We start from the raw sequence: 111,332 nt of genomic DNA on the forward strand, positions 1-111,332 counted from the left end.
GGCGCTCAATCCCGGCGAGGTGATCCCAAATAACGAGCCGGAAGGATACTATCACTACGGCGACGGTTCAACGTCAGCACAGATCGACTTAGAACCGGGAGAGCACACAGTGAGCGTACAGGCCGGCGACGCGAAACACCGTGCCTACAATTTGACCGACACTATTCAGCTCACGGTAGAACCACCAGCAGACCCAGTGTCTCGGTTCGACGCCGACGGAGACGGAAACATCTCGATCAGTGAGCTCGGCGATGCAGGGCGTGCATACATCGACGGCGAAATCTCGATCTCTGAACTCGCACAGGTAGGCCAAGCGTACACCAGTTCCAACTAAGCCTACGGGGTGAAAGAAGCTGCCCAAGAGTCCACTGTTCGTAGCTCAACTTCTCGTGCGGCGTAACTTGTAGAGATAGTGGTGACCGTCTTTCGTTCCAACCGAATAATTACCCGGTAGAGTTGATGTACGCTCTCCCAACGGTTGCAAGCTCCGCAACCGTGAGTTCTCCACGCACGTACGCCTGTCCCGCGACGGCGAGTTCGCTGATCGAAATCTGTCCATCGTCGTCTCCATCGTAGGCGGCCGGTGTGCTGTTGGGCTCGTATACTGCCGTGGTGGAGTTCCGGCCGGTCGAGCTATTTTGACTGATCGTGACAGTCGCACTCGCGTTGAGTAACCCGGCTCCCGAAACGTTGTCCGTGCCGGGTGTGTTGATGTCGGTCGAGTTCGCTTGCAGCCGTCGAGTGAGCATCGCTGGCGACTGGTCCGCACTGGTCGCTCCCTCGATCAGCGCCGCCACTCCCGCCACGTACGGCGCAGCTGCAGAGGTGCCACCGAAGGGACCGTCGTACCGCTCCACAGCGATATCTGTGTATCCCGTAATACTCGGCTGCGTGCGACCATCGTCGGTAGGACCGAGACTGCTGTAGCTCGCCGTTTGCTCCTGACTCCGGGCGTATGCTGCAACACTGAGCGCCGCCGGTGCATCAGACGGAGGGCTAATGCTCGATCGCCCGACCGGATCTGCCATCCGACGATCGTACAGGTGGATCTCGAGGTCGTCGTTCGCCGGCCCTGCAGTGTTCCACAGGACCAGATCGACCGGCCGCTCCGTCACCTGCGTCTGAAGATACTGCCGTTTGTCATCGCGAGTTTCGTACCGCGGAACTGAGCCGGCGAACACCTCGTTCGTCGAGGGGTCGTACAGTCCAATTCGATACTCGCTCCCGTCGCCTTCACGCTCCCAGTCGAGGACCGCGACCAGCCGCCCAGGTTGTGCGAGTCGCGTACAGGACGGAATACACTGGCGCTCACCGACTGCACCGCTGAACTCGTGGAAGTCGTTTCCATTGGTGTCGAGAAATCTCCCCTCCCAGTGTGACTGGCGCTGGTTTCCTGCACTCGCAACGACGAGTGCCCCGTCGGCTCGCGCCTGGGCTATCGGCTCCGCGAGGACGTGTTGGCCATCGTCATTGAGCGTTGGAAATCCAATAGCCATGACGACGACGTCGACATCGTTGTCGCTAAAATACTCGAGTGCAGCCGCGAGGTCGGGCGGCGTTCGGGCCGTCGCGAGATACAGTGATGCGTTCGGCGCGGTCTGGGTGACGATCTGCGCGACGGCCGTACCGTGGTCGGAGCCACTCGGAGTCGTAAACTGCCTCGTGTCGACAGTGTTGGACCCAACGCCAGGAGCACCGGTGTCGAACCCGGCGTCGATGACCCCCACGCGCGCTCCCTCACCAGTCACGCCCGCCTCGTGGAGCTGGGCAACCCCGAGCGAAGAAGCGTTTTCGCCGCTGTTCGTTTGTGTCGGAACGGGCGCTGCGGCCAGTCGTACCTCTTCGACCCACGGCAACGCGGCGACGTCCTGGGTCGCGTTCGGCGACAGGTGGACCTCAAGGAGCCGCCCCGAGTGCGTCGACACCTCGCCGAACGATTCGAGTTGGGAGATGTTGACCGCATCGGGGTCAGTTGCAACCACCGTGTACGTGTTCGTCTGAGTCGTGCTCGTTTGAATCGCAGGCGACGTGGAGATGGTTACGTTCGATGGAACCTCGTCGTCGTGTTCTCGCTCGGGAGTCGGTTCCTGTCCCGCAATTGCTTGCGTGCCGACGACAGCGACCCCGACAGCGACCAGCAAGAGAACACAGAGAGCAACGATGGTGTTCTGCTTCACGCCGCAGTGTATCGGGTAAGCGCATAAATCACTTCGTACGCTCGTATGACTCTGCACTCAGGCTGTGCTGTTGATTACGCGTTCGGGGGTGACATTGCTGGGTACATGACTACAAGTGTGAACAACTGAGTCACAGTAATGCAGAATCGCGTACCGGTCCAATTTGAGTGGCTCTGTACATGAATCAGAAGGCGCGAGTATGTCGCTCAGAGCGGTGACTACTCAGAAGTGAGCAGTTCAAAAAATAATCCGAAAACCGAGTCGACCCGTGTCGTGGGTCGGTCGTGGTTCGTTAGTTCGTGTCGGTGTAGGCTGAACCGACTTCCGCGAGCTCTTGGATTGTAAGTTCGCCGTCTGTGTAGGCCGAACCTGCATCTGCAAGCTCTTGGATCGTGATCTGCCCGTCGCCGTCAGCGTCGTACTCGCCAGCCGTGCCGTCGAGTGGCGAGCCGGTGTCGGCCTGACCGCTGACGGTCACGTCAGCCGTACCAGAGAGCCCACCGCCGAGCGCGGTCACCGTGGCGCTTCCTGCACTCGCGTCCGTCGCGTTGTAGGTAAGCGTCGCGTTGACTGCGCCGTTGGTGAGGTCAGTCGACTGCGGGCTGTCGTCCACGGCACCATTGTCAGCCGACAGCTGGACGTCCGTACCCACGACGGGCACGTTGCGACCTTCGGTGTCGACGAACTCGACCGTGACGTTGGCCGTCTCGTTGACGGCGACTGAGCTGGTCTCAGGCGTCACGCTGATGCTGTCTGCTGCGCCGGTCGTGGTGACCGTCGCGGTACCCTGCACGCTGTAGTTCTCAGCGAGAGCGATGAACGTCGTCTCACCCGTCGTGGACGTGCCGTTCACGAGGATCGTCGCGTTGCCGCTGCCACCAGTCTGCTTGATGAAGTCAGCGTTCGACTGGTTCAGCTCGGCAGCGCTACCGGACTGCTTCGCGAACGTAATGTTCTCGCTGGAGATGCCGAGGGCGTTGCCCTCACCATCAACGAGCTGTGCCTCGAGCACAGCCTGGTTCTGCGTGTTCGGGTTAGCGTTACTTGCTTCAACAGTCGCCACGTTGTGTGCGGGCGATAGCTGGAGTGCTGCTGGCTCGGAGACAGTGAACTCTGCTTCAACGGAAGCAATATCGCTCTCATCCGAGGTGACATTGATCGTTGCAGTGCCAGCACTCTCACCCGTCAGGGTGAACGTCCCAGCATTGTTCGAGTCAAGATCATTGACACCGCTGACCGAGATGACGTCCGTATCACTCGATGTGACGGAGATACCACTGTTACCGATCTCAGTTGTGTTGGCGTTACCGAACTCATCCTGCACTTCGACGTCAACCGACTCGTCCGCGCTCGGTGCGAACGACCGAACGTCAGTCGCGAAGCCAAGCTGAGTTGGTGCGGTGGCCGTCGTCGTCACGTTGACCTGCGCATTGCCGGTGTTGTCCGGACTGAAGTCGCCGACGCTCGCGTTGACCGCGATCGTGCCGACGTCAGTGCTGGTCGGGAGTGTAACGGTGGTGTTTGCGAAGCCGTCCGCGTCTGTGTCGACTGAGTCCGAATCGAAGGATGCATCGGTCGCGTTCGTGCTGAACTGGACCGTCTCACCTTCGAGCGGGTTGTCGTCGGTGTCGTTGATCCGTGCAGACACGTCGAGCGTGCTGTTGACCTGTTCGTCCGTGCTGCTGGTGGCTCCAGCGACGGTGAGCGAGGAGTTTGCAGCGGCTGGCGCACCAGACTGCGTGGTGAACGTGAGCGACTGGAACTGCGTGTCACCAATGCTGGCATCGATACTGAACTCTTGTCCAGGGGTGAGACTGCCTGTGCTTTCGATGCGGGCAGTTGCTTCACCGGCGTTGGACGTGTTGCCCTCCGAAGCAGCAAAGTTCACACCAGCATCAGGGAACCCACTGTTCGAGTAGGTGACAGAGAGGTTCTGCCGCTCAGTGTTTGCTTCGTCAGCGTCCAGCGCCTGAACGCTCACGTTAACAGTCTCACCGGCAGCGATCGTCTGACTGTCAGCAGTGATCTCAGTGCTCGAAAGCGGACCGGTGAACTTCTGGTCACCAGTTGGGTTAGTGATGTTGCTAATCAGGACTTCAGAGGAATACGTACCCTTCTGGTTCGTACTCAGCTCGAAGGTTGCCACATTGCTCGGGCTCAGCGTGCCTGAACCGGAGGGTGACGTCTCAACCGTGGCATCACTGTTGACGCCATCGATGTCACTGAAGGAGACGCCAGCAGACTCGTTAAGAACGGTGACGGTCACTGTGGCGTTTTCATTACTTTGTGGGAAGCTCGGGTCCTCGATGAGGACACCGACGTCGCCGTTCCGTTCAGCAGTCGAGAACTCGCTCGTGGACTGCTGGAGGAACGGGAAGACATTGGCATCACCGCTACTGGCGTTAACGTTGTCACCATTGCCGTACGTCTGTAGTGAGGTTGCGTTCGGACCAGTGGCATCTCCCCACCACGAGTACGTTGCGTTGACTGGTGCACCGGTATTTTTCACATTCAATCCGTCGGTGTTGCCAACGAAGTCGTTGAATGTGACGTTGATGTCATTTGCACTGCTATTATCAACTAGCACACCGTTCGTATTGTCGGTGAAACTGTTGAAATGAGCGGTGAGGTTGAATCCACTTGTAACGTTATCTACGTTAACGCCTGTGCTAACGTTGTTGAACGTCGCATCGGTGATGACGGTCTCATTTCCGAATCCGTTCGTGATGTTCACACCATCACCAGATGAATCAGCAAAGGTTGCACCGTCAATTGACACACTGCCAACAATATTGTCCGGCCGGTTGGTGTTGAGCTGAATAGCAGCGTCATCCAAGCCGGTGAATGAGGTGCCCGAACCAACGCTCAAGCTGGTCTGAGTGGAGTTGGCCGTGAAGTTCAGACCGATATCGCCACTCGCACCCGAACCGTCGAATGTAGCCGAGCTGAGTGTAACGTTCGTTGAGTTCGAGGTAGACCGCACACCAACGGTGGTCGCGTTGTTGATCGTCGGATCGAGGTTGGCGAAGTTCCCGGTGGAATTGAGGTCAACACCAACTGCGGCGTCAGTAATTGTCGTTGTGCTGTCGACCGTGACGTTCCCACCATGGCTCACGTTGAGCGCGGTCCCGTCGTTGCTGAACGAGCTGGAGCTCGTGACAGTCACATCAAACGAACTCCCCGCCGTCACGAGGCCGTTCGTAGTGTTATCTGTCGTGACACTAGATAGGTCAACGCTCGTGTCTGCATCAGTCACGTTGACACCATCACCAAGGTCGTTCAGACTGAGACCGTCGACGGTCAGGTTTGCGCTGCTGTTGGTGAAGTTAAGCCCTGTCTCGCCATTGCCGGTTATGCTTCCGGAAACAGTTGCATTGTCTACGACACCAGTGATATTGACGAAGCTGGTAACACCCGTTAGCGTGTTACTGTTGACCGTCACCGATGGTGCGGTGCTCTGGCCGTTGAACACAACACCGTCTGCAGACCCTACACTCACATTGTTATTTTCAAAGGTGAGCGAGAAGCTGTCTGCGGTGTCGGTGACGTTCAGTGCATCGCCGGGATTGTCGGCTTGTGATGAATTAAAGAAGATTCCGCCTGCATCACTTGGAGCACCACTGGAGGGGACACCAACCGATAGACTCTCAAGATCCCCATCGCTAACCTTTGTCAGGTTGTTCAGGTCAACCGTCGTGTTTATCTCTGTTCGACTTGGCGAAGTCGTGTTGTGAGCGAATACGGAGATTGAGGATGCAGATGCCGAGTTAACCTCTATCGGGCCCACTGGCTGGTCTCCTGCCGACCCTGGTGTGTCAGTTAGATTGTATTCACCAGGACCAACAACTACCGTAGAGTTTGAATCTGTGGCGTTGTTGAGCGCAAACTCGATGACCTTTCCAGTGTTATTGAGACTTGCTGTCAGATTTCCGACTTTCTCATCGTCGGTTGACGCGTTAGTCCTATTTATTGTTTGACTGGTAGTGTTCGCAGAGAAGCTATCTTGAATAGTTCCGCTGCTATCAAGCAACAGAACCTCAAGCTCACCGGGCTCATAACCGGAATCATATGTGCTGCCAATATCATCTTGGCTCACGACTGCCCCAGCTGAGCCAGCCATGCCCATGCCAATCACGGACAGCACCATGATAGCGGAGAAGGCGACTGACAGCGCTTTTTGACGTGTCGGAACGTCTCTACCCGTCATGCTGTCGCCTCCGCCGGGTTTGCAGTACCCGAGCTACGTATCGCTTCTGTCATGCTGTTCCTCCACCGTACGTGTACCCGGTAGCCCGGGTGGTATCGATTACCATTATGTTGTGATTACGCATCGTCATCGTCGAGCTCGACGTGCTCCCGAAGGATCTCCTCGAGCTTTTCGGAGACGTTTTTGCCTTCACTCACGGCCTCAGCGCGAACCTGTCGCCACACCTGGCGGTCGACCTCGATGGTCGTCCGCGACTTCGGGCCGTTACTATCCTCGCTTGTCATAGCTTCGCTCATACCGCTATCATCCGGCTATCATCGTTTGTGTCATGCGGTGTAGCCTTTGCTCACGCTACGTTCCGTACAATACGATTGCTGGGTGTTAATGGTATCGGATAGGTCACTCGAACCCGAATACCACCCTGACGCCCGACGAAACCCACCGTACCACGCGTATTCGACACGTCAGCCCCGCTGGACCGACCGCTCCGTGTGGCAGTCGATCACCAGCGGTCGAGGCGCTCACGACACGTACCTGTCTGACCGCTCGCGTCCGGTTCGACGTCCGCCCTCCCGCTCGACGACGATGGACTGACGCCGTGATCAGGGCGCGGCGGCCGCCGTGTCACCGGGCGCCGCGTCGAACGGAAGGGTGATGACGAGTTCGTCGAACCAGACGACGGGACGCTTACGCTGGCCCGCGTCCTCGAAGAAGACGATCCCCAGCCGAGCGAGCCGGTTGAGTTCCTCGTGGACGTTTGTTACGTCCCGGTCGACTACTCGTGCAGTCTCGTTGATGCTGTCCGGCTCGTCCCGGCGGATAGCCTCGATGAGATCGAGCACGCGCGGCGTCAGCGCCTCCAGCAGATCGTCGTAGCTGGTGAACGAGAGCCGTGGCGGCGAATCCACCGCATCGCCCCGCGCAAGCGTCTCGATGCCGTCGGTGACGTCCTCGTGGAATTCACCGGACGACGTCACGGTCACGACGAGGGTCGATGCGGCCAAAAGCTGTTCGCGCTCCACGGGGTGCAGCGGCGGCGTAGTGTCATTCATGTGTATCACCGTGGTGTGATGGCCGCACACAGGTGTAAATGCGGGCCTTCGGGATCTAACTTTAGCATACATCGACATATGCACGCTGATTCGTCACGACCAGCCTATCGGTGTGGCTCCCTCGGCGGCGGCCCGACTCAGTACGGCCGCTCCTCGTAGATTCGCTTCGAGGCGTCCCGCGGGTCGTGGTCGTCCGCGTTCGCGAGTCGCTCCCGGCCCGCCGCCGTCAGCCGCCAGTGGTTGGTCCGCCGACTCGCGTCCCGGTCGAGCGCCCCCGCGTCGTGGAGCTTGTTCAGCCGCTTGCGCACGGTCGACTTCGCGTACGGCAACGCCTCGTACAACACGGTCGAGGGCACCCACTCGTCGTCCTGGATCGCGATCTCGTGAAGCAGCGCGTTCGGGTTGATGCTCGTCGACCGCCCCGCGAAGTGCGCCTCGAGGTCGGTCTCGTCGACCGGCGGCAGGTCCACCTCGTCGACGAGGTCGCGTCCCGCCTCCGTCAGCGACCAACAGTACACGCCGGAGTCCGCGGCCTCACGCGAAACGTACGCCCCGTCGAATCGCCGCAACCGCATGTACACGCCCTTCTCCGAGGTCGGGAGCTGCTCGGCGAGACGTCCCGTCTGGGCGGGCTCGATCGACTCGAGCACCCAACAGAACTCCTCGTCGGTCACGAGCGAGTACGACATACCTCTACGTACCCCGAGCAGCCGAATAACGGTGTCGCCGCCTGCACCCCACAGGACCCGTCGACGTCGACCCACACCCGACCACACACCCCGATAGAGCAGGAAAGACGGGGAACGCGAGAGCCCGAGCCCGAACCGACTCCGCTCGAACCGACCTCGTCCGAACCGACTCCGCTCGAACCAGCCGGCCGTCCGGAACGTGACCGAAAAAACTGCTCCTCGACGAGCTGAACCGTCTCGGAGCCGCTCGTGGCGAGCCGCCCCCTCGCTCCTCGTCTCTGCCGAACCTATCGAAGGAAGGATATGTAGCCCGTGCTACGACACCGACTGGCCGCGCGCCGGCCGCGGATGGGTCGCCGCCGGCTCCCGGATGGCGGCCGAAAAGCTGTCACCGCGAGCCACAAAGTGTTTATAATCTTGTGTTGATCTGCGGTGCATGAAGCGGCGTGAGCTCCTGATGCTCGTTGCGAGCGGCGGTAGTGTCTTCGCACCCTCCATGGCGAGCGGCAGTGAGCATTCCTTCGACGACGTCGTCGACCCCGACGCGATCAGTCCCGACGAGGCCGACTCCCCCATGACCACCCCAGACGACTCCGATCCCGACGAGACCGACCCCGCGACCGAGACCGACCGCGAGACCGTCGAGTTGACCATCGAGCTGTACTGACCCCCGAGCGACCCAAACTGTCGAGCCGGCTCTTCTGACGTCATACCTCTCGTCTCCAGCGAGCGACCCGCGACGACGACCATCCAGCTACGACCGCCGCCGACCACCCAGCTACGACCGCCGACGAACCGCCCCGAAGAGGACGAGTAGGATCGCACCGAGCGCGACTCCGACGCCGAACCCCGGTGTGGTCTCCTCGACCGACTCGCCGGCCGCCCCCGCACCGGACGCGTTCGACCCAGCACCAGCAGATACGTTCGACCCGTTCTGCGCCCCCGTCGCGTTCGCCTCCCCATCGCCCGCGGTCCCGTCGCTCGCGGTCCCGTCCGCGTCGGTCGTGTTCGCAGCCGCCGAGCTGGTCGTCTCGACCGCAGCGTCCCCCTCGGCCGTCGCGTTCGCCTCGGCGTCGGCCTGCGTCGACCCGTCGGTCGCGTTTTCGGTCGTCGCCTCGCCTGCGGGGTCGGTGGCGTTTTCGGCCGACGCGTCCTCGGAGACCCGCGTCTCGACGACCTCGATCGCGACCGACCGTCGCTGGTTCGTCCCCACGTCGACCACGCTGAACGAGACCGTGTCGCCGGGCGCGACCGTCTCCGGGGGCAAAAGCGTGAACGACACCGTCTCGTTCTGTGGCTGATTCCACACGATCCCGCTGCCCTGTGCCTCCCCACCCCCGGAGACGGCCTCGACGTCGGTCCCCTCCGGAGCGATCCCCCCGATCGCGAGCGCGTCCGCCCCGTCCCGGTCCACGGTGAGCCGCAGCTCGTCGCGCCCCGCGAGGTCCGTCGTGAGCGTCACGTTCGCGTCGTCCAGCTCGTACCCGGTCCGGGTGTCGCGCTCGGTCACGATCTCCACCTCCTCGCGGACCCGGTTCTCGCCGTCTTCGAGTTCGAGCGCGAACGGCCCGAGCCCGATCGAATCCGCCGCGAACCGAAACCGCACCCGTCCGTCGGTCCCCCACTCCGTGGCGTACGACGAGGCGAGCGTCTCGCCGTCTTCGTCGAGCACGTCGAGCGAGACCGCCGAGTCGTCCGGCCGACGCGTCGTGGTCGCCTCGACGACGACCGTCTCGTCTATCGCCACCGGATAGATCCCGTCTGCGGGTGCCTCTGCCGGGTACACCCGCTCGATCGAGAGCCGCGCGTCGTCGTACCGGAACGACCGGGTGACGAGCTGGTCGTCGCTCCCGCTCGCGTCGACCGTGTTCGCGGCGATCCGATCGCGCACCTGGTCCCCACTCCCCTCGAGCCCGGCGATGTAGTCTGCGACCGCGGCCGCGTCGTCGCCCGCGATCGGCCCGGACGCCCCCTCGCCGGGGATCCCGTCGCGGCCGATCGAGACCACGTGAGCGGTGACCCGCCCCTGTTCGAGCGGCGCGAGCCCGATCGACTCGGCCTCGAACGTGCTCGTCGTCTCGTTCACGGAGACGGTGTCGACCACCGTCTCCCCGCGGTCGTCGACGAACGCATACGCGACCCGGTCTTGCCCCGGAGCCGTGCCGTTGAGGTCGACGACCCCGTCCGCGGCGGCCACCTGGCCGTTCACCGTCTGGACGGTCGCCTCAAGCGTGCCGACCGAGGCGACGAGTCGATACCGCTCGCTCGAGACGTCGCGAAAGTCCGCAGTCGAGATGGGCTCGCCGGGGTCGTCGACGTCCGCCATGTCGACGACCGCGATGTCGTAGCGCCCGGGGAACGCGAGGATCTGACTCCCGGCCATCGTCGTCGCGGTCGCGTCCGCGATCGCCACGTCCGTCTCGGAGAACGTGTCGTCCGAGTCGACCGAGAGCACCTGTGCGCCGGGCGCGTCCGCGCCCGTGACGCTGACCGGTCGCCACACACCGGTGTCGCGGACGTAGATCCCGACCGACTCGGCGCTCGTCGCCTCCCCGCGCACGTCCACCGCCTGGCCGATCGTGTACGCGCCGGTCGGCGACGCCAGCTCGAGCGTCCCCTGGCGGACGTCGACCTCGGTGTCGTCCCGCTCGAACGGCGCGAGCGCCTGCCGGGTCGCCGGTGGGTCGTACGTCCCCGCGCCGGCCGGCGCGTACACGAAGACGTCTACGCGCTCGTCACGAAGGTACCGCGTCTGGATCTCGCCAGTCGCCTCCGAGCCCTCCACCTCGACCACCGCGTACGCGTACGCGATGTCCGCGCGGTCGTACGCCTCGTCGCCCGTCACCGCGGTCTGGCCGGTCGCGTTCCAGAGCCCGACCGTCGTCGTATCCTCGACGTTCCGGAACACGCCCGTGAGGTCGGCCGGATCGACGCCCGCACGGAGACTCGACGCGGGGATCGTCACCAGGTGTCGGTTCCCGTCGAGCCCGCCGGCGACGGTGTAGTCGAGTCGCGTCCCCCGGGTGGCGTTCTCGCTCGCGACCGAGAGCGTCAGCGAGTCCTGTTCGGTCGTCTCGATCGTGTACGTCTCCGTGACCGCCCCGTGGTCGAGGCTCCGGTTCCCCTCGAAGCGCACGGTGTAGACGCCCGGGTCCTCGCCGGCGAGTTCGAGGGCGAGCGTCTCGTCCGTCGTCGACAGCGTCGGCGCACCCGCGACGACCTGTCCCGTGACCTCGCTCCCGCTCGGGTCCTCGACGGTCACCGCGATCCCCTCTGCGGCCGCGAAGTTCCACTCGGCGACGATCGAGAGCGTCCCCGCCCTGTCGGCCGGGATCTGCCCGATGTCGCTGCCCGCCCGCCGCACCTCGGCGGTCGTGATCCGGGGCTCCTGGACGGTCACGGTCATCCCGCTTTCGGGGTCCCGGTAGGTCCCGACCGCCTCGTCCTCGGCGATCGGCAGCGCGAGCGTCGTCCCCTCGGCCTGCCCGGCCGTCTTCACGAACGCCCCGGCGTCGACCCGCGTGCCGTCGGTGTCGAGAAACGTCAGGTCAGCCTCGCCCTGGAACACCGGCGTGCCGTTGAGGACGGTCGCAGCGCCCTGCGTCCGCGTCGCGTCCGCGGTCTCGTACCGGAGGTCGAACGAGACGGTGTCGGTGACCCCGCCCGTGCCGTCGCCCGCGGCGACCCGGTGGCTGGCGTCGGCGACCGCGTCGCCCGCGGTGAGCTCGGCCGTGTCGTAGGTGATCGTCGTGACGACCGACACGTCCGTCTTGCCCGCGCCGTCGGTCCCGGCGAGCGTGAGGGTGACGGTCTCAGCCGAAACGGTCGTCTCCGAGACGGAGGCGTTCCCGCCCGACTCGACCGTCGCGTCCGCGTCGTGGAGTATCCCGTTGGGGAGGTCGGTCGGCGTGATCGTGACCGTCTCGGTGGCCGCGCCCCCGTCGACCGTGAGGTCGAACCGCACCGTCTGGGTGGTGGTGCCGTCGGGGTCGATCGACACGTCGGTGGCGCTGTCGGCCGTGAGGTCGGTCGCGTCTGCGGTGGCTGGCTCGCCGACGCCGGCGAGCGTCACGGTTGCGAGGATCACGAGCAGACAGCCGAGCAGTATCGTCCCGCGTCTTCGGGTGGCGTCGGCGGCCATCTCACCGCGCGGCGGCCGCACCACGGGGGGCAGCTCCCGCGTGTTCGCGCTCGCCGTCCGTCGCTCGGTCGCCCCGTCGGTCGGGCCGACCACGTGCCCTCGTCTGTGTCATACAGAAGTATACTCGCACAATCGGGTAGACTACTAAATAGCTTGTGTCCGCGACCGACCGGCACGCACACACGGTCGCTGACACCCGCTCCCCACAGTCGACGACACATATACACATAATCTCGCGGTGGCGCGCGCCTCGTGAGCGCGCCGAAGGCGGGCTCGCGAGCGCGTGCGAGGGATGAGCGAGGTGGCGAAGCCACCGAGCGAATCGGCTGGGGAGGGCGTGGCCAAGTTGTGCCCGGCTGTCGCAGGTCGTCTCGGTCACACACCCACCAACTACGTATGCGAGCGAATCGGCTGGGGAGGATGTGGCGGTAACTGGTGTCCGGCAGTCGTGCGGTCGTCTCGGTCACACACCCACAACGCACGTACGAGAGCGAATCGGCCCGGGAGGGCGTGGCGAATTGGTGCCCAGTGGTCACGAGCTCGTCTCGGTCACCCGACCACCACCGGCGCGTCGAATCGACGGGGCTGTCACTCAGATCAACAGGTCACACACCCGTGGTGCGAAATCGGTGGACCGGCACGTCGACGCCGTCGAACTCACCGTCAGCACCGACGTAGGCGGTTGCCTCCTTCGACGCTGCCGTGGCGAGCGTGTAGGCGTCACCGAGTGCGACGCGGTACGTGCGTTTGTACTCGGCTGCGGTCTCCCAGACGCCTTCGGCGGGAACGACGTCACACCAGTTTCGAATTCGCGAGACGTACGCGGTAGCCGTCTGCGGATCGTCGCGCGCACACACGTATCGAACCTCGGTACAGGTCACGGTGTTCACGCTGCCGGTCAGCTCGCCGCGCTCAACGCGGTCAATGACCGCTTCGACGGCGTCACTGCCGGGCTCGTCCCAGTAATACGCGACGAGTGGTTCGGCGTCGAAGACGACGTGGTCCATCAGTCGTCTCGCTCCAAGCGTTCGCTGCGCTCGGCGTCGACCGCTCGCGCATCGTGCAGAATGTCCGTCCCGCGATCCGATGTGGTCGCCGCCCCGCGGAAGTCGTGGAGGCTCGCGAGCGGCTCGACAACGATCTCCCCCGCCTCGTTCTCCCGGATTCGAACGCGGCTCCCCGGGTCGATCCCGTGTTTGTCTCGAAGCGCCTTTGGAATCGTCGCCTGGCCCTTCTGACTCAGACTGACGATCGTTCCGTCGGTTGTACTCACGATAATACAACTTTGTGCTGTACAATATTGACTGTTACGGAGAATCGAGGAGAAAACCGCGCGTTTCAGCGCGGAGAGAACGTCAATACGGGCCGTCTATCGGTCACACGCGAGCGGACGTCCGCGAGCCGAATCCGTCCACCTCGATCGTGGCGCGCGCCTCGTGAGCGCGCCGGCGGCGGGCTCGCGAGCGCGTGCGAGGGATGAGCGAGGTGGCGAAGCCACCGAGCGAATCGGCTGGGGAGGGTGTGGCGAAGTGGTGTCCGGCTGTCGCGGGGTCGTCGTGTTCACACGACCACCGTACACGTACGAGAGCGAATCGGCCCGGGAGGATGTGGCGGTAACTGGTGTCCGGGTACCGTGGGTCGTCTCGGTCACATCGCCAACATCGTACACGTACTGGGGAGGGTGTGGCCCAACTGGTGTCTGGCGGTCGCGGGGTCGTCTCGGTCACACCGTGGCCGGGTCGCTCACGCCTGCGCCAGGCCCGCCCCACGTGCTGTTGCTCGTCCTGCGGCGGTGGGCCCACCTTTTTCAGCACGCGCCAGCATCATCTCCGCACATGTCCTCGGTCCTCGAAAACCCCGTCGTCCACTACGGGATGCCCGCGATGAGTGCCGGCCTCGTCGTGGTCGTCGCGCTCACCCTCCTCGACGGCACGATGCAGCTGGCTGCGCTCGGGATCGCCGCCGTCGAGGTCCTCGTCACCCCACAGATACTGAAACGCGCCGGCTAGACGCCGTCCGTCGGGTCGCCGTCTCACGCGCCGAGACGGCTGGCCCCACACGAGCACAGCCGATTGTGACCGACGACACACACCACATCCGCTCACACCACATCCGCTCACACCACACACCACATCCGCTCACACCACATCCATGCCCACACCTGCCACCGACGACGCGTATCGCCTCTCCACCGTCGACCTCGACGACTCCACCTACGAGATCACCCAGTCGGGGATCCGGAACGCGTACACGGTCCGCGACAGCACCGGCACCGTCGTCTTGCAGACGAAACAGAAGCTGCTCCAACTGAAAGAGGAGTTTCCGTTTCTCACCGGCGACGAGAAGCCGGCGTTCACGGTGAACGCCGGCAGCGTCGTGGACGTCGCGGGCACGTACACCCTCGTCGATGACGGCACCGACCAGGCCGTCGTCGTCCTCGACGAGGCGTTCTCGCTGTTCACCGAAGCGTGGACGATCCGCGACCCCGAGACCGAAGCGCCGCTGGCGACGATCGAGTCGAAGCGCCCGCTGGTGGCCGCGGCACGGCACCTCGTCTCGGCCGCGAACGTCATCCCCAACGCGTACGAGATCTGTGATCCGACGGGCGCACACGTCGGCAGCATCGACGGCCAGTTCTCGCTTCGAGACACCTACACCGTGACCATCGACGACGCGAGCAGCGTGCCGCGAGAGGCGGTCGTCGCGGCCGCCTGCGTGCTCGACGCGCTCGAAAACGAGTGAGCGTCAGCGCCCGCGTGCTCGACGCGAACAGCCGCGCATGCGTGCGGCGCGAACGGCCGCGCCTGTGTGCGGCGCGAACGGCCGCACCCCGTGTGTGTACGCCAGGGTCGCGTCCGTGTGTCCGACCCGGTCTCACGCCAAGAAGACGTGTCGCGGCTGGTCGGCGAGCACCTCGCGACCGAAGGCGACGGCCTCCCGGAAGTCGTCGGAGCCGAAGAAGGCCATCGCGTCCTCCTTTGCGTGCCACTGACTGGCGATGAACATGTCCGTCTCCGACTCGACGTTCACCATCAGGTCCGTCTCGAGGTGGCCGTCCATCTCGTCGAGGAGCTCGCCCACCTCGTCGAACGCCTCGACGAAGTCGTCGCGACGCTCGGGCTTCGTCGTATAGAACATCCCCATGGTGCCGAAGCCGGACTCCTCGCCGGCGCGACCGACGACGCCGGGGAGGTCCGAGAGGAAGCCGGCCGCGGTCTCCGCCGCCGAGCCCGTCTCCCAGATGGAGACGACGGCCGCGCGGTCGGTCGCCCGGCCCTCGTAGACGGCCGTCTTCACGTGGGTGCCGTAGTGGTCGAAGTTCGCGCGGAGCCCCTCGACCTCCTCGAACAGGTCGTCGACGTCGGCCTCGCTGTACAACACCGTCGCAAAGACGTCCTCGCCGTGCGGCTGACCCGCGTAGATGTCGAGCTCGGCGAGCTCACCGCGGATCTGGTCGTCGGAGACGCCGTCGGCACCTGGCCGTCCACCGGTCGCCGTCTCCCCGCCCGTCGCCGCCCCCGCGTCCGTCGACGCCTCTGCGCCCGCCTCGCTGCCGTGAGGGTGGTCGCCTTCGCCGCCCGCGTCGCCGCCGTGGGGGTGGTCGCCGTGTGCCGAGCTCCCGTGGCTGGACGGGGCGGCGTCGCCGTGTGCGCGCGCTTCGTCGCCGCTCGCTCGGCCGGCGTCGCCGTGGACCGCGTCGCCGTGGACCGCGTCGCCGTGGACCGCGTCGTCGGCCACGGGGACCGACTCGCCCGCGAGGTACGCGCCGAGGTTCGCGGGGGCGAAGCGACGCCCCACGTAGAACTGGCCGAACTCGCCGTAGCGCGAGGAGGCCTCGTCGAAGCGCATCTCGTAGACGATGTCTTTGAGGTCGGTCGGGTCGGCGGCGAACAACGTCACGCCCCACTCGTGGTCGTCGAAGCCGACCGAGGAGGCGATCACCTGTTTGATCCGGCCGGCGTACTGCCGGCCGATGTCGCCGTGACTCGACATGAGCTCGGCCCGCTCGTCGAACGAGAGGTCGTACCAGTTGTACTCCGCGCCGCGCCGCTTGCTCATCGGGTAAAAGGAGACGTACTCGTCGTCGGGGATCGCCGGGTCGAGTTTGCCCTCGATGTACCGGCGGAGTCCCTCGTCGAGGTCGGCGTCGTCCTCGGTGAAGTAGTCGTCGGAGACGTACCCGGAGACCTCCGTGACGGAGACGTACGACGACTCGCGGTCGGTGAAGCCGGCGAGCGCCGTGGTCTCGAAGCCGCGTTCGAGCGCCGAGAGGTCATCGAGCGTCGGGCGGAAGTGGATCGTGAGCAGGTCGGCTTTGTGCCCGAGCACAGAGAAGAGCGCCGAGTCGCCGGCGTCGGCGTCGACGACGTTCTCACACGCGCTCAGGTACGACCGGCCCTCCTCGATCGCTCGTTCGCGCTCGCGCTCCGGCGCGTCGCGCCAGGCGTCCCAGTCGATTGACCGGAACTCGTGTAGCGCGAACATCCCCTCCTCCGTCGGTGGTGCCTCGACCATAGGCCTCCTTCGACGGCCGGCGGTTAGGGGCTTTCGAGTCGTCTCACCGGCTGGTACCGCGTCGCTGGTGTCCGCGTCGGCGCGACCGTCTACCGTACGGGTTGCTCCTCACAAGCCAAGCCTGTCGTGCGGACCGTGACGGCAACGACCGCCAGCCACTACTTTGCCACGCCTCCCCAACCGCTTTTGCACGTTTGTGGAAGTGGTTGCGTCAACGAGACGACCGCGCGACACCCGGGCACCAATTGGCCACACCCTCCCCAACCGCTTTTGCACGTTTGTGGAAGTGGTTGCGTCAACGAGACGACCGCGCGACACCCGGGCACCAGTTACCGCCACACCCTCCCCAGCCGATTCGCTCAGTGGCTTCGCCACCTCGCTCATCCCTCGCACGCGCTCGCGGGCACGCTTCGCGGCCCGCGAGGCGCGCGCCACCGCGCCGTCGGGTGGGTGTGCGTGGCGGGCGGTGGTTCGGGTCGCAGGCGTTCCCGAAGGCATATATCGGCCACCCGCGACGTGTCGACGCATGGAATCCGAGGAGCCGACCGTCCCGATCGTGTGCACAGCGTGTGAGACGGAGACGCGAGTGCCCCTCGACGAGCTCGAGGACGCCCTCTCGAGACACAACGAGCACGCACACGACGGCGAGCCCGTCGCGGAGGTCGACCCGGCAATCAAAGACCAGCTCGCCGACCTCGTCGCGAGAGACCTCGGCCTCGTCGACGAATCATAAGTCGCGAGCGTCCCGGACGACCGGGTGCGCGACCGCCCGTACCCCTCAGTCGTCCGCCGCGTTCCGACGGCCGTCGTCGGCCGCGAGCGCGCCGCGAGGGTGACCCTTGTGCTGGAGGTTCCGCGTGTCGCGCCGATACGTGTCGCTCGCGGGGATCGGCGCCCCGACCGCCGAGCGAGGGCGGCCGGTGTAGCCGTGTCCCGCGTGCTCGGCACAGTGTGCCATCGCGTCGTGTGCGCCCTCCCAAGGACCCGCATCACACGCCGGTGCAGTACAAACGAACACCACCTCTTCTGACATACGTGTCGGTACGTCGATGGAACGGAGACAAAAACCTCCGCGTCAAACTCTCACGACTGATAACGACTCAGCGGTCGTCGACGATCGCGGCGAGGAACCGTCGGATCCGGTCGCAGGTAGCCGTCCACGTCGGGTGAGCCGCAGCCGTCTCGCGTGCGGCACGGCTCGCCCGCGCGAGTCGCGCGGGGTCCGTCGCCAGCGGCTCGATCGCGTCGGCCACCGCGTCCGGGTCCGCGGGCGGCACGAGCGCGCCGTTCTCCCCGTCTACGACGTCGCTCGCGCCGCCGTTGGTCGACGCGATGGCGGGCAACCCGAACGCCATCCCCTCCACGTAGACGATACCGAACGGCTCGTACCGCGAGGGGACGGCGAGAACGTGTGCGCGCCGGAGCGCCGCCCGGAGCGCCACATCGGAGACCCGGCCGGTGAACGTGACCGCCGACGCGACGCCGAGTCGGTCGGCGAGCGCGCGCAGCGCCGCGACGTGTTCCGGATCGGTCGCCGTCTCGCCGACGACTCGGAGCCGCCAGTCGACGCCCGCGAGCCGCGAGAGCCCCCGAACGAGCGTGTCGATTCCCTTCCGCGGCGTGACCGTGCCGACGGCGACGACGCGGAACGGGTCGGGCCGACCCGCGTCGGCGGTGAACGCGGGCCCACTCCCGAGCCGATCACCCGCGGGTGGGGCGACGACCGCCGGTGACGCGGCGACCGAGGCGGGCCCATCGTCGTCACCCGGCGACTCCACCGGATCGGCACACAGCTGTTCGACCGCCCTGCGGGTGGGCTCGCTGTTGTAGACGAAGGCGTCGGCAGCGGCGAGGAACGCGCGCTCTACGGACTGGTCGACCCACCCCCGGCGTTCGTCACCCCCGGCGGCCGACCGGAGGTAGTGGACGAGCGCGACGACGGGCGTCTCGAGGCCGCGTATCGTACAGTACAGCGACGGGGCGCAGTAGGCGTCCGCGACGACGACGTCACACGCCTCGAGACGAGCGGCGAGCCCCGGCGCCGAGGCGGCCGGCAGCGACCACGGTCGCTCGGGGAGTGAGACGACCTCGAGTTTCCAACCACGTTCGAGCAAATGGTCGGCGAGCTCGCGGTCGTAGCGGTAGCCGCCGGAGCGGGCGTCGAGGTCGCCGTAGACGACGATTCCGACGGTCGGCGTGGCGACGGACGCGACCCGAGGGTCGGCCGCCCGTCGAGCCATCGTCAGTCGCTCGCGGCGGGGACGCCGAACAGCTCAACGGCCGTCCCGGCGTGCCGGCAGTCCTCGAGGGCGTGTTTGGCCGCGAAGCCCGCCTCGTGAGCGGACGCGCCGCGCCCGACGCCGACCTGGAGCTCCACGTCGACGTCGCCGACGACGTGGTCGACCGCGTCGGCGAAGGCGGCCTCGTGGAGGTCCGGACACACGGCGACAACGTTGTCGCCGCCGACGAAAAACGAGAGCGCGCCGTGTCGCTCGCGGAGGTGCTCCATGAGCGACGCGTACGCCCGCGTGATGGTGGAGAACGTGTCGAACTCGTTGACCTGGTCGGTGTACTTGCCGGTGACGTTCACCACGTCGAAGTGGGCGATCTGGACGTCCGCGGGCGTCGTCTCGGTCAGATACTCGCCGGCGAGCACTTCGGTGCGCGCCTCGTCTTGGGCGCTTCCGGCCCGCTGGAGCCGCGCGTTCGCCGCCTCGAGGGCGTCGACCGGGCGGTCGCACACGGCGGTACCGAGGCTCACGGTCACCGGGTAGCGGTTCCCGATCGACTCTTGGAGCGTCGCGTGGGCGTCGCCGTCGACGCCGTTCGTCACCGCGATCATGTTGTCGAAGCGCGTAGCGAAGGCGTAGCCGTCGCGGTGGCCGAGAAACTCGGCGACGTCGGCGAAGAGCCGCGACTGCAGCGACTGGAGGTCCATCTCGCGGCGCGGCTCCGGGGTCACCGTCCACGGGCCGTAGTTGTCGATCTGGACGAGGGTCACCTGCGTCGTCGTCACAGTGGCCCGTGATTGGAACCCGCGCCGCTTTACCCTTCCGTTATCCCGTCCGTGGAATCGATTCCGTCCGTGGAAGCGGTTCGTCCTCGCCGTCGGTCCGACGTCTTCCGCCCGGCGAACGCAACGCCTAGGACCGCGCGGCACCACCACCACCTATGACGATCGCTGGAGCCGTCCTCGACGTCGACGGCACGCTCGTGCGGGGAGACGACCCGATACCGGGTGCCCCGGCGGGGGTCACACGCCTCCACGAGGCGGGCGTCGAGACGCGGTTCGTCTCGAACAATCCGACGAAGCCGCCCGCTGCGTACGTCGACCGACTCGGTGCCGCCGGGTACGACGTGTCTGCCGAGGACGTGATCACCGCCGGCAGCGTGACCACGGCGTACCTCGCCGAACACCACGCGGACGACGCGCTGTACTGTATCGGCGAGTCCGGCCTGCTCGACCAGTTCACTGCCGCCGGCCTCACGACGACGACCGACGTCGACGCGGCAGACGCACTCGTCGTCTCGATCGACCGCGAGTTCAGCTACGACGACATGGCCGCCGCGATGTGGGCGCTAGAGCGGGACATCCCGTTCATCGGGACCGACCCCGACGTCGTCATCCCGACGTCCGACCGCGACCAACCGGGCTCCGGCGCCGTGATCCGCTCGATCGCGGCCGTCACCGGCACCGAACCGGACGTCGTGCTCGGCAAGCCCTCACGGCCGGCCGTCGAGATGGTCTGCGATCGGCTCGCCGTGCCACCCGCGTCGTGTCTGGTCGTCGGCGACCGCCTCGACACCGACATCGCCTTCGGCGAGCGGGCGGGGATGACCACCGTCCTCGTTCGGTCGGGGATCGCCGACGAGGACGCCGTCGCCGAGAGCGACGTCGAGCCCGACCACGTCGTCGACCACCTCGGGCAGATAGGCCGCGTCCTCGGGTGAGTCACGGCGCGCGACGGCCGTCGCGCGCCGCGAGTCGCACGGACCACCGATTCACCCCAGTCAGCTGACACACAGAGTTAAGCCGCCCGACGTGCGACGTGCTCGCATGGCACTGGTAGCGGATCCCGATCGGGGCGTCGACGAGTCCGAGCAGGGAGGCGACGACGGTCCGACCGAGACCGATCCGGTTCCCGTGATCGAGGGGCACGCGGTGTGGTTCAACGAGTATCGATACTGAGCCGCGCGTCGCCCGTCGGCTGCGGGTTCCGGGGCGAGCCGCGGGCCGCGGGCGGACGTGCGATCCGTTGTCGGGAGCGTTAAGTGGTCGTCGGAGGTACCGGTGGTCGTGTATCGGAGGGTCAGACGCGCGGGGGCGTTCTTCGCGCTCGCGGTGCTCGCGACGGTCTCGCCGGCGCTTGGCGACGCCGCCGCCGTGCCGTTGCTCGCGCTCGCCGGGCTCTTGTTGTTCGGCATCGAGGAGGGACCGGTGTTCCGCGCGCTCGCCGTCCAGGGAGACCACGAGGAAGAACGGCTCTACGGCCTCGGTGCGTTCGCGCTCGCGCTCGCCGGACTCGCCGCGGCCGCCACGCTTCCGCGGGTTCCGCTCCCGATGGAGGCGCTCGCCGCGGGGGCGCTCGCGGTCGGTGGCGGTCGACTCGGCCACGCGCTCGTCCGCTCACGAACCGACGCGTCACCGGAGCCGACGGCGACCAACCTCGCGAGTGACGGCACCGGCGTCGCTCCCGGCGGAGACGGCGTCGCTCCCGGCGGAGACGGCACCGATCCGGCCGCCATCGACGCGGGGACCGTCGACCCGGCGTCGATGGACCCCACGCTCGCCGGCGAGCGTCTCCGGCCGGCCGCCGGCTACCTCCTCGCCGGCGGTCTGGCTGCCGTCGTCGGCCACCTCGTCGCCGGAATCGCGTCTCGTGGGGGACCACCACTCGCGGGCGGGTCGCTCGGCACCGCGGGGACACCGGCGCGTATCGTGCCGCCGGCCGCCGTCGCCGCGGCCGTCGTCGTCGGTGCCGTCTCGGTGTCGACCGCGGTGGTCGTTCGGTCGCTCGTGTACGAACGCGACGCCCACCTGACCGTCGTCGTCGTCGCGATCGCCGCCTGGGGACTCACCGCGATCGGAGCGCCGCCGTCCCCGCTCGGGGCGGTCGCGGCAGTCGTCGCGACGGCCGGTCTCGGTGCCGCCGCGTACGCCCTCGGTGCGGCCTCGGTGACCGGGATGGTCGCCGGGGCGCTCGTCTTGTTGCTCACGGTCGTGCTCGGTGGCGTCGGCTGGTTCCTCGCGCTGACGACGTTCTACGCGCTCGGCGGGCTCGTCTCGCGATACCGGTTCGACGAGAAGGCCGCTCGCGGGGTCGCACAGGAGAACGCCGGCGCCCGCGGCACGGGAAACGTCGCGGCGAACTCCGCGGTCGCGCTCGTCTCGGTCGTCGGCTTCGCGGCGACCGCGGGCGACGCGGGGACGCTGTCGGTCGCGTTCGCCCTCGCGTTCGCCGGTGCGGTCGCGACGGCGATGGCCGACACGCTCTCCTCGGAGGTCGGCGGGCTCTTCGACCGCCCCCGGCTCGTCACCACGCTCCGGCCCGTCCCCGCCGGCACCGACGGCGCGGTGACGTGGCAGGGCGAGGTAGCCGGCGTCGCCGGCGCGGCGCTCGTCGGGCTGGTCGTCGCGGCTGAGACGCCGGCGTGGGGAGCCGTCGTCGGGACCGCGGCACCGGTCGACCCCACGGCCGCACTCGCCGTCGCGCTCGCCGGGGTCGGCGGGATGACCGTCGACAGCCTCCTCGGCGCGGCCGTCGAGGGCGACCGCGTCGGCAACGAGACGGTGAACTTCTTCGCGACGCTCTCGGGGGCCGTCGTCGCGGTCGCACTCGGTGTCGGGCTGGGGATCTGACCCGACATGGGGCCACACACCGCCCGCGACCCGCGGGTCAGACCGGCCACGCGAGCCGACGCCGCACCGATTCGTGCCCTCCAGGCCCACCTCCGCGAGCCGAGTCCGGCTCTCCTCGAACACGGCCTCGCCGTCGGGTCGGCGCTGGTGAGCGACGCCGACGGCGCGGTCGCAGGCTACGCGCTGTCGGTCGACGCGCCGACTCGGTCCGGCCGGCACCTCGCCGAGCTCGTCGTCGCCCCCGCCCACCGTCGGGCGGGCCGCGGACGCGGGCTGCTCGAGGCGGTCGTCGAGGACGCGACCGGGGCGGTAACGCTGCAGGCGCACCCCGACAACGACGCCGCACTCGCGTTGTACGACGGGTGCGGGTTCAGCGTCGTCGACCGGCGTCCCGACGCGTACACCGACGGCGACGCCCTCGTGTTGCGCCGGGAGTGACACAAGGCCTATTCGCTGGGGGTGTCTGCCGGACGGTATGACCGACTCACCGGCGGACGAGGGCGTCGCGGTCGACTTCGGCGAGGACGGCCTCGTCCCGGCGATCGCACAGGACGCGGACAGCGGCGAGGTGTTGATGCTGGCGTACGTCTCGCCGGAGGCGCTCGCCCGGACGCGGGAGACGGGCGAGGCGCACTACTACTCCCGGTCGCGATCGGCGCTGTGGCACAAAGGCGGCACGTCGGGCCACACCCAGACCGTCGAGGAGATCCGGGTCGACTGTGACGCCGACGCCCTGCTGTACCTCGTCGACCAAGCCGGCGGGGCGTGTCACACGGGCCACCAGTCGTGTTTCTACCGCACGGTCGACGGGGAGGCGGTCGGCGAGCGCGTCTTCGACCCGGACGAGGTGTACTGATGGCCCGCGTGGACGGCTCGGCCGACGCAGCGGCGGCGTCGGGAGCGCGCGACGCCGAGGAGGTTCGGGAGGCCGGCGAGGCGGCCGCGGTGCTCCGCGAGCGGTACGACGAGTTGTGTGCGATCGACGACCAGTTCGAGACGGTCGGGGAGGCGCGCGTCGAGGCCGCCGCGGACGCGTATCGCGAGGCCCACCGGGTGCTCGACCGGTACGCGGAGGACGCGGTCGGCACCGGCGACTTCGGCTCGTACCTCGAGTTCGAGGGCCGATTCGCCGACGCGGTCGACGTCGACGCGGACGCGTTCGCGGCCGACGCGTTCGCCGCCGCCGACGAGGCGGTCGACAAACGCCGGCTCACCGAGCGCGACTTCGCCGCCGCCCGCGAGGCGCTCGAGCCCGCCAGCGAGGCCGTCGACCTCCTCGAGGAGCGCGAGGACGCGGCTGCGGCGTTCCGCGAGGCTCGGAAGGTCGCAGAAGACGCCCGGGACGCGCTCGCCGACCGGCTTGAGGAGCTGCGGACGGCCGCATCGATGGCCGACGCCGACGTCGAGGCCGACCTCGGTCGGCTTCGTGAGCCGGTCGACGCGTACAACGAGGCGGTGCAGACGGCCGTCGAGTCGGCGCTTCGAGAGCGGTCGGCACGGGAGGTGTTCGACTTCTTGGAGCGCGCGGACGCGACGCCGTTCGTCGACGTCGATCTCCCGCCGGCGGACCTCCGGTCGTACGTCGACGAGCACGACGCCGGCACGGAGCCGATCCCGACGCTGCTCGAGTACGCGGCGTACTCGAACTCGAAGCTGGAGCACTACGTGGCGGACCCGGGGGCGCTCCGAACCGCCGTCGCCGTCCACCGGACGTACCTCGATCGGATCGACGCCGAACCGCTGACGCTCTCGTGGCCGCCGGCGCCGGGCAAGGCGCTGCCGTACGAGATCGACGAGCTGATCCCGCTGGTCTCGCGCATCGCCGACGACGAGACGGTGGCGACCCTCCGGGAGCTCCGGTCGTTCGCGCGCACCGACGAGTACGACCGGCTCCGTCGCGCCGCGACGGTTCGTGACGCCCTCGACGACCGGGACTACGAGCTGGTCGCCGCCGGCGTCGTCGACGACCGGGTCGCAGACGCCGAGCAGACCCTCGAGATCCTCGACGCGGTGCTCGAGGAAACCGAGCGGGGATGAGACGATAGGTCGGGTGCCGTCGGTGACCGCAGGTGCGACGGCCCACGTCGACCGCGGGGATTTAGGTCTCGTGGCGACCGAGACGAGCCATGACTCGATTTGACGCCGCCTCGGAGACCGAGCGGCTGGCGCTGTACGCGGAGGCGGCGACGGCCCACCGGACGCGGTCGAGCGACGTGATGACCGTCGACGTCGACCCCGACAGCGACGGCACCGGCGGCGGGGAGATCCCGCCGTGGATCCAGCTCGCCGGCACCGAACTCCTCATGGACTGCACCGACGACGAGCTCGACCGGCTGAAGTCGCTGCTCGGCGCGTTTCCGGAGTTTCGGATCGACGAGCTCGTCGCGCCCGAGTCGGCCGAGGGAACCCACGTCGTCGTCACCGCGCGGTCGGACGCGAACCGCGTCGCCGGGTTCATCGAACGCGCGTTTCGGGAGGTGTACGCGCTTGAGGTGGACTACAAGTCGTGGGTGACCGCGGTGTGAGACGCGTCGTCGAATCCGTACGTTAATGTCGACCGCGGCCGGCCACACGGGTATGACGCTGGAAAAAGACGTGCCGTGTCCGTCCTGTGGCGAGACGCGCTCGTTTTACCGAACCGCCGCGATGACGCTACACCTCGGCGAGAAGACGAAGTGGCGGTGCCCGTCGTGTGGCTACGGGTTCGTCGAGATCGACGGCATCGACACGCTGCCGGCGTGAGGGCCGGCGAGCGCCTTACAGATTCGCGTTGCCCGATCCGCCGTCGACGACGATCGACTGTCCGGTGATGTAGCCGGCCTTCGGCGACGAGAGGAACGCGACGGTGTTGCCGAGCTCCATCGGGTCGCCGATGCGCTCGAGCGGGACGCCCTCGCCGTAGGCCGCGAGTCCCTCCGCGTAGGAGTCGTACTCGCCGCGGTCGACCGCCTGCTCGACGAGGTCTTCGATCCGGCTCGTCTCGTGCGGACCGGGGAGGACGGCGTTCACGCGGACGTCGGGACCGAGCTCCGTCGCCAGCGTCTTCTCGAGGCCGATGACGCTCATGCGAACCGCGTTCGAGAGCACGAGCCCGTCGATCGCCTCCTTGACCGAGCGCGAGGTGATGTTCACGATGGTGCCGCCGCCGTCGGCCTGCAGCGGCTCGGCGGCCGCCCGACAGAGTCGGACGACGCTCATCACGAGGAGGTCGTACGCGTGGTACCAGTCGTCGTCGTCGGTCCCGAGGAACGGGCCAGACGGGGGGCCGCCGGCGGAGGTCACGAGGTGGTCGAGCCGACCGAACTCGTCGAGCGTCTCCTCGACGAGGCCGACGACGTCCGCCTCGACGGTGAGGTCGCCCTGGACCGGGTGGACGCGGGCGTCGCCGGTCGCCTCCTCGCGGAGCGCCTCGGCGGCGGCCTCGAGCCGGTCCTCGTCGCGACCGTTGATCACGACGGAGGCGCCGTCGCGGACGAGCGCCGTCGCGGCGGCGTTGCCGAGGCCGTCGCTCGACGCGGTCGTCAGCGCTACGTTGCCAGCGATGTCTAAGTCCATACGCCCACCTCCACACCCGGTGATTTAATCATTAGCGACTCGGCATCGGGGGCCGCCGCCCGCGGGTTTATACGAGTGGGCTCGGAGGTCCGGACATGCGAGCCAGCCATGGTGGGTGAAGCACGCGACCCGGACGGCGACGTCGGTCCGCTCGACGGGGTCACGGTGCTCGACGCGTCCCGGGTGTTGGTGGGCCCGTTCTGTACGATGCAGCTCGGCGACCTCGGCGCGGACGTGATCAAGATCGAACGCCCCGGCGTCGGCGACCAGACGCGGACGTGGGTCCCCCCGGCGTTCGGCGAGGGAGACGACGCCGAGAGCGCGTACTACAGCAGCGTCAACCGCAACAAGCGCTCGGTGGTGTTGAACCTCGCGAGCGAGGCGGGACGCGACGTGTTCCGCGACCTCGCGCGCGAGGCCGACATCGTCGTCGAGAACTTCCGCGTCGGCAAGACCGCCGAGTGGGGACTCGACTACCCAGACCTCGTCGCGGAGAACCCCGGACTCATCTACTGCGGGCTCTCCGGGTACGGCGAGTGGGGACCAGACCGCGACGCGCCCGCCTACGACATCGTGATGCAGGCGAAAGGCGGGTTGATGTCGATCACGGGCGTCGAGGACGGTCCGCCGGTGCGGATCGGTGTCGCGCTCGCCGACATCGGCGCCGGGATGTACGCCACCCAGGCGATCCTGGCCGCGTTGCTCGAGCGCGAGCTCGGCGACGGTACCGGCCAGAAGATCGACGTGAGCCTGCTCGATGGCCAGGCGGCGTGGATGAGCTACATGGCGGCGAACTACTTCGCGAGCGGCGACCCGCCGGGTCGCATGGGGAGTAAACACCCGAACATCGCGCCGTATCAGGCGTACGAGACCGAAGACGACTACGTCGTCGTCGGCTGTTCGGCCGACTCGTTCTGGCCGCGGCTGTGTGAAGCGCTCGACCGGCCAGACCTGCTCGCCGACGAGCGCTTCGAGATCAACGAAAAGCGGGTGCGCAACCGCGAGGCGCTCGACGAGGCGCTCGAAGCCGAGTTCGCGGCGATGTCGACCGACGAGGCGGTCGAGACGCTCACCAGCCACGACGTGCCCGCGAGTCACGTCCGCGACATGGCGGAGCTGTTCGACGATCCCCAGATCGAGGCGCGAGACATGCGCGTCACGATGGACCACCCGACCGCCGGCACGGTCGAGGTGCCCGGCTCGCCGATGAAGTTCTCGCGAACGCCGGTGACGATGCGCCGGCATCCGCCGACGTTCGGCGAACACACGACCGAGGTCCTCGGCGAGTACGGCTACGACGACGCGGACCTACGGCGGCTCGCCGAGGCGGACGTGATCCCGGAGCCGTCGGAGTGAGTGACGTCGGTGGCGCGAGCAGACGACGTCCGTACCGAGACCGGAACCACTAGGACCGTCGCGGGCGACCGCTAGCGCATGCAACTTGGAGTCGTCGGACTCGGTCGGATGGGACAGATCGTCGTCGAGCGAACGCTCGAGGCGGGCCACGAGGTCGTCGCGTTCGACCTCGACGCGGCGGCGACCGCGCGGGCCGCCGCGGCGGGTGCCGACCCCGCCGACTCGGTGGGCGACCTCTGTGATCGGCTCGGGTCCAACAAGCGGATCTGGCTCATGGTGCCCGCCGGTGACGCCGTCGACGCCACCCTCGCGGACCTCGAGCCGCACCTCACGGCCGACGACGTCGTCGTCGACGGCGGCAACTCCCACTTCGAGGCGTCGGTCCGGCGTGCGACGGAGACCGACGCCGCCTACCTCGACTGTGGCACCTCCGGGGGGCCCGCGAGCGCCGAGGCGGGGTTCTCGCTCATGGTCGGCGGGCCCGCGGCCGCCTACGAGGCGCTGGCACCCGTCTTCGATGCGGTCGCGACCGGTCCGGACGGCCACGACCGGATGGGGCCGTCGGGTGCGGGTCACTACGTGAAGATGGTGCACAACGGGGTCGAGTACGCGCTGATGCAGGCGTACGGCGAAGGGTTCGAGCTGCTCGCCGACGGACGGTACGACCTCGACCTCGAGGCGGTCGCCCGCACGTGGAACAACGGCGCAGTGATCCGGTCGTGGCTGCTCGAGCTGTGTGAAGAGGCGTTTCACGAGGAGGGGAGCGACCTCGGCGACGTCGCCGACCACGTCGCCGGCGGGTCGACCGGGACGTGGACCGTGCGGGAGGCGCTCGAACAGGACGTGCCCGTGCCGCTCATCTACGGGGCGCTCGCCGAGCGGTTCGACTCGCGCAACGAGGGGCGGTTCTCCCGACGGCTCGCCAACCGGCTGCGGTACGGCTTCGGCCGGCACGCAATCGCGCGTGAAGAGTCGTCGTAGGCGCGTCGAGCCGGCCGACTCTCGTAGATCGACCGATTCGGCCGTGTCGTGACGCGAGCGACGACGACGCGCTCGCGACGGTCGGGCGTCGGTCGGTCACGCCCTCCCGGGCCGATTCGCTCGCATACAGCGTTCGTGAGGCTGTGAGCAAGATGACCGCACAACAGCCGGACACGATTTTCAGCCACACCCTCCCCAGCCGATTCGCTCGCATACAGCGTTCGTGAGGCTGCGAGCAAGATGACCGCACAACAGCCGGGCACCACTTCGCCACACCCTCCCCAGCCGATTCGCTCGTCGCCCACGGGCGACTCGCTCATCCCTCGCACGCGCTCGTGGGCACGCTTCGCGGCCCACGAGGCGCGCGCCACCGCACGAGCGTTCCTCGCGGCCGATGCCGCCTCTGTGCGCCACAGCCGATGGGATCCTCGTCTGTGACCACGGCCGACCGGCCCATTTTAACTTCCACGTCGACGAATCAGCGGGTATGTTCGACACGATCGTGGTCGCTACGGACGGCTCCGACAGCGTCGGTCGCGCCGTCGACGTCGCGATCGAGCTGGCCGACCGCTTCGACGCGAGGGTCCACGCGCTGTACGTCGTCGACGACGACGAGGTCGCGTCCTCACCCACCGCAGTGCGCGAGGAACACCGCACCGCCCTCGTCGAACGCGGCGAACGCGCGCTCGCGTCGGTCTGTGCAGCTGCGGACGGGGTGGACGAGCGTCTCGACGTCACCACCGCCGTGCGCGAGGGGGTGCCGGGTGAGGAGGTCGTCGACTTCGCCGACGCGGTCGACGCCGACCTCGTCGTCACCGGCACCCGTGGCCGACACGGCGAGGACCGGTTCCTCATCGGTTCAGTCGCCGAAACGGTCGTCCGGACGTGCCCCGTACCGGTGTTGACCGTTCGCCGACTCACCGACGAGGACCCCCGGCGCGTCACGGTCTGAGACGCTCGGGAGCGCCCGTCTCAGAACACGCGGTTTTCGAGCGTCGCGTCGGGGTCGTCGAGCCGTTCGAGGTTCGTCTCGAGCACGTCGGTGAGCCGCTCGAAGTATCGGGGCGTGTGTCCCGCGTTGTGCGGAGTGATCGTGACGTTCGTGAGCCCCCAAAGCGGGTGGTCTTCCGGAAGCGGCTCGGGGTCGGTCACGTCGAGGGCGGCACCCCGGATCGCGTTCGAACGAAGCGCGTCGACGAGCGCGTCGGTGTCGACGACGCCGCCGCGAGCGATGTTGACGAGCACGGCGTCGGTGTCCATCGTGCGGAAGAGGTCCCCGTCGACGAGCGCGGCGGTCTCGTCGGTGAGCGGACAGGCGAGCACGACGAACTCGGCGTCGACGACCGCCTCGTGGATCTGCTCGAAGCCGTACACCTCGTCGGTCGGCCCGCCCTTCTCGGGCGAGTACCGGACGCCGACCGTCTCCGTGTCGAACGCCTCAACTCGGTCGACGACCGCCTGACCGATCGCACCCAGCCCGACCACCGCGACGCGCGATCCCGTGAGCTCGGTCGTCGGGTACGAGCGCCACTCTCGGCGCGCCTGCTGTCGTTTCGCCCGCGGGAAGCCGTGAGCGTGGCCGATCATCGCGCCGAGCACGTACTCCGAGATGTTCGGCCCGTGGACGCCGGCGGCGTTGGTCACCGCGACGTCGTGTCTCTCGAACGCCTCGCGGGGGAGGTGACCGGTGCCGGCGAACACGCAGGCGAACAGTTCAAGCTGCTCGGCGCGCGCGAGCAGCTCCTCGTCGATAGAGAAGCCGGCCGCGACGCGCGCGTTCGACAGGTACTCGCGCTCTTCGGCCGGCGTGTCGGCGACCGCGACCGTTCGGTCGGGGAGCCGCTCGCGGAGCACGGCGGCGAAGTCGTGGCCGTCGATCCCGTGGATCTTCTGTCGTAAGACGACGATGTCGGGCGCGTTCACACCCGAGTCTCGAACAGGATAATAAAAACACCGCCGTCTTGGCTCTGGGGGCGATCGAACGCGTCGTCACTCGGCGCGCAATACAGTGGATGCTCGGTCAGGGATTTGAACTCCACTGTTGCCTGTGAGGGACGCTTCTCGGGCCAGTCGAGGTCGTAGCCTGGGTGGCTGGTTGCATGAATGACTTGATGGGTATCAAACACGGGACTGTCGGCGAAGAATAGATGTACATTATGTACAAATAGCACAGCTAAATGGTGAGTGTCAGAATGTCAAAAAAGCGAATAAACATCAGCGTCGATCCCGACGTCCACGCCAAAGCCAAGCAACTGGGGCTTAATGTCTCCGGTGTTGCTGAACACGCCCTCCGAATCTACGTTCAGACGCTTCAGCACAGCGACCAGTCCCCATCCTCACCCGTCATAACCACACCAGCTGACTCTGCTGGCGACGAATCTCCCACCCCCAATATGGCTCAGCACGCAGAGTCATCTGTCAAAGAGATCCTGACCGACTACGAGAACTACGCGAGAACCGTCCTGAATCGCGGCGACACGACGCTCAACCAGCACCGCCGGTACATCGGTCGCCTCCTGCGCCATGCCGAACGGCCACCGGGCTCAATCACCGAAGCGGACATCATCGCATACCTGGAGTCCGAACAGCCGATGAGCGACTCGAAAAAGAACAACATCCTCTCGGCGTTGCGCGTGTTCTTCCGCGAGTACCTCGACCGTGACGTAGCTGACGAGTTCGAGATGCCAACAACAGGTCCAACCCCCACCCACGTGCCGACGAAAGACGAGCTTCAGACGTTCTATGGGGCCATCGAGCGGCCCAAGTACCGAACGATTTTTTTGATGTACGCCACCTCGGGGCTCCGCTCGGCCGAACTGGTAGAGCTCACCATGGAGGACATCAACGAAGACATGCGGATGCTCGTGCCAGATAAACAGTCCGAGGTCAAGAAGACGTGGGCGTCATTCTACAACGAGGAGGCCGAAGCCGCTTTGGAGGCGTTCAAACCCCATCGTGACCCCGACGACGAACGAATCTTTCAGGCGAGCAAGCCGACGGTGAATAAGACCTTTCGTGATCTCTCTGAAGAATCTGGTGTGAAGGTTACGCCGCAGATGCTTCGACGATGGTTCGCCTCTGAGATGGCCTCGCTCGGTGTGGACGCCAGCTACATCGATGCCTTTTGCGGGCGCACGCCGACCTCTGTACTGGAACAACACTATCTGGACTACTCGCCACGCAAACTCAAACAGATCTACCATGACGCTGGATTAACCATTCTTGAGTGATCAGATCCACTCACCGGGGATTGATTCGAGGATCACCGCGTGATCGTTGTACACTCGGTCGATTTTATTAATCACCTCACAGAGTTCTCGCGGCGTCGGCTTACGCACTTGATCGTAGTACAGCAATCCGTGAGTGATCTCGTCTCGGAAGAAGTCATCATCAGACGTCAGGACAACCCAGCCACTACGGGTTGCATAGTCAGCGATTGCGTCGTCATCAGCGTCAGGAGAGAGCTCAGTCCGAACACGTGAAACGATATGCTGAGTTTCGTTGCTCAGAACAGACACGTATCGCTCTTCGACCATCTGATCGCAGAGAATCCGCATCGGCGTTAGGAGTCACCGTTAGATCCCGCCGCAGGTGCACGGCTCTGCTCGGAGAGAGCCGTTTTGGTGGCCTCCTTTTGGGTTTGAATATATTCCATCAACTCCGGATGTTCGTCGTAGTAGTCGAGAGCTGCTTGGACCTGTGCGCGATCGAGATCCGGGTAGTCATCGAGCAATTCCTCGACAGTCGCTCCGTGTTCTCGAGCTGTGATACCGATCGAAAACACGCTGATTCGTGTTCCCTCTATTCGTGGTTTTCCGTGGAGCACGTCTGGTGTTTTTACAATCCGGATAGTGGTACTCATTAGCGTAGGCTACCTTCCGAACGAGAATAAACATTCGGCTGGGTCTCGATATTCCTCGAGCGAAACCAGTATCGTATGTCAAAGAGCATCAGTAGTCATCACAAGTGTGACACTGAACCTGACGATCGCCTGTTTTGTCGTCCATCATAGCGGTGGAGACTGAACCAGCATTATGGTGGCGACGTACCACCGTCGTGGTGGCGACACTCAGACACCTATCTCTTATCGACTATTATCATAGTACTGTGAGAAGTGTTGCGTGCTGACGATGTCCAGGTATCCGTTAGCCGGGCGCAGCGAGCCTGACCGAAGGGAAGGCTCGGAACAAGCGAGCGGCGGAGCCGCGAGCAGCGATCCCGACGGAGGTGGCGGCATGACGGGTAGAGACGTGCCGACTCGTCAGAAGTCGCTGTCGGTCGCCTTCTCCGTCATCATGGTGCTGTCCATGATGGCAATCGGGACGGCTGGGTTTGCTGGATCGGCGGCGGCGTTTCAGGATCCAGTCGAAAACCCCGATCCAGGTGCTAATGAAGAGCAGACGATATTTAGTGACTCTGGCGGTAGCGTAATTGCTGACAACGCCACTTCCGGTGAAAACTCCACACATACGATCGTGGCCTAGACGCACTCTGGCACAAATCTTGAACATATTTCAGCAGATAGTGACACTAACCAGCTACGGATCAATGTCTCCTACCCGGGTGGCTTTGCCGTTGATGGACTTTCTGCCGGTGATGTTCAGGTGTTCATTGACGGAACGGAGGCTGATGTAAGCGGAGCTGGTGGAATATCAATTGGTCCTGATGATCAGAGGTTGAATATTACAACAGATTCCGGTGATAGAGGTGCTGACGGAACTGACCTAAGCAACTTCGATGGAACTGCTGGAATTAATGTTACGGTAGTCCTCGGTAGTGACCTTGTGGAAAATGCTGCCGATGGTCGATATAATGTGAGTTTTCAAGCTTTCACCAGCACGAGTGGAAGCGATTTGCTGGCGAAACACTACTCGGATTTCACACCGCGAAAGTTACAGGAGGTGTATGACGATGCCGAGCTCGCAGTTCTGGTGTAAGTATGTACATATTGTGCACAAAACGCAAAATGTCACCACCCACTCGCTTCGGGATGTATATGAGTAAGACCGTGAAGTCGAGAGAACACTACGGCGCAAACTCGTTAGATCTCACTATCCCATCTGAAGTTGTCCGCGAGCACGACGTCAGTCCAGGCGACATCTTCGAGATTGAGGTTGACTCTGACGACGGCGAGCTGGTGCTGAGCTATACCCGTGTCTACGAAAGCTAACTCTTCTCTCGGGCTTCTATTCTCTGAAAAACTAATGAGCAAAATCTCGATTACCCGTTCGTCCACTCCACTACGAGGCGGTACCACTCTGCGACGTGTGTTAACGCCGTGCTGTGCTCATTGATGGCTTCGACCCGCCATGTAGCCGCCTCCTCCGAGTCGTCCTGAGCAGCGATCGCACTGTTTGACCACGCGACGACGGCTTCGTGGAGGTGGTAGTACACGCCCCAGAGCACCTCGAAAAGGTCTCGTCGTGGCTGGCTCTCCTCGAACTGATTGCGCATCCCGAACACGTCTGAGTGGAGTCGTTCATACTCAGTACATCACGAGTTATTGACCGGAGTATACTGCTGTCCCGTGGTATTCGATTTGCGGGCAAAAATGTCTCTATCAGCCGTTAGTACCCGGGCAAACGCACTCTCTTATAAGCGGTTTGCCGGTACATCTTATGCTCGGTCAGGGATTTGAACCCTGGTCGTCGGCTGTCTTCCGAACGGGAACGCCACGGGCCCCGCTCGCCGAAAGGCCAACATGATTGGCCGGACTACACCAACCGAGCATACTTTTTGATTGCAACGCGACCGATTTAACTCTTCGCAACTCGCCGCAGTGTGGCATCGACCGACACACGCGAACACGGGGACCACGTCGCCGCGCGTGCTCCCGACGCCGGCGGTCTCCCGGCGGACCTCGTCTCCGGTGAGTCGGGTGGCGTCTCATATATACCTCAATACGATGCTATGTATCACACGCAACGGCGCATCTCGTGTGTTCTCACTGACGTCGTATGGGCGCTGTGTCACCGGATAGTGGCCATCGATCGGCCACCGACGAGCTATATATTTTACACAGATTTAACTCTCCTCGGCGACGACCTCCAGACATGGAAACGCGGAAGGTCCAGGTCACTGGGGGGTCGACGTACACCGTTTCGATACCGAAGACGTGGGCGACCGAGAACGACGTGGGCGCCGGCAGCGAGGTCGAGTTCTATCCGGACGGCGACTCGCTGTTTCTGACGCCACGCACCGACGAGGAGCGGACGCGAGGCACCCTCGACGTCACCGGACTCACCGGCCAGGCACTCACCCGGGCGGTGACGACGATGTACGTGAGCGGGTTCGACGTGATCGAACTGGAGGGCGGCGAGATCACCACTGACCAGCACGCGACGATCCGCGACGCGGTCCAGAGTCTCGTCGGCCTCGAGGTGCTCGAAGAGACCCGTAGCCACGTCGTCATCCGCGACCTGCTCGACTCCTCTGAGCTCTCGATTCACAACGCGGTCACCCGGATGCGACTGATCTCGTTGTCGATGTTAGAAGACGCTATCCGGGCGCTCGCGGAACTCGACCACGACCTCGCCCGAGACGTGATCGCTCGCGACGACGACCTCGACCGGCTCTGGCTCGTCGTGTCGCGGATCTTCCGCGGCACGCTTCGCACCCCGAAGGCCGCCGAGGCGGTGGGGCTCCCTCGCGAGGAGTGTTTCGACTACCACTCGAGTGCGCGGCAACTCGAACGCGTCGGCGACCACGCGACGAAGATCGGCCACCTCACGTGTAACATCGACGAGCCGCTGCCCGCGGACGTGATAGACGCCATCGACGACCTCCACGACGACGCCGTCGAGGTGATAGACACCGCGATGGACGCGCTGTTGACCGACGACACCGACGAGGCGTCCAGGCTGGCGAACGAGGCACGAACCGGTGTGCGAGCGATAGACGAGCGCGTCAGGGCGATAGACGAGCTGCTCCGCGGGCTCGACCCCACCCGCGCACAGCTCCTCGGGCTCGTCGTCGACTCCGTGCTTCGGTCTGCTGACTACGGCGGAAACGTCGCCGAGACGGCCCTCCAGAAGGCCGCCCCGACGCCCTGAGGTCGCGCCCGCGCCTCGCGTCCTCGATGCCTGGCGGTCGCTCGAGCGCGCGTCGACGACGCCCGGCCGCTGGGGTTTTTGTCCGTCGCCGTCACACGCAGGGACATGCCAGCCATCGAACTCGGCGTCCCGCGCGGTGTGGTGGAGTCACTCCCCGAATCGGACGAGACCGCCGCCCAGGACATGCGGCGAGCCATCGTGGGGATCCAGTCTCGGCTGAACGAGGAGATCGACGGGTCGGATCCGGCCGCGGCCGCCGAGGTCGTCGTCGACGCCATCGAGCGCATGGAGACGCAGGCGAGCACGTACCACGAGTTCGTCCCCGAACTGCGCGCCTGGGGACAGTCGCCGATCTACGCGATCGCGTGGCGGAACCTCTACGTCGAGCTGATCGGACAGCTGTACGACCACGACTGGCTCGGCGACGAACTCGACCGCGAGCGAAACTTCCGGCTGGTCGACGACGGGATTCGGCTCTCCGATCTGTGAGCCCGCCGCCGGGAGGGCCGGTGTCACGCCCTCGGGATGCGGTCTGTGCCCCGCAGCCGTTCCAGTAGGTTTTACTCCCGGTCTGTGGTACGGCCGCTCATGAGCGACGACTACCGGACCGAAGCGGACAGCCTCGGCGAGATGCAGGTTCCCGCGGACGCCTACTGGGGCGCACAGACCCAGCGCGCCGTGGAGAACTTCCCCATCTCGGGGATCCCGATGGGGCGGCGATTCATTCGAGCGCTCGGCGTAGTGAAGCAGGCGGCCGCTCGGGCGAACCGCGACCTCGGACTCCTCGACGACGACGCGGCCGAGGCGATCGTCGCGGCGGCCGACGAGGTGATAGCCGGCGATCACGACGACCAGTTCCCGGTTGACGTCTTTCAGACCGGCTCCGGCACCTCCTCGAACATGAACGCCAACGAGGTCATCGCCAACCGCGCGGCCGAGATCGCGGGCGCCGAGATCGGCGACCGCATCGTCCACCCGAACGACCACGTCAACTACGGTCAGTCGTCGAACGACGTGATCCCGACGGCGATGCACGTGGCCGCACTCGAGGCCGTCGAAAAGGACCTCGTCCCCGCACTCGAGACGCTCCACGCCGAGTTAGAGGCCAAAGAGGCCGCCTTCGACGACGTGGTCAAGACGGGCCGCACGCACCTCCAGGACGCCACGCCGGTCCGGCTCGGCCAGGAGTTCGGCGGCTACCGCACGCAGGTCGCAAAGGGGATCGAACGCGCCACCGACGTCCAGGCGAACCTCCGCGAACTGGCGCTCGGGGGAACCGCCGTCGGGACGGGGCTCAACACCCACCCGGACTTTCCCGCGCTCGCGGCCGAGTACATCTCCGAGGCGACGGGGACGACGTTCCACGAGGCCGAGAACCACTTCGAGGCGCAGGCCGCTCACGACGCGATGGCGGAGGCACACGGGGCCCTCCGAACCGTCGCCGGCAGCCTGAACAAGATCGCTAACGACCTGCGGCTGCTCGCGTCGGGGCCGCGTAACGGCCTCGGTGAGATCGAACAGCCAGAGAATCAGCCCGGCTCGTCGATCATGCCGGGGAAGATCAACCCGGTCGTCGCCGAGTCGGTGAACCAGGTCCACACACAGGTGGTCGGCAACGACGCCGCCGTCTCGGCCGGCGCGGCCCGCGGCGAACTCGACTTGAACCTGTACAAGCCGGTGATCGCGCACAACTTCCTCCAGTCGGCCGCGCTGCTCTCGAACGTCGCCGAGGCGTTCGGCGAGCGGTTCGTCGCGGAGCTCGAGGCCAACGAGGCGTACTGTGCGACCCGCGTCGAGCAGTCGATGGCGCTCGCGACCGCGCTCAACCCGGCCATCGGCTACGACGCGGCCGCGAAGGTCGCAAAGCAGGCGCTCGCCGAGGAGAAGAGCGTCCGCGAGGTGGCCGTCTCCGAGGGGTACCTCTCGGAGACCGAGGCCGACGAGGTGCTCGACCCAGCGGCGATGACTCGTCGCGTCATCCTCGGCGACGACTGAGGGACGCGAGCGCGACGGCACCATCGACCGATCCACCTGCGGCGGCGCGCGCCTCGCGAGGTCGCCGCAGGCGGGCTCGCGAGCGCGTGCGAGGGATGAGCGAGGGAGCGAAGCGACTGAGCGAATCGGCTGGGGAGGGTGTGGCGGTAACTGGTGTCCGGCTGTCGCAGATCGTCTCGGTCACACACCCACCAACTACGTATGCGAGCGAATCGGCCCGGGAGGGGGGTGGCTGAAAGAGGTGTCCGGGTGTCACGCGGTCGTGTTCGTCACAGGACTGCTACCACACACGTACAGAATCGGCCCGGGAGGGTGTGGCGAAGTGGTGTCCGGGTGTCGCACAGTCGTCCTGCGAACACAGCCACGGCCACGTATGTACAGAATCGGCCCGGGAGGGTGTGGCCAACTGGTGTCCGGGTGTCGCACGGTCGTCGCGTTCACACCGCCACACCGAGGTCCACGGAACCCGTCGAGTACGGGTCGTACACGGCGGGCGACGCGCAGACGCGACCACGGCCCCGACTCACGCTTCTTGCAACTCGGCCTCGCGGAGGGCCTCGTTCAGGTCCGCCCGAACCCGTTCTCCGGTCTCACGGTCCATCGCCGTGGTCACGATCCGGTTCTCCTGCACGCTGGAGCCGTCACGCAGGAGGAGCCGAACGTTCCCGTTCGTGCCGGCGCGGGTCGCCTTCGCCCGGAGACCGGTCCGCGAGCCGGTGCCCCCGGCGTCTATCGGCCCCGGGACGATCTTCTTTACGTGTGGATGGTCGGCGACGGTACGGATCGCGAGTCGCCCCGACCGCCCGCCGATGAGCGTCGAGTGCGACCCGCCGATCTTCTCGCGTGGCGGCGTCTCGACCACCTCCAGCGCGCGGTCCCCGCGGCGGTCGAGCACCCACGCGACCACGGGCCCGTAGTCGTCGGTTCGACTCGCTCCGTCGCCGGAGTCGTCCCCACCGGCTGTGCCGCCGTCGGCCGCGCCACTACCGCCGGCCGTACCACCGCCGCCGGCCGCGTCGCCGTCGGGCACCCGGTAGAACTCGTGGTGGAGCTGCGCGCGGGTCTCCCGGAGCGGGTCGCGCGCGCCGGCGGCGTACACCGTCTCGGGGCGCTTCCGGCGGATCTCGTCGGCGACCCGCCCGGCGAAGTTGCGGAGCTGGACGCCGCTCAGCTCGTCGTCGTCCTCGGGCCGGGTGGTCACCGTCGTGTGGCCGACGACCGCGTCCTCGTCGAGCATCGTCAGCTCGGCGCGGTCAGGAGCGAACTCGACGACGACCGCGTCGCTGTTTTCGGTGTGACAGGTCAGACAGTAGTCGCCCGGCTTCTCGAGCGGCGTCCCACACCGCCGACAGTGCATACCTCCGCAACGTGCGTGGGGGCTAAAAGTGCGTCCGTTCGGTGGCCAGTCACTCGAGACACGCCGCGACGACCCGCAGCGCGGCCTCACCGCACACCTCGTTCGCGAGCAGCGGGACCCGTTTCACCTCGCGACCGCGAAAGAGGTCGGTCGCCTGACGGAGGGCCGCCTGCTGGACGTCCCACCGTCGAGCACAGAACTCGCACGTCTCGGGAGAAGGCTCGACGACCCACTCCGGGGCGACGTCGGCGACGTCGCTCACGCGCTCCATCACGCGGTTGACCACGACGGTGTGGACGGGGATGTCGAACGCGTCGAGTCGGGCGATGAGCCGCTCGGACTCGACGACGCTCATCTCTTCGGGGATCATCACCACGCGGAAGTCGGTGCGGTCGGGATCCTGGAGCACACCGCGGAGGCGTTCGATCCGCGCCCGCAGCGCCTCGAGGTCGGCTTCGGCCGTGTCGTCGTCGCTGCCGCCGCCGAACATTCCTTTCAGCCCCTCCATCATGCCCGAGAACCGCTGGCGCAGCGTCAGGACGCGCCCGAGCATCGAGTCCATGATCTCGGGCAGCTGGAGCAGCCGAAGCGTGTGGCCCGTCGGGGCGGTGTCGACGACGACGCGGTCGAAGCGCGGGTCGTCGAGGTACTCGAGCAGTTGCCGCATCGCGGCCGCCTCGTCCGCACCGGGCATCGTGCCCCCGAGCAGCGAGCCGAGCGGGCCCTCACCGTCGGGGCCCGCGTCGTCGCTCGTACCACCGGCTGCTCCGCCCATCGCCTCGCCCATTCCGCCCATCGCCTCGCCCATTCCGCCCATCGCCTCGCCCATTCCGCCCATCGCCTCGCCCATTTCACCGAGACCGCCGAGCGGGTCGCCGTCGGCACCGAACATCCCCTCTTCGAGTGCCGCGTCGGGGTCGATCTCGGCTGCGTACAGCGGCAGCTCCTCGTGGACGAGTGCCGGCTCCGCAGGAACGTCGACGCCGAGGGTGTCCGACAACGAGTGTGCCGGGTCCGTCGAGACGACGAGCGTCGTCTCGCCCGTGCTCGCCGAGGCGAGCGCGGTCGCGGCCGCCATCGTCGTCTTTCCCACGCCGCCTTTGCCACCGAAGAGCACGTACTCCGGGGCGTCGACGCGGTCCGGGAGCGCGTCGTCGTCGACGGCCGTCGCGGTGGGTTGGTCGTCGGTCGTCGGCGCGTCGCTGCTGGCCCGGCCGTCGTCGGCCGGCTGACCGTCGGTCGGCGTCGTCTCGTCGGTCTCGACGCGCTCGACCGGCTCCACGTCGATCTCGTCCATACCGTACACTGGCGGCGGCGGCCTTGTGTACCCGTCGGTCCCGCGTAGTCACAACGGACGGCGGCACGGTCCGTTGCGGCGCGCCCCGTGGTGGCGCTGCGACGGCGTCCCGCGTGGCCGGCTCCCGGGAACGACACGCCTATTGGTGACTCCGATGTACCGCCGGTGTGAGCCGCCCCCGAACGCGCGTCGACGCCCACGTGAAGGTGCTCGACGACGCCGTCGTCGCCCGGGCGAAGGCCCGCGGACTCGACGCGATCGTGTACGCGCCCCACTTCACCCGGCTGCCGACGATCCGCGAACGCGCGGCCCGATACACCGACGACGAGTTGACCGTCGTCCCCGCCCGCGAGGTGTTCACCGGCGACTGGGCGAACCGTCGCCACCTCCTCGCGATCGGACTCACCGACCCCGTCCCGGACTACGTCACCTTCGAGGGGGCGATGGCCGCCTTCGAGCGGCAGGAAGCCGCCGTGCTCGTGCCGCACCCGACGTTCGCGACCGTCTCGCTCACCCGTCCCGAGATCGACGCGCACGCCGCCCGGCTCGACGCCACCGAGACGTACAACGCGAAGCTGCTCCCGCATCAGAACGCGCGGCTGTCTGGGCTCGCCGCCGACGTCGACCTCCCCGGCTTCGGCTCCTCGTACGCTCACCGGCGGGCGACCGTCGGCGAGGCGTGGACGACGTTCGACGAGTCACTTCCGGACGCGGCCGCGATCGTCGAGGCGTTTCGTGAGGAGCGACCGCGGCGGGTCGTCCGGCGACCGGGGATTCGCCACCGGGTCCGCGGGCTCTTCGAGTACGCCCACCTGGGGTACGAGAACACGTGGGCGAAAGCCGACCGGTTGTTTCTGTCGGGCGACGAACCTACGCTGCCCTCGAACGTCGCGTACGAGGGCCGGTTCGACGACGTCGCGGTGTACGAGTGAGCGTGAAGCGGCGCGAACGATACGACCCCGTGGCTCTTCGAACCGCGTTTGGTCGCCCGTCTCAGCCGATTCGCTCTCGTACGCAGTTGGTGCGTGTGTGACCGAGACGACCGCGCAACACACAGTCACCAGTCGGGCCACACCCTCCCGGGCCGATTCGCTCGCATATGCCGAGGGCTACGCGACGGACACGACCACGTGACAGCCGGACACTACTTCGCCACACCCTCCCGGGCCGATTCCGTACATCGGTGGTGGCTATCTGACCGAGACGACCGCGCGACAGCCGGGCACTCCTTTCAGCCACACCCTCCCCAATACGCATGTGGCGGTGGTAGTGCACCCAACACGACCGCGTGACATCCGGGCACCAATTAGCCACACCCTCCCCAGCCGATTCGCTCTCATATGCCGAGGGCTACGCGACGGACACGACCGCGCGACAGCCGGGCACTCCTTTCAGCCACACCCTCCCGGGCCGATTCGCTCGCATATGCCGAGGGCTACGCGACGGACACGACCGCGCAACAGCCGGACACCTCTTTCAGCCACACCCTCCCCAGCCGATTCGCTCAGTCGCTTCGCTCCCTCGCTCATCCCTCGCACGCGCTCGCAAGCCCGCCTTCGGCGGCCTTGCGAGGCGCGCGCCACCGCAGGTGTGTTTGTTGGTGGGAGTCGGCCCGTGACGGGGATCCGTATCTATTTACCTCGTGGGCGGACCCGAACGAACGATGCTGTACGACCACGTGAGCTACGCGGTGACGGGCGGGATCGCGACGATCACGATCGAGCGGCCGGACGTGTACAACGCGTTCACGCGTCAGACGGTCCTCGAACTCAACGACGCCGCGCGAACCGCCGAGGCCGACGACGACGTCTACGCCGTGATCCTCACCGGCGCGGGCAAGGGTTTCTGCTCGGGCGCCGATACGACGGCGATGCCGGACTGGGACGACCAGACGCCGGAGGAGTACGGCGCCTTCCTCTGGCTCATCCAACAGTTCGTCTGGCGACTCCGCCAGATGGCGACCCCCTCGATCGCGGCGGTCAACGGCCCGGCGATCGGTGCCGGCTGCGACTTCGCGCTGGCGTGTGACCTGCGAGTCGTCGGCGAGAACGCGATCCTGCGCGAGGGATTCGTCAACGTGGGATTGGTGCCGGGCGACGGGGGGGCATGGCTCCTTCCGCGGCTCGTCGGCGAGTCGAAGGCCCGCGAGTACCTGCTGACGGGTCGAGACATCGAGCCGGCAGCCGCCGTCGACATCGGTCTCGCCGTCGAACGCGCCGACGACCCGCTGGCGGCGGCCGGCGAGCTCGCAGCGGAGATCCGGGATACGCCCGCCACCGCAGTCCAGCTCACCAACCGCCTCGTCGACCCCGAGCGGAGCTTCGACGAGTACTGCAGAGAGGCGGCCGCGTTCCAGTGGGAGTGTGTCGTCGACGACGAACACGCCGAGGCGGTGGCGGCGTTCAACGAGGGCCGCGAGCCGTCGTACGACCGCCCGAGCGAGTAGCGACGCCGGTCTACCGGTCTGCGACCGGCGGCAACCCGTCTGATTTCAGCGCCCGCGCGATGGTGTTCAGCTGCATCTCGTCGGTGCCGGCCGCGATGCGCCGACTCCGCGCGAATCGGTAGAGGTACTCCAGCGGATGGCCCTGCTGGTAGGCGCGTGCACCGACGACCTGGACCGCCTCGCTCACCACCTCCTCGGCGATCTGTGAACAGTGTAACTTCGCGGTCGAGGTGCGCAGCCGTGAGGGGGGCCGTTCGTGACCCTGCGCCCCGGCCGCACAGCCGTACACCAGCGAGGCCGCGGTCTCGGTTTGCCGGTACATCTCGGCGAGCTTCCACTCGATGCCCTGGAACGAATCGAGCGACTGGTCGAACTGTTCGCGCTCGCTCGCGTACTCGAGCGCCCGCTCTACGGCCGCCTCCGCCCACGCGACGGTGAGCGCGGAGCTGCCGAGTCGCTCCCAGTTGAGTGAGATCAGCTGTCGTTTGAACGCCTCTTTCCCACGGGTGAGCACGTACTCCTCGGGGATCGTCACCTCGTCGATGGTGAAGTGCGTCTGGGCGTACCCGGCCATGTTCGTGTACACCTGTTCGATCTCGACGCCGGGGTCGTCGTAGGGGATCACCACCGAGCCGAGCCCCTCGGGGAACCGCACCCACGTGACCGCGGCGTCGCCGAACGGGACGCCGCCGACCCACGTCTTCTCGCCGGTACAGACGAGCTCGCCGTCCACCTCGGTGACCTCGGTGGTCATGTTCGCGACGTCGGAGCCGGCGTCCGGCTCCGAGATGGCGATCGAGACGAAGCTCTCGCCGGCGGTTACGGCCGGCAGGTACTCGGATTTCACCGCCTCAGAGCCGAACAGGTCGATCGCGCGCGGGCCGACCATGCTTTGCATGTAGGTGAACCACCCCGTGTCTGGACAGACCCGTCCGACCGCCTGGATCAGCAACAACGCCTCGACGTCGGTGAGTCCCTGTCCGCCGTACGCCTCGTCTATCGACGGGCAGTAGAGGTCTGTCTCGGCCAGTCGCTCGAGGTTCTCCCACGGGACCGCTCCGCTCCACGAGTACGCGTCGTCGTCGAACTCGGCCGCGACCGACTCCGCGTGTTCGGCGAACGCCTGTTGTTCGGCAGTGAGCGTCGTCATGCGTTGACTCTACCGATAAATCATAATAAACCGTCTGGTGTGTGCGCCGACCCGGCGGCGCACGGACAGTTTTTATTATGCCGGCGCGGAGCAGTCCGTATGGTCGAGGCGTTCGCGGTCGCCAGCGGCAAGGGCGGCACCGGCAAGACGACGAGCACGCTCGCGCTCGGGATGGCGCTGGCGGTCGAGCACGACGTGACCGTCGTCGACGCCGACACAGGGATGGCGAACCTGTTGTTTCACACCGGGCTCGACGACGCCACGGTGACGCTCCACGATCTGCTCATCGAGGGGACGGCGACGAGCGTCGCGGAGGCGACCTACGAGCGGTTCGGGCTCTCCGTGGTGCCCTGTGGCACCTCGCTCGCGGGGTTCGAGGCGGCGGACCCAGCGCGGCTCCGTGACGTCGTCGCCGGCCTCGCCGCCGACGCCGACGTCCTCCTGCTCGACTCGCCGGCCGCGCTCGGGTCGAAGTCAGCGGTGTTGCCTGTCGTCTTGGCCGACCGAGTCGTGATCGTCGTCGAGCCGACGATACCGGCGCTTTCGGACGGGCTCAAGGTTCAGGAGTACGCTCGGTCGTACGGCACCGAGACCGCCGGCGTACTGCTCAATCGCGTCCGGGAGACCACGGCGTCGGTGGCCGCGCAGGCCGGGCGCCACTTCGGCGGCCCGGTGCTCGCGTCGGTCCCGGACAGCGACGTGGTCCGAGCCGCACGTCGAGCCGGGATGCCGCTGCTCGCGCACGCGCCCGATAGCGAGCCGGCGGACCGTTACCGGGAGGCGGCCGCGCGTCTCGAGGTCCGCGACGGCGACGGCGAGGCGGTTGCGGCGCGGTTCAAGAGCGCGGTCGTCCCCGACACCCCATGACCACCCCGACCGACGAGACCACGCTCGCGATTCCCCGCGGAGAGCTGCTCCGGTCCCGGGTCGTCGCCGACGTGGGAGAAACGCTCGAACGGGTGCTCGACCGTGAGCTCACCGGTTACGCGACGCTCGTGCCACAGGAGACGCTGTTGTCGGCCGGCGACGCTCGTGGCGTGCTCACGTTCGAGACCGGTGTGCCCGTCCTGGCGTACGACACGGCGACCGATCGCGGCGGGGCGGCGGCGCTCGCTTCGATCGCGGTTCCGGGTCCGTACCGCGTCGAGCTGTACGCGGTGGCGCGGTCGAAGCTCGAGGCGGCACACGCCACGACGGCGCTCCGGGTCCCGCCAGACGCACCGGCGACGGAGCTTGCAGACGACCCGGCGCTCGCGGCCCGGACGAGAGACGCCGCCCCGGCCGATCGGTGGCCAGACGAGAGCGGTGGCGGCGAGCGCGGCGATGGCGACGCGGTCACGGCGTTCTTGGCGGACGACGATCGAATCGCAGCGATACGCGAACAGGCCCGCGAGGAGGCTCGCGCGCGGGCCGCGGAGTGGGGACTCGACGAGGCGCTCGCGGAGTCCGACGACGCCGAGTCGGGCGGCCCGGACGAGACGACCGAACCGGACGGATTTTGACGACGCCGGTTCTACAGGTCGTATCACCGTTGCTCGTCTCCTCCGACTGACCACGCCCGGTGACTTCGCGGAGTGGTACGCCGCGGGACGCGCGTACACTCGCCGCGTCGCCGTCGAGATGGAATTTGCGGGCGCGACCCGGCTCGACGGCGACCGGATCGCCGCACGGCTCGCGGCCGACCCGAGTTCGCTCTCGTCCGCTGCGGCTCGGTCCGTCGCGACGACGCTCGTGGCCGACGGAGTCTTCTCCGAGCCGTACTGCGAGTGGATGCCGCTGTGGTACGAGCTCGCGCTCCTCGGACCGGTGCGGTACGCCGACTGGCGACTCGGTCGGGTGGCTCGTGCCGTCGCCGCGGCAGCGGACGTGACCGTCTCGACGCCGCGGTTCTCTCGCCCCCGTGACGTGGTCGTCGACGGCCACCCGCCACTCGCCACGGTCTCCGGATTTCGCGACCGCTTCGTGCTCGCGGCCGCGCTGTTGCACCTCGAGTGGTTCGTCCACGTCGCCGCCGCGGACGGCATCGAGGTACCGGGGCCGCTCGTCGCCCGGACCCGTGCCGAGTCGCTGTCGTACTACGCCGGTGACCGCGAGGGCCTCTCACCGAGGGTGGCTCGGTTCCAGGCTGCGCTGTTCGGCGACGACGCCTGGGTCCGCCGGATAGACGACGTCTACGAGCTCGACAGCTGGCTGTTCGGGTTGTGGGAGCGGCTGCTCCGTGCGGAGCGTCGTCGACTCGAACTGGTACAGGGGTTGTAACACCCCTGCGGGGCCCCACGGCCGACAGCAGGTAAGTATAGGATGTGCGTACGTCTCTACGGAGGTACGAACCGACGTTGGTTCGTCTCCCTGCGACGATTTCGGCCCTCCGTGATCGATTTGGTTCTCGGTGGTCGCTTCGGTTCTTTGGCGACGCCGTCTGCCTCCGTGGTGTGGTCGCCGTTCGACGCGTCTCGATCCGGGCTGATTCGCTGACAACTCAGACGCGAGTAATCTTTTATTCACACCTGTTTTCTTCGGAAGATTCATACGTTGGGTCGTGGATCCACCGAACACACGAATGGCAGTACTTTGGCTGGACGACGTCGACGCCGACGACATCGACACCGTCGGTGGCAAGGGAGCGTCGCTCGGGGAGCTCACGGGTGCCGGGCTTCCCGTGCCGCCTGGCTTCGTCGTCACGGCGGAGACCTATCGGGCGTTCATCGAGGAGGCGGGTATCGACGAGGAGCTGTTCGCCGCCGTCGACGTCGATCCCGAAGACACCGCGGCGCTCCGCGCGGCCGAGACGAAGGCCCGAGAGCTGATCACGGAGACGCCACTTCCCGAGCCGGTCCGTGAGGAGATCCTCGACGCCTACGGAGCGGTCGGAGCCGCAGACGAGTCCGCGTTCGTCGCGGTCCGGTCGTCGGCGACCGCAGAGGACCTGCCGGACTCGTCGTTCGCGGGCCAGCAAGAGACGTTCCTCAACGTACAGGAGGCGACGCTCCTGTCGCGGGTCAAGGCGTGTTGGGCATCGCTTTTCACCCAGCGGGCGATCTACTACCGCCAACAGCGAGGGTTCCCGCACGCCGACGTCGACATCGCGGTCGTCGTCCAACGGATGGTCGACGCCGAGAAGTCCGGCGTGCTCTTCACCAGTCACCCGTCGACCGGCGACCCGGAGATGACGATCGAAGCCGCGTGGGGCCTCGGCGAGGCGGTCGTCTCCGGTGCGGTCTCCCCGGACAACTACGTGTACGACCGCGAGCGCGAGACGCTCGCAGACGTCACCGTCGCCGACAAGAAGATCGAGATGCTCAAAGACCCCGAGACCGGCGAGACGGTCGAACGCGACGTCGACGACGAGCGGCGCACGGCGCGCGTCCTCTCGGAGGCGGAGATCGACGAGCTCGTCGAACTGGGCGAGCGCGTCGAGACTCACTACGGGACGCCACAGGACGTCGAGTGGGCGATCCACGAGGGGACCATCTACATGCTCCAGTCGCGGCCGATCACGACGATCCGCGAGGCGCCGGCCGACGCGAGTGCCGAAGCTGGCGGCGTGGGTGCTGGAGCCGGTGCCGGACCGGCGGGAGCAGCCAGCGACGGTGCCGGCGACGGCAGTGACGCGCCCGCGGGCGTGTCTCCCGTGCCGAACGGCGGCACGAACGCCAGTGCCACGGCGGGTGCCGCCGGCGCGGCGGTCGGCGACGATACCGACGAGGACGTCCTCGTCGACGGGCTCGGTGCGAGCCCCGGGGCCGTCTCGGGGGCCGTCCGTATCGTCACGAAGCTCGACCACCTCGACCAGGTCGAGGACGGCGACGTGCTCGTGACGGAGATGACGATGCCCGACATGGTGCCGGCGATGAAGCGCGCCGCGGGCATCGTCACCGACGAGGGTGGGATGACGAGTCACGCCGCGATCATCTCCCGCGAACTCGGCGTGCCGGCGGTGGTGGGCACGACCAACGGCACGCGGGTGCTCGAGGATGGACAGTCGATCACCATCGACGGCGACAAGGGGACGGTCCGGGCCGGCGTCGACGAAGCGGCCGAGCCCGCGGCCGAGTTCGAGCCCGTCGAGGCCGCGCGGCCGGAGACGCCGGTCAAGCCGATGACGGCGACGGAGGTGAAGGTGAACGTCTCTATCCCCGCGGCCGCAGAGCGCGCCGCGGCGACGGGTGCCGACGGGGTCGGCCTGTTGCGCATCGAGCACATGGTGCTCTCGCTCGGCAAGACCCCAGAGCGCTACATCGCCGACCACGGCGCCAGAGCATATCAAGACGAGATAATCGATGGCGTCCGACAGGTCGCAGACGAGTTCTACCCACGGCCGGTCCGCGTCCGAACCATCGACGCGCCGACCGACGAGTTCCGCGAGCTGACGGGCGGTGACGGCGAGCCGCACGAGCACAACCCGATGCTCGGGTGGCGCGGCGCGCGGCGGAGCCTCGACAAGCCCGCGCCGTTCCGTCAGGAGCTCGCCGCGTTCGCGCGACTCTTCGAGATGGGGTACGACAACCTCGAGGTGATGTTCCCGCTCGTCAACGACGCGGCCGACGTGGCGGCGCTTCGTGAGCACCTCGACGCGGCCGACATCGACCCCGAGACGCACCGGTGGGGCGTGATGATCGAGACGCCGGCGAGCGCCCTCCAGATAGACGAACTCGCCGACCTGGGGATCGACTTCGCGTCGTTCGGGACGAACGACCTCACGCAGTACACGCTGGCGGTCGACCGGAACAACGAACACGTCGCCGACCACTTCGACGAGCTCCACCCCGCGGTGTTGCGGCTCATCGGCGACACGATCGAGCGATGTCGCGAGCTCGACGTCGACACGAGCATCTGTGGCCAGGCCGGTTCGAAGCCCGAGATGGTCGAGTTCCTCGTCGAGTCCGGCGTGTCGTCGATCTCCGCGAACATCGACGCGGTCCGCGACGTCCAACACGAGGTGAAGCGGGTCGAACAGCGGCTGTTGCTCGACTCGGTCCGGTAGGTCTCGAGAGCCGGGTTGGTCTCGGTGCGGGCTATTCGACTATATTACGACGAACGCGACACACACAGCCTGGCGTGCGCCTTGTGGGCCGCGACAGCGGTCCGCAAGCGCGCGCGAGGGACGAGCGAGTCGCCGCAGGCGACGAGTGAGTCGGCTGGGGAGGATGTGGCCGAAACTCGTGCCCGTGTATCACGAGAACATACTCCCACTTCGTGTGCCACACCCTCCCCAGCCGATTCGCTCGCATATGCCGAGGGCTACGCGACGGACACGACCGCGCGACAGCCGGACATCAGTTGGGCCACACCCTCCCCAGCCGATTCGCTCGCATATGCCGAGGGCTACGCGACGGACACGACCGCGCGACCGCCGGACATCAGTTGGGCCACACCCTCCCCAGCCGATTCGCTCGCATATGCCGAGGGCTACGCGACGGACACGACCCCGTGACCGCCGGACACACCTTTCAGCCACACCCTCCCCAGCCGATTCGCTCGGTCGCTTCGCTCCCTCGCTCATCCCTCGCACGCGCTCGCGAGTCCGCCTTCGGCGACCTCGCGAGGCGCGCGCCATCGTAGCTGGTAACCCTGCGCGCGAAAACGATCACGCGATGCAACAGCCGGAGCCGCAGTCGTTCGAGCGGGTCCTCTCGTCGATGTGTACGGAGCCGCACCCGGCCGCCAGAGCCGCCGCGGAGCGATTCCTCGCGAGCAATCCGGGTGACCCGGCGACCTACGAGACGATCGGGACGCTCGAGACGCGCGCGGTCGAAGGGCTCGCAACGCTGACCGACCACCCGGATCCGGCCGACGCGGCCGGGTACGTCACTGCCGGCGGCACGGAGGCCAACATCCAGGCCGTGCGGTCGGCGCGAAATCGCCACACCACCGACGACGTCAGCGTCGTCGCTCCCGAGAGCGTCCACTTCTCGTTCCACAAGGCCGCGTCGCTGCTCGACGTCGAGCTCCGGACCGTCCCGCTCGACGACGACTACCGGGCCGTCCCCGACGCCGTCGCCGCAGCGGCCGACGAGTCGACCGCTCTCGTCGTCGGCGTCGCCGGCAGCACGGAGTACGGCCGCGTCGACCCGATCCCGGCGCTGTCCGAGGTCGCATCGGCCGTCGGCGCGCGGTTCCACGTCGACGCGGCCTGGGGCGGGTTCGTACTCCCGTTCACCGACCACGCGTGGTCGTTCGCCGACGCGGCCGTCGACACGCTGACTATCGACCCCCACAAGTTCGGCCAGGCACCGGTCCCCGCAGGCGGACTGCTCGCGCGCGAGGACGCGGCCCTCGACGCACTCGCCGTCGACACGCCGTACCTCGAGACCCGCTCACAGGCGACGCTCACCGGCACCCGAAGCGGGGCGGGCGTCGCCGGCACCGTCGCAGCACTGGACGCGCTGTGGCCGGACGGGTACCGGTCGGCGGCACGTCGGGCGATCGAGAACGCTCGGTGGCTCGCGAGCGCGCTCGCGGACCGCGGCTACGACGTGGTCGAGCCGACGCTGCCGCTCGTCGCGGCCGCGGTACCGACACCGACGTTCGAACGACTCCGCGAGCGCGGCTGGCGGGTGTCGCGGACCGGGGCCGGCGAGCTCCGGGTGGTGTGTATGCCACACGTCACCCGGTCGGTCCTGCGTGCGTTTCTCGACGACCTGGATCGCGTTCGGGGGTAAGTCCCGTCTCACGCCGGGCCCGAGTGCGGATCAACATATTCACTACGGACTACGACGAATCCGCGGGTATGAGTTCGGACGACGTCTCTCGGCGCGCGTTCATGCGGACGGCAGGCGGGTCGGTCGCCGTCGTCGGCGGCACGGCAGCCGCGACGGGAACCGCCGCGGGACAAGACGACGGCGGGGGCGCGAGCGAAGCGCCGGAGTGGCCGAGCGGCGTCACGGGCGGGAACCTCGGCAGCTACCAGGACGCCCGGGGACAAGATTCCGTGACGGTCTCCGTCGGCGCGGGCGAGAACGGCCTGGCGTTCGACCCGACCCAGCTGTGGGTCGACCCGGGCACGACGATCACCTTCGAGTGGACCGGTGCCGGTGGCGCTCACAACGTGAAGACGGTCGAAGGCGGCGGTCCGGCGAGCCTCGACAGCGGCGACCCGGTCGGCGAAGAGGGCGCCACCTACGAGTACGAGGTGACCGAAGACGACGCTGGGATCACCCACTACCACTGTGTGCCGCACACGGCCGTCGGCATGCACGCCGGCCTCGCCGTCGGCGGCGACGTCCCGACCGTCGAGACCGGCGGTGGCGGCGGCGCGAGCAGCGCCGTCTTCGTCCCGGAGGGCGCCCGCGCACTCACCATCGCGACGTTCATCGCCATGGTGAGCACGCTCGGGCTCGCGTTCGTCTTCATGAAGTACGGCGGCACGGTCACCCAGAACGAGGTCTAGCCGGCACACGCGGCCGGTCCCTCACGGCTCGACGAGCGACCGGTACCGGTCGAGGTACTGTTCGAGTACGACCGACCGGTCGTACGACTCGAACGTCGGGTCGGCAGACAGCCGGTCGGCGTCCGCGACGGCCGCCATCGCGTCCGCGAGTTCTGCGGGGTTCGTGACGAGCCGCCCGCGCTCGCGTCCCTCGACGAGCTCGTGGGCACTGGACGCTGCCTGGTACTCGACGAGACCGACACAGCCGCACGCGAGCGCCCACAGTAGCTCCGTCGCGAACGGCTCACGCGCTGCGGTCTGTGCGAAGGTGTGAGCACCCCTGAAGATCGCCACGCGCTCGTCGAGCGGCCGGTCGCCGAGGAACGCAACCCGGTCGTCGATCCGGAGGTCGGCGGCCGCCGCCTCGAGTCTGTCCCGCTCGGGTCCGTCGCCGATCACGGCCGCCGTCCAGTCGTCGCGGCGTCGTTCGGCCAACGCCAAGAGGAACGTCTCGGCACCGGCGTGGCGGTCGAGCCGACGGGAGTACACCGCGTCGAACCGGTCGTCGACGGGCGCGTCTGTGATGCGGTCGACGTCGATCCGCTCCGGCACGACGTCGACGGTCGCGTCCGTGGCGCCGTGCTCACGAACCCGCGTCTTCGTCGTCTGTGTCGGCGTCGTCACCACCGACGCACGTCGTGCGAGGTGCCGAGCGACCGTCCGCGAGTCGACCGGGTGCTCGCGCCACCAGTCGACGAGGACCGGGGGGCCGCCGAGTCGTCCGGCGAGAACTGCGGCGAGCGCCGGGAGCGGCGGGGTGTTTATCGCGTGGACGACGTCGGGAGCGACCGCGCGAAGCTCGGTCGGGAGTCGTGCCGCGAACGTGGTCGGCGAGGGCCCGTCGAGCACGGCCCGGTAGGCGATTCCGTCCAGCTCGAACGTCTGCACTGACCCGCCCCACCAGCGGGCACACAGCCACACGACGTCGTGTCCGCGTGCGGCGAGGTCGGCCGCGGTTCGGTGTGTCCGGGCGCGTGCCGGCGTCTCCCCGTGCTGTGGGGTAAACAGCGAGACGACGGCGACGCGCATGGCTCGTCTGACGACGCCGTCGGTCAAAAAGCCCGCCCTCACACGGACTCGAGGCGACGTCCGACCCGAAACGGTTTGCTGGCGGCGACGGTAGTGTGGCGCATGCCCCGATACGACGTCGAACGATACCTCAACGTGCGGAGCGCGAGCCGGGCGAGCGTGGGAGCCGACGGCCGCGTCTGGTTCCTCCTCGACACGACTGGCACTGCACAGGTGTGGTCGCTTACGTCGCCGCAGGCGTGGCCGACCCAGCACACGTTCTTCGACGAGCGCGTCACGTTCGTCGACGCCTCTCCGGAGCGCGCGGAGGTCGTCTTCGGCATGGACGAGGGCGGCAACGAACGCGCACAGCTCTACCGGCTCGACGCCGGGTCGGGGCAGATCACGAACTGCACCGCCCACCCGGCGGCAAAACACCGCTGGGGCGGGTGGGCCAGCGACGGCGAGCGGTTCGCGTTCGCGTCGAACCGGCGCGACCGGTCGGTCTTCGACGTGTACGTCCAGGGCCGGACCGAGACCGGAACAGACGCCGAGTGCGTCCACGAGGGCGACGGCTGGCTCTCCGTCGCCGGCTGGTCGCCCAGCGACGACCGGCTGATCGTCCACGAAGCACACTCTTCGTTCGACCACGACGTGTACACGCTGGCCGTCGACACCGGCGAGTTGACCCACCACACCCCACACGAGGGCGACGTCCGGTACGCGAGCCCGGCGTGGGGCCCCGAAGGCGACGCGGTCTACTGCGTCACCGACCGCGAGAGCGACACGCTCCGGCTCGAGCGGCTCGACCTCGCCACCGGCGCGCTCGACGTCGTCGAGTCCGGTGACGAGTGGAACGTCGACGGGGTGATGGTTGAGGAGTCGTCCCGGCGGATCGCCTACACGCGAAACGTCGACGGCTACACCGAGCTCGCCGTCGGCGAGCTCGTCGCGCCCGACCGCATCGATCCGCTCCCCGCTCCCGACCTCCCGACCGGCGTCGCTGGGGGCGTCTCGTTCGGTCCAGACGGTGACCAGTTCGCGGTGACCGCCACTGGCCGGACGACGAACGCGAACGTCCACGTCGTCGAGACGACCACCGGCGAGACCACGCGGTGGACGACCGCGTCGACGGCCGGCATTCCCGCAGAGACGTTCATCGAGCCCGCACTCGTGCACTATCCGACGTTCGACGGCCGAGAAATACCGGCGTTCGTCTCGCTGCCCGAACGCGAGCCGCCGGCCGACGGCTACCCCGTCGTGGTCGACGTCCACGGTGGCCCAGAGTCCCAGCGACGACCCTCGTTCGCCGGCGTCACGCAGTACCTGCTCGACGCCGGGTACGCCGTCTTCGAGCCGAACGTGCGCGGGTCGGCCGGATACGGTCGATCCTACGCCGCCCTGGACGACGTCGAGAAGCGACCCGACGCGGTCGAGGACCTCCGCACGGCCGTCGAGTGGCTCCACGACCACCCGGAGGTCGATCCTGACCGCATCGCGGCGATGGGCGGCTCGTACGGCGGCTTCATGGTCCTCGCGGCGCTGACCGAGTTCCCCGACCTGTGGGCTGCCGGCGTCGACGTCGTCGGCATCGCCAACTTCGTCACGTTCCTCGAGAACACTGGCGACTGGCGCCGAACACTGCGGGAAGCGGAGTACGGCTCACTCGAGACCGACCGCGAGTTCCTCGAGTCCATCTCGCCGATCACCACCATCGACGCCATCGAGGCGCCGCTTTTCGTCCTCCACGGCGCGAACGACCCACGGGTCCCCGTGAGCGAGGCGGAGGCGATCGTCGAGGCGGCGCGCGAGCAGGACGTCCCCGTCCGGAAACGGATCTTCGAGGACGAAGGTCACGGCTTCTCGAAGCTCGAAAATCGGATCGAGGCGTACCGTGACGTCGTCGAGTTTCTCGACACCCACGTCTGACATCGAGTGTCGAGGACGGCACCACGCTCACGAAGACAACAACGGCCGCGAGGAGTTCGTCACCACGAGCAGGCTCGAAAGGCCCATCGCGACCGCCGCGAACAACGGATTCAACAGCCCCGTGACCGCGAGCGGGATCGCGATGGCGTTGTAACAGAACGCCCACCCAATGTTCGCTTTGACCCGTCGGCCGGCGGCCCGCGAGAGCTCGAAGACGGTCTCGACGGACGCGAGGTCGTCGTCGACGACCGCGACGTCCGCGGCGTCGGCCGCCATCGCGGTTCCCCCGCCGAGGGCGATGCCGAGGTCGGCGGCCGCCAGCGCGGGCGCGTCGTTCGTCCCGTCGCCGACCATCACGGTTCGTCCACGGCCCTTCAGCCGCTCAACCGTCTCGGCTTTGCCTTCGGGCGGGACCCCGGCGAACACCTCGGTGACCGCGTCGTGCTCGCGGAAGACGGTCGCGGCCCGCGCGTCGTCGCCGGTCAACACCACGACGTCGACGTCGGCCGCGGCGAGCGACGAGAGCGTCTCGGCCCATCCTGACCGGAGCTCGTCGCCGACGACGATGACACCCGAGGCGGCGCCGTCGCGCCCGACCGCGACCGGCACGCGCCCCACGTCTCGTGCCGCGGTAACGGCCTCGTCGACGGCCATCGGCACCCGCCAGCCGCGTTCCTCGAAGAGTCCCGGATGCCCGACGACGACCTCGGTCCCGTCGACGACGCCGGAGACGCCACGTGGGTGGCTCTCGAAGGCGTCGACCGTGGGCGTCGACGCGTCGGACTGCGGCGACTCGTCGGCGTGGGTCGATCCGGTAGCCACGCCCGCACCGTCGGCCATCGCTCGTCCGCTCGGGTCGGCCACGGCGGCGACCGGCTCGTCGGTCTGTGTGGCCGCGATCGCTTCGCCGACCGGGTGTGCCGAACGCGACTCGAGTGCCGCCGCGAGCGCGAGCAGGTCGTCGTCGACGTCGCGGTCGACGACCCGCATCTCGCCGGTGGTGAGCGTCCCGGTCTTGTCGAAGACGACGGTGTCGGCGCCGCGGATCCGCTCGAAGACGGTGTCGTCGAAGACGACGATCGACCGTTCTAACGCGTCACGAAGCCCGGCGGCGACCGCCAGCGGGGTCGCGAGCCCGAGCGCGCACGGGCACGAGACGATGAGCACGGTGAGCGCAACGAGCATCGCCGCCGCGACGCCCGCCCCGAGCGCGAGGTTGACGACAGCGACCCCGACAGCGACCGTGAGCACGACCGGGACGAACACCGTCGCGAGCCGGTCGGCGAGCTTCTGGACCCCGTGGGTGCCGCTCTGGAGGTCCCAGACGAGCTCCGCGACCCGGTCGAGACTGGAGCTCGCGTCGGGGCCGACGGCGACGACGAGCGACCCGTCGGCGACGACCGACCCCCCGACGACGACGTCGCCGGGGGTCTTCCGTACCGGTAGCGACTCGCCCGTGACGACCGACTCGTCGACGGCCGCGTCTCCGTCGATCGCCTCGCCATCGACGGGGACGCGTTCGCCCGCCCGGACGAGCACGCGGTCGCCCGGCGCGAGGTCGTCGATAGGGACCTCGGTCGCACTCGCGTCGGTCGCACTCGCGTCGGCGTCACCATCGGCAGTCGCTGGGTCCTCGAGGCGACGGGCCGTATCGACCTGTACCGCGGTGAGATCAGAGAGGAGCTCGGTCGCCCGAGACTTGATGCTCGACTCGTAGTGGTTCCCCACGGTGACGACGACGACGATAGCGACCGTCACGTCGTAGTAGATCGAGGGGCTCTCTAAGAACGCGACCGCGAGCGTGCTGTAGAGGTACGCGCTGAGCGCGGCGATCGCGACGAGGAGGTCCATGTTCGGCGACCGCGTCCGGGCGCTCACGTACGCGCCCCGCAGGATCGGCCGACCGGTGACGAAGAGGACGATCGTCGTCAACACGCCGAGGACGATGAAGAAGTACGTCCCCGAACTCGACGCCATCGCCTGGTTCAGGTACTCGAGCGTCCGCTGGTTGTAGAAGGGGAACGCGAAGTACGTCGGGTAGATCAACACGATGTACTGTAACATCACGGCCATCCCGACGAGCACGCCGATCGCGAGCCGAGCGGTGGCCAGGTCGTCGGCCCGTCGCCGCGAGAACGCGTCCTCTCTGTCATACGCGCTGTAGCCGAGTCCGCTCACGGTCTCCGTGAGGTCGGCCGTCGAGACGGTCGCGGGGTCGTGGTCGACCCGGACCGTGTCGGTGACGTAGCTCGCGCTCGCCGCGCTCACGCCCTCGGTCTGGGTCGCGACCGTCTCGATGAACGCCTCACAGGTCGCACAGTGCATCCCATCGACCTCGAGAAACGTCGCCTCGTGGTCGGCCGGGACCGACGGCGTCTCGGCTGTGGCGTCTGCTGTAGCCGACTCGCGTCTCGCCGCGACGTCGTCGGCGTCGACGTCGACGTCGCCGAGGGTCTCGAACACCCCGCGACAGCCGGCACAACAGAACTCGTTGCCGTCGCCGTCGACGACGTCGACGCCCGCAGTCGGGAGGGCACACAGGGTACACTCGCCGTCGGTCGCCTGTGTCGACCCCATTGCTCAGCCGCCTCCGGAGCCGACTATCCACACGCTGTGCATCTCCATCCCGCTCATCCCCATCCCAGTGTCGAGCGGGTTCCAGAACGGCAACATCGGGTGCGGGACGTGGATCCCGAGCGCCATCAGTCCGTGTGCGAGCAGGACGTACCCGAGGATCACGAACGCGACCCCGAGGAGTCGGTGGACGCGGCGACGGTGGACCGCGTCGACGCTGCCGATCAGCGTGCCGTAGAGGAAGACGGCCGGCATCGTCCCGATCCCCAGCGCGGCGAGCGCGGTCCCCCCGGCGAGCGCGGAGCCGCTGGCGAACGCGTAGAGGTACGCCGGGTAGAGGATCGGACAGGGGAGCAGTCCGTGGATCGCGCCGAGCGCGACGATGCCCGGCCCGTTCGCGAGCCGGTCGACGTGGCCCGTGAGCCAGCCGGTGACCCGCTCGAGTCCGGGGAGGTGGACGCCGCCGGTCGCACCGCCGAGGACGTAGCGCGCCCCGACGACGACGACCACGGCGCCGACGCCGACGCCGACGACACCGCGGACCGGCCCCGCAGCCCCGGTGACGGTCGCGGTCGTCACGAGCACCGCGCCGCCCAGCGCCCCGAGTGCGGTCCCGATGAGCGTGTAGCTCGCGGTTCGACCGAGGTTGAACAGCGCGTGCTGGCGGACCTCGTAGGTGGTGAGGTGACTCCCGCGGCCGCCCTGGTGAGCCGACCCGGCCGCGTGTCCGCCGCCGTCGGTCCGTCCCGCGTCCGGGTCCATCCGAGCCGCGTACGTCGTGACGAGCGGGCCGCACATGCCGATACAGTGGGCACCGCCGAGCAGCCCGATGGCGAGGAACAAGAGCACGTCCACGCCGAACAGCGTCGTGAGGTCCATCGTGTAACGCGTTGGACGTGGGGCCCGGAGCGCTAAGGCGTTTCGTCGACGCGGGGAGACCACGCCGGCTCCAGTCGGCCCGCTCCGGCCGTCGCGTCGGTCACTCCTCGACGAACACCGTCGCGTACATGCCGCCCGTCTCGTGGGGGATACAGACGTAGTCGTGTCGCCCGGCGACGCCGAACTCGTGGGTGAATCGGTCGCCGGTGTCGAGCCGGCCGCCGAAGTCGGTCGTCCACGCCTCGCGCGCGGCCGACTCGGTGTCGAACCCGCCGGAGGCGAAGTAGGTGGCCGCGTCGGGGATCGCCGCCTGGTAGGCGGTGACGGTATGTCCGCGACTGCTCGTGTTCTCCCAGACCACCGTGTCGCCGACCTCGACGGTCAGCTCCTCGGGAACGTAACCGCTCGCGAGCATGCCGACGTCGTACTCGTCGGCGAGACAGCCGGCGACCGAGAGGGAGCCACCGACCGCGGCGCTCACAGCCCCGACCCGTCCGAGAAACCGTCTGCGGTGCATGCCGATGATCGGGGCTTCGGGCGTTTGAATATCGCGGTTGGTCCCGGCGTACATATGAGTCGAGGGACGTCCGCGCGTCGAGGCGGCCGGTCGAGCCTCGAGTATCATACCAGTCAGGTCAGGTAATTTATAATGGGCGTCACTAACGTGCGGGCGACGCATGAACGAACTAGCCGCAGCTGATCTGGCGTTCGCATCGCTCGGGCGCGTCCCGATGGAGATGGGACAGACCGAGGTGTATCAGGCGATACAGGCCGACCAGCTACTGAACCTCTCGTTTTGGGCGAACATCGTGCTGGCAGGGCTGTCGATCCTGCTTTTCGTCTACATGGGGCGACAGGTCGACGACCCGCGCGCCCAGCTCATCTTCGTCGCGACGCTCATGGTGCCGCTCGTCTCCATCTCGAGTTACACCGGCCTCGCGTCGGGACTGACGGTAAGCTTCCTCGAGATGCCGCCCGGTCACGCGCTGGCCGGCGAAGAGGTACTGACGATGTGGGGACGGTACCTCACGTGGGCGTTGTCGACGCCGATGATCCTGCTCGCGCTCGGACTGCTCGCGGGGTCGAACGTCACGAAGCTGACGACCGCGATCGTCACCGACATCGGCATGTGCGTGACCGGACTCGCCGCCGCGTTGACCACCTCTTCGTACCTCCTCCGGTGGGTGTGGTACCTGATTAGCTGTGCGTTCTTCGCGGTCGTGCTCTACATCCTGCTCGTCGAGTGGGCGGACGACGCACAGGTGGCCGGCACGAGTGAGATCTTCGACACGCTGAAGATCCTGACCGTCGTCCTCTGGCTCGGCTACCCGCTCTTCTGGGCGCTCGGTGCGGAGGGCTTCGCGGTGCTCGACGTCGCGATCACCTCGTGGGCGTACAGCGGCATGGACATCGTCGCCAAGTACGTCTTCGCGTTCCTCCTGTTGCGGTGGGTCGTCAACAACGAGCGAACCGTCGCGAGCATGGCGTCCGGACTCGGTGCGGCCGGGAGCCGCGGCACGCCCGCCGACGACTGATCGGCGCGAACGGCAGCAACCCCGCTTTTTCCGGTCGTGTCACGCCGAATCCGTCCCGTCTCGCCACTCCGTGAGCACCTGCGGGAGGACGACACCGACGAAGATGACGACGCCGATGAGCATGGGATCCCGCAGGTCGGTGGCGACACGGCCGGCGTACCCCAACAGCAGTCCAGCCGAAACACAGCAGGCGACGATCACGTTCTCGCGGGAGACCATGGTGTCGTGTGGTTCTCGAGTAGTCACTTGACGCTACTGGCCGCCGTCGTCGGTAGTGACAGCGCTACCGACATCACTTCCCCCAGAACGGGTCGCGCTTTCGCCGCGTGTCGAGGTAGGCGGCGAGCGCCTCCCGCTCGTCGCCGGTGATCTCCGATTTCAACTCCTGTTCGAGGATCTTCGCGTGCTTTTCGGGCACCTCACTCCAGAGGGTGTCACCCTCCTCGATGTCGCGTCCGACGGTCGGGCCGTCGATGGCGATGCTCACGCGCTCGCCGGCGCGGGCCTCGTCGACGTCGTCGCCCTGTTTTTGGATCCCCGAGAGCGTGCCGAGGCGGTCGAACTCGTTGCCCTCGAACGCGCCCACGTTCCGGTTGTTCTGGAGCGTCCCGGCGAGGACCTCGACGCCGACGACCGCGGGGTCGTTCTGCCGGAAGGTGTGATCGGGGAGCAGCCGAAATCGGGCGGGGCGGACCACCTTGTCGAGGACGGTCTCCTGTTGGGCGCGCTTGCGTTGTTCGACGTACGTCTCGTAGTCGTCTATCAGCTGGTAGATGACGTCGTTGGTGAACAGGGTGACATCGGCGCTCTCGAGTTCGTTCGCTGCGTTCGGGAGGATGCTGACGTTGAAGCCGAGCAGCGCCTTGTGCTCGTCCTGGTTGGCCGTCTCCGCGATGGCGATGTCGCGCGGCGCGATGTCGCCCACTTCGGCGCGCATGATCGGCACCTCGGCTTCTTCGAGCGCGTTCGCCATCGCCTCCAGCGAGCCGAGGGTGTCGGCTTTGACGACGACGCCGTCTTCTGCGGTGTCGACTTCGATCTCGGCGAGTGCGGCGTTCACCTCCGCGACGACCTCCTCCTGTGGCCGGTCGCGCACGACACGAACGGGTGCACCGGCCATCGCCGCATCGAGGTCCGGCGCGGCGATCTTGACGCCGGCGGCCGCGCTGACCTCGGCTGCCTTCTCGAACCGCTTCTCCGTGCGGATCTCTTCGAGGGGTCGCGGCCGCAACAGCGCGCGCACTTCGGTGACGATCGGGTCGCCCTGGCCGCCGACGACGACCGTGTCGCCGTTTCGCACGACCCCGTCGTACACGACGGTGTCGATGGTCGCGCCGAACCCGCGTTCGTCTTTCACCTCGAGGACCGTCCCCTCGCCGGGACCGAAGACGTCGATCGCCATCTCTTCGCGCATGAATCGCTGGGAGAGTCCCATGAGCACCGTGAGCAGGTCGGGGATTCCCTCGGCGGTCATCGCAGAGACGGGGACGACGCCGATGTTCTTCTGGAAGTCTTGGACCCGCCAGTAGAGGTCCGCAGAGAAGCCCGCGTCGGAGAGCTGGCCGATGATCTCGTAGAGGTTCTCATCGAGCATCGACCGCGCGCGATCCGACTGCGCCGCCAGGCTCTCCTGGATTGGTGTGCCGTCCTGTGGATTCCACCCGGGGGTCGTGTCCACCTTGTTGGCGGCGACGACGAACGGGGTCCCTGTGCGTCTGAGGATGTCTATCGCCTCCTCGGTCTGCGGCTGGAAGCCGTCGTTGACGTCGACGACGAGCACGGCGATGTCGGCGAGCGCCCCGCCGCGAGCCCGGAGCGTCGAGAACGAGTGGTGGCCAGGCGTGTCGATGAACAACAGGCCGGGCAGATCGAAGTCCTCGGGCGTCACGAGCTCGCCGGCCATCGTGGAGATGGTCGACAGCGGGATGTCGGTCGCGCCGATGTGTTGGGTGATCGCGCCGGCTTCGCCTTCGCTGACCGCAGAGCCGCGTATCTCGTCGAGCAGGCTCGTCTTGCCGTGATCGACGTGGCCGAGCACGGCGACGATCGGCGTCCGAAGGGTGTCCGTGTGTGTGTCGTCAGTCATGAGAATCGCCCCGAGAAGGTCGGTTACGTATCGTTCGGCCCGGCCGTCAGTTAAGTGTTTCATCACGGTCTCGGCGCTTCGTCGTCGCGAACGTGTCCCCGTGGCGTTTAATACCGTCGCACAGGAGAGGTGAGCACATGGCAGACATCCTCGCGGAGAACCTCTCCGGGAAGGCGGTGATGGGGTCGGACGGGACGGAGCTCGGGGACCTGTACAACATCACGATGGACCTCGAGTCGGGCCGGCTCAACGACCTGCTCGTGACTCCGAACGAGCGGGTCGACCCCGAGCGGCTCTCGTTCGACCGCGACGACGCCGGGCGGCTTCAGGTGCCCGTCGCGAACGTGCAGGCGGTCAAAGACTACATCGTCGTCGGCCGCTGATGAGAGTACTCGACACGTCTGCGTTCATCCACGAGTACACCACGGACGACGCCGTGGTGTCGGTCCCGGCGGTCCACGACGAGCTCGAAGGTGAGACCGCACTTCGGTTCGACGCGATGGAGGGATCGGGGATGACGATTCACGTCCCGGCACCCGAGGTGGTGACGACCGTCGAGCGCGCAGCACGTGGGTCCGGAGACGCCGACGAGCTCTCCGAGACCGACGTCAGACTCGTCGCGACCGCCCTCGAGTTGGACGCGATGCTCGTCACCGACGACTACGCGATGCAGAACGTCGCAGAGCGGCTCGACTTGGACATCGAGCCGATCGCCCGCGACGGAATCACGGAGGCGCGCGAGTGGCGGTTTCAGTGCGTGGGGTGCGGCCGAACGTTCGACGAGCAGCGCGAGCGCTGTCCGATCTGTGGCAGCGACCTGACCCGGAAGAACCCGGCCTGAGTCCGCCGTCCCGGCCACAACGCGTCTCAGTCCGCCGTCCCGGCGTCGTCGCGGTCGGCGTCACCGTCGGCCGCCCCGACGACCGACGACCGCGTCCCGGTATCGGCGAGCGCTGCGACGACCTCCTCGTCCGCCCGTGGGAGCCGGTCTCGAAGCCGACGCGCCACCCGTCGGGCCTCCGCGAGTTCAACCTCGGCGACCGCCCGAACGAGCGCCGCCGCGCGCTCGGCTCGCGCCCGCTGCCACGACTCGTCCCTCGACTGGTACGTTCGGATCGCCCGCATGAAGTCGACCTCGGAGAACTCCGGCCAGTACGGGGTACAGAAGTAGACGGCCGCCTCGTTGCCGTTCGCGTGCCAGGGGAGGAAGTTCGAGGTGCGTTCGTCGCCGCCGGTCCGGACGATCAGGTCGACATCGCGCACCGGCCGGTCGTAGAGCCGCGCTTCGACCGTCTCGGTGTCCACGTCGTCGGGGTCGAGCCGGCCGTCGGCGACGTCGCGGGCGACGCCGCGGGCGGCATCGAGCAGCTCCGTCCGCCCGCCGTACGCGAGTGCGACGTTCAGCGTGAACTGGTCGTTTCGCTCGGTGCGACGCTCGGCGTACGCGACCGCCTCGCGGACCCGCCGCGGGAGCCGCTCGACGTCGCCGAGTGCCCGGATCTGGACGCCCTGGTCGTGGACCCGGTCGGCGTCGGCGAACTCGCGGAGTTTGGCCTCGAGTAGGTCGAACAGCGGCTCCAGCTCCGCGTCGGGACGCGCGAAGTTCTCGGTCGAGAACGCGTACAGCGTCAGCTCGGAGACGCCGACGTCGGCACACCAGTCGAGCACGCGTTCGGTCGTGTCTGCACCGGCGCGATGGCCGTCTGGGGGCGCTGCGCCGCGGTCGCGGGCGTACCGGCGGTTGCCGTCCTGGATCACGGCGACGTGGGTCGGCACCGTCTCGATCCGTCGCCGCAGGTACCGGAGGTACGCGCGCTCTGCGGCCGAGCGGAGCCGGGTCAACATAGCCAGGTCTGTGTCGTACGTCGGTATGTAGCTTGTCGTTTCGCTTCGTCGACACCACGCGAGAATCGCCGAAACCGCTATTCGTCGTCATGCTGACGAGGTGGCCGTGAACGCCGCCTACGTCTTTCGTGTGACGTTCGAACTGGATCCGGACCGTGTCAGTGTCTCGCCCGATCGGTTCGAGACGGTCGTCGAGGTGTCTGCCCCCGAGCCCGACACCGAGGGGTGGCTGTTGTTCCGCGATCGGCTCTGGCGCGGGTCCGTGAGCGACGAGCCCTCGACGAGGGCGTTTCTCGGCGACCGACTCGGCGTCACCGTCGTGAAGGCCGCGTTCCGCGAGCTGCGGACCGACCGGGCGTACCTCGACGCGCTCGAGACGGCGATCGCGGCCGATCTCTCCCGATTCGAGGCCGACGGCGTCGACGAGGTCCTCCACAAGTACCTCGGATCCTCGGTGCACGTTCGGGAATCCTGAGGCCGAGCGCCTCACCGACGCCGGCGGCGATCCGTCACTGTGACCGTCGGGGCATCGACCCCCGCGGACGGGACCGAAACCGTGGAGACGCTGGCGACGGACGAGTCTGCATGGCGAAGTGGTTCCACAGCGGCCGTCGGCGCGACTGTTGTGCGGTGGTGTACGCGGCCGGCGAGTTGCGCGCACAGTCGATCAAAGCCCGGATCGAGCGGCACTACGACGAGCGAATCGACCCGCAGAGCTTCTATGCGACCCTCTCGTCGCTCGTCGAGACCGGATACCTCACCCGTCGCCGGGAGGGACTCGCGGACGTTTACGCGCTCTCGTCGGCGGGCGAGGCGGCCCTCCTCGAGCACCACGCGTGGCTCTCGGCGCAGATCGACGCCCACCGCGGAGACGACCCGTCGCCCGCCGAGTGAGTTCTCCGTTCGCCCCGCGTGTGGTGCTCGGTCCTCGCGTCGATTGTCCCTGCGTCGATCCGCTCCGCCGAGCGGCAGCCGACCGCACCGAGACGCCACGCGGACCCAAAGGAGTAACAACTACTGGCGTCTGTGTTATTATCATGACCGTCGTCAGCGTCTCGATGCCGGAGGAGCTGTTGAACCGTATCGACGAGTTCTCGGACGAACACGGCTACACCGGCCGGAGTGAGGTGGTCAGAGAGGCCTCCCGGAACCTCCTCGGTGAGTTCGAGGACGCCCGTCTCGAGGAGCGACAGCTCATGGCCGTCGTCACCGTCCTCTTCGATTACGAGACGACGAGCGTCGAAGAACGGATGATGCACCTCCGACACGAACACGAGACGCTCGTGGTCTCGAACTTCCACACCCACGTCGCCTCGCGATACTGTATGGAGCTGTTCATCCTCGAGGGGCAACTCGCGGAGATATCGACGTTCGTCGGCAAGATCCGCGCCACGAAAGACACCCTCACCGTCGACTACAGCGTGACACCGGTCGACGACTTCGGTGCCGGCGCCATCGACGAGGCGGCCGCTGCCGACGATGGGGCGGCCGCCCACGGCGCGGGCGGCGACACAGAGCACGGCCACGACTAATCTGGTGCGGCTCTCGGCGAGTCTCGGTCGATCAGGGACCTGCGGGCGACACCGCCTCGAGTGCCGCGTCGAAGTCTGCGGACCCGACGAGCACCTCGTCGGCGTGGTCGACGGCCGCCGAGCCGTGTTCGTCGGCGACCCGCTCTATCGCGTGCATCGCCGCCTCGCGACACACCGCTGCGATCTCTGCACCGGAGTACCCCGCCGTCTCGGCCGCGAGGTCGTCGAGGTCGACGTCGTCCGCGAGCGGTGTCTCCGCTGTGTGAACCGCGAACACCGCGCGGCGGGTCTCGTCGTCTGGCGCCGGCACCTCGATGTGGGTCTCCAGGCGACCGGGACGCAACAGCGCGGGGTCGAGTGCGTCCCGCCGGTTCGTCGCCGCCACCACGGCGAGGTTCGGGTCGTCGCTCGCGCGGTCGAGTTCGGTCAACAGCTGCGAGACGACCCGCTCGCCCACGCCGGAGTCACCCCCGCCGACCCCGTCACGGGCGGTCGCGATCGCATCGATCTCGTCGAAGAAGACGATCACGGGCGCGGCCTGTCTGGCGCGGTCGAAGAGGTCGCGCACGGCCTTCTCGGACTCGCCGACGTAGCGATCGAGCAGCTCCGGCCCGGCGACCTCGATGAAGTTCACGCCGCTCTCGCCGGCGATGGCCCGCGCGAGCAGCGTCTTGCCGGTGCCCGGCGGTCCGTACAGGAGGATGCCCGTCGGCGGGTCGGCGTTGGCGGCCTCGAACAGCGGTCCGTACGAGAGCGGCCAGTTCACCGCGCGCTCCAGCTTCGACTTGGCGGCCTCGAGCCCCCCGACGTCGGTGAAGTCGGTCGTCGGCTGTTCGGCGACGTACTCGCGCATCGCGCTCGGCTCGACCGCGGCGCGGGCGGCCTCGAAATCTCTCGCCCGAACGGTCACCGACGTCGGCGACTCGTCGTCGTCGGTGCGGGCCCGTCGGAGCGCGGTCATCGCCGCCTCCTGGGCGAGCGACTCGATGTCGGCACCGACGAACCCGTGCGTCCGTGCCGCCAGGCGGTCGAGGTCGACGTCGTCGCCGAGGGGCATCCGCCGGGTGTGCACGTCGAGGATCTGTCGCCGGCCCGCCTCGCCGGGTACCCCGATCTCGACCTCGCGGTCGAACCGGCCGCCGCGTCGCAGCGCGGGGTCGAGCGTGTCGACGCGGTTCGTCGCGCCGATCACGAGGACGTCGCCGCGCGCGTCGAGCCCGTCCATGAGCGAGAGGAGTTGGCCGACGACGCGGTTCTCTACGTCGCCGCCGTCGTCGCGCTCGGCGGCGATCGAGTCGATCTCGTCGAAGAAGACGATGGCCGGTGCGGCCGCCTCGGCCCGCTCGAACACCTCCCGAAGTCGTTCTTCGCTCTCGCCTTTGTACTTCGACATGATCGCCGGGCCGTCGATGGTGAAGAACTCCGCGTCAACCTCGTTGGCGACCGCCCGGGCGATGAGCGTCTTCCCCGTGCCCGGCGGCCCGTGGAGCAGGACGCCCTTCGGGGGGTCGATCCCGAGCCGGGTGAACACCTCCGGCTCCGAGAGCGGGAGCTCGATCGTCTCGCGGACCAGCTCCAGCTCCTCGTCAAGGCCACCGATGTCCTCGTATGTCGCCCCCGCGGTGTGTTCGGCCGGCGGCGCGGGCTCGTCGCGACCCGAGCCGGTCGCGTCGCCGGCGGTCCTGTCACCAGTAGTCGCACCGCCAGCGGCCGCGTCGCCGGCGGTCGTGGTGCCGACGGATGTCCCGCCGGTGACCGGCTCGTCGGCGCTTTCGTCGCCCGATTCGCCGGCCGCGTCGCGCAGGGCGTCCTCGGCGAGTGCGACGGTCGTGTCGTCGGTGACGCGGACGGTACCGGTCGGGTCGGTCTGCCCAACGACGAACCGGAGGCCGCCCAGTCGCTCGACGTGGACCGCCTCCCCGCGGGTGACGGGCCGGTCACGGAGGTCGCGAGCGAGGGCCCGCTCGACGACGTCTCGGCTCACGTCGGCCGTGGCGAGCGCCGACGGGGCTTCGATCACGACCCGGTCGGCGTCCGCGACGTCGACCGGCGCGACGGCCACGGCGTCGCCGACCTTGACGCCGGCGTTGGCCCTGGTGTCGGCGTCGATGAGCACGACGTCACCGGCCGCCTCCGGGCCGGCCGGCCACACCTTCGCGACGGCCGACCGGTCGCCGTCGATCCGCACCGTGTCGCCGCTGAGCAGGCCGAGCCGCTTGCGTGCCGCTTCGGGGAGTCTGGCGATCCCTCGGCCGGCGTCGCGCTTCTCCGCGGCGCGGACGGTGAGGGTGAGGCGGGCGGTCTCAGACATGTGTCTCGATCCGATCGCTCGACCCTTACCACTGTCGACGGCCCCCTGGCGTCCGGAGGACTCGTCGCCCATCGCCGACGGCGGGGCAGTCGGCTCCCCGGCACCCGCCGTCGACCGCAATCGCCTTACCCGGTCCACCCGGCTGTGCGGACATGCACCCGACTGGGGAGCTTCGAGGCGAGTCGGTCCGCGTCGGCGGCGACGCCCGCCAGCGCTTTCACGACTCGCGCGGCTACGGCCGCCCGCTCGACGGGAACGCGATCGCGCTCTCGCGGGTCGAGACGGCCCACCTGTTGTTTCGCGGCGACCTCGCGGGTGTCACCCTCGGTGACGGAGCCGGGGCGGCTGGCCCCGTCGGCTTCCGGCGGTTCGTCGCCGACAGCACCGCGGCCGTCGACGGCTTCTTCACGCGGTACCTCGTCTACGCCGACCTCCGCGACCGCGGGTTCTACCTCTCGCCCGCCCGCGAGCCGTGGCCCGGTGGGCGCGCCGACGTTCCGGACGCGGTCGACTTCGTCGCCTACGAGCGGGGGTCGACGCCGCGAGCGGGTGCGGTCGAGCATCCGGTTCGCGTCGTTGGCGAGCGCGAGTCGATTCCGGTCGACGGGCTCTCCGGACAGACGCTCGCGGTCGTCGACGAGGAGAGCGACATCACCTACTTCGCGGCCGAGACGGCCGACGTCACGGGGGCGACGCGGTACGACCCGCCGTCGACGCTGACCGGCGAGGTGGTCGGCGACCGGGTCGTCCTCTGGGACGCCCCCGACGCGCTGTACGAACGCGGCTTCTACGGCCAGCCACTCACCGGCCGGGCGGCCGCCGTCGAGGGAGTCCTGCAGCTCTCGCTGCTTGAGGCCGCCTCGCTCGCCGCCGACGGCGTACTGCAGCTCACGGACGCGCCGGGCGGTGTGAACGGAGTGGACGGCGTCGACGCGGCGGACGATGTGAGTGGGGCGGACGACGTTGAGGCGGCTGCGACGGATGCGTCGCGCGCGGCCGACCCTGCGGCCGCCGTGGCGACGATCCTCGATCGCGGACGAGCTGTCGAGGGCGACCGGTTCGACCGTCGGCTCGCCGTCTACCGCGCCCTCCGTGCGCGCCAGACCGTCCCGAAGACCGGGTTCAAGTTCGGTGCCGACTTTCGGACGTACCGCGACGTCGACACCGTCGACGACCTCCCCCACTCGGCGCACCTCGTGCGCGTCGTGCAGCCGGGTCATCGGTTCACGCCCCGCGAGCTCTCGCTTGACGTCCGGCTGGCGGGCGGGGTTCGCAAGGAGTTGGTGTTCGCGGTCGTCGACGAAGCGGGTGTGCGACAACGCGGTGGGAGCACGGTCGACGACGCGATCCGGTGGCTCTCGGTCGGACGGCTGACGCCGTAGGGATCGGTCTTGATCGCCACCCCAAACGAACGGTTTTTGCCTCGACCGCCGGGATAGGGCGTATGGACGGAGACATCCCCCGCACGGACGGCGGGACCGGGCGCGCCGACGGGTCGACCGAGGACGTCGCGCTCGACCCGTGGGGGTCGGCGTCGGTCGGCGACTACGCCGACCTCTTCGCTGAGTTCGGCATCGAGGCCTTCGACGAGGTCGTCGACGACGTGCCGGCTCCACACTACCTCATGCGTCGGGGCGTCATCTTCGGTCACCGCGAGTACGACGCGGTCGCCGAGGCGATGGCGAACGACGAGCCGTTCGCGGCGCTCTCCGGGTTCATGCCCACCGGCGACCCGCACATCGGTCACAAGCTCGTCTTCGACGAGCTGATCTGGCACCAGCGACAGGGTGGCGACGTCTTCGGGCTGATCGCCGACCTCGAGGCGCACGCCGCACGCGGGATGTCGTGGGACGAGATCGACGAGCACGCCCGGAGCTACCTGCTCTCGCTGCTCGCGCTCGGGTTCGACCCCGAGGCGGGCGAGCTCTACCGACAATCGGACAACCGGGCGGTCCAGGACCTCGGCTTCGAGCTCGGCGCGAAGGCCAACTTCTCCGAGTTCGAGGCGATCTACGGCTTCGACGGCGAGACGAACGTCTCGCACATGCAGAGCGTGGTCACCCAGACCGCGGACATCCTCTACCCACAGCTCGTCGACGAGCCGAAGCCGACGGTGATCCCCGTGGGGCCCGACCAGGATCCCCACGTCCGGCTCACGCGGGACCTCGCGACCCGCGTCCGGTACTTCAAAGTGACCGAGGCGTTCGCGAGCTTCGAGCTCGACGACGACGAGCGGCAACTCGTGCGGACGGCCTACGACGCGCTCACACCGACGGGCAACGAGGGAGACGACGTTCGCTCCGCCGAGGCCGCCGAGTGGCTCGCCGACTACGATCCGCCGGCGGGCGAGGCGGGCGACACGCTGCGGGCGGCCAAGCCGAGCGCGGTAGAGACGCTTCGCGCCGGGGGAAAAGAGCCGCTCCGGCCGCGGGTGCGGTTCCTCGACCGCAACGCGACCGAGGCGGCGTTCGAGGCGCTCATCGAGGCGGTCGACGGCGAGAAACGCGTCTTCGAGGGCCACGTCGACGCTTTCGACCTCACCCACGACGAGGCCGAGTCGCTGGCCCGAGACGTGGAGATCGACCACGACGGCTTCGGGTTCCGCCAGCCGTCGTCGATCTACCACCGGTTCATGACCGGGCTCACCGGCGGGAAGATGTCGTCGTCGATCCCGGCGAGTCACATCTCGCTGCTCGACGACCCCGAAGACGGCTACGACAAGGTGACGTCGGCGACGACCGGCGGCCGAGAGACCGCAGCGAAACAGCGCGAACTCGGCGGCGAGGCCGACGAGTGTCCCGTCTACGAGCTGTACGCGTACCTGCTCGCGAACGACGACGACGGGCTCGCCGCCGAGGTGTACACGGAGTGTGTGAACGGCGAGCGCCTCTGTGGCGGATGTAAAGAACAGGCGGCGACGATGATGCGGGAGTTCCTCGCCGAGCATCAAGAGAAGCGTGCGGAGGCCGAGGCCGTGCTCGCGGACCTCGATATCGACCTCGACTCGGACCGGCGCGGAACCGGCGGCGAGCACTGAGCGCCGAGGGTGGGAGAGGTCGGTCCTAGACGCGCGTCTGGCGGTAGCTGTGTGATCGAGACGATCCGTGACCTCCAGGCGATCCTTTCAGCCATGCCCTCCCCAATACGCGTGTGACGGTGGCCGTGTGACCGAGACGACCGCGCGACCACCGGACACCAGTTGGGCCACACCCTCCCCAGCCGATTCGCTCGTCGCCCACGGGCGACTCGCTCATCCTTCGCACGCGCTCGCGAGCCCGCCTGCGGCGACCTCGCGAGGCGCGCGCCACCGCAGCGTACGGTGGACTGACGTGTGCGTGATCGGGCGAGGCGAGTCGTCGACTGGTGGTCGTACCGGTGAACCCACCGCGGTGAGCCGACACTTTATGAGGGAAGCGGATCCCACAAGCGGTATGGCCGAGGAGGAGGCGATCCACGTCGCCGACGTCAGCGAGGGGATGGGCGGCGACGCGACAGCCGAGCCGGGGTCACCGGTCGAACTCCCGGTCGTCGACGTGCTTACCGGGCGGTCGTTCATCACGGGGAAGTCCGGCTCGGGCAAGAGCAACACCGCGTCGGTCGTTATCGAGAATCTCTTGTCAAATGGGCTGCCCGTCATGATCGTCGACACCGACGGAGAGTACTACGGCCTCAAAGAAGCGTACGAGATCCTTCACGCCGGCGCAGACGACGAGTGCGACATCGTCGTCTCCCCGGAACACGCAGAGAAGCTGGCGACGCTGGCGTTAGAACAGAACGTGCCGATCATCCTCGACGTCTCCGGCTACCTCGAGGAGTCGGTCGCCAACGAGCTACTGTTGGAGGTCACCAAACACCTCTTCGCCAAGGAGAAGCGGCTCAAGAAGCCGTTCTTGCTCGTCGTCGAGGAGTGTCACGAGTACATCCCGGAGGGCGGCGGGATGGACGAGACGGGCAAGATGCTGATCAAGGTGGGCAAACGCGGGCGGAAACACGGACTCGGCATCGTCGGGATCAGCCAGCGCCCCGCAGACGTAAAAAAGGACTTCATCACCCAGTGTGATTGGCTCTGCTGGCACCGGCTCACCTGGGACAACGACACGAAGGTCGTCGGCCGGATCCTCGGCTCCACGTACGCGAGCGCGGTCGAGGACCTCCGTGACGGCGAGGCGTTCTTGATGACCGACTGGGACGAGTCCATTCGGCGGATCCAGTTCCACCGCAAACAGACGTTCGACGCGGGAGCCACGCCCGGACTCGATGACTTCGAGCGGCCCGAACTCAAGTCGGTCTCCGACGACCTCGTCGGCGACCTCCGGTCGATCTCAGAAGAGACCGCCAGACGCGAGTCCGAGCTCGCGGACCTCCGACAGGAGCTCGAGAAACGCGACCAACGGATTCGCCAGCTCGAACGCGAACTCGAGGACGCACGCGACCTCAGCGACATGGCCGACCAGTTCGCACAGGCGCTGCTCGGGAAGGCCGGGGCGTCGTACCGGGGCGGTCCCGGCGGCTCCGTCGCCTCACAGCGGCGCGCCGCCCAGGCGGACCTCGAGGCGTACGAGTCCGCCGCCGGCGACGCGAGCGCGGACGCTGGCTCGGCGGCGACCGAGACGGCAGCACGGGAGGCGACCGTGGCCGGGAGCGGCGACGGACGTGACGCCGACGAGGACGAACGCGATGCCAGCGGACGTGACGCCGACGAGGACGAACGCGATGTCGAGGCAGACGCCGGTGAGAATCCAGTGGAGCCGGTGACGCGGGCCGACGTCGTCGCCGGAGCGCTCCAGTTCGACGACGCGGTCGAACTCGGCACCAGAGAGGCGGTCATCGAGGAGCTCAAAGGACGGGTCGCGTCGCTGCCGCCGCTCTCACGCGACATGCTTCGCCACTACCGCCGCGAGGGGACGAGCGAGCCGGTGACAGCGCACATCGACGCGGGTGGCGACGGCGACCGTGGGCACGCCTACAGCCGCCAGCGACCCATCCGGACGGCGGGGCTCATCAGACACACCGGCGAGGGACACTACGCCTACGCCGTCCCCGATCTCGTCCGCGAGGCGTACGCCGACCGCCTCGACGAACCGACCGTCGAGGAGATGGTCACGGCGGTCGAGACCGCGTTCGTCCCTCCCGACGAGCGGTCGACGCCAGGCGGCGAGTCGACGGACGACGAGCCGCCGGCGGGAGCGGGAGAGTCGACAGGATCAGACGAGCCGACCACGACGACCGACGCATCGCGGGCGGCGGCTGGGTCTCCGGTGACGGGCGACACCGAAGCTCCGGGAGCCGACGCCGCGCTCTCGTCCGACACGGGCGGCCTGAGCGACGCGGCTCGTCGGCTCGCGGCGAAGGGGGCGCGGTCGAACGACGACCCCGAGTGACGGGACGACGACGTCGATCGACCGCGTGAGTGCACGGACGAGCGTGAGCTACGACTCCGCGTCGTCGCGTGTCGACTCGGCGATCACATCGTCGTCGGCCGCGTCGGCGCTGTCCCGATCGCTGCTGACCGCGTCGTCACTCGTGTCGTCCGCCGGCTCCGACCGGGCCTCCGTTCGGGCTCGCTCGGCGGCGAGTTCACGATCGATGTCGTCTTCGACGTACGCCATCGACTCCACGGTGACGACGTTGCCGCCGCCGGGGTCGACGACGATGACGTCTTGGCCTTCGGGGATCGTGCCGTCGATCGACCGCGCCGAGTAGTGTGGGTTGAATCCGCCACCCTCGAGTTTCACCTGGCCGCCCTGCGGGGTGACCGTCTCTGCGACCGTCCCGGTCGTACCGGTGAGGCTCTCTCGGTCGCGCGTCTGTTGTTGACCCTTGCCCCCGTACAGGTCGAACTCGTGGTAGCCGTAGAACGCCGCGGCACCGAAGACGAGCGTGAGCGCCGTCATTAAAAGCGTGAGCACACCGCCGGCGACGCCGAGCGTCGCGAAGAGCAGTCCACCGAGTCCGGCACCGATCAGCGCGATCCCGACGACGATGAAGTTCGCCCCAGGCGCGATCGCCTCGGCCATCGCCAACAGCAGTCCGGCCGTCAACAACAACAGTGGCAGCGTGTCCGGCCCCACGAGTCCTCCCTGTGCGAGCACGTCCATATGTGACCTACGACTGCGAGGTGGATAAGTGGTCGTTCGCGTGGCGGGTCGTCGTGCTCAGAACCCGAGCACCAACACGGCGACGGTGAGTGCGACACCGAGCACCACGAAGAGCGCGTTCTCGGGGTCGATAGACTCGGGCTCGATGGGTGTCGAGGCGGGCGTCGCGGTGTCTTCGGTGACACCGTCGGGACCGACCTCGTCGAGGCTGAATCGCCACTCGCTGCCGTCGCCGTCGGTTCGGGTCTCGTTCGCCCGGTGCCGGGCGTCGTCACGGCTCATTGGCCACGGTACGACGGGGGTGAGTAAATGGTTGGTGGACCGCGACTACCGCTGCCGGCCCGGGGTGACGACGTCACCCTCGTAGACGACGCCGCGCTCGCCGTCGACGGTGAGGACGTCCCCGTCGGCGATCGACTCCGGTATCGAGGCGTTCGACACCATCGGCACGGCGAGCTCGCGCGCGACGACGGCCGGATAGCCGGTCATTCCCGGTCGCGCGTCGACGATCCCAGCGATACGATCGAGATCACCGGTGAACTCGCCCGCGAACGTCGTGGGTAACGCGACGATCGACCCGTCGGGGACCGCGGTGAGGTCGCCGTCCTCGGTCCGGTAGACCGGGGCGGCGACGCGGCCAGCGACGGCAGCTTTGCCCGTGGCGACCGTCTCGGCGGCGACGTGCACCTTGAGCGTGTTCGTCGCGTTCGTTCCCTCGAGTTCGGTCAACATGCCGGAGAGGACGACGAGCGTGTCGCCGGAGTCGGCCGCGCCGGTCTCGAGTGCGGCGTCGACGGCGTTGTCGAGGACCGCCTCGATGTCGCCTGCGTACGCCGTCTGCACGGGTTGGACGCCCCACGAGAGCGCGAGCTGTCTCCGCACGCGGTCGTTCGGCGTGGTCGCGACGACCGGGACGCCCGGACGGAACATCGCCGTCTTCCGGGCGGTGTACCCCGATTCTGAGACCGCGACGACCGTCGAGGCGCCGAGGTCGCGCGCGAGGTACCGCGCAGAGCGTGCGAGCGCTTCGGTCCGCGAGTCGTCCGTGGCGGCCGGAACCCGCTGCTCGCGTGTCTCGGCGTACTCCGCGCTGTGTTCGACTTCCCTGACGATTCGGTCCATCGTCTCGACGACTGCCGCCGGGTGCTCACCGATCGCCGTCTCACCCGAGAGCATCACCGCGTCGGTCCCGTCGAGGACCGCGTTGGCGACGTCCGAGGCCTCCGCGCGGGTGGGTCGCGGCGAGTGGACCATCGAGTCGAGCATCTCGGTCGCCGTGATGACCGGGACGCCCGCCTCAACGCAGGTTCGGATGATCCGCTTTTGAATGATCGGGACGTCCTCCAGTGGGCACTCGACGCCGAGGTCGCCGCGGGCGACCATCACGCCGTCTGCAGCCTCGACGATTCCGGTGAGGTTCTCGACGGCGCCGGCGCGCTCGATCTTCGCTATCACCGGGATGTCCTCGCCGCCGTACGCTTCGAGGGTGTCGGCGATGCGGTACACGTCTGCGGCGTCCCGGACGAACGAGGCCGCGACGAAGTCGGCGTTCGCGCGCGCGGCGAGCCGCAGTTCGGCCTCGTCTTCGTCGGTGATGAGGTCGACGTCGATGTCGACGCCCGGGAGGTTGACGCCCTTTCGAGAGCCGAGTTCGCCGCCGGAGACGACCGTCGCAACGACCGATGCGTCCTCGACCGATTCGACGCGACACTCGATCCGTCCGTCGTCGAGTAACACCGTGTCACCGGGGTTTGCGTCGGCGATCGAGTGGGAGAGTCCAACGTGCTCCGGGGTCGCGTCGTCGCCCGCCGCCAGCGTCACCGTCGATCCGTCGGTGAGGTGGGTCGGCTCGTCGATCTCGGCGGTGCGTACCTCCGGGCCTTTGAGGTCGACCATGACCGCGAGCGGGTCTTCGATGGCGTCGTCGACGGCACGGACGCGTTCGATAACGTCCTCGCGGTGGGCCGTCGTTCCGTGGCTGGCGTTGAGTCGGGCGACGGACATCCCCGCTTCGGCGAGATCTTCGATGACCGCGCGGTCGTCCGACGCTGGACCCAGCGTGCAGACGATCTTGGCGTTTCGCATACCTGACGTTCGGCGGAGGGGTGGAAAAAGCTACACGGTCCGCCTCGGAGACGACAGCCAGAGAGAAATCGCATGTGAGCCCCGCTGCGGCCCGATACTGGTCGATTCGACGGAGTCGATCGTGGACGATACGGACAGATTCACACCGGTGTGTGAGCGTCTGCTCTGAGGGCGCAAATCGTGTCAGCATGTCCTACATATATACCCGAGCACTACTCAGTACAGTTGACAGATGGATGGTCCGCCCGCCCGGTCACGCGACGCACTGGTGTTCTCCGTGCTCGACAGCGAGATTCGGTTGGCGATCCTCGACGCGCTGTACGACCGGACGGTCGTACCGGGGCCGTTCTCGGGGGAGACCAGCTACTCGTCGATCAGGGAGGCGGTCGGGATCGACGACAGCGGGCGCTTCAACTACCACCTCGATCGGCTCACCGACGAGTTCGTCATCAAGTTCGGCGACGCGTACCGACTCACGGAACGCGGCCGCGAGATCGTTCGGCTGCGACGGACGGGAACGCTCACCGAGGATCCACGGGTCGCGCCCAAACGGATCGACTCGTCGTGTTACCTCTGTGGCGAGCGGGTCGAGGTGTTTTACGCGAACGGATTCGTCGTGACTCGGTGTCCGAGCTGTTCGGGAGCCGTCGACACGGAGATATTCCCGACGGGAACGCTCTCTGCGCTGCCTTACCCTCCCTCGGGCGTGGACGGCATCGACATCGAGACCGTGTTCGAGCGCGTCCACCAGCGATATATGTGCGTGTACCGAGCGATGGCGCGCGGCTTCTGTCCGACGTGCGGCCACGACGTGCACGTGACGCTTCCCCGTCGGGAGAACGCCCGGGGCGAACCAGACCTGTTACGGCACGTGACACACGACGGACTCGTCGTGTTGGCGTGTACTCACTGCGGCCAGCATCGGGTGACGAACCCACTCAGTGCGACCGACGACCGTGATCCGATGGCCGACTACTTCATCGACCGCGCGGTCGACCCGGGATGGGATCGGCTGGCGACGGCGCTGAGCTGGGACGTCGACCGCCGAGCAGACGGGATGGTCTTCGAGACGGACGACGCGGTCCGATTCGTCGTCGACGAGGAGCTCGACGTCACCCGTGAGTCGTGAGGTGAGCGTCCGGCGAGCGTCGCCGCGGCGTGCGGCCGCCGTCGAGGGGATGCGCCCCGACTCGTAGCCTTTTTACCCGCGCTGGCGGTACGTGAGTCCACTATGGCTGAGGACAAGGCTCGAAGCACCGGCAGTGCGGGCCGATTCGGCGCCCGCTACGGCCGCGTCGCCAGAAAGCGGGTCAAAGACATCGAAGCGGAGATGCGGGAGGCGACCGTCGACGGCGACGACGTCACGCGCGTCGGCACGGGTATCTGGGTGAACGAGGAGACCGGCGAGACGTTCACCGGTGGGGCGTACCGCCCAGAGACGCCCGGCGGACGGACCGTTCGCCGCTCCATCCGCGCCGCACTCGCCGACGACGAATGAGCTACCGCTGTTCCCGCTGTAAACGCGACGTCACCCTCGACGAGTACGGGGGGGTTCGCTGCCCGTACTGTGGCCACCGCGTGCTGTTGAAAGAACGCGGCGGCGGCATCAAAGAAGTCGACGTCGAGTGAGGCGTTCCGTGCCGCGATGAGCCGCGGATCCGACGCGGACCCGTTCACCCACGAGACGACGCTCACCTTCGAGTACGCCGACGAGCCGCGCGCACGCCTCGTCGCGGCTGCGCTCTCGCCGGAGGTCGGCGAACTCGACGCGTCTCGCGCCCGTGCGACCGTCTCTCGGACGGACGCGACCGTTCAGATCCACGTGGGTGCCGACGACCTCGCCGCACTTCGCGCGGGCGTCACGAGCTGGTCGCGACTGCTCGCGGTCGCAGAGCGCGTCGGACATCGGTCGCGGTGACGGTGGTCGTCGACCGGCGTGAAGAGCGTCGCGGGGTCAGCCCACGAATCGTCGATGCAGCGGCTGTGCCGGCGCTTCACGTCGATGGCGCTCGCCGACGGAGAAGTCGGGGGTTTTTCCCTCCGGGCGGCCTCCTCACGTGCATGCAAGGGAACATGCCGCCCGAGGCACAGGAGAAGATCGAGGAGCTGCAGGACCTCCAAGAGACCGCCCAGCAGGTGGCCCAGCAGAAAGAGCAGGCGAAGACGGCGCTCACCGAGTCGAAGACGGCCCTCAACGCGCTCGACGACGTCGACGAGGACGCCGAGATGTACCGTGAGATCGGCGAGGTACTCGTCGAGACCGACTACGCGTCCGCACACGAGGACCTCGAGAACAAAGTCGACTCCCTCGAGGTTCGCGTCGAGCAGCTCGAGAAGCAAGAAGAGCGCGTCCAAGACCAGTTCGAGAGTCTGCAAGGTGAGCTCCAGCAGATGCTTCAGGGCGGCGCGGGCGGCAGTCCGATGGGCCCCGGTGGCCCGGGTGCCGGCGGCGCGTGAGCCGATGAGTGAGGAGCCGACGGGTGCGGAGCCGACCGACGAGGCGGTCGTCCAGACCGCGGCGTCGGCAGCCGAGCGGGTCGTCTTCGAGCACTACGACCAGTCGGCGGTGCGCGACCTCGACGTGACGGTCACGTTCGAGGCCGGGGTCTTGGACGTCGACGTCTACGTGAATGCCCCGGACGACCCGGACCCCGAGGCCGTCGCGACGGCCGCGACTGAGGCCGCCGGCGATGCCGTCGACGAGCTGTTCGACGGGTAATCGGCGAGCGCGAGCCTCGTTCACGAAGCCGGTAGACGGCGTCGAGCACGTCGGCCGAGCTGCTCGCAGACCCGGGTGAAGCCGTACGCGTCGTGTGACTCGTCGACGGCCAGTCACGGGTCACAGCCACGGCTTCTCTGTTGCAGTCTCGGCTTCTCTGTTGCGACCACGGCTTCTCCGTTGCAGTCACGTCGTCCCAGTCGCCGTGCGCGCGCATGGCAGTCGGGACTCGGGCGCGTAAATACGACCCGGCGTTCGGACGCCGGTTAACCCACACCCTCCCGGGCCGATTCGCGCTCGTACGTGTACGGTGATTGTGTGACCGAGACGACCTGCGACAGCCGGGCACCAGTTGGTCACACCCTCCCCAGTCGATTCGCTCGCATACGCAGCTGGTGAGTTCGTGATCGACGCGACGACCCCGCGACCGCCGGACACTACTTGGTCACACCCTCCCCAGCCGATTCGCTCTCGTACGTGCGTGGTGGGTGTGTGACCGAGACGACCGCGCGACAGCCGGGCACCACTTCTCCACACCCTCCCCAGCCGATTCGCTCGGTGGCTTCGCCACCTCGCTCATCCCTCGCACGCGCTCGCGGGCACGCCTCCGGCGGCCCGCGAGGCGCGCGCCACCGCACAAATGCGTGCGGCGAGCCACCACAGGCACAACGGCCCGTCGGGGGGCGAGAAACGCTTATGTAGTGTCGTGGTAGAGTGTCTCATGCACAGAATGTTCGAACGGTTCTCGAGCGGGTACTACCTGGGTGAACTGTACGTGGAACCACACGACGGCGACCGCGCCGTCATCCACCGGGCCGACCACGAGCGCGTAAACGAACAGCTCTACGCGGACGGCGAGGGGATCGCTCGGCTCGACGCGCCGCTCGTGATGAAGCTGGGCACCGGTCACCTCCCGGTCGGTGCCGACGACGGCGTGCCGAGCGGGACCCTCGCGATTCCACGACAGCTCGCTCCGGACGACGGCCTCCCGTCGAAACGGGGCGTCCTCCTCGCCGACGCCGACCGGGCGGAACGGCTCCTCCGCTGGGAGGGCTGGGAGCCGGCCGTCGACGTGTGAGGAGTCGTCGCGTCGCCCCGTTCGATGGCGACGACGCTTTGCGCCCGGCGGTCGATCGATGCACATGATCGACCGCCTCCTCGGCCGCGCCGAACTGAAAGACCGCATCGACGAGCTCGAGTCGAAAAAACACCACCTCGAGCGACGCGTCGAAGCCGAGTCCGAGCGTCGATCCGACGCCGTCGCGGACCGCCAGCGCGCAGAGGCCCGTATCAACCGCCTCGAAGACCGGATCACGTCGCTCAAAGACCGGGTCGAACGCGCCGAACGCGACGACCCCTCGTTCGCGTTCCGCCACACGACGACGGCGTTCGGGTCGGGCGTCGCCGACGTGCTCGGCCGGCTCCGAGCCGTCGAGAGCGACGACCCAGAGGGCGTCCTCACCGCCTTCGTGCCGAGCGACGACGCCGTCCCGGCGTCAGTCCGCGACCACTTCGGCGACCGCAGCCGGTTGGTTCGCCGGGCCGCACCGGCGGTCGTGGTTGCCGACGACACCGGCGCGGTGAGCGCCGCGCTCTCCGTCCCGATCCCGCCGGAGCCGTTCGACCGCTGGGCCACGCGTCCACGGCTGCCCGCGCGCTGGTTCCGACCGACCGGTCGGTTCGCGTTCGCGGTGGTGCGCTCCGACACCTTCGCTCGCGGCGTGTACGAGGCCGGCGAGCGCGTCGACGTCGAGGGGTTCACGACCGACGTCAAGGCCGCACACTCGAAGGGAGGGTTCTCACAGGGGCGGTTCGAACGCCGGCGGGAGGGACAGATCGCCGGCCACCTTGAGGACGCGCGGTCGGTCCTCGAAGACGCGACCGACGTGGACCGGACGATCGTCGTCGGCGAACGGAGCGTCCTAGGAGAGGTTCGCGAACTCGCCGACCACACCGACGTGACCGACGCGACGGGACCGCCAGAAGAAGCGCTGACGGACGCCTTCCGCGACTTCTGGACGGTGCGTGTACAGGCCGTGTGAGCGGTCACCGAGACGTGGGCGGTCGTCTCAGAACGGCGCGTCCGGTCCCTCCGCTGTCGCGTCCGGAGCGGGCGACTCGACGAGCTCGCGTCCCTGTCGTTCCCAGGCCTCGACGCCGCCGTCCAGGCTCTCGACGCGGGCGTCCGTCGTTCCCTGGTAGCTGGCGATGAGCTGGGCGGCCTGCCGACTCGAGATCCCGTGTGGGCACACGGTCACGATGCGATCGGCGCCGGTCAGCTCGTCGACCCGGGTTGTCAGCTGCGGGAACGGGATCGACTCGCTCTCGGGGAGGTGGCCGCGGTCGAACGCGCGCTCGCTACGGATGTCGACGATCCGGAGCTCGGCGTCGTCGGAGCCGGACTCGAGCAGCGTGGCCACCTCCGTCGGAGATATCTCGCCGTCCATCAGGGGAGGGGAGAGAGGCTCGCGGTGAGCACCGCGCGCTCGTCGGTCTCGTTGCGGGCGCCGTGAACCACGCCGCGGGCGTTGTACACGACGGCGGGCGCGGCGAGCCGTTCGGCGTCGCCGTCGCGGACGACCGTCGGTTCGCCTTCGAGCACGTGGAACACGTTCGTCGCGTCGGCGTGCTCGTGTGGGTCGACCGCCCCGCCCGGACCGAGGACGAAGGCCTTCACGAGGACGTCGTCGGAGACGACGACCTCTGCGGTGGCGACCGCACCACGTCCCGGGTCGCAGTCGTCGATGGCGTCTGCGTATCGGTCGAGCGTCATGTCGAGACGCTCGTGACGCGAGGTATAAAACGCGTCGGCCGAGGCCGACCGTCTCGACCGGGCCTCACGACGACATCGGGTCGACGTGGTCGGCGATCGCGTCGGCGACGCGGTGTGGATACTCGTGGACCACCCAGTGGGTCGCCTCGTCGATCGTGTGCAGACGGCCGTTCACACAGTGGTCGACGCTCTCACCGGCGAGTCGTTTTTCGAGGAACCGGTCGCGTGCGCCCCAGACCACGAGCGTCGGCACCTCGACGCGGGCGGTGGCTGGACGCGGGCGATCGCGAGCGATCGCTCGATACCAGTTCACCATGGCTTCGAACGCACCCGGCCGGTCCCACGCCCGGCGATACCGGCGAAGGTCGTCGTCGGTGAACGTCCCCGGCGCACTCGTCTCGCGGAGACTCCGCGCTGCGAGCCGCCAGTTATCGGCCCGGGCGACGGCCTCGGGAAGTCGCGGGAGTTGGAAGGCGAGGACGTACCAGCTCTTGAGCCGCTGGTCCCACGAGCCGCGGAGCGCGCGCTCGAAGACCGTCGGATGTGGGACGTTGACCGCGACGAACGCCGAGAGTCGGTTCGGGTGGTGGATCGCGAGCCACCACCCCACGGCCGCCCCCCAGTCGTGGCCGGCGACAGCGGCCGTCTCGCGGTCGTAGGCGTCGACTAGTCCGACCACGTCGCGGGCGAGTTCGTCGACGTGGTAGTCGGCGACGTCGGGCGGCTTCGCCGACAGGTTGTAGCCGCGCTGATCTGGCACGACGACGCGATACCCCGCGTTCGCGAGCGTCGCGATCGTCTCGTGCCAGCCGTACCAGAACTCCGGGAAGCCGTGGAGCAGCACCAGCAAGGGCCCGTCTACTGGACCCGCCTCGACGACGTGTAACCGGACGTCGTTCGTCTCGATCAGTCGCGACCGAGCCGGTATCGAGTCGGGGATCTCGTCGGCCGGGACGTCCGACTCCGAGGTGGGTGCGTGCGAGGCGTACATACTGACAATCGAACGGCCTGGTGGAGAAATACTTACCTTTCGTTGGCTACGGACCGCCGGGGTCGGACGGCGCGTCGGCTCGATCGGGGGTTCGATCCGCGAAACCGTCGACGGTCCCACAGGAACGCCACGGTCCCACGGCCCGAGAGGTAGTAAACGTCTTATACGTTGATTTCACACGGTATTCTGAGGAGTGTTATCACGTGAGTATCGCTGACACGTACGGCCGATACCGTCAAACTCTCGCCGGGGATCCGCTCGCCATCGGGGTCGCGCTGGTCGTCCTCTGGATGGTCCTCTCTCTCGTGAGCGGGCTACTGAGCGGGGGGGTCCAGGTGAGCAGCCTCGCGTCTCTCGTCTGGGACGGGCTGCTTCGAGGACTCATCATCGGGCTGGCGGGTATCGGACTGTCGATGACGTACAGTATTCTCAACTTCGCGAACTTCGCACACGGCGACTATCTCACGAGCGGCGCGTTCGCCGGGATGGCGACGAGCTACCTCGTCGCCGGGATCGGCGAGAACAGCATCGGACCGCTGTTGCTCGTCGGGGCCGGCGGGTCGGTGTTCGGCGGCGCACTCGGCATCGGCGTCACCACCGCCCCGCTCGCCGTGCTCTTGGGCGCAGTCGTCGCTGGAGGATTCGCGGTCCTGCTCGCGCTCGCGATCGACCGCGTCGCCTACCGACCGATCCGCGACGAGAGCGGCATCGCGCTGCTCATCACCAGCATCGGGGTCGCGTTCGCGCTCCGGTACCTGATCCAGTTCGTCTTCGGCGCCGGAGTGCGGGGGACGACCGCCGCGGGATCGGTTCCGCGGGTGAACGTCCCGATGCTCGACGGCACCGTGCGAATCACGGCCCACGACATCGCTCTCGTGGTCGTCGCCGTCGGGCTCATGCTCGGGGTCCACCTGTTGTTACAGCGGACCAAACTCGGCAAGGCGATGCGGGCGATGTCCGACAACGAAGACCTCGCACAGATCACCGGCATCCCGACCGAACAGGTCATCCGGACCACGTGGATCGTCGGGGGCGGACTGACCGGGGTCGCCGGGTACATGTTCGTCCTCTGGAAGGGAACGCTCGGGTTCAACGACGGCTGGTTGTTGTTGTTGCTCGTGTTCGCCGCGGTGATTCTCGGCGGTATCGGCTCCATCTACGGCGCGATCGGCGGCGGTATCATCATCGGCCTCACCGCCTCGGTCTCCGTGATCTGGATCCCATCCGAGTTCGGCCGAGCCGCGGCGTTCGTCGTCATGATCGTCATCTTGCTGTTCAAGCCTGAAGGAATCTTCAGCGGGAGGACGACAGCATGAGCGGTGCCGACACCGGCGGCTGGTTCGACGCGTTGTTCGACCGGGACCTGTCGCTCGTGCTCGTGGTGCTCGCCGTGATCTACGTCGCGTACGTGCTCGCGGGGGTGGCGTTCGGCTACGGACTCCGCGGCCAGTTGAACTCCATCGCGAACCTCACCTTCTACGTCGGCGTGTTCGGGATGCTCGCGCTGGCGCTGAACCTCCACTGGGGGTACACCGGCCTGTTCAACATCGGCATCGTCGGGTTCATGGGAATCGGCATCTACGTGACCGCACTCGTCTCGAAGCCGCCGGTCGCAGAGGGCGGTGCCGCACAGGTCGGTGGCTTCGGCCTCCCGCTCGGCGTCGGCATCCTCGCCGGCGTGCTCGTCGCGGGGCTGTTCGGGCTGCTCGTCGCGCTTCCCGCGCTGCGACTCCGCGCCGACTACCTCGCGATCGTCACGGTCGCGTTCTCCGAGATCATCCGGTTCACGATGATGTCGCGGACGTTCCAGTCGGTCGAGGTGCCGGCAGCACTCGGCCTGCGAGCCGACACGGTCGGGCTCGGCGGCGGCGGTGGCCTCATCTTGAACTACACCGACCCGCTCGAGGCGCTGCTTCGCACCGTCTTCTTGTGGGAGCCGTATCTCGCGGTCCTCGACGTCGTCCAGCAGACGCTCATCCCGAACAACCCGAAGCCGGTCGTCGACGGGCTCCTCTACGGCGTCATGCTGCTCGTCGGCGTGTTCGCGTTCTACGTGTTGCTCACGCGGCTCGGGCGCTCGCCGTTCGGACGGGTCCTGAAGGCCATCCGCGAGGACGAAGACGTCGCGAACGCGCTCGGGAAGGACACGGATCGGTTCAAGCTCACCGCGTTCGTGCTCGGAGCGGCGCTGATGGGATTCGGCGGGATCTTGTGGTACTCGAGCCGCGGGAGCATCACCCCGCCGTCGTTCCGGCCGAACATCACCTTCTTCATCTGGATCGCGCTCATCATCGGCGGCGCGGGCTCGAACACCGGCAGCTTCCTCGGAGGAGCGATCTTCGCCGGGCTGTTGTACGAGGGGCCGCGATACGTGAAGAACCTGGTCGAGGCCGCCTTCGAGCTCGGTGACGCGCCGCGGAACTTCGGGGAGGCGATGGCGGGGTTCGCGTCACTCGATCCGATGCCGTTCGTCCTCTACACGCTCGACAGCGTCAGTCAGCTCCGGCTCGTGATCATGGGCGCGGTGTTGGTGTGGCTCATGCACAACCGGCCGGAGGGGCTGCTCGGCCACCGCAAGGAGGTCGCGGCGAGCGTCGGCCTCGACCGACCGAGCAGGGACGGGACGACCGACGCGTCGGCCGCCACGGACGGGGGTGAGACGCGATGAGCGACACCGACGAGGAGGTGGTGTCGTCGACGGCTGCGGCCGATAGCGAGTCGGTGACGACAGACGCGGGCGACACCGGCGTCGTCACGGACGACGCGAGCGAAGTGGACACCACAGACGACGCGGGGGGTGCCGATAGCGTCGCGGGTGACGCAGTCGACGCTGTGGCCACCGACGTCGACGTCGACCGCGAGACGCCGCTCGAGGTCGAGGGGCTCCGCAAGACCTTCGGCGGCATCGTCGCGGTCGACGAGGTCAGCTTCGACGTCGAAGCCGGCACGCTGACCGGGCTCATCGGACCGAACGGGGCCGGCAAGTCGACGACGTTCAATCTCATCACCGGGATGCTCGAGCCCGACGCGGGGACGGTCAGATTCAACGGCGAGGACGTCACCGGCTTACAGCCGCACGAGATCGCGAACCGCGGGCTCGCGCGCACCTTCCAGATCGCGAGGGAGCTCGAGGAGATGACCGTCCTCGAGAATATGATGCTCGCGCCGAAGGGGCAGTCTGGTGAGGCGCTGTGGCGGTCGGTGTTGCCGATCACGCGCGAGGCGGTCGAGCGCGAGGAAGCCGCCCAGCTCGAGCGGGTGTGGGAGGTCCTCGACTTCTTCGAGATCGACCACTTAGCCGAGGAGTACGCCGGCAACCTCTCTGGCGGCCAGCGGAAGCTGCTCGAGATGGCGCGCGCGCTGTTGACCGACCCCGACATGCTGCTTCTCGACGAGCCGTTCGCGGGGGTGAACCCCTCACTCGAGAAGCGGCTCCTCGAACACATCCACGAGCTGCGCGAGGAGGGGTACACCTTCCTCATCGTCGAACACGACATGGACCTCATCATGAACAACTGCGAGCGCGTCATCGTGTTACACCAGGGGCGCGTGCTGAAAGACGGGACGCCGGCGACGATTCGAGAGAGCGAGGACGTCATCGAGGCCTACCTCGGGGGTGAGGTGTGAGCCTCCTCGCGGTCCGCGGACTCGACGCGGGGTACGGCGACCTCCAGATCCTCACCGACGTCGACCTCGACGTCGACGACGAGGAGTACGTTACGATCGTCGGGCCGAACGGGGCCGGTAAGTCCACCGTGATGAAGTCCGTCTTCGGACTGACCACGTACATGGGCGGGACGGTGCGCTTCGACGACGAGGACATAAGCGGTGCCAAGCCCGAGTCGATCATCCACAAGGGGCTCGGGTACGTCCCCCAAACCGAGAATGTCTTCGCCGAACTCGACGTCGAAGAGAACCTCGAGATGGGCGCGTACATCCTCGATTCGGTGCCGGAGGACGCGCTCCGAGCGGTGTACGACCGGTTCCCGATCCTCGAACAGCGGCGCGACCAGAAGGCGGGGACGATGAGTGGCGGCCAGCGACAGATGCTCGCGATGGGGCGTGCGCTGATGCTCGACCCAGACCTGTTGTTGCTCGACGAGCCGTCGGCCGGGCTCGCTCCGGACCTCGTCGACGAGATGTTCGACAAGATCGACGAGATCAACGAGAGTGGGACAGCGGTCCTCATGGTCGAGCAGAACGCCAAGGAGGCGCTCAGGCGCTGTGACCGGGGGTACGTGCTCGCGAACGGCCAGAACCGCTACGAAGACGACGGTGCCGCGCTGTTGAACGACGAAGAGGTCCGGCGGGAGTTCCTCGGCGGCTGATCAGTCGGACGGTTTTGATGGGTGCTCAACAGAGAATGCGAGTCGCGCGCCGAGGCGGCTCGGCGGTGCCCGGGCGCGCGTTCGGTCGCACTCTCTCGGGCCGATTCTATCCGATCAGGGTGGGGGCTGTGTGCACGACACGACTCCGCGACGCCCGGACACAACTTGTGCCACGCCCTCCCCAACCGATTCGCTCGCATACCTCGATGGAACGGCTGTGACGACCACGACGCTGTGACAGCCGGACACAACTTTCAGCCACACCCTCCCCAACCAATTCGCTCGCATACGTCGATGGAACGTCTGTGACGACCACGACGCTGTGACAGCCGGACACAACTTTCAGCCACACCCTCCCCAACCGATTCGCTCGTCGCCCACGGGCGACTCGCTCATCCCTCGCACGCGCTCGCGGGCACGCCTCCGGCGGCCCGCGAGGCGCGCGCCACCGCAGTGGATCGGATCGTGTCCACGTCAAGCAGGTGGAGGGTGCGGAGGAGCAACGGTCGGCTCGCGAGATGGGTCGAGAAGGCGTTCGTCGAAGAACGGCCGGGGGTGCCCGTGGCCGACGCCGGTCGTTGTCGACACTGGTCGTGGTCGGCACCGATCGTGGTCGGCACCGGTCGTGGTCACGCCGACGTCGGTGGGTCGGCGAGCCACGCCTCGATCGCGTCTGCCATCGCCCCACGACGGTGAAGCTCGCCGAGCTCGGGGTCGACGACCGTGCTTTCGGCCCCCCCGGTTCGCCCGCCGTCGATCACGACGGCCGACGCCGCACGCACCGAGTCGTCGAGCGCAGCGGCCGTCTGCACGCTCCCGGTCCCGGACACGTTCGCACTCGTCGCCGTCAATGGACCCGTCTCCTCGAGAACCGCGAGCGCTATCGGGTGGTCCGGCACCCGGATCCCGACGCGGTCGCGGCCTCCGGTCAGCGCGTCCGGGACGCTCGCCTCGCGCTCAACGACCACCGTCACGGGGCCGGGGAGGAACGCGCGCATGAACGCGGTCGCGAGCGACGTCGGTCGGGTGTGAGCCAGCGCGGCGTCGACGCTCGTCACCCCGAGCGAGAGCGGGTCGTCGCGGTCGCGGCCCTTCGTCTCGAACACGCGCTCGACCGCGCTCGTCGAGAGCGCGTCGGCTCCGAGCCCGTACACCGTCTCCGTCGGATAGACGACGAGCTCGCCGTCTGCGACCGCCGTGCCGGCCCGTCGGATCTGTGCGAGCGTCTCGTCGTCGACCGCCGCGGCGTCACCGTCCGCGTAGTCGTCTCCTGACCCGTCCATCACGGCCGTACCGTCGGGGTCGGGTGAAAAAAGCGTAGCGAGTCTCGGGGCGGCCGCCGCCGTCACTCGACGAGCGCGTCGATCGCGTCCTCGACCGCGTCGTACTCCGGAAACGCCGGGTGCTCGTCTGCGACCCACGCGTACTGAACGGTCCGCGCCGCGTCGAGGAGGAAAACGGCCGGTCGACACTCCGTCACACCGGCCATGCCGTCGATGTCGTGCGTGACGCCGTAGTCGGCAGCGACGGCCGCGCTCGGGTCACTGAACGCCCGCACGCCGTCCCCGCGGTCGGCTAACAGTCCCGCGTGCTCGTACGGCGAAGAGATCGAGACGCCGACGACGTCGACCGCGTCGACCCAGCCACGCTCGTCGAGCTCGTTGTACATATAGGTGGTCTGAAACGCGCCGTCCATCGGGTGAAACACGAGCAGCGTGGGGCCGTCGACGACCGACGCAAGCGAGCGGTCTTCCCAGAACTCCGGTCCGACGAGCGGCCGCGTGAAGTCGGGTGCCGTCTCTCCGACCGCGACGTGATCCGTCTCGGGGAGGGAGACGACGTCGAATCCGAGGTCCATCTCAGCTCCCCCCGTCGGCTGCGGTCGACCCGTACGTCTGCTCGAGGTACGCGACGATGTTCCCGCTCTCGGACATGGTGACGCCGGTCTCGCGGTCGACGATCGCCGGCACGCTCCGGGCACCGGAGACGCGTTTGACCACGTCGCGTGCCGAGTGCATCGGTTCGACGTACCGCGACCGGTACGAGAGGTCGTACGCGTCGAGCAGCCTGACGACGCGTTCGCAGAACGGACACGCCTGCAGACGGTACAGCGTGATCTGTGGCTCGCGCATGGATCCTGTCCGGAGCGCCAGTGGCCTAACCGTGTCGGCCGCGGCACGCTTCGGCGGTGTGGGTGCCGACGTCGCCGCCGTTCGGTGGCCGCGAAGGTAACGCTTTAACTGCATCCCGACAGAATGTGAGCGAGCATGGGCTTACCTCCGAGTACGCTTTTGACCCCCGCGCTTGCGGCTCCCGGGCAGACGACGGTCGCCCTCCTCGGCGTCGTGGCCATCCTGGTGTTGGTGGGGTTGTCGGCGTTCTTTTCCTCGTCTGAGATCGCGATGTTCTCGCTTCCACAACACCGTATCGAGAGCCTCGTCGAAGACGGCATTCCGGGCGCGGAGACGGTGCGTGCCCTCAAATCGGACCCGCACCGGCTGCTCATCACCATCCTCGTCGGGAACAACATCGTCAACATCGCGATGTCGTCGCTCTCGACGGGGCTGCTCGTCTACTTGGGGTTCGGCCAGGGACAGGCGGTCGCGGCCGCGACGTTCGGGATCACGGCGCTCGTGCTCCTGTTCGGCGAGAGCGCCCCGAAGTCGTACGCGGTCGAGAACACCGAGTCGTGGGCGCTGCGCATCGCGCGACCGCTGAAGCTCTCGGAGTACGTCCTCTTTCCGCTCGTCGTCCTCTTCGACCATCTCACCCGTCTCGTCAACCGGATCACCGGCGGGCGGTCGGCGATCGAATCGTCGTACGTCACCCGCGACGAGATCCAGAACATCATCGAGACGGGCGAGCGCGAGGGCGTCATCGAAGAAGAAGAACGGGAGATGCTCGACCGTATCTTCCGGTTCAACAACACCATCGCGAAGGAGGTAATGACGCCGCGGCTCGACGTCACCGCCGTCTCGAAGGGGTCGACCGTCGAAGAGGCGATCCAGCGCTGTGTCCACGCCGACCACGAGCGGATCCCCGTCTACGACGGGAACTTAGACAACATCGTGGGGATCATCTCCGTCCGTGACCTGGTGCGCGAGTTGAACTACTCGGAGGGCGAGCCCTCGCTCGCCCGCGTGGTCAAACCGACGCTTCACGTGCCGGAGTCGAAGAACGCCGACGAGCTGTTAGAGGAGATGCAGGACAACCGCCTCCAGATGGTGATCGTCATCGACGAGTTCGGCACGACCGAGGGGATCATCACCCTCGAGGACATGGTCGAAGAGATCGTCGGCGACATCCTCGAGGGCGACGAGCCGGAGCCGATCGAGTTCCTCGACGAGAACGTCGCGTACGTCCAAGGGGAGGTGAACATCGACGAGGTGAACGAGATGCTCGGCATCGACCTGCCGGAGGGCGAAGAGTTCGAAACGCTCGCCGGCTTCGTATTCAACCGCGCGGGCAGGCTCGTCGAAGAAGGAGAACAGATCGAGTTCGACGGCGTCAGAATCCGGATCGAACAGGTCGACAACACCCGGATCATGAAGGCGCGCGTGACGGTCCTCAGCGAGGCCGAACGACCCGCCGACGCGCCGGAAGCGACCACCGACGAGCTCGAGTAGCCGTCGAGGGTCGGCACGCGGCGTCGGCGTCGACCGTCCGTACTTCACACCGCGTACGCGCGAGCAGCGCCGACGAGGGCCTTTCGGTAGTCGCTCGCCGTCGGGTCGGGTCCGAGCGAGAGGAACCGCCGTTTGAACGCGTCGACATCGACACCGGCAGCGTCGCTCTCTGCGGCACGAGCCAGGTCGTAGAGCCGGTGACTCGGCGGGGCGAGGTCGTGGCGCTCGACGAGCGCCAGCGCGAACGCCGCGTTCACCGCGGTGATCTCGGGGTCTGCGCCGCCAGTCACCGGGAGCGAGCCGGTCGGGGCCGGGTCCGGTCGGTCGGCGATCGCGGCCGCCAGCGTTGACTCGAGAAACCCGAGGAGCTTGTCGGCGGGCGCGACGGAGAGCGTGATGTCGTCGGCGTAGATGTCTTTCATGTGGTTCGCGATCTGATAGCAGTGGGCCAGCTTGTGTCGCTCGACACGCTCACCGGCGAGTCCGAGGTACAGCGCCTCCTCGGTCGACTGCACGTGTGAGGGGTGTCCCTCCTCGTAGCGCGCCATGTGCGAGAGCTCGTGGATCGCGAGCTCGCGCGCCATCGCGCTCGTCGCCGCCCGCCGAGAGACGTTCAAGACGTGATAGTCGGCGTAGTGGCCGGCCCAGGTCCGCTCGTCGGGGTCCTCGCGGACCTTGACGTAGACGGGGTCCGCGAGCGAGCACTCGGTCTCGAACAGGTCTGCGGCGCCGAGAAACGGATCTGGGGGGACGTCGCCCTGTACGCGGAGATCCATGCGTACGTCTATCACGCGATGCGGTGGTAAGTCTCTTGCGTCGGTCCCGTGTTCCGGTCACGCTGGCGCACGCGAGCGCCGAAAGGACACCCTTTTCGCCGAGCCCCCGGTCGATTCGACAACGATGACACGGGAGACGTGGGCGACGCGGGCCGGATTCATCTTCGCGGCCGTCGGTAGCGCTGTCGGGCTGGGGAACGTGTGGCGGTTCCCATTCGTTACCGGCCAGGAGGGTGGGTCGGCGTTCTTGTTCGTCTATCTCGCGTTCGTCGTCGGCGTCGGGCTGCCGGCGATCCTCGTCGAGTTCGTCGTGGGACGGCGCACGGGACTGAACGCCGTCGGGGCCCTGCGAACGCTTGGTACGGGTCCGTGGCGGTACGTCGGCTACCTGTTCGTCGTCACCGGCTTTACGATCCTCTCGTACTACAGCGTCGTTGCCGGCTGGTTCCTCCGGTACACACTGATCGGGCTCACCGATGGCTTCGCGGTCGGTGGTCTCGAGGGAGCCAACACGCTGTTCGGCCAGGTCGCTACTGGACTCGACTCGCTCCTCTTTCACGCCGTCTTCATGCTGCTCGTGGTCGCCATCGTCGCAGCCGGCGTCCGTAGTGGCATCGAGACGGCGGTGACGCTCATGGTCCCTGCCATCCTCGTGTTGTTGGTCGGGCTCGCCGCCTACGGATTCACCCTGGACGCGGCCGCGGAGGCGTACGCCTACTACCTCTCCCCGGACGTTGGCGTCGTCCTCGAGGAGTGGCGGAGCATCCTGCCGGCCGCCGCCGGACAGGCGTTTTTCACGCTCTCGCTCGGCATGGGCGTGATGATAACCTACGCCTCGTACCTCGGTGAGCGTCGTAATCTCCTCGTCGACGCCGGCGTGATCGCTGCGCTCGACACGCTCGTCGCGGTGACCGTCGGCTTCGTCGTCTTCCCCTTCCTCTTTGCGGCCGGACTCGAACCGGGAGCGGGCGGCCCCGGTGCGATCTTCGTGAGTCTCACCAGCGCGTTCGTCACGCTTCCGGCCGGCCGCCTCATCGGCACCGTCTTCTTCGCGATGGTCGGCATCGCCGCGCTCTCGTCTGCGATCAGTATCTTGGAGGTGCTCGTCTCGTACGTCGTCGACGAGACGCGCGTCTCACGGCTGCCGGCGGCCGTCGCGATCGGCCTCGGGGTGTTCGTGCTCGGCGTGCCGGTCACGGTCGACCTGATCGTCTTGGACCTGCTCGACGGGCTCGCGAACGGGGTCCTACTCGTGCTCGGCTCGCTGTTGCTCGCCGGCTTCGTCGGCTGGGTGATCCCGACCGACGCGCTCGACGAGCTCACCGCCGGGACCGGCGGGCTCGGTCCGCTCGGCGACGCGTGGATCTGGGCCGTTCGCGTCCCCGTCGCCGTCGTGATCGTGGTCTCGCTCCTGCTCGGCGTCCTCGACTACGTCGGCTTCCTCACGAACGACTTCAGCGCGTGGATGGCGTCGCGCTGACGGCGCAGCCCGGGCGGCCGCGGTGTTCAGATAAGGATGAAGGATGAGGCGGTGCGATTTCTGAGTGCTCTATGCCCGAAATCACCCGCCTCATCGGTGGTATCGACTGCTTCGAGTTAGGATTTGTGGAGCGAGAGGCGACACCCGAGCCGGCGATGAAGCTCGGTATTCGACTCCACCTGGCTGGACTATCACTTTCGAATACCATCTCGATTCTTGATAGTTTGGGTGTCAGGCGCTGTCGGTCCACCGTTCACAACTGGGTGCAGAAGGCCGATCTACAGCCCGCAGATGGTGCCGACCCGGATCACGTTGCGGTCGACGAAACCGTGATCCAGCTCAATGACGAACGGTTCTGGCTGTACGCTGCAGTCGATCCCAAGACGAACCGCTTGCTACATGTGAAGCTCTCTCCGACGAGAAATCAAGCGATAACCGAGATGTTTCTTTCCGAACTCCGCGAAAAACATCTCGTCGATGACGCGCTCTTTCTCGTCGATTCTGCACCGTGGCTGCAAGCGGCACTCCACCGACACGGCCTCGATTACAGATACGAAAAACATGGTAATCGGAACAGCGTCGAACGTGTCTTTCGAGAAATCAAACGTCGAACTAACCAGTTCTCAAACTGTTTTAGCCACGCCGAAGCAGACACCGTCGAAATTTGGCTTCGAGCGTTCGCCTTCGCATGGAACCAGCTAATCTGAACACTACCCCGGGCGGCAACCCGACGGCTTAAGTCGTATCGGTCGCCAACTGCGTCGCAGTGAGCGACCCGATCCCGACCGGCTGTGACCCCGTAGACGACCTGCTCGGAGACGGCTTCGAACGCGGCGTCGTCACGCAGGTGTACGGCCCACCGGCGGCCGGCAAGACCAACCTCGCGCTCGCGGCCGCCGTCGAGGCTGCCGTAGCCGGCCAGCGGTCGTTGTTCGTCGACACCGAGGGGCTCTCGCTCGACCGGTTCGAACAGCTCGCGGCGGCCGCCGTCGAGCACACCGACGAGACCGTCGAACAGCTCGCGTCGCGGCTCGTGATCACGGAGGCGTACGACTTCGAGGACCAGCGGGAGGCCGTCCGCGACGCCGCGGAGCTCGCCGAGGAGGTGAGTCTGATCGTGCTCGACTCGGCCACGGGGTTCTACCGGTTGGAGCGCGCCGACGACACCGAGGGCGGACAGTCGCTCAGACGCGTCGCCAAACAAGTGACACACCTCCTCTCGCTGGCGCGCCGATACGACCTCGCGGTCGTGATAACGAACCAAGTGTTCACCGACCCGGATGCGGACCGCGATCGCGCGCTCGGCGGCAACACGCTCAATCACTGGACGGGAACCATCCTCCGCGTCGAGCGATTCAGACGGGGCAACCGTCGGGTGACGCTCGAGAAACACCGGTCGAAGCCCGCCGGAGAGACCGCGACGTTTCAGATCGTCGGCGACGGGCTCGCTGCGGGCCGGGCCGACGAGTAGCGCGGCGGGGTCCGTCGGTCGGTCGAGCCCACTAGAGTTCGCCGAGCTTCCGAAGCAGCTGGCCGCGGTACTCCTCGTCGGCCTCGATCCCCTTCATCTCTAAGACGTTTCGCTCAAGCTTGTCGAGTGCGACGTGGAAGGCGTGATCGGCGCCGTAGCCCTCGCCGGTGCCGGCGACCTGTCCCCGGTCCGTCCGGAGCCGGATCTGACACTGCAACAGTGGCGTCCCGCGGAGCTTTTCTTTGTGCTGGTGGAAGCGGACGTGAGCGTGGACGACCCGCATCTCGGCGTACTTGTCGGCGACGTTCTCGATGGAGTCGACGATGTGCTCACGCGAGATCTGATCGAGGAGGTCGACGTTCGTGATCTGAACGTCGAGTGACTCCTGTTCGGTGAACGTCAGCGCGCGGAGGACGTCGGTTTTGGTGATCATGCCGGCGACGCTGTCGACGTCGTCCGGCGTGACGACGAGTCCGGAGATGTCGTTGTCGAACATCCGAGAGACCGCAGCCGCGGCGGTCTCCTCGGCGCTCGCAGTGACGACCGGACTCGACATGATGTCGTAGACGGGAATGTCGAGCATGCGGTCGACGTCGCCGGCGCGGTCGCCGCTTCCCTGTCGGTCGTCGTCGCGGATCACGAACTCGACGATGTCGCTCGTGGTGACGACTCCGGCGAGCGTTCCGTCGTCGTCGAGAGCGGGGAGCCGCGAGATGCCGTTCTCGCGGAGGCGGTTGATCGCGCGCCCGACGCTGTCCTTCTCGTTGATGCCGATGACGTCCGTCGTGGCGATCTGGTCAACCGTGATCGCGTCGAGGCTGTCGAGCACCGCCTCAAGGATCTGATCGACCGTGACGACGCCGTACAGTGCGTCACCCTCGTAGACGGGCGCGATCTTGACGTCGCCTTCGACCAGGAGTCTGGCGGTCTCACGGACGTCCTCGGTGCGGGCCACCGACGGAGCGGGCGTGACGACCGCCGCGACCTTCGTGTCGTCTTCCATCCGCGACCGAAGGAGCTGTTTTTCGCCGACTACGCCGGCGTACTCGTCGTCTTCGGTGACGACGACGCCCTTCAGATTCTCTCGCTCGAAAAGCGACCGAACCGTCGCGAGCCGGTCGTCGACGTCGACCTCGACGTACTCCGACACGGCAATGTCAGCGATGTTCATGTGCAGACCGACGATTGCAGGTGCCGGGTATTGAATGTGTGTGAGTCGTCGCGCTCAACGAGACCGCATCACGTGGGTGTGGCTGTCTCTCGTGCCCGAGGCGCACCGAGCGGCGTCGTGCGGGTGCATCAAGCGGCGTCGTGCGGGTGCACCGAACGGCGTCGGGTGACGACGACGTGCGTCGACGCGGATCCGGCCGGTGGTGACCGGCCACACACCTTTTTATCACCGGTCCCCGACGACGAAGCGTGTACGACGCAGTCGTCTTCGACCACGACGGGGTCATCGTCGGTCGAACGCCGTTCGACACGCTTCGAGAGGCGGCCTGGAACGCCTTCGAGCGGCAGGGCGTCTCAGACCCGGACCTCGCACACGTCGACGACGTCGCCGTCGGCGTCGATCCGGCGACCCTGACCGACATCTGTGAGCGATACGACGTGGACCCGGCCGAGTTTTGGCGGGTCCGCGACCAGACCGCCGCGGAGGCACAGATCGCCGCCTCGCGCGCCGGCAAGAAGACCCCGTACGACGACGTCGACGTGCTCACGCACCTCGACGCCGCACTCGGTGTCGTCTCGTCGAACCAGCAGGCGACCGTCGACGACCTGCTCGGACACTTCGGGCTCGCGGAGCGCTTCGAGGTCGTCTACGGCCGCGAGCCGTCGATCGCCAGCCTCTCGCGCAAGAAGCCGTCGCCGTACTACCTCGAGCGAGCGCTCGCCGACCTCGACGCCTCGACGGCGCTGTTCGTCGGTGACAACGAGTCGGACGTCCGGGCGGCCGACAACGCCGGCATCGACTCGGCGTTCGTCCGCCGGCCACACCGACGGGAGACCGAGCTCTCGACACAGCCCACCTACGAGATCGCCGACCTCCACGACCTGGTTAGCCTCTGTGGGCGCACGCCAGTCGACTCTCGGTAGCCGAGTGCCGACGGGCCGCTCGACTCCTCACGTGATCCACGTCGGTGGATATCCGAGGGTAGTCTCAGCGCTTCCTTGCCACGATCCCGGACACCTTTTACCGAACCAGGCAGACCCATGTGTATGACCGAGGTTATCGACGGCGAGGCGGTCGCGGCCGATGTCCGGGCTGGTGTGGCCGACTGCGTCGACACGCTCGCCGACGCGGGCGTGACGCCCGGACTCGCCACCGTGTTGATGAGCGACGACCCGGCGAGTGAGACCTACGTCTCGATGAAACAACGCGACTGCGAGGAAGTCGGCATCGAGGGCATCCACGTGGACGTCGACGCCGACGCCTCCGCCGCGACGCTGTTCGAGACCATCGACGAGCTCAACGGCCGCGACGACGTCCACGGCGTTCTCGTCCAGCTCCCGGTGCCAGCACACGTCGACCGGCGCGAGGTGCTTCGTCGGATCGACCCAGAGAAGGATGTCGACGGGTTTCACCCCGAGAACGTCGGCCGGCTCGTCGCCGGCGACGCCCGGTACAAGCCCTGTACGCCCCATGGCGTGCAGAAACTACTCGCGGCGTACGACGTCGAGACAGACGGTGCCGACGCCGTGGTGATCGGCCGCTCCGACATCGTCGGGAAGCCGATGGCGAACCTCCTCGTACAGAAGGGGCCGGGCGGCAACGCGACCACGACGGTGTGTCACTCACACACCAGCGACCTCGAGTCAAAACTCGCCGACGCCGACATCGTGGTCGCCGCCGCGGGCATCCCCGAGTTCGTCGACGGCTCGATGATCACGTCCGGCGCGACCGTGATCGACGTGGGCATAAACCGCGTCGACGCCGACACCGATCGCGGCTACGAGCTCGTCGGCGACGTCGCGTACGACTCCGTAGCCGACGTGGCAGGTGCGATCACGCCCGTCCCCGGCGGCGTCGGGCCGATGACCCGCGCGATGTTGCTGTACAATACGGTGAAGGCGGCGGGCCGGCAACACGACGTCGACGTCGACCTCCCCTGAGTCGGCCCGTCACCGACCGCGTCGTTCGATCCGTCCCTCCACCTGCGGGTCGACCCCGTGCTCGCGCGCGAAGGCGGCGAGGACCTCGTACTGGATGTCACCCTCGCCGACCCGGTGGCGCGGTTCGAGCGTCGGAAACTCGTGGTCGGAGTGGAGCAGGTACTCAGAGGTAGCGACGGTGTACTCGGCGGTCGGGTCGATCGGTTCGCGGCCGACGCGCGCCGAGACCAGCGACTCGGTGGCGGCGTCCCACACCACCCGCGCGTTCGAGACGTGTCCGTGCCACCAGTCGTCTTCACCGAAGTCGACGTCCGGTGCGGCCATCTCACGGAGTACCTGTCGGAGTTCGCGGCCCGTAACTGCGGTCGCGACGACCGGTTCCTCGAACGGAATGAGACTGATGAGGTCCGCTTTCGTCACCGCGCCGGCCCACGGGTCTCCCTGTCTGAGGCCGCCCGCGTTCGAGAGCCCGACGTCGGCGTCGTGTGCCCACCGAAACGCGTCGGCGACGAAGTTGCCGACGCGGCACTCACCGCCGTGAACGGTGTCGCTGTCTCGCGGAATCGGCTCGGCGACTCGACCGACGACCTCACCGAGGTCTGCGGCCGCCATCCGTTCCGTGAGTGCGGCTTCGAGCGGGCCGTGTGGGTCGGCTCCGTCCGGCTCGTGGTGCGTCGCGGTCGCACACCCGTCGGAGCCATCGAGGTCGACCTCGACGACGGTCTCACCGTTCACGCCCGGGCGGACGAGACGCGTGTCGTCGACGCGGTCGTTCCGGCGACTGTGGACGTGTCCGCCGAGTATCGCGTCGACGTCGACGGCCTGCGCCAGCGCCTCGTCGCCACCCCCGAGGTGTGAGAGGACCACGCGGTACGCCGGTGGTGACGTCGTCCGGTCCATCGCCGCGAGCGCCTCCTGCACCGCGGCGGTCGGATCCTCGAACGAGAGCGGGGCGGCCATCGGGTTGAGCGAGTCGGTCGCGGGGTCGGTGACCCCGACGAATCCAACCGTCGAACCGTCGACCTGGTGGATCGCCCACGGTGCGACGTCTTCCGCCTCGCCGAAGGGCCGACCGTCTTCGTCGCGGACGTTCGCAGAGAGGAACTGGACCGGTGCGTCGGCGACGAGCTCGCGGAGCGCGTCGGGGCCGTAGTCGAACTCATGGTTGCCGAACGTGTCGAAGACCGTGTCGGTGGCCGCATAGAAGTCGATCGTCTGCCGGCCGGTCGCGACCAGCGACAGCACGCCCGGCGCGGTCGTGTCGCCGGCGGCGACGACTGCCGCGTCGGGGCCGTCGAGCGCCCGAATTCGGGCGGCGAGGCGGGCCGCCCGCGCGGGCACGTCGAAGACGTTCTCGATGTCGGCGTAGTGGAGTAGCCGGGGCATACGTCGATCGAATCCGCGACGAGTAAAAGACGCCGCGATCGGTGGGGCGAGACGTCTCGGCGGCTGGCGTCGGTCTACGTGCCGTTGGGTCAGTCTCGTATCGATGCTCCGTGGAGACGGTCGGCAACCGCGAGGCCGGTGATGTCTTTGAACCAGGGTGAGACGACCTGTGCGCTGACCGGCAACCCGTCCACCTCGGCAACGGGAACGGTCGCCGCAGGAGTTCCCGCAGCGTTGAACGGGGCAGTGTTCCCTAGCAGCGTCAGCATGTCTTCGGTGGTATTCATCGCACCCCGTTTCGGAGGAAGCGTTCGAATCGTGGGCATCACGAGCGCGGAGACGTCTTCAAGCGCGACCTCCGTTCGTTCGGTGAATGCCGTCGCCTCCTGTCGGGCCGCACGGTACGCTTCTCCATCGGTCTCGGCGTCGAGGGCTCCGGAACCAAGGAGCCGACCAGCGACGTGTCCGCCGAGGTCAGCAGACCTGGCACCGTCGATAAACGAGTGAACGGTGGCCGTGTACTCTGGGCCCTGCCCACGAACGATACCCGTCTGGTCGAAGAACCAGACGAACTCCGTGGCACCGATGAGGAAGTACGCGCGCTCGATGTGTCCAAGTGGCAGCTCAACCGGTACGGTTTGGAGGCCAGCAGCCTCGACAGCCGAGCGGACGGCCGTGGCGACGGCGTCGCTGCTCCGGTCGAAAAACTGCTGCGGGAGCCCGACCGTCGCGTCGTCTGCGAGAGAACGCCACTCGCCAGGCACGTCGAGAGATCGCGTCCGCGTACTCGGGTCGCGTGCGTCAGCACCTGCGATCGCTTCGAGTCCGGCGACTGCCGTCTCGACGTCTCGAGCCAGTGGACCGATGGTGTCGAGCGACGGCGCAAACGAGACGAATCCGTGTCTGGGCACCAACCCATGCGTCGGCTTCGCTCCGACGATGCCACAACACGCCGCGGGAATTCGGACCGACCCTCCAGTGTCGGTCCCAAGCGCGACGTCGACCGCCTCTGCGGCGACGGCCGCGCCGCTCCCCGAGGAGGAGCCGCCGGGAACGCGGTCGGGCGCTATCGGGTTCTGCACCGTTCCGTAGTCGCTAAATTCACCGCTCGGACCCAGCGCAAACGCGTCCATATTGGCTTTGCCGACGAGCTGTGCGCCTGCCTCGAGTAGTCTGGTCGTGACGACCGCGTCCGTCTCCGAGACGGCTGCCACACACTTCGATCCACACGTCGTCGGCAGCCCGCTCGCAGCGATGTTGTCTTTAATTGCGACACGAGTCTCTGCGAGGGGCCCCACTTGAGACGCCTGGCGTGGGGTCTCGTACGTCGCGAGAAGCTCGTCGTGATCGCCGCTGGGCGTCACGTTTGCCGGCGTGTTCACCGTGACGCCAGCGTCGTCGTCTACGTCGGCTGCGATCTCACCGAGGGAGGCGGCGTCGTCTACCCCCTGTCTTAACCGGTCGTCGTCAACATCGAAGCCAAGGCGGTCGGCCGTCTCACGCACCCCGTCGATATCAGGGCCGGTCATACGTCGACTCCGTCGGGGTTGGCGACGCCGGCCAAATCGAGCGCCGCGTTTGCGAGGGTATTCGCGGCGGCTAGACAGTCCGGCCAGCTGGTGTGTTCTCGCGGGGTGTGGCTCTTCCCGTCGTTGCTCACCGCGAACACCATGGCCGTATCACAGACACTCGCCATGTACGTCGCGTCGTGACCCGCGCCGCTGACGAGTTCTCGGCCATCGTAGCCGAGGTCGTCGACGGCGCTTCGAACGGCGTCGACACAGCGGTCGGGGAAGGTGACGCTCGCGGCGTCCATCCGCTCGTCGTACTCGTAGCCGACCCCCTCCCGCTCAGCCGCGGCCGCAACCTCTTGTAGCACGCGCTCGACACCTTCGTCGGCAACCGCGTCGGATGGATCGCGGATATCGAAGGTAAATCGGGCGGTCTCGGGGACGATGTTTATCGAGTCTGGCTCGACCGAGATCGACCCGGTGGTGCCGACGGTCCGTTCGCCGAGCGTGGACGGAATTCGTCGTATTTGAGTGACGACGTCCGTCGCCGCGACGAGCGCATCACTCCGATAGTGCATCGGCGTCGTGCCCGTGTGGTTCGCCTCGCCGTGGAACGTCACCTCCCCCCAGCGGAGCCCAACGATACCGGTCACGATCCCGACGTCTCGGTCCTCGTTATCGAGGAACGGTCCCTGCTCGATGTGCAGTTCGAGGGCAGCATCGTACTCGTGTTGTGGCTCGGCCGGAACGTCGCCACGGTAGCCGATTCGGTCGAGTTCGTCACGGAACCGATCGCCGTTATGATCGCGGGTCTCGTACGCCTCTTCGAGTGGAATTTTTCCCGCCCAGACGCCGCTCGACATCATCGCCGGCTGGAACCGGGAGCCTTCTTCGTTTGTCCAGTTGACGATCTCGACCGGGTGTATGGTTTCGATACTGTGGTCGTCGAGCAATCGGACGAACTCGAGTGCGCTGACGACACCCAGTGGTCCATCGTAGATCCCCCCATCAGGCTGTGAGTCGAGGTGTGACCCGAGCAGTATCGTGCCCGCGTGTGGGTCCGTCCCAGGACGACGACCGAACATGTTTCCCATCTCGTCGACGCGGACGTCGAGTCCTGCGTCGAGCATCGCGTCCTCGAACCAGTCGCGAACGTCTCTGTCGGCGTCGGTCAGCGTTAGTCGGTCGAGCCCACCCTCCGCGGTCATGCCGATAGCAGCCTGTTCGCGCATGGCTTCCTGCAACCGTTCGGCGTTAACTTCGAGTGTCACATACGTGCATCAGATTGCGAGAATAAAAGTCTTCACCGGCAGTAATGCTTGAAATAAATGAGCAAAAACAACTCTAACGTCCGAAAAAAGAACGAAAAAGACAAAAAAGAGCAGACAGCGTTAGAGATACACACGGTAACTCCACGAGAGAGATCAAACCATAATTTCTATTCGAAGTTCGTTCACCGCCATATTTTAGAATTCAATTTAAAAATAAATTACTTATGTAGAAATATATCCAATTTTATCTCGCTGGTTGGGAAACTATTATATATGATGCCGTGTACTGGGTTGACGTACCATGCCAGATACGACAGGCGGCAGTGCAGGGGCGGACGGGTCGTCGGGCCGGGTGTACAGTCGGCGAGCACTCCTCAGTACCGGCACAGCAGTTGGAATCGCGTCGATCGCAGGGTGTGCAGGGAACTCTGGGGGCGGCGGAGACGACGTCATCACCGTCGGCGCGAGTTCGTCAACGACGGGTGCGACGTCCGAAGAGGGACTGACGATGAAACAGGGCTACGAGCTGTGGGTCGAGATGATAAACGAATCCGGTGGGATCCTTGAGGATGACGCCGACGGCCTGCTCGGCCGCGAGGTCGAACTCATCCACTACGACGATCAGTCGGACCCCCAGCGGGGAGTCAACCTGTACCAGCGACTCATCAACGAAGACAACGTAGACCTCCTCTTGGGGCCGTACGGGAGCACTGTTTCGAGTGCGACGATCCCGATCATCGAAGACGCCGGCTACGCCAGCGTCATGCCGATGATGTCCGACACGACGGTGTTAGAAGAGCGGGACGTCCAGTACGTAACGCAGGCTATCGCCCCGGCGAACACGTACGTCCGGTCGGCGATCGACATCGGCGTCGAAAACGGTGCAGAGACGATCGCGGTCGTGTACGAGGACGCTGCGTTCCCGACGTCGGTCGCGGAGGGTCACGTCCCGTACGCCGAAGAACAGGGGCTCGAAGTAGTGTTCCAAGAGGCGTACCCGAACGACATCAACGACTACACCTCGGTGTTGAACGCGGTACAAGACGAGGAGCCCGACATCGTAATGGGCGGCGGGTACACGGAGGACGCGATCGGGCTGACGCAGGCTGCGGAGTCGGTCGGACTCTCACCTGGAATATTCGCGTGGGTCGTCGGCGGGATGGCCCCAGCGTTCGCCGAGTCGGTCGGTGACGCCGCGGTCGGTGTCACGGGTGACCTCTTTTGGGCACCCTTCTTCGAACTCCCCTACAATCAGGCGTTCCTCGACGGGTTCATGGACCTGTTCTCAGACGAGTACGACGACCCGAGCGAAATGGACTACCACTCTGCTGGTGGATTCGCCGGGTGTCTCGTGATGGAACGAGCGGTCCGGAACGTCGGCGAGATAGATCAGGAGGCGATCGCAGAAGAGCTACACTCCATCGAGATGGACATTCCGTTCGCGAACGGTCGGTATGAGGTAAACGAGCAGGGCGTTCAGGTAGGCCAGACGCCGAGTCTCGGCCAGTGGCAGGCGGGTGACGACGGACCCACCCAGGAGGCGGTCCGGCCGGCCGAGTACGCGACCGAAGAACCGATCTATCCGCACCCCGGCTGGTAGCCGATCTAGTGACGCCGGCGAACCGCTGTTCACGATACACGGCATCAAAAAGATACACACCACATGCACAAAGAATGGTCACGTTAGCACTGTTGACTGAACTGCTCGTCATCGGCCTGTTTCTCGGAGCGTTCTACGGGCTGATAGCCATCGGATTGAGCCTCGTCTTCGGGGTTCAAAACGTCATCAACCTCGCTCACGGAGAATTCGTGATGCTCGGAGCCTACGCAGCGTTCTACGGGTGGGCGTTATTGAGTCTCAGCCCAATCGTGAGCCTCGTCTTGTCGCTGCCACTCCTGTTCGCGTTCGGCGTGTTCCTCCAGTGGCTCCTGCTCGAGCGGATCAACGACAAGACGGAGCTCGCCTCACTCATACTCACCTTCGGACTGGCACTCAGCCTCAGAAATCTCGCACAGTTCGTGTTCAGCGCGAACTATCGATCGATCGATTACTTGACCGAATCGGTCTCGATCCTGGGAGCGAACGTCTCGTTGAATCGTCCGCTCGGCTTCGGCGTAGCCATAGCCGTCGCGGCGGCGTTCTTCTTGTTCCTCCGCTACAGCGACTGGGGGAAGGCGATCAGAGCGACCTCACAGAATCCAGCGATCGCCAAAGCGTGTGGAATAAACACTAGTCACGTTCGGATGGTCTCGTTCGGGCTCGGAGCCGCGACGGCCGGTGCTGCAGGCGGTATCGCAGGCATGCTGTACACCATATACCCGTACATGGGGTTACAGTACCTACTCAAGTCCTTCGTCGTGGTCGTGATCGGCGGACTCGGCAGTCTCGTCGGTGCGGCCATCGGTGGCATCGGGTTCGGCGTCGTCGAATCGATCGCGACCTATCAGCTGTCCTCAAACGAGGCGACGATGATCGCGTTCGTGTTGCTGGTGGTGATGTTGCTCGTGCGTCCGCAGGGACTCTTCGGGCGAAGCGACGCCGGGGGTGAGTGACAGTGGCACAGGACACTTCCGTCGGCTCGGACCGCGATCTGCTCTCCTCGGGGCAAGCGTGGCTGTACGATACGATCGTGTCGGCATCACACACACAGTTCGTCGGCGTGCTCGCGGCGATCGTGGTTGTGTTACTCGCGCTCCCGCTGGTACTCAACTCGTACCTCGTGCAGGTGTTGTTTACCGTGTTCCTGTTTACCGGGCTCGCGTTCGGCTGGAACTTCATGTCCGGATTCACTGGGTACGTCGACTTCGGCTACGCCGGTTTCATCGGCTTCGGCGCGTACCTGACGGTGATATCTATCGTCGACTTCGGCTTCCCGTGGCCACTCGCGTTACTCACGGCGATGGGAGTCACCGCACTCGTTGGGACGGCGATAAGCGTGCCAATGCTCCGGCTTCGCGGTGCGTACTTCGCCATCGCGATGCTCGCGGCCGCGACCGCGGCCCAACTGCTCGCATCGAGTAGCTACCTGCGCCCGATCACGAGGGGAGGAAGCGGCATCTCGTTCTTCCCCGAGCTGGGGCTCACAGGACAGTACTACCTCGCGTTGACCATCGTGTTGATACTCGGCTACGTGACGTACCGAATCGCGAACGCTCCGTTCGGTCTCCGGTTGCTCGCCATTCGAGACGACGAGACGCTGGCGGCGTCGCTCGGGGTGAAGACCGTTCGTGAGAAGATACTCGGGATGCTGTTACACACGGCTGTCGCTGGTCTTCTCGGGGGGGTCCTCGCGTTCAACCTCTCGTACATCGATCCGAACTCCGTGTTCAACATCCAGTACACAGAGTTTCCAATCGTGATGGTGTTGTTCGGTGGCCTGGGCACGGTTCTCGGGCCGGTAATTGGCGGCGTCATCTTCGTCGTTCTGTACGAGGTCCTCTGGTCGACGTTCCCGCAGGCGTATCAGTTCCTCTTCGGCGCGGCTATCGTTGCAGTCGTCTTGTTCATGCCCGAAGGGATCGTAGAGTATCTCAAGGACAACGAGTACATCCCCCGATGGAGGTCGTTGTAGCGTGGCGTCCGCTGATACGATCCTCGACGTGACCGACGTCACGAAGCGGTTCGGTGAACTCGTCGCCGTCGACGACGTCTCTTTCGGCATTGAGCGAGGAACGTTCGTCGGGCTGATCGGACCGAACGGGGCCGGAAAGTCGACGCTGTTCAATCTGATCACCGGAGTGTTGTCGCCGACGTCCGGGTCCGTACACTTCGATGGTGAAGACATCACTGGGAACGCGTTACGGAAGAACGCCGAACGAGGGCTCGTACGGACGTTCCAGCAGACACGCGTACTCGAGCGGATGACCGTTCGTGAAAACCTGCTGATCGCTAGCCAGCTGACCAACAGCCCGGAGTCACGCGCACAAGAACTCCTCGAGACGATCGAGCTCGCAGACAAACAGGACACGCTCGCGCGTGACCTCTCGTTCGGACAACAGAAGCTGATCAGTATCTCACAGGTGTTGATGCTCGAACCAGAGCTCATCCTCCTCGACGAACCGCTCGCAGGCGTTAACCCAACGATGGAGAACAAGATACTCGAAATTATGCGATCCCAACTCGAACGCGGAAAGACGTTCGTGCTCGTCGAACACGATATGGACGTGGTAATGTCAGAGTGCGATGACGTTGTAGTGATGGAGTCGGGCTCCGTGCTCACCCGTGGGCCACCCTCGACGGTACAACAGAACGAACGGGTGCTCGAGGCGTACTTCGGGAGTGATGACGATGAGTGACACGTCGACGATCCTCGAGGCGACGGACGTGACGACCGGGTACGGAACGAACGAGATCGTTCACGAGGTCTCCGTCGAGGTGAACGACGGAGAGTCTGTGTGCATCATCGGCCCCAACGGTGCAGGGAAGTCGACCGTTCTCAAAGCACTGACCGGATATCTTCCCTGTTGGGACGGGCGAATACGCCTCAACGGAGAGGACGTAACCGACGTCCCGACCGAGAAGCTCGTCGGTCGAGGGCTGAGCATCGTCCCACAGGGAAAGACGATGTTCCCAGAGATGACTGTACAGGAGCACTTGGACATGGGTGCGTGGCTGATCGACGAGGAAGAAAAACGAGAGAATACGGCGTGGCTGCTCGATCTCTTCCCGCGGGTTGAAGAGCGCCTCGACCAGAAAGCGAAGACGATGAGTGGAGGCGAACAACAGATGGTCTCGATCGCGCGGGCGCTGATCAGCGATCCAGACCTCCTCGTCCTCGACGAACCGTCACTTGGGCTCGCGCCGTCGCTTGTCGACACCATCTTCGATCTCATCGGCACCGTCCAGGACGCTGGTGTCAGCGTCCTGATGGTCGAACAGAACGCGGTGAAGGCGCTCAAAAACACCGACCGAGGCTACGTGATAGAGATGGGAAACGTTCGTTTCGCCGAACAGAGCGCAGCGCTGCTCGATGACGACGAGGTTCGTCAGCTGTACCTCGGCGGGTAGCCGACTCGGCAGCCGTCTGGAGGCTGGAATAGTCGACAGGCGCGGCGACGAGCGTACGACGCCTTGTCCTCTCTAGTCGAGACGATACGCCTGATACGACGATTCACACGGCGAACCGCGCGCGACGTAGAGACATCGATCGGTGAGATCTGCAACGACACTCACGTCGGTTCGGGTGCGTTCGTGTCGATGTGCGCTCTCGTCGACGTGACGACAGATGCTTGCCGGGCGACCAAAGTGGTCTCCTAACGCATCTGTAACGTCGTCGACGGTAGCACCACGCGTCGGCCGGGACAACAGCCGTCTGAGTCGCCGTGCCCGGTAGAGGCTGTCTGGGAGCTGCCGCTCCATCCGGCTGCAGAATCCTTCTGTTCGGAAGTGGTTCGAGTGTGTCACGATTCCATCGGTGGGATGAAGATATCCGACCCGCGAAGGCGACGCCTCGACGTCGATCGCCTCCCCGTCGCGGTGACCGAGGACGAAGTTCGCCGAACAGGCGTGTGGCATCGAAACGAGTGGTTCCAGTGCACGATCGTATCGATCCGCGGACAACACCTCCCGACACCGGACGTGGAACGGCTTGCGGAACGGGTTCTCACCGTCTTCGGGTGTCACGAGTCCGTTCACCGCGAGTCCGATCCCACGTTCGTTGACTCCCATCTTCGCACCGACGATGCCGGCTTCGGTCACGCCGAGGTGGCGAGGCCCGGCATCCGGGTGCACCTCGGTCACGACGAGCGTGTCGGCGATGGCCGGAATCCAGTCCCAGTTTTGGCCGACGTACGTGTGGCCGTTCGCCGTCGCCGCTGGCAGGAGTGCGAAACTCGTGCAGCCGTCGGTCCCAGCGTTTTCTGCGGCGTAGGCGCTGTACAATACCTCGTAACGCGCGTTAAGCGCCGCGACGTCTCGCTCGTCGACGTCGCTGCCCGCAGCGATCCCGCGGAGCTCGGCAGCGTACGCGGCGTTCCAGTCCGCCATCCGCGAGAGAAACTCGGCCGCCCGGTCGCGAACCGCGCCTTCTGACACACCGCGATGTTCGAACCGGCGCAGGTACGTCGCGACGTTTTCACGAATCTCGTCGGCAAACGCTTCGCCGTGTGTTCGCCCTCGTTCGGTGGGGCCGCCCGCTAGCCGAACCGATGGGAGTTCAGACACGACGATCACCCGGTCGGCTGTGATCGTCTCGGCGATCAAGCGTTGGTCCGACGACATCCGGATCTACGGTGGATCTACACATCGTCGCCTCCAAGGAGTTCCCGTGATGCGGCGACCAACGCCTCTAACCCGTCTTCGATCGCGACGAGGTCAACGTGTTCGTCGTACGTGTGTGCCTGAGACAGTTCCGCTGGCCCCCACGTGATGGCCTCCATCCCGGCGTCGTTCACGAAGTTTCTGACGTCCGTGGAAGCGGCGATCCCCCAAGGCTCGGTCGGCACGTCGGCGACGGCCGCCGACTGCCGGCGGAACACCGCCGCGAGGTGGCTCGCTGGGTCGATCGCCGCCGACTCGTACGTCCGCGTCCGTCGCCAGGTGGCCTCAACGTCTGTTCCCACCGTCGCCTCGGTAAGCATCGTCTCGATCTCCTGATCTATCGCCGACACCTGTTCGTCCGGCAGAAATCGACGGTCAACGGTGATCGTCGTCGTTCCCGGAACGACGTTCTCTTTCGTGCCGGCTTTGACCTCGGTCACCGTGGCGTACGCTCGTCCGAGGAGGTCATCAGTTCGGTCCCTGACGGTGGCGTCGTATTCCTCAATTGCGTCGAGTATAGGGCGGGCGTTGTACACTGCGTTATCTCCTTGATCCGGATGGCTGGCGTGAGATGGCTCTCCCGAGACGGTTATCTCGTACCACGCAAGTCCCTTTTCTGCGGTCGCCGTGCGCATGCCCGTCGGCTCAAGGACGACACCGTACGTTCCGTCGTAGCCGGCGTCTAGCAGCGTCTTGGTCCCCGGCTCGGCGGTTTCTTCACCCATCGCGGCGTGAAACACGATCGATCCGCCCAAGTCACCATCCTGGATCGCCTGGGCGAGCCTGACGGTGGCGAGCATACCGATCGCAACACCTGACTTCATATCTGCGCTGCCGCGACCGTACAACCGTGTACCGTCGACGGTGCCACCGTATGGATCGTACGACCAGTTGTCGCGGTCGCCGGCTGGTACGACGTCGATGTGACCGTTCAAGACGAGCGTGGGTTCGTCGTCTCCGATCCGGACGCCAACCTGCGGACGATCGGGGTCGGGCTCTATGATCGTGTCCGCGTCGATATCGTGATCGTCGAACCAGTTGAGGATGAACTCCGAGCAGGCGCGCTCGTTCCCTGGTGGGTTTTCGGTCTCGATCTGTACGAGAGTGGCGATCAGTTCTCGGATCGTCGCTCGAGAGGTGTGTGTTGTCACAGCATGTCATCGTCCCCCCGGGGTATATTATTTTTGAATATATTCATTCTAAATGCGGTATAGAGAATACTATTCAGGCATTAGAAAATAGACGAGACGAATTTAAATTATCCTGTGAACGCCCGAGTCTCGGTCGTGTAAGTCGAACGCATCAGGCGTCGGGCCAGCGTTCAATGTAGATAGTCTTGTCTGTGTAAAAGTGGATCATGTCTTCACCCTGTGCGTGTAGGTCGCCGAAGAAGGAGTCACTTCGGCCGCCAAAGTGGAAGAAGGCCATCGGTGCCGCCGTCCCGGCGTTTACCCCGAGGTTACCGACGTCGGCCCGGTGTCGGACCGCACGTGCGTCCGCGCCGCTGCTCGTGAACAAGCTCGCCGCGTTACCGAAGTCGCTTCGATTGAGCAGTTCGATAGCCTCGTCGAGGTCAGACACAGGTACGAGACCGAGGACTGGACCGAATATCTCCTCGCGTGCGATGGTCATCGTAGGCTCGACGTCGCCGAACACTGTCGGACCGAGGAAGGTGCCACCCGGCTGTCCGTCGACACTGACGTCACAACCGTCGAGCAGCAGTTCGGCGCCTTCATCGATGCCGGTCGCTATCAGCTCTCGAACGCGCTCTCCGTGTTCTGGGGTGATGAGCGCACCAATGTCGGTATCCTCGTCGAGTCCATCCCCGACCGTCTGCTCGCGGGCGACGGCGAGGACACGATCGGTGAACTCATCGTAAACGGACTCTTCGACGACGGCGACGTCGTTCGCCAGACACCGCTCACCGCCGCACGCACACGCAGAGGAGACGGTCTTTTCTGCGGCGAAGTCGAGGTCGGCGGATTCGGTGACTATCACGTGGTTTTTCGCACCGCCTTGTGCCTGCACGCGCTTGCCGTTTTTCGCCGCGCGCTCGTACACCGTTCTCGCGACCGGTGTGCTGCCGACGAACGATACGCCTGCGATACCGTCGTGATCGAGCAGCGCGTTCACCGTATCGACACTACCGTGAACGAGTTGGACGACACCGTCTGGGAAGCCGGCGCGATCGATGAGCTCGAAGATTCGCTCCGCGACGACGGGATCCTGCTCGCTAGGCTTCAGGATGAACGCGTTGCCCGTCGCAACCGCGTACGGGAGAAACCACAACGGAATCATCCCCGGGAAGTTGAACGGCGTTATCGCGGTGAACACGCCGAGTGGCTTCCGGACGGCTGTCTCGTCGATTTCGGGAGCCGCATTCGGGAGGTGCCCCGCCTGCATCATGGACGGGATCCCGCAGGCAACCTCAACGTTCTCGATCCCCCGCCGAAGCTCACCGTTTGCCTCTGCGAGCGTCTTCCCGTGTTCGCGAACGAGTACCTCTGCTAGCTCCGCCTGGTGCGTCTCGAGTAGCTGTTTGAGGGCAAAAAGCGGTTGAATCCGCTCCTCGACCGGTGTCGACTGCCACGTTTCGAACGCCTTGCGTCCCGCAGCGACTGCGTCGTCGACGTCGGCCGCCGAGCTAAACTCGACGTGTGACACCGCCTCGCCGGTGGCAGGGTTTACGATAGCCTGCCCGTCCTCGCCGGTTGGTGTCCGCCAGCTGCCATCCACGTAGTTGCGGACGCTATCCCACGGGGGAGTCGTGTGTAGTGACATCCGTTATCACAGGTGTTTTCGCTTCGGTAATAAGTGTTTTCAATATTATTTTATACTATGCGCTAATAATTGTATATTGTACACTTGTACAGAGTTTGTGTGTACTGTATTCGAGAGAGTGACGATCACGCTCTCTCAATCTCGACCATCGTACGTGGGCTCCCCCCAATACCTCAACTATCTTCAGATCACCGGCTGCTCAGCCGCACGAAATTTATGAGATCGCTTATTTCTTTGGACTGTCTACGCCTGTTATGTCACCCAATCCAGCGGCCTACGACGACCTAGACGAGATGGACCTGAAGATTCTGGAACTCGTCGAGGCTGACTTCGACGTGAGTCTCGAAACCGTTGCAGCGAAGCTCGACCTCTCGAAGTCGGCAGTTCACTATCGGGTGAAGAAGCTCAAAGAGCGAGGCGTTATCCGCGGCGTGACTGCCGACGTCGACCCGCTGAAGCTCGGCTTAGAGATGGTCGCCGTCACCGACATCTCCGTCACACACGAGGCCGGATACTCCGAGAACATCGGCGAAGAGGTGTTGTCGATACCGGGCGTCGAAGAGGTGTACTACACCATGGGTGATATCGACTTCGTCGCGATCAGTCGCGTGCAGACCCGAGATCAGATGAACAATCTCATCGAGCGGATCGTAGCGATCGATGGCGTCAACGAGACCGCTTCAAAGTTCGTCATGGAGGAGTTTCACGAGGGCCGAAACGTAAGCGCCAATCTCACACACGACGCCCACGAGTCGATCGTCGACTCATAGATGCCAGCCGCCGTCGATGAGTCGACGATCGGGCACACCGTACTGGCTTCTGGACGTTCACAACGAGAGATACCGTGCGCACACCCATCGTAAGGTTCTAATAAATTTGTAACTACCGCATACTAGTCAAACAAGAGTCGAAAATTATCCCAATCATAGAACATAGTGCAAAACATTCATATCGGTTCCACACCATGTGTTGGCATGGCACGTCAACACACCGATCGGGACGAGATCGTAGATCTTGACCGCGCGTACACCCTCGGAACGTGGACGAGGCAGCGCGATTTTGATCCCACCGAGATCGTCGACACGGATGGACCCCGGATCGTTACTGCCGACGGGGATTCGATCTTAGATTTCAGTAGCCAGTACGTCTGTACGAGTCTCGGGTACGACGCGGACCGCGTCGCCGATGCGATCGCAGAGCAAGTTCGCACCGTACCATACGTAAGCCCGGGGTGGTCCACCGAGCCGCGGGCACGCCTCTCGGAGAAACTCGCCGAGATCACCCCCGGCTCGCTACAGAAGACGTTCTACTCGACCAGTGGCACCGAAGCCAACGAGGTCGCGTTCAAGATAGCCCGTGCGTACACGGGCAAGCACAAGATCCTCTCTCGGTACCGATCCTACCACGGCGCAACCGCTGCGTCGCTGTCTGCCTCCGGCGACCCGCGTCGAGTCGCACAGGGACCCGACATCCAGCCGGAAGTGCCGGGCATGGTGAAAGGCCCCGACCCATACGCGTACGGGTCAAGTCTCGATCCCGACCAGAGTCTCGCGTACATCGACGAGATGCTAGAACTCGAAGGAGGGACCGTCGCCGCCGTGTTGGTCGAGCCGCTGGTCGGTTCGAACGGGGTGTTGACCCCTCCAGACGACTATCTCGCTCGGCTCCAGGAGATCGCTCACGCGCACGACGCACTGTTGATCTGCGA

The 111,332-nt window shown here is 66.8% G+C and carries 111 protein-coding genes and 1 tRNA gene (2 of these 112 cut by a window edge); 66 read left to right on the plus strand and 46 right to left on the minus strand.

Going from position 1 to position 111,332, the window contains the following annotated elements:
• Positions 1–334 carry the 3' end of a DUF4399 domain-containing protein gene (locus tag ACNTAO_RS05020; protein ID WP_435160869.1) on the plus strand. It extends 656 nt beyond the left edge of the window, so the window shows 334 of its 990 coding nt (coding positions 657–990); the start codon falls outside the window, past its left edge; it ends in the stop codon at positions 332–334.
• Between the two features lie 109 nt (positions 335–443).
• Here ACNTAO_RS05020 and ACNTAO_RS05025 read toward each other — a convergent pair whose 3' ends face one another.
• The 5 genes from ACNTAO_RS05025 to ACNTAO_RS05045 all read right to left on the minus strand — a co-directional run bounded on the left by ACNTAO_RS05025 (position 444) and on the right by ACNTAO_RS05045 (position 8,125).
• Positions 444–2,177, minus strand: a complete 1,734-nt coding sequence (locus tag ACNTAO_RS05025) for a S8 family serine peptidase (protein WP_435160870.1) — start codon at positions 2,175–2,177, stop codon at positions 444–446.
• 292 nt (positions 2,178–2,469) lie between these two features.
• Positions 2,470–6,384, minus strand: coding sequence for a beta strand repeat-containing protein (locus tag ACNTAO_RS05030; RefSeq protein WP_435160871.1), 3,915 nt, complete (start codon positions 6,382–6,384; stop codon positions 2,470–2,472).
• 116 nt (positions 6,385–6,500) lie between these two features.
• On the minus strand, positions 6,501–6,680 hold the full coding sequence (locus ACNTAO_RS05035; RefSeq protein ID WP_435160873.1) for a hypothetical protein: 180 nt from the start codon (positions 6,678–6,680) through the stop codon (positions 6,501–6,503).
• 306 nt (positions 6,681–6,986) lie between these two features.
• Positions 6,987–7,436: an HVO_A0114 family putative DNA-binding protein gene (locus ACNTAO_RS05040; protein ID WP_435160874.1), complete on the minus strand. Its 450-nt coding sequence runs from the start codon at positions 7,434–7,436 to the stop codon at positions 6,987–6,989.
• Positions 7,437–7,573: 137 nt separating this feature from the next.
• A complete protein-coding gene (locus ACNTAO_RS05045) occupies positions 7,574–8,125 on the minus strand; it encodes a hypothetical protein (RefSeq protein ID WP_435160876.1) in 552 nt (183 codons plus the stop codon).
• A 436-nt stretch (positions 8,126–8,561) separates the two neighbouring features.
• On the opposite strand from ACNTAO_RS05045, the gene ACNTAO_RS05050 reads away from it, so the two are divergent.
• A complete protein-coding gene (locus tag ACNTAO_RS05050) occupies positions 8,562–8,792 on the plus strand; it encodes a hypothetical protein (protein WP_435160877.1) in 231 nt (76 codons plus the stop codon).
• Between the two features lie 111 nt (positions 8,793–8,903).
• On the opposite strand, the gene csg is transcribed toward ACNTAO_RS05050, so the two are convergent.
• The 3 genes from csg to ACNTAO_RS05065 all read right to left on the minus strand — a co-directional run bounded on the left by csg (position 8,904) and on the right by ACNTAO_RS05065 (position 13,539).
• Positions 8,904–12,359, minus strand: a complete 3,456-nt coding sequence (gene csg / locus ACNTAO_RS05055) for an HVO_2072 family ArtA-dependent S-layer glycoprotein (protein ID WP_435160878.1) — start codon at positions 12,357–12,359, stop codon at positions 8,904–8,906.
• A gap of 512 nt (positions 12,360–12,871) precedes the next feature.
• Positions 12,872–13,273, minus strand: a complete 402-nt coding sequence (locus tag ACNTAO_RS05060) for a type II toxin-antitoxin system VapC family toxin (protein WP_435160880.1) — start codon at positions 13,271–13,273, stop codon at positions 12,872–12,874.
• Complete coding sequence (locus ACNTAO_RS05065) at positions 13,273–13,539, minus strand: AbrB/MazE/SpoVT family DNA-binding domain-containing protein (RefSeq protein ID WP_435160882.1); 267 nt, start codon at positions 13,537–13,539, stop codon at positions 13,273–13,275. The genes ACNTAO_RS05060 and ACNTAO_RS05065 overlap by 1 nt, the downstream gene beginning before the upstream one ends.
• A 562-nt stretch (positions 13,540–14,101) precedes the next feature.
• Here ACNTAO_RS05065 and ACNTAO_RS05070 point away from each other — a divergent pair.
• Together ACNTAO_RS05070 and ACNTAO_RS05075 are read left to right on the plus strand one after the other, a co-directional pair.
• Positions 14,102–14,275, plus strand: coding sequence for a hypothetical protein (locus ACNTAO_RS05070; RefSeq protein ID WP_435160883.1), 174 nt, complete (start codon positions 14,102–14,104; stop codon positions 14,273–14,275).
• 142 nt (positions 14,276–14,417) lie between these two features.
• The gene (locus ACNTAO_RS05075) at positions 14,418–15,008 is read left to right on the plus strand and encodes an LURP-one-related family protein (protein WP_435160884.1); all 591 of its coding nucleotides are present in this window, start codon (positions 14,418–14,420) and stop codon (positions 15,006–15,008) included.
• 132 nt (positions 15,009–15,140) lie between these two features.
• Here ACNTAO_RS05075 and ACNTAO_RS05080 read toward each other — a convergent pair whose 3' ends face one another.
• On the minus strand, positions 15,141–16,781 hold the full coding sequence (locus ACNTAO_RS05080; protein ID WP_435160885.1) for a heme-binding protein: 1,641 nt from the start codon (positions 16,779–16,781) through the stop codon (positions 15,141–15,143).
• 526 nt (positions 16,782–17,307) lie between these two features.
• Between ACNTAO_RS05080 and ACNTAO_RS05085 the strand changes: the two genes are divergently transcribed.
• Positions 17,308–17,514: a DUF8149 family protein gene (locus tag ACNTAO_RS05085; protein WP_435160886.1), complete on the plus strand. Its 207-nt coding sequence runs from the start codon at positions 17,308–17,310 to the stop codon at positions 17,512–17,514.
• Between the two features lie 45 nt (positions 17,515–17,559).
• Here the strand turns inward: ACNTAO_RS05085 and ACNTAO_RS05090 are convergent, their stop codons facing one another.
• From ACNTAO_RS05090 to ACNTAO_RS05100, 3 genes are all read right to left on the minus strand, one after another.
• Positions 17,560–17,814 (minus strand): hypothetical protein, encoded by a 255-nt coding sequence (locus ACNTAO_RS05090; RefSeq protein ID WP_435160887.1) that lies wholly within the window; start codon positions 17,812–17,814, stop codon positions 17,560–17,562.
• A 67-nt stretch (positions 17,815–17,881) separates the two neighbouring features.
• The gene (locus ACNTAO_RS05095; protein ID WP_435160888.1) at positions 17,882–19,021 is read right to left on the minus strand and encodes a glycosyltransferase family 4 protein; all 1,140 of its coding nucleotides are present in this window, start codon (positions 19,019–19,021) and stop codon (positions 17,882–17,884) included.
• Positions 19,022–19,023: 2 nt separating this feature from the next.
• Positions 19,024–19,797 carry a GTP cyclohydrolase III gene (locus tag ACNTAO_RS05100; protein WP_435160889.1) on the minus strand — a complete coding sequence of 258 codons (774 nt, stop codon included), beginning with the start codon at positions 19,795–19,797 and terminating at the stop codon, positions 19,024–19,026.
• A 155-nt stretch (positions 19,798–19,952) separates the two neighbouring features.
• Here ACNTAO_RS05100 and ACNTAO_RS05105 point away from each other — a divergent pair, with 155 nt between their 5' ends.
• The 8 genes from ACNTAO_RS05105 (at position 19,953) to ACNTAO_RS05140 (ending at position 25,383) form a co-directional block, all read left to right on the plus strand.
• Entirely contained in the window at positions 19,953–20,732 is a 780-nt protein-coding gene (locus ACNTAO_RS05105) for an HAD-IIA family hydrolase (protein ID WP_435160891.1), read from the plus strand.
• Between the two features lie 106 nt (positions 20,733–20,838).
• On the plus strand, positions 20,839–20,970 hold the full coding sequence (locus ACNTAO_RS05110; protein ID WP_435160893.1) for a hypothetical protein: 132 nt from the start codon (positions 20,839–20,841) through the stop codon (positions 20,968–20,970).
• 372 nt (positions 20,971–21,342) lie between these two features.
• Positions 21,343–22,641, plus strand: coding sequence for a DUF92 domain-containing protein (locus ACNTAO_RS05115; RefSeq protein WP_435161356.1), 1,299 nt, complete (start codon positions 21,343–21,345; stop codon positions 22,639–22,641).
• A 6-nt stretch (positions 22,642–22,647) separates the two neighbouring features.
• A complete protein-coding gene (locus ACNTAO_RS05120) occupies positions 22,648–23,079 on the plus strand; it encodes a GNAT family N-acetyltransferase (RefSeq protein WP_435160894.1) in 432 nt (143 codons plus the stop codon).
• A gap of 37 nt (positions 23,080–23,116) precedes the next feature.
• On the plus strand, positions 23,117–23,497 hold the full coding sequence (gene hisI / locus ACNTAO_RS05125; protein ID WP_435160895.1) for a phosphoribosyl-AMP cyclohydrolase: 381 nt from the start codon (positions 23,117–23,119) through the stop codon (positions 23,495–23,497).
• Positions 23,497–24,678: a DUF7118 family protein gene (locus ACNTAO_RS05130; RefSeq protein ID WP_435160896.1), complete on the plus strand. Its 1,182-nt coding sequence runs from the start codon at positions 23,497–23,499 to the stop codon at positions 24,676–24,678. Before hisI ends, ACNTAO_RS05130 begins: the two co-directional genes overlap by 1 nt.
• An 89-nt stretch (positions 24,679–24,767) precedes the next feature.
• Positions 24,768–25,166 (plus strand): DUF7975 family protein, encoded by a 399-nt coding sequence (locus ACNTAO_RS05135; RefSeq protein WP_435160897.1) that lies wholly within the window; start codon positions 24,768–24,770, stop codon positions 25,164–25,166.
• A gap of 52 nt (positions 25,167–25,218) precedes the next feature.
• On the plus strand, positions 25,219–25,383 hold the full coding sequence (locus ACNTAO_RS05140) for a DUF7838 family putative zinc beta-ribbon protein (protein ID WP_435160898.1): 165 nt from the start codon (positions 25,219–25,221) through the stop codon (positions 25,381–25,383).
• Between the two features lie 15 nt (positions 25,384–25,398).
• On the opposite strand, the gene ACNTAO_RS05145 is transcribed toward ACNTAO_RS05140, so the two are convergent.
• A complete protein-coding gene (locus ACNTAO_RS05145) occupies positions 25,399–26,196 on the minus strand; it encodes an SDR family oxidoreductase (RefSeq protein WP_435160899.1) in 798 nt (265 codons plus the stop codon).
• Positions 26,197–26,304: 108 nt separating this feature from the next.
• On the opposite strand from ACNTAO_RS05145, the gene ACNTAO_RS05150 reads away from it, so the two are divergent.
• The 3 genes from ACNTAO_RS05150 (at position 26,305) to ACNTAO_RS05160 (ending at position 29,485) form a co-directional block, all read left to right on the plus strand.
• Entirely contained in the window at positions 26,305–27,552 is a 1,248-nt protein-coding gene (locus tag ACNTAO_RS05150; RefSeq protein ID WP_435160900.1) for a CaiB/BaiF CoA transferase family protein, read from the plus strand.
• Positions 27,553–27,630: 78 nt separating this feature from the next.
• The gene (gnd, locus tag ACNTAO_RS05155) at positions 27,631–28,533 is read left to right on the plus strand and encodes a phosphogluconate dehydrogenase (NAD(+)-dependent, decarboxylating) (RefSeq protein WP_435160902.1); all 903 of its coding nucleotides are present in this window, start codon (positions 27,631–27,633) and stop codon (positions 28,531–28,533) included.
• 487 nt (positions 28,534–29,020) lie between these two features.
• Positions 29,021–29,485, plus strand: a complete 465-nt coding sequence (locus ACNTAO_RS05160) for a universal stress protein (RefSeq protein WP_435160903.1) — start codon at positions 29,021–29,023, stop codon at positions 29,483–29,485.
• A 20-nt stretch (positions 29,486–29,505) separates the two neighbouring features.
• Here the strand turns inward: ACNTAO_RS05160 and ACNTAO_RS05165 are convergent, their stop codons facing one another.
• Positions 29,506–30,456 (minus strand): D-2-hydroxyacid dehydrogenase, encoded by a 951-nt coding sequence (locus ACNTAO_RS05165; protein WP_182024084.1) that lies wholly within the window; start codon positions 30,454–30,456, stop codon positions 29,506–29,508.
• A gap of 269 nt (positions 30,457–30,725) precedes the next feature.
• Between ACNTAO_RS05165 and ACNTAO_RS05170 the strand changes: the two genes are divergently transcribed.
• Positions 30,726–31,763, plus strand: coding sequence for a type II toxin-antitoxin system CcdA family antitoxin (locus ACNTAO_RS05170; RefSeq protein ID WP_435160905.1), 1,038 nt, complete (start codon positions 30,726–30,728; stop codon positions 31,761–31,763).
• Here ACNTAO_RS05170 and ACNTAO_RS05175 read toward each other — a convergent pair whose 3' ends face one another.
• Positions 31,764–32,090 (minus strand): DUF5615 family PIN-like protein, encoded by a 327-nt coding sequence (locus ACNTAO_RS05175; protein ID WP_435160906.1) that lies wholly within the window; start codon positions 32,088–32,090, stop codon positions 31,764–31,766.
• A 5-nt stretch (positions 32,091–32,095) separates the two neighbouring features.
• Positions 32,096–32,395 carry a DUF433 domain-containing protein gene (locus ACNTAO_RS05180; protein ID WP_182022020.1) on the minus strand — a complete coding sequence of 100 codons (300 nt, stop codon included), beginning with the start codon at positions 32,393–32,395 and terminating at the stop codon, positions 32,096–32,098.
• A gap of 373 nt (positions 32,396–32,768) precedes the next feature.
• Between ACNTAO_RS05180 and ACNTAO_RS05185 the strand changes: the two genes are divergently transcribed.
• The 3 genes from ACNTAO_RS05185 to ACNTAO_RS05195 all read left to right on the plus strand — a co-directional run bounded on the left by ACNTAO_RS05185 (position 32,769) and on the right by ACNTAO_RS05195 (position 33,703).
• The gene (locus ACNTAO_RS05185; RefSeq protein WP_435160907.1) at positions 32,769–33,017 is read left to right on the plus strand and encodes a surface glycoprotein; all 249 of its coding nucleotides are present in this window, start codon (positions 32,769–32,771) and stop codon (positions 33,015–33,017) included.
• 120 nt (positions 33,018–33,137) lie between these two features.
• Positions 33,138–33,470, plus strand: a complete 333-nt coding sequence (locus tag ACNTAO_RS05190; protein WP_435160908.1) for a hypothetical protein — start codon at positions 33,138–33,140, stop codon at positions 33,468–33,470.
• A 59-nt stretch (positions 33,471–33,529) separates the two neighbouring features.
• Positions 33,530–33,703 carry an AbrB/MazE/SpoVT family DNA-binding domain-containing protein gene (locus ACNTAO_RS05195; protein ID WP_435160909.1) on the plus strand — a complete coding sequence of 58 codons (174 nt, stop codon included), beginning with the start codon at positions 33,530–33,532 and terminating at the stop codon, positions 33,701–33,703.
• 50 nt (positions 33,704–33,753) lie between these two features.
• On the opposite strand, the gene ACNTAO_RS05200 is transcribed toward ACNTAO_RS05195, so the two are convergent.
• The gene (locus ACNTAO_RS05200) at positions 33,754–33,996 is read right to left on the minus strand and encodes a hypothetical protein (RefSeq protein WP_435160910.1); all 243 of its coding nucleotides are present in this window, start codon (positions 33,994–33,996) and stop codon (positions 33,754–33,756) included.
• A 156-nt stretch (positions 33,997–34,152) separates the two neighbouring features.
• A tRNA-Glu gene (locus ACNTAO_RS05205) sits at positions 34,153–34,262 on the minus strand.
• Between the two features lie 324 nt (positions 34,263–34,586).
• Between ACNTAO_RS05205 and ACNTAO_RS05210 the strand changes: the two genes are divergently transcribed.
• From ACNTAO_RS05210 to ACNTAO_RS05220, 3 genes are all read left to right on the plus strand, one after another.
• Positions 34,587–35,585 (plus strand): PhoU domain-containing protein, encoded by a 999-nt coding sequence (locus ACNTAO_RS05210; RefSeq protein WP_435160911.1) that lies wholly within the window; start codon positions 34,587–34,589, stop codon positions 35,583–35,585.
• A 105-nt stretch (positions 35,586–35,690) separates the two neighbouring features.
• Entirely contained in the window at positions 35,691–36,074 is a 384-nt protein-coding gene (locus ACNTAO_RS05215) for a DUF7971 family protein (RefSeq protein ID WP_435160913.1), read from the plus strand.
• 99 nt (positions 36,075–36,173) lie between these two features.
• The gene (locus ACNTAO_RS05220; protein WP_435160914.1) at positions 36,174–37,580 is read left to right on the plus strand and encodes a class II fumarate hydratase; all 1,407 of its coding nucleotides are present in this window, start codon (positions 36,174–36,176) and stop codon (positions 37,578–37,580) included.
• Between the two features lie 523 nt (positions 37,581–38,103).
• Here the strand turns inward: ACNTAO_RS05220 and ACNTAO_RS05225 are convergent.
• Positions 38,104–38,937, minus strand: coding sequence for a DUF2103 domain-containing protein (locus ACNTAO_RS05225; protein WP_435160915.1), 834 nt, complete (start codon positions 38,935–38,937; stop codon positions 38,104–38,106).
• A 49-nt stretch (positions 38,938–38,986) separates the two neighbouring features.
• Entirely contained in the window at positions 38,987–40,234 is a 1,248-nt protein-coding gene (locus tag ACNTAO_RS05230) for an ArsA family ATPase (protein WP_435160917.1), read from the minus strand.
• Positions 40,235–40,401: 167 nt separating this feature from the next.
• Between ACNTAO_RS05230 and ACNTAO_RS05235 the strand changes: the two genes are divergently transcribed.
• Entirely contained in the window at positions 40,402–41,166 is a 765-nt protein-coding gene (locus tag ACNTAO_RS05235) for a PHP-associated domain-containing protein (protein ID WP_435160918.1), read from the plus strand.
• Positions 41,167–41,897: 731 nt separating this feature from the next.
• Positions 41,898–42,680, plus strand: a complete 783-nt coding sequence (locus ACNTAO_RS05240; RefSeq protein ID WP_435160920.1) for an enoyl-CoA hydratase/isomerase family protein — start codon at positions 41,898–41,900, stop codon at positions 42,678–42,680.
• Between the two features lie 10 nt (positions 42,681–42,690).
• On the opposite strand, the gene ACNTAO_RS05245 is transcribed toward ACNTAO_RS05240, so the two are convergent.
• Positions 42,691–43,830 carry an acyl-CoA dehydrogenase family protein gene (locus tag ACNTAO_RS05245; RefSeq protein ID WP_435160921.1) on the minus strand — a complete coding sequence of 380 codons (1,140 nt, stop codon included), beginning with the start codon at positions 43,828–43,830 and terminating at the stop codon, positions 42,691–42,693.
• 99 nt (positions 43,831–43,929) lie between these two features.
• On the opposite strand from ACNTAO_RS05245, the gene ACNTAO_RS05250 reads away from it, so the two are divergent.
• The 6 genes from ACNTAO_RS05250 to ACNTAO_RS05275 all read left to right on the plus strand — a co-directional run bounded on the left by ACNTAO_RS05250 (position 43,930) and on the right by ACNTAO_RS05275 (position 51,220).
• Positions 43,930–44,697, plus strand: a complete 768-nt coding sequence (locus tag ACNTAO_RS05250) for a nucleotide-binding protein (protein WP_435160923.1) — start codon at positions 43,930–43,932, stop codon at positions 44,695–44,697.
• Positions 44,694–45,332 carry a DUF8054 family protein gene (locus ACNTAO_RS05255; RefSeq protein ID WP_435160925.1) on the plus strand — a complete coding sequence of 213 codons (639 nt, stop codon included), beginning with the start codon at positions 44,694–44,696 and terminating at the stop codon, positions 45,330–45,332. The genes ACNTAO_RS05250 and ACNTAO_RS05255 overlap by 4 nt, the downstream gene beginning before the upstream one ends.
• 22 nt (positions 45,333–45,354) lie before the next feature.
• Positions 45,355–46,089, plus strand: a complete 735-nt coding sequence (locus tag ACNTAO_RS05260; protein ID WP_496923239.1) for a DUF8116 family protein — start codon at positions 45,355–45,357, stop codon at positions 46,087–46,089.
• Positions 46,090–46,390: 301 nt separating this feature from the next.
• Positions 46,391–48,814, plus strand: a complete 2,424-nt coding sequence (gene ppsA / locus ACNTAO_RS05265) for a phosphoenolpyruvate synthase (RefSeq protein WP_435160927.1) — start codon at positions 46,391–46,393, stop codon at positions 48,812–48,814.
• Between the two features lie 610 nt (positions 48,815–49,424).
• Positions 49,425–50,492, plus strand: coding sequence for a tyrosine decarboxylase MfnA (mfnA, locus tag ACNTAO_RS05270; RefSeq protein WP_435160928.1), 1,068 nt, complete (start codon positions 49,425–49,427; stop codon positions 50,490–50,492).
• A 68-nt stretch (positions 50,493–50,560) separates the two neighbouring features.
• The gene (locus tag ACNTAO_RS05275) at positions 50,561–51,220 is read left to right on the plus strand and encodes a halocyanin domain-containing protein (RefSeq protein ID WP_435160929.1); all 660 of its coding nucleotides are present in this window, start codon (positions 50,561–50,563) and stop codon (positions 51,218–51,220) included.
• Between the two features lie 21 nt (positions 51,221–51,241).
• Here ACNTAO_RS05275 and ACNTAO_RS05280 read toward each other — a convergent pair whose 3' ends face one another.
• Complete coding sequence (locus tag ACNTAO_RS05280; RefSeq protein WP_435160930.1) at positions 51,242–52,288, minus strand: glycosyltransferase; 1,047 nt, start codon at positions 52,286–52,288, stop codon at positions 51,242–51,244.
• 102 nt (positions 52,289–52,390) lie between these two features.
• On the opposite strand from ACNTAO_RS05280, the gene ACNTAO_RS05285 reads away from it, so the two are divergent.
• Complete coding sequence (locus ACNTAO_RS05285) at positions 52,391–54,196, plus strand: S9 family peptidase (protein ID WP_435160931.1); 1,806 nt, start codon at positions 52,391–52,393, stop codon at positions 54,194–54,196.
• Positions 54,197–54,223: 27 nt separating this feature from the next.
• On the opposite strand, the gene ACNTAO_RS05290 is transcribed toward ACNTAO_RS05285, so the two are convergent.
• The 3 genes from ACNTAO_RS05290 to ACNTAO_RS05300 form a co-directional block, all read right to left on the minus strand.
• Positions 54,224–56,773, minus strand: coding sequence for a heavy metal translocating P-type ATPase (locus ACNTAO_RS05290; RefSeq protein ID WP_435160932.1), 2,550 nt, complete (start codon positions 56,771–56,773; stop codon positions 54,224–54,226).
• 3 nt (positions 56,774–56,776) lie between these two features.
• A complete protein-coding gene (locus tag ACNTAO_RS05295) occupies positions 56,777–57,649 on the minus strand; it encodes a sulfite exporter TauE/SafE family protein (RefSeq protein WP_435160933.1) in 873 nt (290 codons plus the stop codon).
• A 100-nt stretch (positions 57,650–57,749) separates the two neighbouring features.
• Positions 57,750–58,166, minus strand: a complete 417-nt coding sequence (locus ACNTAO_RS05300) for a plastocyanin/azurin family copper-binding protein (protein WP_435160934.1) — start codon at positions 58,164–58,166, stop codon at positions 57,750–57,752.
• A gap of 220 nt (positions 58,167–58,386) precedes the next feature.
• On the opposite strand from ACNTAO_RS05300, the gene ACNTAO_RS05305 reads away from it, so the two are divergent.
• Positions 58,387–59,184 (plus strand): bacteriorhodopsin, encoded by a 798-nt coding sequence (locus ACNTAO_RS05305; RefSeq protein ID WP_435161357.1) that lies wholly within the window; start codon positions 58,387–58,389, stop codon positions 59,182–59,184.
• A 39-nt stretch (positions 59,185–59,223) separates the two neighbouring features.
• Here the strand turns inward: ACNTAO_RS05305 and ACNTAO_RS05310 are convergent, their stop codons facing one another.
• Together ACNTAO_RS05310 and infB are read right to left on the minus strand one after the other, a co-directional pair.
• Positions 59,224–59,403 carry a DUF7987 family protein gene (locus ACNTAO_RS05310; RefSeq protein ID WP_435160935.1) on the minus strand — a complete coding sequence of 60 codons (180 nt, stop codon included), beginning with the start codon at positions 59,401–59,403 and terminating at the stop codon, positions 59,224–59,226.
• A gap of 73 nt (positions 59,404–59,476) precedes the next feature.
• Positions 59,477–61,270, minus strand: a complete 1,794-nt coding sequence (gene infB, locus ACNTAO_RS05315) for a translation initiation factor IF-2 (RefSeq protein WP_435160936.1) — start codon at positions 61,268–61,270, stop codon at positions 59,477–59,479.
• A gap of 137 nt (positions 61,271–61,407) precedes the next feature.
• Here infB and ACNTAO_RS05320 point away from each other — a divergent pair, with 137 nt between their 5' ends.
• Entirely contained in the window at positions 61,408–61,653 is a 246-nt protein-coding gene (locus ACNTAO_RS05320; RefSeq protein WP_435160937.1) for a PRC-barrel domain-containing protein, read from the plus strand.
• Positions 61,653–62,111: an NOB1 family endonuclease gene (locus tag ACNTAO_RS05325; protein WP_435160938.1), complete on the plus strand. Its 459-nt coding sequence runs from the start codon at positions 61,653–61,655 to the stop codon at positions 62,109–62,111. Before ACNTAO_RS05320 ends, ACNTAO_RS05325 begins: the two co-directional genes overlap by 1 nt.
• 26 nt (positions 62,112–62,137) lie before the next feature.
• Here ACNTAO_RS05325 and uppS read toward each other — a convergent pair whose 3' ends face one another.
• The gene (uppS, locus tag ACNTAO_RS05330) at positions 62,138–63,115 is read right to left on the minus strand and encodes a polyprenyl diphosphate synthase (RefSeq protein WP_435160939.1); all 978 of its coding nucleotides are present in this window, start codon (positions 63,113–63,115) and stop codon (positions 62,138–62,140) included.
• 106 nt (positions 63,116–63,221) lie between these two features.
• On the opposite strand from uppS, the gene lwrS reads away from it, so the two are divergent.
• The 3 genes from lwrS to ACNTAO_RS05345 all read left to right on the plus strand — a co-directional run bounded on the left by lwrS (position 63,222) and on the right by ACNTAO_RS05345 (position 64,647).
• Positions 63,222–63,590 (plus strand): LWR-salt protein, encoded by a 369-nt coding sequence (gene lwrS / locus ACNTAO_RS05335; RefSeq protein WP_435160940.1) that lies wholly within the window; start codon positions 63,222–63,224, stop codon positions 63,588–63,590.
• 110 nt (positions 63,591–63,700) lie between these two features.
• Positions 63,701–64,009 carry a PadR family transcriptional regulator gene (locus ACNTAO_RS05340; protein WP_435160941.1) on the plus strand — a complete coding sequence of 103 codons (309 nt, stop codon included), beginning with the start codon at positions 63,701–63,703 and terminating at the stop codon, positions 64,007–64,009.
• A gap of 143 nt (positions 64,010–64,152) precedes the next feature.
• A complete protein-coding gene (locus tag ACNTAO_RS05345; RefSeq protein ID WP_435160942.1) occupies positions 64,153–64,647 on the plus strand; it encodes a CopG family ribbon-helix-helix protein in 495 nt (164 codons plus the stop codon).
• 31 nt (positions 64,648–64,678) lie between these two features.
• On the opposite strand, the gene ACNTAO_RS05350 is transcribed toward ACNTAO_RS05345, so the two are convergent.
• A complete protein-coding gene (locus ACNTAO_RS05350) occupies positions 64,679–66,958 on the minus strand; it encodes an AAA family ATPase (protein ID WP_435160943.1) in 2,280 nt (759 codons plus the stop codon).
• A gap of 152 nt (positions 66,959–67,110) precedes the next feature.
• Between ACNTAO_RS05350 and endA the strand changes: the two genes are divergently transcribed.
• From endA to ACNTAO_RS05365, 3 genes are all read left to right on the plus strand, one after another.
• The gene (gene endA, locus ACNTAO_RS05355; RefSeq protein ID WP_435160944.1) at positions 67,111–68,340 is read left to right on the plus strand and encodes a tRNA-intron lyase; all 1,230 of its coding nucleotides are present in this window, start codon (positions 67,111–67,113) and stop codon (positions 68,338–68,340) included.
• Positions 68,341–68,402: 62 nt separating this feature from the next.
• Positions 68,403–69,995 (plus strand): tryptophan--tRNA ligase, encoded by a 1,593-nt coding sequence (locus tag ACNTAO_RS05360; protein WP_435160945.1) that lies wholly within the window; start codon positions 68,403–68,405, stop codon positions 69,993–69,995.
• Positions 69,996–70,389: 394 nt separating this feature from the next.
• Entirely contained in the window at positions 70,390–72,339 is a 1,950-nt protein-coding gene (locus tag ACNTAO_RS05365) for a helicase HerA domain-containing protein (protein ID WP_435160946.1), read from the plus strand.
• Between the two features lie 48 nt (positions 72,340–72,387).
• Here ACNTAO_RS05365 and ACNTAO_RS05370 read toward each other — a convergent pair whose 3' ends face one another.
• Genes ACNTAO_RS05370 through pyk form a run of 3 tightly spaced genes read right to left on the minus strand, consistent with a single transcriptional unit; the run spans position 72,388 to position 75,141 of the window.
• Positions 72,388–73,056: an NfeD family protein gene (locus ACNTAO_RS05370; protein ID WP_435160947.1), complete on the minus strand. Its 669-nt coding sequence runs from the start codon at positions 73,054–73,056 to the stop codon at positions 72,388–72,390.
• Positions 73,057–73,113: 57 nt separating this feature from the next.
• Positions 73,114–73,338, minus strand: a complete 225-nt coding sequence (locus ACNTAO_RS05375; protein ID WP_435160948.1) for a DUF7312 domain-containing protein — start codon at positions 73,336–73,338, stop codon at positions 73,114–73,116.
• A 45-nt stretch (positions 73,339–73,383) separates the two neighbouring features.
• The gene (pyk, locus tag ACNTAO_RS05380) at positions 73,384–75,141 is read right to left on the minus strand and encodes a pyruvate kinase (RefSeq protein ID WP_435160949.1); all 1,758 of its coding nucleotides are present in this window, start codon (positions 75,139–75,141) and stop codon (positions 73,384–73,386) included.
• Between the two features lie 232 nt (positions 75,142–75,373).
• On the opposite strand from pyk, the gene ACNTAO_RS05385 reads away from it, so the two are divergent.
• The 8 genes from ACNTAO_RS05385 (at position 75,374) to ACNTAO_RS05420 (ending at position 79,902) form a co-directional block, all read left to right on the plus strand.
• Positions 75,374–76,270 (plus strand): winged helix-turn-helix domain-containing protein, encoded by an 897-nt coding sequence (locus ACNTAO_RS05385; protein WP_435160950.1) that lies wholly within the window; start codon positions 75,374–75,376, stop codon positions 76,268–76,270.
• A 102-nt stretch (positions 76,271–76,372) separates the two neighbouring features.
• Positions 76,373–76,639, plus strand: a complete 267-nt coding sequence (locus tag ACNTAO_RS05390; protein WP_435160951.1) for an eL43 family ribosomal protein — start codon at positions 76,373–76,375, stop codon at positions 76,637–76,639.
• Complete coding sequence (locus tag ACNTAO_RS05395) at positions 76,636–76,770, plus strand: DNA-directed RNA polymerase subunit P (RefSeq protein ID WP_379742324.1); 135 nt, start codon at positions 76,636–76,638, stop codon at positions 76,768–76,770. The genes ACNTAO_RS05390 and ACNTAO_RS05395 overlap by 4 nt, the downstream gene beginning before the upstream one ends.
• Positions 76,771–76,786: 16 nt before the next feature.
• Complete coding sequence (locus ACNTAO_RS05400; RefSeq protein ID WP_435160952.1) at positions 76,787–77,059, plus strand: KEOPS complex subunit Pcc1; 273 nt, start codon at positions 76,787–76,789, stop codon at positions 77,057–77,059.
• 155 nt (positions 77,060–77,214) lie between these two features.
• Complete coding sequence (locus tag ACNTAO_RS05405) at positions 77,215–77,598, plus strand: prefoldin subunit beta (protein WP_435161358.1); 384 nt, start codon at positions 77,215–77,217, stop codon at positions 77,596–77,598.
• 4 nt (positions 77,599–77,602) lie between these two features.
• Complete coding sequence (locus tag ACNTAO_RS05410) at positions 77,603–77,860, plus strand: DUF3194 domain-containing protein (protein ID WP_435160953.1); 258 nt, start codon at positions 77,603–77,605, stop codon at positions 77,858–77,860.
• 730 nt (positions 77,861–78,590) lie between these two features.
• On the plus strand, positions 78,591–78,938 hold the full coding sequence (locus ACNTAO_RS05415; RefSeq protein WP_435161359.1) for a DUF5802 family protein: 348 nt from the start codon (positions 78,591–78,593) through the stop codon (positions 78,936–78,938).
• A 64-nt stretch (positions 78,939–79,002) separates the two neighbouring features.
• On the plus strand, positions 79,003–79,902 hold the full coding sequence (locus ACNTAO_RS05420; protein WP_435160954.1) for a Vms1/Ankzf1 family peptidyl-tRNA hydrolase: 900 nt from the start codon (positions 79,003–79,005) through the stop codon (positions 79,900–79,902).
• A gap of 27 nt (positions 79,903–79,929) precedes the next feature.
• On the opposite strand, the gene ACNTAO_RS05425 is transcribed toward ACNTAO_RS05420, so the two are convergent.
• From ACNTAO_RS05425 to ACNTAO_RS05435, 3 genes are all read right to left on the minus strand, one after another.
• A complete protein-coding gene (locus ACNTAO_RS05425) occupies positions 79,930–80,307 on the minus strand; it encodes a rhodanese-like domain-containing protein (protein ID WP_435160955.1) in 378 nt (125 codons plus the stop codon).
• On the minus strand, positions 80,307–80,633 hold the full coding sequence (locus tag ACNTAO_RS05430; protein ID WP_435160956.1) for a cupin domain-containing protein: 327 nt from the start codon (positions 80,631–80,633) through the stop codon (positions 80,307–80,309). Before ACNTAO_RS05430 ends, ACNTAO_RS05425 begins: the two co-directional genes overlap by 1 nt.
• 64 nt (positions 80,634–80,697) lie before the next feature.
• Positions 80,698–81,624 carry an alpha/beta fold hydrolase gene (locus ACNTAO_RS05435; RefSeq protein ID WP_435160957.1) on the minus strand — a complete coding sequence of 309 codons (927 nt, stop codon included), beginning with the start codon at positions 81,622–81,624 and terminating at the stop codon, positions 80,698–80,700.
• Between the two features lie 203 nt (positions 81,625–81,827).
• Between ACNTAO_RS05435 and ACNTAO_RS05440 the strand changes: the two genes are divergently transcribed.
• The 4 genes from ACNTAO_RS05440 to ACNTAO_RS05455 are packed head-to-tail and all read left to right on the plus strand — an operon-like array spanning position 81,828 to position 85,952.
• Positions 81,828–82,940: a branched-chain amino acid ABC transporter permease gene (locus ACNTAO_RS05440; protein ID WP_435160958.1), complete on the plus strand. Its 1,113-nt coding sequence runs from the start codon at positions 81,828–81,830 to the stop codon at positions 82,938–82,940.
• Positions 82,937–84,292, plus strand: coding sequence for a branched-chain amino acid ABC transporter permease (locus tag ACNTAO_RS05445; RefSeq protein ID WP_435160959.1), 1,356 nt, complete (start codon positions 82,937–82,939; stop codon positions 84,290–84,292). The genes ACNTAO_RS05440 and ACNTAO_RS05445 overlap by 4 nt, the downstream gene beginning before the upstream one ends.
• Positions 84,289–85,251 carry an ABC transporter ATP-binding protein gene (locus tag ACNTAO_RS05450; protein ID WP_435160960.1) on the plus strand — a complete coding sequence of 321 codons (963 nt, stop codon included), beginning with the start codon at positions 84,289–84,291 and terminating at the stop codon, positions 85,249–85,251. Before ACNTAO_RS05445 ends, ACNTAO_RS05450 begins: the two co-directional genes overlap by 4 nt.
• Positions 85,248–85,952 carry an ABC transporter ATP-binding protein gene (locus ACNTAO_RS05455; RefSeq protein WP_435160961.1) on the plus strand — a complete coding sequence of 235 codons (705 nt, stop codon included), beginning with the start codon at positions 85,248–85,250 and terminating at the stop codon, positions 85,950–85,952. The genes ACNTAO_RS05450 and ACNTAO_RS05455 overlap by 4 nt, the downstream gene beginning before the upstream one ends.
• A 629-nt stretch (positions 85,953–86,581) precedes the next feature.
• Here ACNTAO_RS05455 and ACNTAO_RS05460 read toward each other — a convergent pair.
• The 3 genes from ACNTAO_RS05460 to ACNTAO_RS05470 form a co-directional block, all read right to left on the minus strand.
• Positions 86,582–87,235: an L-threonylcarbamoyladenylate synthase gene (locus tag ACNTAO_RS05460; protein WP_435160962.1), complete on the minus strand. Its 654-nt coding sequence runs from the start codon at positions 87,233–87,235 to the stop codon at positions 86,582–86,584.
• A 62-nt stretch (positions 87,236–87,297) separates the two neighbouring features.
• A complete protein-coding gene (locus tag ACNTAO_RS05465; protein ID WP_435160963.1) occupies positions 87,298–87,810 on the minus strand; it encodes a redoxin domain-containing protein in 513 nt (170 codons plus the stop codon).
• A gap of 1 nt (position 87,811) precedes the next feature.
• On the minus strand, positions 87,812–88,084 hold the full coding sequence (locus ACNTAO_RS05470; protein WP_435160964.1) for a glutaredoxin family protein: 273 nt from the start codon (positions 88,082–88,084) through the stop codon (positions 87,812–87,814).
• 135 nt (positions 88,085–88,219) lie between these two features.
• Between ACNTAO_RS05470 and ACNTAO_RS05475 the strand changes: the two genes are divergently transcribed.
• Positions 88,220–89,578, plus strand: a complete 1,359-nt coding sequence (locus tag ACNTAO_RS05475) for a hemolysin family protein (protein ID WP_435160965.1) — start codon at positions 88,220–88,222, stop codon at positions 89,576–89,578.
• Between the two features lie 44 nt (positions 89,579–89,622).
• Here the strand turns inward: ACNTAO_RS05475 and ACNTAO_RS05480 are convergent, their stop codons facing one another.
• Positions 89,623–90,354 carry a DUF5781 family protein gene (locus ACNTAO_RS05480; protein ID WP_435160966.1) on the minus strand — a complete coding sequence of 244 codons (732 nt, stop codon included), beginning with the start codon at positions 90,352–90,354 and terminating at the stop codon, positions 89,623–89,625.
• A gap of 124 nt (positions 90,355–90,478) precedes the next feature.
• On the opposite strand from ACNTAO_RS05480, the gene ACNTAO_RS05485 reads away from it, so the two are divergent.
• From ACNTAO_RS05485 to radB, 3 genes are all read left to right on the plus strand, one after another.
• Positions 90,479–91,834, plus strand: a complete 1,356-nt coding sequence (locus tag ACNTAO_RS05485) for a sodium-dependent transporter (RefSeq protein WP_435160967.1) — start codon at positions 90,479–90,481, stop codon at positions 91,832–91,834.
• A gap of 71 nt (positions 91,835–91,905) precedes the next feature.
• On the plus strand, positions 91,906–92,541 hold the full coding sequence (locus tag ACNTAO_RS05490; protein WP_435160968.1) for an IS6 family transposase: 636 nt from the start codon (positions 91,906–91,908) through the stop codon (positions 92,539–92,541).
• A 59-nt stretch (positions 92,542–92,600) separates the two neighbouring features.
• On the plus strand, positions 92,601–93,305 hold the full coding sequence (radB, locus tag ACNTAO_RS05495) for a DNA repair and recombination protein RadB (RefSeq protein ID WP_435160969.1): 705 nt from the start codon (positions 92,601–92,603) through the stop codon (positions 93,303–93,305).
• A gap of 31 nt (positions 93,306–93,336) precedes the next feature.
• Here radB and ACNTAO_RS05500 read toward each other — a convergent pair whose 3' ends face one another.
• Positions 93,337–94,476 (minus strand): CBS domain-containing protein, encoded by a 1,140-nt coding sequence (locus tag ACNTAO_RS05500; protein WP_435160970.1) that lies wholly within the window; start codon positions 94,474–94,476, stop codon positions 93,337–93,339.
• A 248-nt stretch (positions 94,477–94,724) separates the two neighbouring features.
• On the opposite strand from ACNTAO_RS05500, the gene ACNTAO_RS05505 reads away from it, so the two are divergent.
• Together ACNTAO_RS05505 and ACNTAO_RS05510 are read left to right on the plus strand one after the other, a co-directional pair.
• Positions 94,725–95,399: an HAD family hydrolase gene (locus tag ACNTAO_RS05505; protein WP_435160971.1), complete on the plus strand. Its 675-nt coding sequence runs from the start codon at positions 94,725–94,727 to the stop codon at positions 95,397–95,399.
• Positions 95,400–95,522: 123 nt separating this feature from the next.
• Entirely contained in the window at positions 95,523–96,416 is an 894-nt protein-coding gene (locus tag ACNTAO_RS05510; protein WP_435160972.1) for a tetrahydrofolate dehydrogenase/cyclohydrolase catalytic domain-containing protein, read from the plus strand.
• A gap of 9 nt (positions 96,417–96,425) precedes the next feature.
• On the opposite strand, the gene ACNTAO_RS05515 is transcribed toward ACNTAO_RS05510, so the two are convergent.
• The 3 genes from ACNTAO_RS05515 to ACNTAO_RS05525 all read right to left on the minus strand — a co-directional run bounded on the left by ACNTAO_RS05515 (position 96,426) and on the right by ACNTAO_RS05525 (position 100,584).
• A complete protein-coding gene (locus tag ACNTAO_RS05515) occupies positions 96,426–97,802 on the minus strand; it encodes a bifunctional metallophosphatase/5'-nucleotidase (RefSeq protein WP_435160973.1) in 1,377 nt (458 codons plus the stop codon).
• A gap of 89 nt (positions 97,803–97,891) precedes the next feature.
• On the minus strand, positions 97,892–99,331 hold the full coding sequence (locus tag ACNTAO_RS05520) for an amidase (RefSeq protein WP_435160974.1): 1,440 nt from the start codon (positions 99,329–99,331) through the stop codon (positions 97,892–97,894).
• Positions 99,328–100,584, minus strand: coding sequence for a Zn-dependent hydrolase (locus ACNTAO_RS05525; protein WP_435160975.1), 1,257 nt, complete (start codon positions 100,582–100,584; stop codon positions 99,328–99,330). The genes ACNTAO_RS05520 and ACNTAO_RS05525 overlap by 4 nt, the downstream gene beginning before the upstream one ends.
• A 301-nt stretch (positions 100,585–100,885) precedes the next feature.
• Here ACNTAO_RS05525 and ACNTAO_RS05530 point away from each other — a divergent pair, with 301 nt between their 5' ends.
• The 5 genes from ACNTAO_RS05530 to ACNTAO_RS05550 all read left to right on the plus strand — a co-directional run bounded on the left by ACNTAO_RS05530 (position 100,886) and on the right by ACNTAO_RS05550 (position 105,592).
• Positions 100,886–102,184, plus strand: coding sequence for an amino acid ABC transporter substrate-binding protein (locus ACNTAO_RS05530; RefSeq protein ID WP_435160976.1), 1,299 nt, complete (start codon positions 100,886–100,888; stop codon positions 102,182–102,184).
• A gap of 74 nt (positions 102,185–102,258) precedes the next feature.
• The gene (locus ACNTAO_RS05535) at positions 102,259–103,137 is read left to right on the plus strand and encodes a branched-chain amino acid ABC transporter permease (RefSeq protein WP_435160977.1); all 879 of its coding nucleotides are present in this window, start codon (positions 102,259–102,261) and stop codon (positions 103,135–103,137) included.
• A 2-nt stretch (positions 103,138–103,139) separates the two neighbouring features.
• Complete coding sequence (locus tag ACNTAO_RS05540; RefSeq protein WP_435160978.1) at positions 103,140–104,156, plus strand: branched-chain amino acid ABC transporter permease; 1,017 nt, start codon at positions 103,140–103,142, stop codon at positions 104,154–104,156.
• 1 nt (position 104,157) lies between these two features.
• A complete protein-coding gene (locus ACNTAO_RS05545; protein ID WP_435160979.1) occupies positions 104,158–104,880 on the plus strand; it encodes an ABC transporter ATP-binding protein in 723 nt (240 codons plus the stop codon).
• Positions 104,873–105,592 (plus strand): ABC transporter ATP-binding protein, encoded by a 720-nt coding sequence (locus ACNTAO_RS05550; RefSeq protein WP_435160980.1) that lies wholly within the window; start codon positions 104,873–104,875, stop codon positions 105,590–105,592. The genes ACNTAO_RS05545 and ACNTAO_RS05550 overlap by 8 nt, the downstream gene beginning before the upstream one ends.
• 72 nt (positions 105,593–105,664) lie before the next feature.
• On the opposite strand, the gene ACNTAO_RS05555 is transcribed toward ACNTAO_RS05550, so the two are convergent.
• The 3 genes from ACNTAO_RS05555 to ACNTAO_RS05565 form a co-directional block, all read right to left on the minus strand.
• Positions 105,665–106,747 (minus strand): C45 family autoproteolytic acyltransferase/hydrolase, encoded by a 1,083-nt coding sequence (locus ACNTAO_RS05555; RefSeq protein ID WP_435160981.1) that lies wholly within the window; start codon positions 106,745–106,747, stop codon positions 105,665–105,667.
• A gap of 74 nt (positions 106,748–106,821) precedes the next feature.
• Positions 106,822–107,994: a M20 family metallopeptidase gene (locus ACNTAO_RS05560; protein WP_435160982.1), complete on the minus strand. Its 1,173-nt coding sequence runs from the start codon at positions 107,992–107,994 to the stop codon at positions 106,822–106,824.
• Positions 107,995–108,145: 151 nt separating this feature from the next.
• Positions 108,146–109,624, minus strand: a complete 1,479-nt coding sequence (locus tag ACNTAO_RS05565) for a CoA-acylating methylmalonate-semialdehyde dehydrogenase (RefSeq protein ID WP_435160983.1) — start codon at positions 109,622–109,624, stop codon at positions 108,146–108,148.
• Positions 109,625–109,878: 254 nt separating this feature from the next.
• Here ACNTAO_RS05565 and ACNTAO_RS05570 point away from each other — a divergent pair, with 254 nt between their 5' ends.
• Positions 109,879–110,394 carry an Lrp/AsnC family transcriptional regulator gene (locus ACNTAO_RS05570; RefSeq protein WP_435160984.1) on the plus strand — a complete coding sequence of 172 codons (516 nt, stop codon included), beginning with the start codon at positions 109,879–109,881 and terminating at the stop codon, positions 110,392–110,394.
• 204 nt (positions 110,395–110,598) lie between these two features.
• A protein-coding gene (locus tag ACNTAO_RS05575; protein ID WP_435160985.1) for an aminotransferase family protein crosses the window boundary here: on the plus strand, positions 110,599–111,332 show its 5' portion. It continues 607 nt past the right edge of the window; only the first 734 of its 1,341 coding nucleotides appear in the window; its start codon is at positions 110,599–110,601; its stop codon lies off the right edge, out of view.

Source organism: Halorubrum zhoui (genome assembly GCF_051194155.1).
Taxonomy (GTDB): domain Archaea; phylum Halobacteriota; class Halobacteria; order Halobacteriales; family Haloferacaceae; genus Halorubrum.

Bases quoted from the DNA above. Each gene is read 5' to 3' on its own strand.
- ACNTAO_RS05030 (WP_435160871.1), bottom strand. From the start codon at position 6,384: ATGACGGGTAGAGACGTTCCGACACGTCAAAAAGCGCTGTCAGTCGCC.
- ACNTAO_RS05035 (WP_435160873.1), bottom strand. From the start codon at position 6,680: ATGAGCGAAGCTATGACAAGCGAGGATAGTAACGGCCCGAAGTCGCGG.
- ACNTAO_RS05040 (WP_435160874.1), bottom strand. From the start codon at position 7,436: ATGAATGACACTACGCCGCCGCTGCACCCCGTGGAGCGCGAACAGCTT.
- ACNTAO_RS05045 (WP_435160876.1), bottom strand. From the start codon at position 8,125: ATGTCGTACTCGCTCGTGACCGACGAGGAGTTCTGTTGGGTGCTCGAG.
- ACNTAO_RS05050 (WP_435160877.1), top strand. From the start codon at position 8,562: ATGAAGCGGCGTGAGCTCCTGATGCTCGTTGCGAGCGGCGGTAGTGTC.
- ACNTAO_RS05060 (WP_435160880.1), bottom strand. From the start codon at position 13,273: ATGGACCACGTCGTCTTCGACGCCGAACCACTCGTCGCGTATTACTGG.
- ACNTAO_RS05070 (WP_435160883.1), top strand. From the start codon at position 14,102: ATGTCCTCGGTCCTCGAAAACCCCGTCGTCCACTACGGGATGCCCGCG.
- ACNTAO_RS05075 (WP_435160884.1), top strand. From the start codon at position 14,418: ATGCCCACACCTGCCACCGACGACGCGTATCGCCTCTCCACCGTCGAC.
- ACNTAO_RS05080 (WP_435160885.1), bottom strand. From the start codon at position 16,781: ATGGTCGAGGCACCACCGACGGAGGAGGGGATGTTCGCGCTACACGAG.
- ACNTAO_RS05085 (WP_435160886.1), top strand. From the start codon at position 17,308: ATGGAATCCGAGGAGCCGACCGTCCCGATCGTGTGCACAGCGTGTGAG.
- ACNTAO_RS05090 (WP_435160887.1), bottom strand. From the start codon at position 17,814: ATGTCAGAAGAGGTGGTGTTCGTTTGTACTGCACCGGCGTGTGATGCG.
- ACNTAO_RS05095 (WP_435160888.1), bottom strand. From the start codon at position 19,021: ATGGCTCGACGGGCGGCCGACCCTCGGGTCGCGTCCGTCGCCACGCCG.
- ACNTAO_RS05105 (WP_435160891.1), top strand. From the start codon at position 19,953: ATGACGATCGCTGGAGCCGTCCTCGACGTCGACGGCACGCTCGTGCGG.
- ACNTAO_RS05110 (WP_435160893.1), top strand. From the start codon at position 20,839: ATGGCACTGGTAGCGGATCCCGATCGGGGCGTCGACGAGTCCGAGCAG.
- ACNTAO_RS05115 (WP_435161356.1), top strand. From the start codon at position 21,343: ATGGAGGCGCTCGCCGCGGGGGCGCTCGCGGTCGGTGGCGGTCGACTC.
- ACNTAO_RS05120 (WP_435160894.1), top strand. From the start codon at position 22,648: ATGGGGCCACACACCGCCCGCGACCCGCGGGTCAGACCGGCCACGCGA.
- hisI (WP_435160895.1), top strand. From the start codon at position 23,117: ATGACCGACTCACCGGCGGACGAGGGCGTCGCGGTCGACTTCGGCGAG.
- ACNTAO_RS05130 (WP_435160896.1), top strand. From the start codon at position 23,497: ATGGCCCGCGTGGACGGCTCGGCCGACGCAGCGGCGGCGTCGGGAGCG.
- ACNTAO_RS05135 (WP_435160897.1), top strand. From the start codon at position 24,768: ATGACTCGATTTGACGCCGCCTCGGAGACCGAGCGGCTGGCGCTGTAC.
- ACNTAO_RS05140 (WP_435160898.1), top strand. From the start codon at position 25,219: ATGACGCTGGAAAAAGACGTGCCGTGTCCGTCCTGTGGCGAGACGCGC.
- ACNTAO_RS05145 (WP_435160899.1), bottom strand. From the start codon at position 26,196: ATGGACTTAGACATCGCTGGCAACGTAGCGCTGACGACCGCGTCGAGC.
- ACNTAO_RS05150 (WP_435160900.1), top strand. From the start codon at position 26,305: ATGGTGGGTGAAGCACGCGACCCGGACGGCGACGTCGGTCCGCTCGAC.
- gnd (WP_435160902.1), top strand. From the start codon at position 27,631: ATGCAACTTGGAGTCGTCGGACTCGGTCGGATGGGACAGATCGTCGTC.
- ACNTAO_RS05160 (WP_435160903.1), top strand. From the start codon at position 29,021: ATGTTCGACACGATCGTGGTCGCTACGGACGGCTCCGACAGCGTCGGT.
- ACNTAO_RS05170 (WP_435160905.1), top strand. From the start codon at position 30,726: ATGTCAAAAAAGCGAATAAACATCAGCGTCGATCCCGACGTCCACGCC.
- ACNTAO_RS05175 (WP_435160906.1), bottom strand. From the start codon at position 32,090: ATGCGGATTCTCTGCGATCAGATGGTCGAAGAGCGATACGTGTCTGTT.
- ACNTAO_RS05180 (WP_182022020.1), bottom strand. From the start codon at position 32,395: ATGAGTACCACTATCCGGATTGTAAAAACACCAGACGTGCTCCACGGA.
- ACNTAO_RS05185 (WP_435160907.1), top strand. From the start codon at position 32,769: ATGACGGGTAGAGACGTGCCGACTCGTCAGAAGTCGCTGTCGGTCGCC.
- ACNTAO_RS05195 (WP_435160909.1), top strand. From the start codon at position 33,530: ATGAGTAAGACCGTGAAGTCGAGAGAACACTACGGCGCAAACTCGTTA.
- ACNTAO_RS05210 (WP_435160911.1), top strand. From the start codon at position 34,587: ATGGAAACGCGGAAGGTCCAGGTCACTGGGGGGTCGACGTACACCGTT.
- ACNTAO_RS05215 (WP_435160913.1), top strand. From the start codon at position 35,691: ATGCCAGCCATCGAACTCGGCGTCCCGCGCGGTGTGGTGGAGTCACTC.
- ACNTAO_RS05220 (WP_435160914.1), top strand. From the start codon at position 36,174: ATGAGCGACGACTACCGGACCGAAGCGGACAGCCTCGGCGAGATGCAG.
- ACNTAO_RS05225 (WP_435160915.1), bottom strand. From the start codon at position 38,937: ATGCACTGTCGGCGGTGTGGGACGCCGCTCGAGAAGCCGGGCGACTAC.
- ACNTAO_RS05230 (WP_435160917.1), bottom strand. From the start codon at position 40,234: ATGGACGAGATCGACGTGGAGCCGGTCGAGCGCGTCGAGACCGACGAG.
- ACNTAO_RS05240 (WP_435160920.1), top strand. From the start codon at position 41,898: ATGCTGTACGACCACGTGAGCTACGCGGTGACGGGCGGGATCGCGACG.
- ACNTAO_RS05245 (WP_435160921.1), bottom strand. From the start codon at position 43,830: ATGACGACGCTCACTGCCGAACAACAGGCGTTCGCCGAACACGCGGAG.
- ACNTAO_RS05250 (WP_435160923.1), top strand. From the start codon at position 43,930: ATGGTCGAGGCGTTCGCGGTCGCCAGCGGCAAGGGCGGCACCGGCAAG.
- ACNTAO_RS05255 (WP_435160925.1), top strand. From the start codon at position 44,694: ATGACCACCCCGACCGACGAGACCACGCTCGCGATTCCCCGCGGAGAG.
- ppsA (WP_435160927.1), top strand. From the start codon at position 46,391: ATGGCAGTACTTTGGCTGGACGACGTCGACGCCGACGACATCGACACC.
- mfnA (WP_435160928.1), top strand. From the start codon at position 49,425: ATGCAACAGCCGGAGCCGCAGTCGTTCGAGCGGGTCCTCTCGTCGATG.
- ACNTAO_RS05275 (WP_435160929.1), top strand. From the start codon at position 50,561: ATGAGTTCGGACGACGTCTCTCGGCGCGCGTTCATGCGGACGGCAGGC.
- ACNTAO_RS05280 (WP_435160930.1), bottom strand. From the start codon at position 52,288: ATGCGCGTCGCCGTCGTCTCGCTGTTTACCCCACAGCACGGGGAGACG.
- ACNTAO_RS05285 (WP_435160931.1), top strand. From the start codon at position 52,391: ATGCCCCGATACGACGTCGAACGATACCTCAACGTGCGGAGCGCGAGC.
- ACNTAO_RS05290 (WP_435160932.1), bottom strand. From the start codon at position 56,773: ATGGGGTCGACACAGGCGACCGACGGCGAGTGTACCCTGTGTGCCCTC.
- ACNTAO_RS05295 (WP_435160933.1), bottom strand. From the start codon at position 57,649: ATGGACCTCACGACGCTGTTCGGCGTGGACGTGCTCTTGTTCCTCGCC.
- ACNTAO_RS05300 (WP_435160934.1), bottom strand. From the start codon at position 58,166: ATGCACCGCAGACGGTTTCTCGGACGGGTCGGGGCTGTGAGCGCCGCG.
- ACNTAO_RS05305 (WP_435161357.1), top strand. From the start codon at position 58,387: ATGGGACAGACCGAGGTGTATCAGGCGATACAGGCCGACCAGCTACTG.
- ACNTAO_RS05310 (WP_435160935.1), bottom strand. From the start codon at position 59,403: ATGGTCTCCCGCGAGAACGTGATCGTCGCCTGCTGTGTTTCGGCTGGA.
- infB (WP_435160936.1), bottom strand. From the start codon at position 61,270: ATGACTGACGACACACACACGGACACCCTTCGGACGCCGATCGTCGCC.
- ACNTAO_RS05320 (WP_435160937.1), top strand. From the start codon at position 61,408: ATGGCAGACATCCTCGCGGAGAACCTCTCCGGGAAGGCGGTGATGGGG.
- ACNTAO_RS05325 (WP_435160938.1), top strand. From the start codon at position 61,653: ATGAGAGTACTCGACACGTCTGCGTTCATCCACGAGTACACCACGGAC.
- uppS (WP_435160939.1), bottom strand. From the start codon at position 63,115: ATGTTGACCCGGCTCCGCTCGGCCGCAGAGCGCGCGTACCTCCGGTAC.
- ACNTAO_RS05340 (WP_435160941.1), top strand. From the start codon at position 63,701: ATGGCGAAGTGGTTCCACAGCGGCCGTCGGCGCGACTGTTGTGCGGTG.
- ACNTAO_RS05345 (WP_435160942.1), top strand. From the start codon at position 64,153: ATGACCGTCGTCAGCGTCTCGATGCCGGAGGAGCTGTTGAACCGTATC.
- ACNTAO_RS05350 (WP_435160943.1), bottom strand. From the start codon at position 66,958: ATGTCTGAGACCGCCCGCCTCACCCTCACCGTCCGCGCCGCGGAGAAG.
- endA (WP_435160944.1), top strand. From the start codon at position 67,111: ATGCACCCGACTGGGGAGCTTCGAGGCGAGTCGGTCCGCGTCGGCGGC.
- ACNTAO_RS05360 (WP_435160945.1), top strand. From the start codon at position 68,403: ATGGACGGAGACATCCCCCGCACGGACGGCGGGACCGGGCGCGCCGAC.
- ACNTAO_RS05365 (WP_435160946.1), top strand. From the start codon at position 70,390: ATGGCCGAGGAGGAGGCGATCCACGTCGCCGACGTCAGCGAGGGGATG.
- ACNTAO_RS05370 (WP_435160947.1), bottom strand. From the start codon at position 73,056: ATGGACGTGCTCGCACAGGGAGGACTCGTGGGGCCGGACACGCTGCCA.
- ACNTAO_RS05375 (WP_435160948.1), bottom strand. From the start codon at position 73,338: ATGAGCCGTGACGACGCCCGGCACCGGGCGAACGAGACCCGAACCGAC.
- pyk (WP_435160949.1), bottom strand. From the start codon at position 75,141: ATGCGAAACGCCAAGATCGTCTGCACGCTGGGTCCAGCGTCGGACGAC.
- ACNTAO_RS05385 (WP_435160950.1), top strand. From the start codon at position 75,374: ATGGATGGTCCGCCCGCCCGGTCACGCGACGCACTGGTGTTCTCCGTG.
- ACNTAO_RS05390 (WP_435160951.1), top strand. From the start codon at position 76,373: ATGGCTGAGGACAAGGCTCGAAGCACCGGCAGTGCGGGCCGATTCGGC.
- ACNTAO_RS05395 (WP_379742324.1), top strand. From the start codon at position 76,636: ATGAGCTACCGCTGTTCCCGCTGTAAACGCGACGTCACCCTCGACGAG.
- ACNTAO_RS05400 (WP_435160952.1), top strand. From the start codon at position 76,787: ATGAGCCGCGGATCCGACGCGGACCCGTTCACCCACGAGACGACGCTC.
- ACNTAO_RS05405 (WP_435161358.1), top strand. From the start codon at position 77,215: ATGCCGCCCGAGGCACAGGAGAAGATCGAGGAGCTGCAGGACCTCCAA.
- ACNTAO_RS05410 (WP_435160953.1), top strand. From the start codon at position 77,603: ATGAGTGAGGAGCCGACGGGTGCGGAGCCGACCGACGAGGCGGTCGTC.
- ACNTAO_RS05415 (WP_435161359.1), top strand. From the start codon at position 78,591: ATGTTCGAACGGTTCTCGAGCGGGTACTACCTGGGTGAACTGTACGTG.
- ACNTAO_RS05420 (WP_435160954.1), top strand. From the start codon at position 79,003: ATGATCGACCGCCTCCTCGGCCGCGCCGAACTGAAAGACCGCATCGAC.
- ACNTAO_RS05425 (WP_435160955.1), bottom strand. From the start codon at position 80,307: ATGGACGGCGAGATATCTCCGACGGAGGTGGCCACGCTGCTCGAGTCC.
- ACNTAO_RS05430 (WP_435160956.1), bottom strand. From the start codon at position 80,633: ATGACGCTCGACCGATACGCAGACGCCATCGACGACTGCGACCCGGGA.
- ACNTAO_RS05435 (WP_435160957.1), bottom strand. From the start codon at position 81,624: ATGTACGCCTCGCACGCACCCACCTCGGAGTCGGACGTCCCGGCCGAC.
- ACNTAO_RS05445 (WP_435160959.1), top strand. From the start codon at position 82,937: ATGAGCGGTGCCGACACCGGCGGCTGGTTCGACGCGTTGTTCGACCGG.
- ACNTAO_RS05450 (WP_435160960.1), top strand. From the start codon at position 84,289: ATGAGCGACACCGACGAGGAGGTGGTGTCGTCGACGGCTGCGGCCGAT.
- ACNTAO_RS05460 (WP_435160962.1), bottom strand. From the start codon at position 87,235: ATGGACGGGTCAGGAGACGACTACGCGGACGGTGACGCCGCGGCGGTC.
- ACNTAO_RS05465 (WP_435160963.1), bottom strand. From the start codon at position 87,810: ATGGACCTCGGATTCGACGTCGTCTCCCTCCCCGAGACGGATCACGTC.
- ACNTAO_RS05470 (WP_435160964.1), bottom strand. From the start codon at position 88,084: ATGCGCGAGCCACAGATCACGCTGTACCGTCTGCAGGCGTGTCCGTTC.
- ACNTAO_RS05475 (WP_435160965.1), top strand. From the start codon at position 88,220: ATGGGCTTACCTCCGAGTACGCTTTTGACCCCCGCGCTTGCGGCTCCC.
- ACNTAO_RS05480 (WP_435160966.1), bottom strand. From the start codon at position 90,354: ATGGATCTCCGCGTACAGGGCGACGTCCCCCCAGATCCGTTTCTCGGC.
- ACNTAO_RS05485 (WP_435160967.1), top strand. From the start codon at position 90,479: ATGACACGGGAGACGTGGGCGACGCGGGCCGGATTCATCTTCGCGGCC.
- ACNTAO_RS05490 (WP_435160968.1), top strand. From the start codon at position 91,906: ATGCCCGAAATCACCCGCCTCATCGGTGGTATCGACTGCTTCGAGTTA.
- ACNTAO_RS05500 (WP_435160970.1), bottom strand. From the start codon at position 94,476: ATGAACATCGCTGACATTGCCGTGTCGGAGTACGTCGAGGTCGACGTC.
- ACNTAO_RS05510 (WP_435160972.1), top strand. From the start codon at position 95,523: ATGACCGAGGTTATCGACGGCGAGGCGGTCGCGGCCGATGTCCGGGCT.
- ACNTAO_RS05515 (WP_435160973.1), bottom strand. From the start codon at position 97,802: ATGCCCCGGCTACTCCACTACGCCGACATCGAGAACGTCTTCGACGTG.
- ACNTAO_RS05520 (WP_435160974.1), bottom strand. From the start codon at position 99,331: ATGACCGGCCCTGATATCGACGGGGTGCGTGAGACGGCCGACCGCCTT.
- ACNTAO_RS05530 (WP_435160976.1), top strand. From the start codon at position 100,886: ATGCCAGATACGACAGGCGGCAGTGCAGGGGCGGACGGGTCGTCGGGC.
- ACNTAO_RS05535 (WP_435160977.1), top strand. From the start codon at position 102,259: ATGGTCACGTTAGCACTGTTGACTGAACTGCTCGTCATCGGCCTGTTT.
- ACNTAO_RS05550 (WP_435160980.1), top strand. From the start codon at position 104,873: ATGAGTGACACGTCGACGATCCTCGAGGCGACGGACGTGACGACCGGG.
- ACNTAO_RS05565 (WP_435160983.1), bottom strand. From the start codon at position 109,624: ATGTCACTACACACGACTCCCCCGTGGGATAGCGTCCGCAACTACGTG.
- ACNTAO_RS05570 (WP_435160984.1), top strand. From the start codon at position 109,879: ATGTCACCCAATCCAGCGGCCTACGACGACCTAGACGAGATGGACCTG.